The organism is Streptomyces sp. NPDC045287, assembly GCF_056432325.1.
In genome coordinates this window covers 171684-287026 of the sequence record NZ_JBWKJG010000005.1, presented here as the reverse complement: position 1 = coordinate 287026, position 115343 = coordinate 171684, and the positions used below count along the sequence as shown (strand labels likewise).

Genomic DNA, 115343 nt, shown 5'->3' with positions numbered 1-115343 from the left:
GTACGCGCGCGAAGGCCCCGGGTCCCAGGGGGACGCCGGGGCCTTCGCGGTCGGGTCGTCAGGCGGAGACCACGGAGACCTCCACTCCGTGTTCCGCCGCCAGGCGGCGGAGGTCGTCCAGCTCCGCCTGCTCGACGTCGGCCAGGAAGTCGTCTCCGGTCTCCCGCGCCCGCGTCAGGTCGGTTTCCGTTGCCCTTATGCGCTGCAGCAGTCCTGCGGTGAAAGCGTCCATGATGCGCCCCCTCGTCATGGGTCGGTTGGCACGGGGTGTGCCGAGGGTGGGTTCGGATCACGCACAGCGCCTCTGGGGGACAGAGCGGCTCGTGGCGTGCCACATACAGGGCGTGATCTCGGGTGTGCAGTCGTCCTCCCCAAGGGCGGCCCCGCGGAAACCTCGCGGACCCGGGAGTGTCGCGAACGCGTCGGGCCGTACCCGTCCCGCGGGCCCGGCCACCGGCCGACTTACAGCCGGTTTACGCGTGTAAGGGGGAGGATGGCCAGGACACCGGCGATCCCGCCGGTGTCCAAGACCTGCCCGGATCCGGGCTCGGAGGAAGGAACAGCGCCGTGCGCGTACTCGTCGTCGAGGACGAGCAACTGCTCGCCGATGCGGTGGCCACCGGACTGCGCCGGGAGGCCATGGCCGTCGACGTCGTGTACGACGGGGCCGCCGCCCTGGAGCGCGTCGGCGTCAACGACTACGACGTCGTCGTCCTCGACCGCGACCTGCCCCTCGTCCACGGGGACGACGTCTGCCGCAAGATCGTCGAGCTGGGCATGCCGACCCGCGTGCTGATGCTCACCGCGTCCGGCGACGTCAGCGACCGGGTCGAGGGCCTGGAGCTGGGAGCCGACGACTACCTGCCCAAGCCGTTCGCGTTCAGCGAGCTGATCGCCCGCGTCCGCGCGCTGGGCCGGCGCACGACCGTGCCGCTGCCGCCCGTCCTGGAGCGGGCCGGGATCAAGCTCGACCCGAACCGCCGCGAGGTGTTCCGCGACGGCCGGGAGGTCCAGCTGGCCCCGAAGGAGTTCGCCGTGCTGGAGGTGCTGATGCGCAGCGAGGGCGCCGTCGTCTCCGCCGAGCAGCTCCTGGAGAAGGCGTGGGACGAGAACACCGACCCCTTCACCAACGTCGTCCGCGTCACGGTCATGACCCTCCGCCGCAAGCTCGGCGAACCGCCGGTCATCATCACCGTGCCCGGCTCCGGCTACCGGATCTGACCCGTGACAGGCACGCCCACACCACGCGCGGCACCCCCCAAACCGACCTGGGACCCCCGGATCCCGGCCCGCCCCCTGCTGCGGCCGACGATCCGGATACGGCTCACCCTGCTCTACGGCGGCATGTTCCTGATCGCCGGGGTCCTGCTGCTGTCGATCATCTACCTGCTCACCCGGCAGGCCCTGTACATCAGCACCGACGACCTGCCCTTCAGGCTGCTGACCGGCCAGGTCGACGCGAACTTCGACTGGTGCCGGCTGCCCGCGGAAGGGGTGACGGCCGACCAGTTCAACGACGCCATGGCCGCCTGCCTCCAGCACCAGCGCGACCTGGCCCTCGACGACCTGCTGCGGCGCTCGCTGTTCGCCCTGCTGGGCCTCAGCATCATCGCGTTCGCCTTCGGGTACGCCATGGCGGGCCGGGTGCTGTCCCCGCTGGGCCGGATCACCCGCACCGCCCGCCAGGTCGCCGGCTCGGACCTGAGCCGCCGCATCAAGCTGGCCGGTCCGGACGACGAGCTGAAGGAGCTGGCGGACACCTTCGACGAGATGCTGGACCGGCTGGAGCGGGCCTTCACCGCCCAGCAGCGGTTCGTCGCCAACGCCTCCCACGAGCTGCGCACCCCGTTGGCGATCAACCGCACCCTCCTGGAGGTGCACCTGTCCGACCCTGCCGCCCCCGTGGAGATGCGGGAGCTAGGCAAGGCGCTGCTGGCCACCAACGAGCGCAGCGAGCAGCTCGTGGAGGGGCTGCTGCTGCTGGCCCGCAGCGAGAACCAGATCGTGGAGCGCAAGCCCGTCGACATCGCGGAGGTGGCGTCCCGCGCCATCGACCAGGTGCGCGGGGAGGCCGAGGCGAAGGGCGTGGAGTTCCGCGGCGAGCGCGTCCCGGCCGTCGTCCAGGGCAACGGCGTGCTCCTGGAGCGCATCGCCCTGAACCTCGTCCAGAACGCCGTCCGCTACAACGTCCCCGAGGACGGCTGGGTGGAGGTCACGACGGCCGTCGAGGGCGGCCAGGCGGTACTGGTGGTCTCGAACACGGGGCCGGTCGTCCCGGCGTACGAGATCGACAACCTCTTCGAGCCCTTCCGGCGGCTGCGGGAGGAGCGGACGGGCAGTGACCGGGGCGTCGGGCTCGGTCTGTCGATCGTCCGGTCGGTGGCGCGCGCCCACGGCGGGCGGATCACCGCGGTCCCCCGTGAGGGCGGCGGGCTCGTGATGCGCGTCACGCTGCCGCGCTGACCCACCGCTCGGTGCATCTCCGGTGTTCGCTGTACGCGGAATTTCCCGAAGGGGGCGAACACGGCGCGCTGTGTGATCGATCACAAGGGCTTACTTCCGGACCCTCACCCTGTGTGAGGAATTTTAGCCCCCTAAAACCATGAAAAGTCCGGGTTTCCAGGCGGCCGGATTACGGGAAGTACACGGGGTGGTGCCTGTGAAGCGCACGATGGCGACCGTGTACGGTCCCGTTCGCCACCCAAACCCGATCACTCAAGAGGGGTCCGGTTGGGTGTCGATTGAGTAACAGACCTTGATGTGAGGCAAAATCTCCGCCTCAGGTCGGGCACAAGTCCGGCCTCTCACGCGTTACGTGCGCTGGAGACACCGCAAACACCCAGAGGGGGAGAGTGACATGGCTACGGACTACGACACCCCACGCAAGACCGATGACGACGTCGACCAGGACAGTCTCGAAGAGCTGAAGGCCCGGCGGAACGACAAGTCGACCTCCGCGGTCGACGTCGACGAGTTCGAGGCCGCCGAGGGCCTGGAGCTCCCGGGCGCCGACCTTTCCAACGAGGAGCTGGCCGTCCGCGTCCTGCCGAAGCAGGCGGACGAGTTCACGTGCATGAGCTGCTTCCTCGTGCACCACCGCAGCCAGCTGGCTCGGGAGAAGAACGGCCAGCCGATCTGCCGAGACTGCGACTGAGGAGCGGTCGGTCGTGGCAGGCGAGACCCCGTTCAGGAAGAGGCTCGGCTTCCGCGGGAAGCCGGAGACCTCCCAGGGCGGCCCGGGGCCGGCGGACGGCGCCCACGGGGCGCCCGCCGAGCCCTCCGCCCCCCTGCCCTCCCCCGACGCGCGTGACGGCGGGCGGGGTCCCGCGGCCTCGCTCGAACCCGCCGGCGACGGCGCCCGGCCCCGCCGGTCCCTGTCCGCCACCGGCTCGCGCGGCGTGGACCTCGTCCGGCGCGGCGTGCGCAAGGGCGGCGCGGGAGCCCGGGCCGGCCTCGCGTACCTGGCCGACCGGATCATCGAGAACGCCCCGCGCGTTCCCGTACGGGACCTGGCCACCCTCCGCGGGCAGTTCCCGGGCCTCGGGCCCGAGCAGCTCGCCGACAAGCTGGTCGCGGGCGCCGCGGCGGCCTCGGCCACGGTGGGCGCCGGAGTCGGCGCGGCCGCCGCGCTGCCCGTACCCCCGGCGATGCCCGCCGAACTGGCCGCCGAGGTCACCGGCATCGCCGCCATCGAGCTGAAGCTCATCGCCGAGCTCCACGAGGTCTACGGCCAGCGGCCGCCCGGCAACCTCAAGGAGCGCTCCACGGCCTACCTGACGGCCTGGACGGAGGAGCGCGGCATCGACGTCACCAAACCCACCACCGTGAACGCGGCCCTGGGCGGCCGGATGAAGCGCGAACTGCGCCAGCAGATCATGAAGCGCACCGTGCGGAACCTGCCGAACCTGCTCCCGTTCATGATCGGCGCCACCGTCGGCGCCGTGATGAACCGCCGCGACACGAAGAAGCTCGCCGAGCGGATCCGCAACGACCTGCGCACCCGCCAGGTCCCCTGGGACGCCCTCCCCGCCCTGCCCCCGCTGGAGCAGCCGGAGAACCCCAAGGAGCTCGGCTACTAGACCCGCCGGAGCCCCGGGCCTGCCGGCCGCTAGCGGCCGACCACCGCCTCCTGCGCCTGCCGGATCGCCGCCGCCAGGCCCTCGGGATCGCGGGTCGACAGGTACACGTACGGCGTGGGGTCGGCCGGGTCGGTCACCTCGACGCGCACCGCGCCCGGGACGTAGCCGCGCAGCACCATGAACGCCCGCGGGTCCGCCTTGTACGTGCGCCAGGCCCGCGCTTCCTCGGCGTCCAGGGCCTCCGGCTCGCCCAGCGCCTCCACCGGGATCCGCGCGTCCCCCGCGACCAGGGAACCGGCCACCACGCGCACGCGCGCGGAGCCGTACGAGCTGACGCAGATCGCCGCGAGCGCCCCCGCGACGATGATCCCGCCGAGCATCGGCACCGCGCCCAGCGGCATGGCCACCAGGCCCCCGGACAACCCCAGCAGGGCGGCGATCAGCCACCACGGACCGGGGGCGGTGAGTCGTTCGTCGTACTGCGGGGCCGAAGGGCGGTCGGAAGGCTGCATACACCCAAGCTTGGCACGGGGCGACCGCCGCGCCGCCGCGCGGGTAAGGTCTGCGGCTGTGAGCACTGCACTGACGCCCCCGGACGGGGCCCGGCCGCCGGTACGGCACCCCGACGCGCCCGCCCCGGGCGAGCTCCTCGGGGCCCACTACGCGTACTGCTTCGGCTGCGGCGACGGCCAGCCCCACGGACTGCACCTGGAGGCCAGGGCCGGCGAGGGCGTGTCCGTCACCGCCGAGTTCACCGTCACCCCCGACCACCAGGGCGCCCCCGGACTCGCCCACGGCGGCGTCCTCGCGACCGCGCTCGACGAGACGCTGGGCTCCCTCAACTGGCTGCTGCGGGTGATCGCCGTGACCGGCCGGCTGGAGACCGACTTCGCCCTCCCCGTGCCCGTCGGCACCGTCCTCCACCTGGAGGCCGAGGTCACCGCGGTCCACGGCCGGAAGATCTACTCCACGGCCACCGGCCGGATCGGCGGTCCCGAAGGTCCCGTCGCCGTCCGCGCCGACGCCCTCTTCGTCGAAGTCAAGGTCGACCACTTCATCGACAACGGCCGCCCGGAGGAGATCCGGGCGGCGATGGACGACCCCGACCAGGTCCGGCGCGCCCGCGCCTTCGAGGTGAACCCCTGATGCGCAACCCTGTCGACGTGCTGATCCGCCGCCTGGACCCCGAGGTCCCCCTCCCGTCGTACGGGCACCCCGGCGACGCCGGCGCCGACCTCGTCACCACCGAGGCCGTCGACCTCGCCCCCGGTGAGCGCGCGGTCCTCCCCACCGGGGTGTCGATCGCCCTCCCGGACGGGTACGCGGCCTTCGTACACCCGCGCTCCGGGCTGGCCGCCCGGCTGGGCGTCGGGATGGTGAATGCCCCGGGGACCGTCGATGCCGGGTACCGTGGAGAGATCAAGGTGATCGTGGTCAACCTGGATCCGCGCGAGAGCGTCCGGTTCGAACGGTTCGACCGGATCGCCCAACTGGTCGTTCAGCAGGTCGAGAAGGTCCGCTTCCACGAGGTGGCGGAGCTTCCCGGCTCGGCACGGGGCGAGGGGGGCTTCGGATCCACGGGCGGGCACGCCGCCGTGGGTGGCTGGACGGGTGGGAATCCATACGCAGCGGTCGTAACCGACCGGGAAGGACAGTGACGTGTTCGGACGTCGCAAGAAGGCCAGTGCCGCCGAGAACGCGGCGAGCGAGGCCGAGCAGGTCGTCGACGCGGTCGACACCGACGAGGCGGCGGAGGAGGGCGGCCCCCGCCGGGTGAACCTTCCGCCGGCGCCCCGGCCGGACGGGCCGTGGGACGTCTCCGAGGTCTCCAAGCCCGAGGAGGGACGCGTCGACCTGGGCGGCCTCTTCGTCCCCGGCGTCGAGGGCATGGAGCTGCGCGTCGAGGTCGCGGGGGACGCGATCGTCGCGGCGACGGTCGTCCTGCGGGACAGCGCGATCCAGCTGCAGGCGTTCGCCGCGCCCAAGAACGAGGGCATCTGGGGCGAGGTCCGCGAGGAGATCGCCTCCGGCATCACCCAGCAGGGCGGCGTCATCGACGAGGTCGAGGGCCCCCTCGGCTGGGAGCTGCGCGCCCGGGTCCCGGTGCAGTTGCCGGACGGCACGGGCGGCGTCCAGTTGGTGCGGTTCGTCGGCGTCGACGGCCCCCGCTGGTTCCTGCGCGGGGTCATCTCCGGGCAGGGCGCCGTCCAGCCGGAGGCCGCCGGACTGCTGGAGCAGATCTTCCGGGACACGGTCGTCGTACGCGGTGAGGGCCCGATGGCCCCGCGCGACCCGATCGTCCTGAAGCTGCCGAGCGACGCGCAGATGGTCCCCGAGGGCGTCCAGGCCGAGGGCCAGCCCGCCGGCTCCCGCTTCTCCGGCGACATGGGACAGCTCCAGCGCGGCCCGGAGATCACCGAGATCCGCTGACCGCGTCGCGAGGGGGCGGGCCACCGGGCACAGGGCGTCAGAATCCCGGCAGGACCTCCCGGACACCGCCCCCGTCCGGTTTCGCCTCACCGCCGGCCGTAAGGTCGACGCTGCGCGGGCACGGTGCCCGGAAGAGGATGAGGCGATGGGACGCGGCAAGCTACGGATCTACCTCGGCGCGGCGCCGGGGGTCGGCAAGACGTACGCGATGCTGTCCGAGGCCCACCGCCGCGCCGGACGCGGCACCGACTGCGTCGTCGCCTTCGTCGCGCACCACTCCCGGCCCCGCACCGAGGCGCTGCTGACCGGCCTGGAGCAGGTCCCCCGCCGGACCGTCGAGCACCGGGGCGCGGTCCTCGCCGAGATGGACGTCGACGCCGTCCTGGCCCGGCGCCCCGCCGTCGCCCTCGTCGACGAGCTGGCCCACACCAACGCCCCCGGCTCCCGCAACACCAAGCGCTGGCAGGACGTCGAGGACCTGCTCGCCGCCGGGATCGACGTCGTCTCGACCGTCAACATCCAGCACCTGGAGTCCCTCGGCGACGTCGTCGAGGCCATCACCGGCGTACGGCAGCAGGAAACCGTCCCCGACGAGGTCGTCCGCCGCGCCGACCAGATCGAACTGGTCGACATGTCGCCCGAGGCGCTGCGCCGCCGCATGGCCCACGGCAACATCTACGCCCCGGACAAGGTCGACGCCGCCCTCGCCGACTACTTCCGCCCCGGCAACCTCACCGCCCTGCGCGAACTGGCCCTGCTGTGGACCGCCGACCGCGTCGACGAGTACCTCCAGCAGTACCGCAGGGACCACAGCGTCTCGACGATCTGGGGCTCCCGCGAACGCATCGTCGTCGGCCTGACCGGCGGCGGCGAGGGCCGCACCCTCATCCGCCGCGCCGCCCGGCTCGCGGAGAAGGGCGCCGGCGGCGAGGTCCTCGCCGTGTACGTGGCCCGCGGCGACGGGCTGACCTCCGCCTCCCCGAAGGAACTGGCCCTCCAGCGGACCCTCGTCGAGGACCTCGGCGGCACCTTCCACCACGTCATCGGCGACGACATACCCGCCGCGCTGCTGGAGTTCGCCCGCGCCCACAACGCCACGCAGATAGTCCTCGGCGCCAGCCGCCGCAAGAGCTGGCAGTACGTGTTCGGGCCCGGCGTCGGCGGAACCGTCGCCCGCGACTCCGGACCCGACCTCGACGTCCACATCGTCACCCACGGCGCCGCCGGCCGCGGACGCGGCCTGCCCGCCGCCCGCCGGAGCCGCCTCAGCCGAGTCCGCAGCGCCTGGGGCTGGAGCGTCGGCGTCCTCGGCCCGTGCCTCCTCACCTGGGTGCTCTCGGTCCTCGAAGCGGGCGCCGACACCGGGCCCGGCCTCGCCAACGACATGCTGCTGTTCCTGGCGCTCACCGTCGCGGCGGCCCTCCTCGGCGGCCTGCTCCCCGCCCTGGCCTCCGCCGCGGCGGGCTCCCTCCTCCTCAACTGGTACTTCACCCCGCCCACCCGCACCTGGACCGTCGACGACCCGGAGAACATGGTGGCCATCGCCGTGTTCTTCGCGGTCGCCGCGTCCGTCGCCTCCGTCGTGGACACCGCCGCCCGCCGCACCCACCAGGCGGCGCGGCTGCGCGCCGAGTCGGAGATCCTCTCCTTCCTCGCCGGGAGCGTCCTGCGCGGCGACACCACCCTCGACGGGCTCCTCCAAGGGGTCCGCGAGACCTTCGCCATGGAGTCCGTGGCGCTCCTGGAACGCCCCGACGACCGCGCCCCGTGGACCTGTGCCGCCCACGCCGGCCCCGGCCGGCCGCCGGCCCGACCCGAGGACGCCGACGTCGACATGCCCGTCGGCGACCACCTCGCGCTCGCCCTGACCGGCCGCGTCCTGCCCGCCGAGGACCGCCGCGTCCTCGGCGCCTTCGCCGCGCAGGCCGCCGTCGTCCTCGACCGGCAGCGGCTCGTCGGCCAGGCCGAGGAGGCCCGCGGGCTCGCGGAGGGCAACAAGATCCGTACGGCGCTGCTGGCCGCCGTCTCCCACGACCTGCGCACCCCGCTCGCCGCGATCAAGGCCGCCGTCTCCTCCCTCCGCTCCGACGACGTCGAGTGGTCCGACGAGGACCGCGCCGACCTCCTCGAAGGCATCGAGGACGGCGCCGACCGCCTCGACCACCTCGTCGGCAACCTCCTCGACATGTCCCGCCTCCAGACCGGCACCGTCACCCCGCTGCTGCGCGTCACCGACCTCGACGAGGTCGTCCCGATGGCGCTCGGCGGCGTCCCCGAGGGCAGCGTCGACCTCGACGTCCCCGAGTCGCTGCCCATGGTCACCGTCGACCGCGGCCTGCTCGAACGGGCCGTCGCCAACCTCGTCGAGAACGCCGTGAAGTACGCCCCCGACCACAGCCGCGTCCTCGTCTCCGCCAGCGCCCACGCCGACCGCGTCGAGCTGCGCGTCATCGACCGCGGCCCCGGCGTCCCCGACGAGGCGAAGGAACGGATCTTCGCCCCCTTCCAGCGGTACGGCGACGCCCCGCGCGGCGCCGGAGTGGGCCTCGGCCTCGCCGTCGCCCGCGGCTTCGCCGAGGCCATGCACGGCACCCTGACCGCGGAGGACACCCCCGGCGGCGGGCTCACCATGGTCCTCACCCTCCGCGCCGCGCGGGCCCGTACCGCGGACGGCCGTGCCGATCCCCGCCCCCTACAGAAAGCAGGCCCCTCATGACGCGGGTGCTCGTGGTCGACGACGAGCCGCAGATCGTACGCGCCCTCGTGATCAACCTGAAGGCACGCAGGTACGAGGTCGACTCCGCATCCGACGGGGCGACCGCCCTCACCCTCGCCGCCCACCGCCACCCCGACGTGGTCGTCCTCGACCTCGGGCTGCCCGACATGGACGGCGTCGACGTCATCAAGGGCCTGCGCGGCTGGTCCCGCGTGCCCATCCTCGTGCTCTCCGCCCGCCACACCTCCGACGAGAAGGTCGAGGCCCTCGACGCGGGCGCCGACGACTACGTCACCAAGCCGTTCGGCATGGACGAGCTGCTGGCCCGGCTGCGGGCCGCCGTGCGCCGCGCCGAGCCGGTCGGCGGCGGGGACGGGGACGTGGCCGTCGTGGAGACCGCGGGCTTCACCGTCGACCTCGCCGCGAAGAAGGTCAACCGGGGCGGCAAGGACGTCCGGCTCACCCCGACCGAGTGGCACCTGCTGGAGGTCCTGGTCCGCAACGCCGGACGGCTCGTCGGCCAGAAGCAGCTCCTCCAGGAGGTCTGGGGCCCCTCGTACGGCACCGAGACGAACTACCTGCGCGTCTACATGGCGCAGTTGCGGCGCAAGCTGGAGGCCGACCCGTCGCACCCGAGGCACTTCGTCACCGAGCCCGGCATGGGCTACCGGTTCGAACGCTGACCTGCGGCGTACCGCGCGGCGGGGCGGCGGAACCGGGTCGCCGGAACAACGCCCCGGTAGGCTTTCCGTATGAGTGCTGCACCGCGTACAGAGAGGCCCGGCGGCCGCTTCCGCCGCATGCTGGACCGCCTGTCCAGCTCGCAGGGCGAACTCGAGTCCGAGGAGCTCCAGGAGGACGCGGAGGCGACGGGCTGCACCCGCATCTCGGACTGCGGTGACCGCCAGATCGTGAAGGTGACTGGTACCTTGCGGACGGTCACCCTGCGCCCGCGGGCCGGAGTGCCGGCCCTGGAGGCGGAACTCTTCGACGGCACCGCCCCGCTGGACGTGGTGTGGCTGGGCCGGCGGTCCATCCTGGGCATCGAGCCGGGCCGCAGGCTCATAGCCTCGGGCCGGATCTCCATGAGCCAGGGGCGCAGGGTCCTCTTCAATCCGAAATACGAGCTCCGACCGCTCGGACAGGAGTAGCCGGTGACGTCACTCGACAAGCCGACCACCGACGAAGGCGGCCCCTGGGGGCCCGACGGCCACGGCACCGCCCCGGACGGCCCGGACGGCCCCCGCGCCCAGGACGCTGCCGAGGCGCGGGCCGGCCGGGACGACGCCAAGGCCGTGACCGAGGCCGCGCTGTTCGACGCGTTCGGCGGGGTCCGCGGCATGGTGGAGACCGTCGTGCCCGGCCTCCTCTTCGTCACGATCTTCACCGTCAACAAGGACCTGCACGCCTCCGCCCTCGCGGCGCTCGCGGTGTCCCTGCTGCTCGTCGTCATCCGGCTGGTCCGCCGCGACACCGTCAAGCACGCCTTCAGCGGCGTCTTCGGCGTCGCCTTCGGCGTCGTCTTCGCGATGATGACGGGCAACGCCAAGGACTTCTACCTGCCCGGCATGCTGTACACGCTGGGCCTGGGCCTCGCGTACGTCGTCACGACGCTGGCCGGTGTCCCGCTGATCGGGCTGATCCTCGGCCCGGTCTTCAAGGAGAACCTCTCCTGGCGCACCCGCAACCCCGGCCGCAAGAAGGCGTACGCCAAGGCCAGCTACGCCTGGGGCTTCATCCTGCTGGGCAAGTGCGCGATCCTCTTCCCCCTGTACTGGTGGGCCGACACGACCCAGCTCGGCTGGGTCCTCATCGCGCTGAAGATCCCGCCCTTCCTGCTCGCCGTCTACCTGACGTGGGTGTTCCTCGCGAAGGCGCCGCCGCCGATCGACGTCTTCGCGGAGATGGAGGAGGCCGAGCGCGCCGAGAAGGAGCGCGAGGCCAGGGGGGCCTGACACCGGACGCGCACGAGGAGGGCCGGGGACCGATCGCGGTCCCCGGCCCTCCTCGTACGGAGACCGGAATCCCGGCACGGGGCGCCCGCGCGCCCGTGTCGGAGCGGCCCGCGTCAGCCCGCGGCGTCCTCGCGGCGGACCGACAGCAGGTCCTCCAACTGCTCCTCGCGCGCCTGCGCGGCCACGAACAGCAGCTCGTCACCGGCCTCCAGCGTCTCCTCCGCGCCCGGCGTGAGGACCCGCGAACCACGGATGATCGTCACCAGCGACGTGTCCTGCGGCCACGCCACGTCCCCGACGCGCGTACCGGCGATCGCCGACTCCGGCGGCAGGGTCAGCTCGACCAGGTTCGCGTCGCCGTGGCTGAAGCGCAGCAGCCGGACCAGGTCGCCGACGCTCACCGCCTCCTCCACCAGCGCCGACATCAGGCGCGGCGTCGACACGGCGACGTCCACGCCCCACGCCTCGGTGAACAGCCACTCGTTCTTCGGGTTGTTGACCCGCGCGACGACCCGGGGAACCCCGTACTCGGTCTTCGCGAGCAGCGACACGACGAGGTTCACCTTGTCGTCACCCGTCGCCGCGATCACGACGTGGCACCGCTGCAGCGCCGCCTCGTCCAGGGACGTGATCTCACAGGCGTCGGCCAGCAGCCACTCCGCCTGCGGCACCCGCTCCACCGAGATGGCGGTCGGCGCCTTGTCGACGAGCAGCACCTCGTGCCCGTTCTCCAGCAGCTCGCCCGCGATGGAACGACCCACCGCGCCCGCGCCGGCGATGGCGACCCGCATCAGTGACCGCTCCCCTCGGGGCCGTGGGCGAAGGCCGCCTCGACCTGCTCGACCTCGTCCGTCCGCATCATCACGTGCACCAGATCGCCGTCCTGCAGCACCGTCTGCGACGTCGGCAGGATCGCCTCGCCCAGCCGCGTCAGGAACGCCACGCGGACCCCCGTCTCCTCCTGGATCGTGCTCACCTTGTGGCCGATCCACGCGGGGGAGATGTACACCTCCGCGAGCTGCACCCCGCCGCTCGGGTCCCGCCACAGCTCCTCGGCGCCGGACGGCAGCAGCCGCCGCAGCATCTGGTCGGCGGTCCACCGCACCGTGGCGACCGTGGGGATGCCGAGCCGCTGGTACACCTCGGCGCGCCGGGGGTCGTAGATCCGGGCGGCGACGTTCTCGACGCCGAACATCTCGCGCGCCACCCGCGCCGCGATGATGTTGGAATTGTCACCGCTGCTGACCGCGGCGAACGCCCCGGCCTCCTCGATGCCCGCCTCGCGCAGGGTGTCCTGGTCGAACCCGACGCCGGTGACACGCCGTCCACCGAAGCCGGAACCGAGGCGCCGGAAGGCCGTGGGGTCCTGGTCGACGACGGCGACCGTGTGACCCTGCCGCTCCAAGGTCTGCGCCAGTTCGGCGCCGACACGGCCGCAGCCCATGATCACAATATGCACGTTCGACTACCCCGCGCTCCTGGTCACCTTGCTGACCTGCGAAAACACCCTGCTCACTCTTCTCTCTCAGCCTGCGTGCGGTGCTGTCTCGGAATGAGCTTATGCCCCGACCAGGCGGTTGCCCTCATCCGCGTCCGGGAGCCGACGACGCGTCGAACACGCCACCCGCGGGCGAGCGGCACCCATTTCGAACGCTTACGATCCTCTGCGTGTCCAAACTGACCGACGTGCCCAAACGGATCCTGATCGGCCGGGCCCTGCGTAGCGACAGGCTGGGGGAGACGCTCCTCTCCAAGCGCATCGCGCTCCCCGTCTTCGCCTCCGACCCGCTCTCCTCGGTGGCGTACGCACCGGGCGAGGTCCTGCTGGTCCTGTCCATCGCGGGTGCCTCGGCGTACGCGTTCAGCCCGTGGATCGCGGCCGCCGTCGTGATCCTCATGTTCACGGTCGTCGCCTCGTACCGGCAGAACGTCCACGCCTACCCCAGCGGCGGCGGCGACTACGAGGTCGCCCAGACCAACCTCGGTCCGCGCGCCGGACTCGGCGTCGCCAGCGCGCTCCTCGTCGACTACGTGCTCACCGTCGCCGTGTCGATCTCCTCCGGCGTGGAGAACCTCGGCTCCGCCATCCCGTTCGTCGTCGAGCACAAGACGGCGTCCGCCGTCGCGATCATCGTGCTCCTCACCCTGATGAACCTCCGCGGCGTCAAGGAGTCCGGCCGCCTCTTCGCCATCCCCACGTACGTCTTCGTCACCGGCGTCTTCGCCCTCATCGTCTGGGGCGCCTTCCGCGGCCTGGTCCTCGGCGACACGATGGAGGCGCCCACCGCCGACCTGGAGATCCAGGCCGAACACCAGGGCCTCGCCGGGTTCGCCCTCTTCTTCCTGCTGCTGCGCGCCTTCTCGTCCGGCTGCGCCGCGCTCACCGGCGTCGAGGCGATCAGCAACGGCGTGCCCGCCTTCCGCAAGCCCAAGAGCCGCAACGCCGCCACCACCCTCGCGCTCATGGGCGGCTTCGCCGTCACCATGTTCTGCGGCATCATCGGCCTCGCCCTCGCCACCGACGTCAAGATGGCCGAGAACCCGGCCCACGACCTGCTCCGCGACGGCGCCCCGGTCGGCCCCGAGTACACCCAGGAACCGGTGATCTCCCAGGTCGCCGCCGCCGTCTTCGGTGACGGCAGCTTCCTCTTCGTCGTCCTCGCCGCCGCGACCGCGCTCGTCCTCTTCCTCGCCGCGAACACCGCGTACAACGGATTCCCGCTCCTCGGCTCGATCCTCGCCCAGGACCGCTACCTGCCGCGCCAGCTCCACACCCGCGGCGACCGGCTCGCCTTCTCCAACGGCATCGTGCTGCTCGCCGCCGCCGCCGCGGTCCTCGTCTACCTCTACGACGCCGAGGTCACCCGGCTCATCCAGCTCTACATCGTCGGCGTCTTCGTCTCCTTCACGCTCAGCCAGACCGGCATGGTCCGCCACTGGAACCGGCTCCTGAGCACCGAGGGCGACCCGGCCGCCCGGCGCCGCATGGTCCGCTCCCGCGCGATCAACACGTTCGGCGCGTTCTTCACCGGCCTCGTCCTGATCGTCGTCCTCATCACCAAGTTCACCCACGGCGCCTGGGTGGCGCTGCTCGGCATGGCGATCTTCTACGTGACGATGACCGCGATCCGCAAGCACTACGACCGTGTCGCGGAGGAGCTCGCCGCCCCCGAGGGCCCCAGCGAGGACAGCGTCCGCCCGGCCCGCGTCCACTCCATCGTCCTCGTCTCCAAGATCCACCGCCCGACGCTCCGCGCGGTCGCCTACGCCAAGCTGATGCGCTCCGACAAGCTGGAGGCGCTCAGCATCAACGTCGACCCGGCCGAGACCAAGGCCCTCACCGAGGACTGGGAGCGCCGCGGCCTCGACGTCCCGCTGAAGATCCTCGACTCCCCGTACCGGGAGATCACCCGGCCCGTCGTCGAGTACGTCAAGAGCCTGCGCCGCGAGAGCCCCCGCGACGTCATCAGCGTGATCATCCCCGAGTACGTCGTCGGCCACTGGTACGAGCAGCTCCTCCACAACCAGAGCGCCCTGCGCCTCAAGGGCCGCCTGCTGTTCACGCCCGGCGTGATGGTGACCTCCGTCCCGTACCAGCTGCGCTCCTCGGAGGCGGCGAAGCAACGGGCGAAGAAGAACCTGGAGTGGAACGCGCCCGGCTCGGTGCGCCGCGGCCTGGTCGAGACGGGCGCGAAGCGGCCCACCCCGCCGAACGGCAAGGAGTGACGGCGAAGGGACGCGGAGAAGGGACGTAGACTGGTGGGCTGGTCGTCCGACCGGCCCGGTCGTCCGACCGCCGCGAGAACCCCTTCCCTCCTTTCTCTCCTTGGAGTCACCCCGCCATGCCGAAGAACGCACCCGAGTCCTCGCTGGTCGGCGAGGAGTACGAGGTCGAGGTCGGCCCCGTCGCGCATGGCGGCCACTGCATCGCCCGCACCGGGGAGGGCCGCGTCCTGTTCGTCCGGCACGCGCTGCCGGGCGAGCGGGTCGTCGCCCGCGTGACCGAGGGCGACGAGACGTCCCGCTTCCTGCGGGCCGACGCGGTCACCGTCCTCGACGCGTCGAAGGACCGCATCGAGGCGCCCTGCCCGTACGCCGGGCCCGGCCGCTGCGGCGGCTGCGACTGGCAGCACGCCAAGCCGGGCGCCCAGCGCCGCCTCAAGGGCGAGGTCGTCGCGGAGCAACTGCGCCGCCTCGCGGGCCTCACCCCCGAGGAGGCCGGCTGGGACGGCACGGTCGTCCCCGCCGAGGGCGACAAGCTGCCGGCCGGCGAGGTCCCGCAGTGGCGCACGCGCGTCCAGTACGCCGTCGACGCGTCCGGCCGCGCGGGCCTGCGCCGCCACCGCTCCCACGAGGTCGAGCCGATCGACCACTGCATGATCGCCGCCGAGGGCGTGAGCGAGCTGGGCGTCGAGAAGCGGGAGTGGCCGGGCATGGCGTCGGTCGAGGCGATCGCCGCGACCGGCTCGCAGGACCGCCAGGTCGTCCTCACCCCGCGCCCCGGCGCCCGCCTGCCGCTCGTCGAACTCGACAAGCCGGTGTCGGTGCTGCGCGTGGAGGAGAAGGACGGCGGCGTCCACCGCGTCCACGGCCGCCCCTTCGTCCGCGAACGCGCCGACGACCGCACCTACCGCGTCGGCAACGGCGGCTTCTGGCAGGTCCACCCGAAGGCCGCCGACACCCTGGTCCGCGCCGTCATGCAGGGCCTCCTGCCCCGCAAGGGCGACACGGCCCTGGACCTGTACTGCGGCGTCGGCCTCTTCGCGGGCGCCCTCGCGGACCGCGTCGGCGACAAGGGGGCGGTCCTCGGCATCGAGTCGGGCAAGCGCGCGGTGGAGGACGCCCGCCACAACCTGCGGGACTTCGACCGGGTGCGCATCGAGCAGGGCAAGGTGGAGCAGGTCCTGCCGCGCACGGGCATCACGGAGGTCGACCTCGTCGTCCTGGACCCGCCCCGCGCGGGCGCCGGCAAGTCCGTCGTCCACCACCTCGCCGCCCTGGGCGCCCGCCGCATCGCCTACGTCGCCTGCGACCCGGCAGCCCTCGCCCGCGACCTGGCGTACTTCCGCGAGGCCGGCTACAAGCCCCGCACACTGCGGGCCTTCGACCTGTTCCCGATGACGCATCATGTGGAGTGCGTGGCGATTCTGGAACCTGCCGAGAAGGCTCGCTGACCTGCCGTTTTGCATTTCAGGTGGTCAGCTCGACCTGTTTTCGCTCGCGGAACGCGTCGACTGAGGTTCGCTTGTGCAGAACGCTCTGAGCTGCAGGTTCAAGGGCCGGCGTGGGTCTCGCGGCGACGTGGCGATGCGCAATGCAGCATTTTTGACGCTCGGATGACGCTCGAATATCGGAAGCCTCAACCTCGGACCTCTCCGGCCCTGGGCCGCAGACCAGGGCCATCGGCGCGGGGCAAGGACTCCGGTTCGGGGGCGACTGCACCTCGCCAGCGGCGGCGCGTGCTGCTACCTCGTCGCACGCATCTCGGAACCGAGACCGCGGCCCGACTGGGCCACGAAGGACGGCGTCGTGGTCCGAGGTCTTGAGTGGCTGGTACCACCTCGCCACCCAGATACCAGTCCGGTATCATTCCTGGATGGCGATGACACTCCGACTCCCCGACGACCTTGACGCGAAGCTCACCGAGCGGGCTCGTCGGGAGGGTCGCAGCAAGCAGGAACTTGCCATCGAGGCCATCCGTGACGCCCAGCACCGGGCCGAGCTGAAGGTCGATGACGTCCTGGCCGAGCTGATGGACAGCGATGCGGAGATCCTGGACTATCTGAAGTGACCCAAGTGCGCTACATCCATATCGACGAGATCCTGGCCATCGCCCGCACGGTCAACGGTACTGAGCACAGCGTGCGTGACATGGGACTTTTGGTGTCAGCGATCGAACGGCCCCGGACGAACGTGTTCGGGGCGGAGCCGTATCCCACGCTGCACGAGAAGGCGGCGGCTCTGCTGCACTCCGTCGCCCGCAACCACGCGTTGATCGACGGCAACAAGCGCACCGCCTGGCTCGCCATGCGCGTCTTCCTGCGGTTCAACGGCGTCAGCGCCAGTACCGTCCCGCCACCCGTCTCCGTTGCCGGCCCGTTCGTCGAGGAAGTCGCACAGGACAGCATCGACGTACCGGCCATCGCCAAGCGTCTCTCGTCCTGGTTCCCCGTTTCCTGACGTTCGACGTCGTGCGGCGGGGGGCGGAGAGAGGTTGAGCAGGCGGTGCTTGTTCCCGGCGGCCCGCTGGGCAGACTGATCCCGTTCTGTGGGGATTGTTCGTCCAGCGGGTTGGTTCGTATGCCTTCGCGGGACGGAGCAGCGAATCCACTCGACGCGGCAGGTGGATGCGGGGAACCCCGCCCGGGTTGCGGTTTTCAGTGGTTCGAGGTGGTGCGCGGGCTGTCGCCGCCCAGCCACGGTGCCTTCTCGATGCACGGATGACGGTCGTTCTGAACGTCCGTCAGGTGCGGGGAGGTCGTGCGCGAGCGTGGGCGGGCCCGGCCGTGCGGGGTCCGTGGACAACCGTCGATCACGCTGAGGCCGTCACCCGGGCCGCACGTCGGGGCCCGGGGAGGCGAGCGGAGCCGACTTCAGGAAGAAGGGCGACGGTCGTGCGGTGAGACCGACCCGTCCCATGCGGCCGTTCCGGCTGTGCCACCTCGGCCGGTGGGCTGAACGCCGGGCTGCCCGGCGCGGCCGTGGCAGCGGAGTGGGAGGGGGCGGGCGCGGACGCGGTGTTCCTCGGCACGGCGGTCGTGGGGAGGCGGTGACCCTCGGCATGGCGGGCGCGAGGAGGCGGTGACCCTCGGCACGGCGGTCGTGGGGAGGCGGTGACCCTCGGCGCGGCGGTCGCGGGGAGGCGGGGCGGCTGACCGTCGATCGCCTGAAGAGGAGGTCGAAATTTCTGACACTGTTCGGAAAATCGGCCTCTCGGAGATGCCGGGGACACGGTCGGCCGGATGCCGGCACTGCTCGCGAGGCAGCCCCGCTCCGGTGCCGAGTGGCAGCGTGACCAGGCAGTTTGTCGATGTCACGCGCGTCTTTCAACGCACAGACCCTACGAAATGTTTCGAGATTGATAGCGGTACATGCGAGAGGGGTTGACGCTGTTCGCCGGTTCCCTATCATTCAGGTTGCTCGACACTCCGATCGCCGTTCGGTATTCCGAACGATCCGGAGTCGCTCCATCGCACAGCAGGGCATCCCCGGGGCGCACCCCTCGAACGCCGAGCCGCAAGGAGTTCGTGCATGGATATGTCATGTTCTCATCAAGAGTTCTCCCGTCGTCGCGCGTTGGCGGCCGGTGCCGGTCTGGCCGCGGGGGCGGTCCTTCCGTTGGCGGGTGCCTCTCGTGCCGCGGGTGTTCCTGGTCGGGGGCCTGTCCCCGCGGCGGCCGGGAGCTTCACGAATCCGGTGGTCTGGCAGGACTTCGCGGACATCGACGTGATCCGTGTCGGTGACACCTATTACGCTTCGGCCTCGACGATGCACTACTCGCCGGGCGCGCCCGTCCTGCGGTCGTACGACCTGGTGAACTGGGAGATCGCCGGCCATTCGGTGCCGGTGCTCGACTTCGGTGCCAAGTACGACCTGAACGGCGCCCGCGGCTACGTCAGGGGAATCTGGGCGTCGTCCCTGGCCTACCGCCCCAGCAACAGGACCTTCTACTGGCTCGGCCAGATCGACTTCGCCCGCAGCTACCTCTACACCGCCACCGCGGTGGAGGGGCCGTGGACCCGGCTGGCGACGATCAGCACCCCCTACTACGACGCCGGGCTGCTCGTCGACAGCGACGACTCCCTGTACGTGGCGTACGGCAACACCACCATCAGCGTGGCCCAGCTCTCACCCGACGGCCGCACCCAGGTCCGTACGCAGGAGGTGTTCAGGACACCGTCCAGTGTCGGCACCCTGGAAGGCGCCCGCTTCTACAAGATCAACGGGCAGTACTACATCTTCCTCACCCGCCCCGCCAACGGCCAGTACATCCTGAAGTCCTCCAGCGGCCCCTTCGGCCCCTACACGATGCGGCAGGTCCTGCTCGACTTGCGCGGACCGATCCCCGGCGGCGGCGTCCCCCACCAAGGCGGGCTGGTGCGCACGCAGAGCGGCGCCTGGTACTACCTGGCCTTCGTCGACGCCTACCCCGGCGGCCGCGTGCCGGCCCTGGCACCGATCACCTGGACCGCGGACGGCTGGCCCGTCGTGCAACTGGTCAACGGTGCATGGGGCACCACGTACCCCACCCCGGCCGTGCCCCCTCCGCCCCGTCAGGTCACCCCGATGACCGGCGTCGACACCTTCGACGGCACGGCCCTCAAACCGCGATGGGAGTGGAACCACAACCCGGACAACACCAAGTGGTCGGTCAACAACGGCCTGACCCTACGGACCGCGACCGTCACCCACGACCTGTACTGGGCCCGCAACACCCTCACCCACCGCATCCAGGGCCCCACCTCCACCGCCACAGTCCTGCTCGACCACACCGCGATGCGCGACGGCGACCGAGCCGGACTCGCACTGCTGCGGGACTCCTCCGCCTGGATCGGCCTCAAACGCGACAACGGCACCACCCGGCTCGTCATGGTCAACGGCCTGACCATGGACACCAACTGGAACACCACCCACACCGGTACCGAAGTCGCCAGCGCACCCGCCCCGAGCGGACGCGTCTGGCTCCGCGCGAACGCCGACATCCGCCCCGGCGCTCCGCGCTCCGCGACCTTCTCCTACAGCACCGACGGCACCACCTTCACCCGCCTGGGACCCGCCTTCACCCTGGGCAACGACTGGCGCTTCTTCATGGGCTACCGCTACGCCCTCTTCAACCACGCCACACAGGCACTCGGCGGTGCCGTCCGCGTCACACGGTTCGAACTGTCCACCCCCTGAACCGAGTCCGACATCGGCCGACCGCCCACCGGACCCGGCCGTACGAGGAGTTGCATGAACCCGCTCCAACGCTTCGGACGCCGCCGGTCCCCGGTTTCGGGCCCGCCGCCCGCGACCGCCCCGGTGACGCCCGGGACGGCGACGGGCCCACCCGACGCCGTCCGAGCCCCCACCCCGGGCACCCGTGAGGTCCGAAGGCGCCGGGCGCCACCGATCTTCCAGGAGGTCGTGAAGGACCGGGAAGTCACAAGCGGTCTGTCGTGGTGCGCACGGGCCGCTGCACACCGCACTGCACCGTCAGTCCGGGCAACCTCCGACGAGGCCAACCGGAACCACCTACTCAAGGTTGGAAAACCCCCATGTACAGAGGAAGTTTCAGCCGCAGGCATCCGTCTGCGGTGTTCGCCGCCGCCATCGCGGTCCTGGCCGCGTTGGCGGCGATGCTCGTCGTCACCCCGGCGCAGGCGGCCACCAGCGGCGCCTTGCGCGGTGTTGGTTCGAACCGGTGCCTCGACGTGCCGGGCGCCAGCCAGACCGACGGCACGTACCTGCAGATCTACGACTGCTGGAGCGGGACCAACCAGCAGTGGACGTTGACGGACAGCAACCAGCTGACCGTGTACGGCAGCAAGTGCCTGGACGTTCCGGGCCACGCCACCACGGCCGGCACCCGGGTGCAGATCTGGGGCTGTTCCGGCGGTGCGAACCAGCAGTGGCGGGTGAACTCCGACGGCACGGTCGTCGGCGTGGAGTCCGGGCTGTGCCTGGAGGTCGCGGGCGCCGGTACGGCCAACGGCACGGCGGTGCAGATCGGGACGTGCAACGGCGGCAGCAACCAGAAGTGGACCGGCCTGTCCGGGACGCCGCCGACGGACGGCCCGTGTTCCCTTCCGTCGACGTACCGGTGGACGTCGACGGGTGTGCTGGCGCAGCCGGCGAACGGGTGGGCCGCGGTGAAGGACTTCACCACCGTGACGCACAACGGCAAGCACCTGGTCTACGCGTCGAACGTGTCGGGATCGTCGTACGGCTCGATGATGTTCAGCCCCTTCACGAACTGGTCGGACATGGCGTCGGCCCGCCAGACCGGGATGAACCAGTCCGCGGTGGCGCCCACGCTGTTCTACTTCGCGCCCAAGAACATCTGGGTGCTGGCGTACCAGTGGGGTGCGTGGCCCTTCATCTACCGCACGTCGAGCGACCCCACCAACCCCAACGGCTGGTCCGCTCCGCAGCCGCTGTTCACCGGGAGCATCTCCGGCTCGGACACCGGCCCGATCGACCAGACCCTGATCGCCGACGGCCAGAACATGTACCTGTTCTTCGCCGGTGACAACGGCAAGATCTACCGGGCGAGCATGCCGATCGGGAACTTCCCGGGCAACTTCGGCTCGTCGTACACGACGATCATGAGCGACACGAAGGCCAACCTCTTCGAGGGCGTACAGGTCTACAAGGTCCAGGGCCAGAACCAGTACCTCATGATCGTCGAGGCGATGGGCGCGAACGGGCGCTACTTCCGCTCCTTCACGGCCTCCAGCCTGAACGGCACGTGGACCCCGCAGGCCGCCACCGAGAGCAACCCCTTCGCGGGCAAGGCCAACAGCGGCGCCACCTGGACCAACGACATCAGCCACGGTGACCTGGTCCGCAACAACCCCGACCAGACCATGACCATCGACCCCTGCAACCTGCAGTTCCTCTACCAGGGCAAGTCCCCCACCGCGGGCGGCCCGTACGACCAACTGCCGTGGCGGCCGGGCGTCCTCACCCTGCGGCGCTGACCTCCCTGACGCGCGGTCACCGTGAGGTGGCGCGGTCCGCGGGCGTGTGAACGAGCGGTTTGCGGCGCGGGCGAGTCCACCCGCTGACCGACGCCCACCGCCTTGAGGAACCCCAGCCGTACGACGGCCGGGGTTCCTCCCGCTTTTGGTGCTGGTGCCGGTGCCGGTGCTGTTGTCGGCGCTGTTGTTGTGGCCCGGCCCGTCTTCGAAGAGCACGAGGGGAACGAGGGTGCTGATAAGGGGTGGATCGACCTGTACGTTGGTCGCTTCATCCGCGAATGCGCCGCTCTTGCGAGCCCACAACGGTAGCCTCCGACCGGACAGGCTCGTTGCATGAGAGGTGGGGGACGGCCAGTGGCCGTGCTCAGAAGCGTGCTGACCTGCGTAGTCCCACTACCGGCAGATCGCTGCAATTCGCCTCGGCGCAAGCCATGAGAGGCATGGTGTGAGCTGCGGCTTTACCCTCGGGCCGGTGATCAACCCTGGAGGGTTCGGAACCCGGAAACGTGCGCGGCGAGGCGGTGGACGGTGGCGAGTCGGTGATCAACCCTGGAGGGTTCGGAACAGGTACCAGGGGCGCAGGTCGAGCATGGTGGTGCGCGGTCGGTGATCAGACCTGGAGGGTTTGAGACGCCAAAAGCCAGTGGGCAGAGGGGGACTGGGCAGGGGGACACGGCCGTGCCGGGGCCGGTGGGCAACGGTTCGGATCGCTGTCAGTGACACGTCAGCGCGACCCGGCAGCATGACGGTGGGACGAGTGGCTGGACAGGGGGACGAACCGATGAGCAGCGCACCGCCGAAAGAGAGCGTCGTCGAGGACCTCCTGGTGGCCGCCCCGCCACCGGCCCGGACGGTCGTGGACATGATGCGCGACCGCGCCACGGGCCCGGATGCCGACCGGCCCCTGTTCACCGCCCTGGGGGCGGCGGGCGAACGGATGGCGCACCTCACGCCGGCCGAGCTCGACGCGCGTGCCCGTGCGGTCGCGGCCGCCCTGCGTCGGACCGGACGGCCCGGTGACCGGGTGATCGTCCCGCCGATGCCGGGCCTGGACTTCCACGTCGCGTTCTTCGGCTGCCTGTACGCCGGGATGGTCGCCGTGCCGGTGGCGGACGCGACCGGACCGGTTGTCGCCGCCATCGCCCGGGACTGCCGTCCCGGTGCGGTACTGGTGCCGGATGCCACAACTCCGGGACCCGTGCCGGGCGTGCCCCGGGTCGCCGTACGGGGGCAGGTGCGCGCGTCCCGCCACTGGCGCGGTGGCCCCGTGGCCCTGGCCTCCCTGGCCCCGAGCTCCGTAACTCCGGACGCCCTGGCCCCGGGCCCAGCAGCCCCGGGCCCCCTGGCCCCGAGCTCCGTAGCTCCGGACCCCTTGGCCCCGGGCCCCGCGGCCCCGGCGCTGCTCCAGTACGCCGCCCGGACCGGCCGGCGGGGGCCGGCCGGTGTCGTCGTCGGCCACGGTGCGCTGGTGGCCGGCCAGGCGGCGGTGCGCGACCGGTGCGACGTCGACCCCGGCACGACCGTCGTGAGCTGGCTGCCCCTCTGGCACGGCACGGGACTGGCCACGGCGCTCGTCCTTCCGCTCGTGTCGGGGGCGACCGCCGTGACCCTGGAGCCCGCCGCGTTCGTGCGGGACCCGCGCGTGTGGCTGCGCGCCATCGAGGCGGAGGAGGACGTCTTTGCCGCGGCGCCGGACGCCGCGTACGAGCTGTGCGTCAGGCGCGTCCCGGCGGCCGAGCGGATGCGCATCGACCTGTCGACGTGGCGGGTGGCCGCCGTCGGTGGCGGTGGCGGTGGCGGCGCCGGGGGCGGGCGGCCGGTCAGGGCCCGGACGCTGCACCGGTTCGCCGACGCGTTCCGGCCCGGTTTCTTCCGCGAGGAGGTGTTCGCCGCGGGCTACGGCACCGGCGGGGGAGCCCTCGGGGCCACGCTGGCACGGCCGCTCCACCCGACGGTGGCCGGGCACTACGACCGCGCCGCCCTCACCCGGGGGGAGGCGGTGCCGGTGTCCCGGGCCGATCGCGGCGGGGTCGAACTGGTCGGCCGGGGAACGCCGTTGCCGGGCGTCGGTGTGCGGGTCGTCGACCCGGCGTCGCGCCGGGCGGTCCCGGAGCGGGTCGTCGGCGAGATCTGGGTGGACGCGCCGGGGGGCGCCGCCGGCCGTACCGGGGACCTGGGCTTCTTCGACGGCGGCGAGCTGTTCGTGACGGGCTGACCCCGGCGTGATCGAGCGGATCCTGCCACCGTACGTCGTCGCGGTCGAGGCGTTCTCCGACCCTCCGGGCGCCCGGCTCCTCCCCGAGGAACGGGCCGTCGTGGCAGGCGCCGCGGAAGGGCGCCGGCGCGAGTTCACGACCGTACGGCACTGCGCCCGGCTCGCCCTCGCCGAACTGGGCCGGCCGCCGGTACCGCTCCTGCCCGACGCCGACGGCGCCCCCCGGTGGCCGGACGGGGTGGTCGGCAGCATGACGCACTGCCGGGGCGGCTACCGCGCCGCTGCCGTGGCCCCGCGCACCGCCGCGCGGGCCGTCGGGGTGGACGCCGAACCGCACCGGCCGCTGCGGGAGGGGGTACTGGCGAGCGTCGCCCGCCCCGGCGAACGCGCCCGGCTGGCGGGGCTCGAACGCGCCGGCGCGGCGGTGTGCTGGGACCGGCTGCTGTTCTGCGCCAAGGAAGCCGTGTACAAGGCGTGGTTCCCGCTCACCCGCGTGCGGTTGGGCTTCCACGACGTGGACGTCGTCTTCGAGCCCCGTACCGACGTGTTCCGGGCCCGGGTCGTGGGGGGCGGGGCGGCCGGGCAGGGGCCGGTGAACGAGCCCTCGTTCTCCTGCGGACGGCTGACCGGTCGGTGGGTCGTCGGCCACGGGGTGGCCGCCGCCGCGGTGGCCCTGCCGTCGTTTGACATCGGTGCAGGTCGTGGGAAAGTCTCCTCGTAAAGTTTCCCGGGATGTCAGAGGTGGGCCATGACCAGCGAGGAGCTTCTGGCTGTTCTCGCTGCCGTCGGCCACGCACAGCGCCTGCGGGTCATCGCGGAGCTCGCCGAGGGACGGATGTACGTCAGCGAGCTGGCCCGCCGCCTCGGGATGTCCCGCCCCCTGCTGTACATGCACCTGGAACGGCTGGAGAAGGCCGGTCTGGTCGTGGGCAACCTGGAGCTGTCCGACGACGGCAAGGCGCTGAAGTACTTCGAACTGGCCCCGTTCGACCTGCACGTGAATGTCGATACGATCCTCGCGGCCGTACGGGCCGACGACGCCCGGGCGGTGGACGTGGGTGCCGCCCCGGAGCGGGCGGGCGCGAAGGGCCCGGAAGACCGGAAGAACCTGAAAGACGTGAAGGGGAAACGCACATGACCGGGGCCGTCATCGCCGTCGCCGTCGTCCTGATCGTTGTCGGCGGCATCACAGCGAGCGTGGTCGCGTACTTCAGACTGCAGCGCCACCGTGCCGACGCCGTGGCCATGGCCTCGTACCGCAAGCTCGCCGAGGAAGCGGTCGCCCAGCAGGAGTCCCTGCGCAGCCAGCTCGCCGAGCTCGGTGACCGCGTCAAGGCCGTCGAAGCGCTGCTCCGCAGCGTCGACTAGCTCGTTCCTCGACCCGGGCGCGGGGGTTGCGGGTCCGTTGACCCCTCGGCGCGCTGTCGGCGGGGGCGGGGTGTTCCGGCGGGGCACGCCAGGGGTCGCCGTACGACGGCCGGATCGCGTGCCCGCCGGGCGGCGTCGTCCCCGACACCGGGCGCAGGGCGCCCCGCGGCACGGTCCACGAGCCGCGGCCCGCTGCGAGCGCGCGGATCGCCGGGCGGGGTCACCGAACGATCGACAGGGCGGAAGAGGCGCGAGGTCCCGGGCCGGGCGACCGCGCCCGCCGCCCGTACCGGAGCCCTTGCCGGTCGATCGACTCCGTCATCGGGGACGTCGCGTCGGGTGACCGCGCCCGCCGCCCGCACCCGGAGTCCTTGCCGGTGGGGTGTGCGCGGTTACGAGGCGCGTCGCTGCCCGGGGGCGGCCTCCAGGGCCGGCCGGCCCCGCCGGCGGACGACGTTCTGGGGCGGGAGCGTCCGGACGACCCGGCCGTCCAGCAGGGCCACGCCCAGCGGGGTCACCGTGTGCAGCACCGTGTTGCGGATGCGGCGCGTGGTGATCAGGCCGGTCTCGCGCAGCACTGCCGTGTGTTGGCTGGCGCCGGCCGCGGAGATGCCGAGCTGGTCGGCGAGTTGACTGGTGGTGCAGGTGGCCCGCAGCACGCGCAGCGCGGCAGCCCGGGTCTGGCCGACCAGGGCGCCGAGCGACTGCGCCCGGCCGTCGGGCTCCTCCCACAGCGCGGCGGCACGAGCGGGGTCGGGCGGCGCGGCGAACGCCAGCACCGCCTGGCCGTTCTCCGCCGTGGCCGCCATGAGCCGGCCGGGCCGGTGGTTGAGGAACACCGACGGGGTGAGGACCAGTCCCCGCCCGTCGAGGTGGACGTCCTCGTCGGGCCCGCCCGGTATCTCCAGGACGGGGGCGCGCCAGATCGTCCGGGGGTGCAGCGTGGCCAGGAGCTGCTCCACTCCCCCCGCCATGACGATCCTGCCGCGCGCCTCGCACTCGGCCTCCAGGTAGGCGCGCAGTTGGTCCCAGTACGGGGCCACCGCCGCGCGCCAGACCTCCGGCAACCCGGTGTGCCGGTCCGCCGCGCCCGGGTCGTCGCCGTACCGCTCGGCGTGCGCGACGAGCAGCTCCGGGTCGAGGGTGCCACCGCCGTGCGCGGGTGGCGACGACCACCCGGGCAGCCGTTTGGCGACCTGGCTGCGCCACCGCGCGTAGGGCGCGCCGACGCTGCGGCTGAGGAGGCCGGCCGCGAAGGCCGTCTCCACGAGCGGCCCCACGGTGGGCCGCAACCGGGTTCTGGCGAAGTCGGCGGCGCCGAAGTGGATTCTCTGCATGGTGGCCCCCGTAGTCCCCGCGGACAGGCGGGGAAGAGAAAAAGAGAAGAGAAGACGCGGAGAGACGTTCAGGCAGAGCGGCCCGTCAGGGAGACGAAGACGTCGTCGAGGGTCGGCCGCCGCAGTGCGAAATCGGCGACCTCCACCTTCTCCCGGCGCAGCGCGGCGGCCGCCGTGGCGATGCCGTCCATGCCGTCGCCGACGGCGATGGAGACGATGCCCTTGTCGCGGTCCACCACCGGCTCGGTGGCGGTCGCCCGGCGCAGCGCCGACACCGCCGCCGCCACCCGGTCCGGATGCGTGACAACGATTTCCAGGCGCTCCTCGCCGACCTTGCGCTTGAGCTCGTTGGGCGTGCCGTCGGCGATCACCCGGCCCGCGTCCACGACCACGATCCGGTCGGCGAGGTAGTCGGCCTCCTCCAGGTACTGGGTGGTCAGCAGGACGGTGACGCCGTCGGAGACGAGCTCCCGCACCGCCGACCACAGGCCCATCCGGCTCACCGGGTCCAGACCCGTGGTGGGCTCGTCGAGGAAGAGCACCGAGGGCCGCGCGACCAGGCAGGCCGCCAGGTCCAGGCGCCGCCGCATGCCGCCCGAGTAGGTACGGGCCGGGCGGTCGCCCGCGCCCGTCAGGTCGAACCGGTCGAGCAGCTCCGCCGCCCGCTCCCGCGCGGCCCGCCTGCCCAGGTGCAGGAGCGTGCCGATCAGCACCAGGTTCTCGCGCCCGGTGAGGAGTTCGTCCACGGCCGCGTACTGGCCTGCCAGGCCGATCCGTCGGCGCACCTCGCGGGGCCGGCGCACCACGTCGTACCCGGCGACCTCGGCGCGACCGCCGTCCGGGACGAGCAGGGTCGCCAGCGTGCGTACCGTGGTGGTCTTGCCGGCGCCGTTCGGCCCGAGCAGACCCAGCACCGTACCGGCCGGCACCGCGAGGTCGACCCCGCGCAGCGCCTGGGTCCGCCCGTACCCCTTGCGCAGCCCCTCCGCCTGAATCGCCATGTCCACGGTTCGGGGTCCTTCAGGACGCCTGCGGCGCACTGGACCCGCGCAGGCTCAGGGGGCGCATGTCCGTCCAGTTCTCCTCGACGTACGCGAGCGCCGCGTCGCGCGGGCCCTCGTCGAGGGCGACCGTCCAGCCGTCCGGCCGCTGGGCGAAGGCCGGCCACAAGGAGTGCTGGCCCTCGCCGTTCACGAGTACGAGAAACGTTCCGTCCTGGTCGTCAAAGGGGTTCGACACGTCGCCCACTCACTCCCGTATCCGAGTCGTATGTCGTGCGCGCCGTGTGTCCGACGCATGGCCATGCTGTCGGATTCCACTGACACGTCACTGACCGTCCTCTGATGCGCGGTGCCCCCGCTATCGGGCCGGGCGCTTCGACTGCCGCCGCGTGGCGGCGACGTCGCACTTGCCGTTGGAGTTGAAGACGATCTCCCGGACGACGTGCACCTCGTGGGGGACCAGGCCCGAGGGCAGTGCCCCGGAGAGCGCCCTGCGCAGCGTCCCGGCGAGCGCCTCGCCGTCGGTGCGCGCCGGGTCCGTGGCGCGGACGAACAGCTCCAGGCCGTCCACGGGGCCCCGCACGACGTCGAAGGCCGCGTCGGCGACGCCGGGCACGGCCAGCACGTGATGGCGCAGCTCGCCCAGCTCGACGCGGTAGCCGTTGACCTTCCACTGGTCGTCCCGGCGCCCGAGGTGGAGCAGGAGCCGCTCGGGGAGCAGCTCGGCCATGTCGCCGGTGCGGTACGCCGGGCCCGGCGCACCGCCCAGTTCCCGCTCGTCGACGAATCGGTCACCGGCGCCCGCGCCGCCCAGGTATCCGGCGGCGACGGCGCGCCCGGCGATCACCAGTTCGCCGGGCCGGCCGGGTGGCAGGGGCCGTAGCTGCTCGTCCACCACGTAGGCGCGGGTGTTCCAGGCGGGTGTGCCGATGGGCACGGTCGGCGTGCCGGGCAGGGCGGTGTTGTCGAAGCGGTGGGCGCAGCAGCCGATCGTCGTCTCGGTCGGGCCGTAGTGGTTGACGAGCCGCACGCCGTCGAGCCGGGAGCCCAGCGCGGTGATGAGCGCCGGATCGAGCGCCTCGCCCCCGAACATCAGCAGCCGGGTCGTCCGGTCGTAGCGGGGCGGCTCGGCGAGGGCCTCGAAGAACCGGGCGTGGGAGGGGGTGAGCTTGATGAAGGTGTACGGGTCCGCCCCGGCGCCGAACAGCGTGGCCTGGTCCCACAGCCCGGGCACGGTCACCACCCGCGCACCCCTGGCGAGCGGCACCCACAGGGACGTCATGGCCAGGTCGTAGCCGAGGCTGGCGAACAGCGGGCTGCCGCTCCCGCCCGCCCCGACGAGCGACCCGCACCAGGCCGCGTAGTTGGCGAGCGACGCGTGCGGGACCATGACGCCCTTGGGCATGCCGGTCGAGCCGGAGGTGAACACGACGTACGCGATGTCCTCGCCGCGCGGCAGCTCGTGTTCCGGCGGGGTGCGGACGTCCGCGAGCTCCGCCACGTCGATGACGGGTACGTCGAGGGCGGGCAGCCGGTCCGTGGCCACCGGGCCGTCGTGGACGAGGGCGGTCGGCCGGGCGCCGGCGAGCACCGTGCCGACGCGTTCGGCGGGGTGGGTCGGATCGAGGGGCACGTAGGCGGCGCGGAGGGACATGACGCCGAGCGCGGCGGCGATCACCCCGGCGGTCCGGTCGGCCCACACGGCCACCCGGTCGCCGGGGCCCACCCCGGCCTCCCGCAACACGGCGGCCACGACGAGGGCGCGGTGCCACAGCCGCCGGTACGTCCAGGACGTGTCACCGGACCGGACGGCCACGGCGTCCGGCCGCACGTGCGCGTGCGCCCGTACGAGTCGTACCATCGAGTCCGTTTCGATGTCGCGCACCTCACCGGAGAGCATGCCGGGGTGCGCCACTGACGAGGTCATCGCTGCTCCTGTTGTCGGCTGTCGGCTGTCGGGGCCGGGTGTGGGCGCCCGCGCCCGGCGGGGCGGGGCGGCGGGTCAGCTCAGTGCGGCACGGCTGACCATGTCGCCCATGGCCACGATGATCTTCCGTTCGCCCTCGAAGGGGTCCCGGCCGTGCGAGACGAGCATGTTGTCGATGACCGCCACGTCACCCCGCTCCCAGGGGAACCGCCGTGCCAGGGAGTCGTAGAGCGAACGCAGCAGGCTGATGGTGGCGCCGTCGATCGGGGAGCCGTCGCCGAAGGACGCGCTGCGGGGGTAGGCGGTCTCGTCGTCGCCGAACAGCGACCTCATGACCTCCCGGACGGACGGCTCCAGGCAGGCCGTGTGGTGCAGGAAGAGCTGGTTGAAGAAGACCTGCTCACCCGTGTCGGGGTGCTGGACGACGGCCGGCGCGTTCTGCACCGTCCGCAGGACGCCGTCGGGCAGCCACTCGCACTCCACGCCCTGGGCGCGGCAGCGCTCCTCCACCTCGCCGCGGTCGCCGGTGCCGAACATCTGCTCCCAGCCGACGTCGAGCCCGGGGATGAAGTTGCGCACATAGCGGATGCCGAGCGCCTGGAAACGGTCGCGCAACTCGTCCGGGAGCGCCTCCCACACCCTGCGCCCGTCGACGATCGGCGTCGCACCGCCCCGGTCCGACGGCTGTACGCAGCAGAAGAACTGGCGGCTGGGCCACTGCGGCATGTGGGAGCTCTCGTGGTGGAACAGGATCGACTGCTGGGCCGGGTACGGCGTCGACTTGTAGACCCGTTCGGCGTCCTTCTCGTGCGGCAGGTCCCCGTAATCGCCGTACAGGGCGTTCACCAGGGAGGAGGCCACCGCCTCGAACGCGTCGGCGTCCGCGATGCCGAAGCCGCGCAGGACGACCGCGCCGTGGGTGAGGAGCAGACCGTCGATGGCCGGGCGGTGCCGTGCCGCCCACTCCACCGCGTCGAGGCCCGGTGTCTCGCACCGGAGCAGGGGCGGATAGATCTCGTCGTTGAATGAGACGCCAGGACCGAACATTCCCGACCATCCCTTCCTCTCGTGGTCGCAGGCACCGGCCGCGCCTCGTCCGAGGCCGCTTCGGTCTGCCCGACGGAGTGACACCGCCGGAAGCGCGGCGGCACCATGGGACGTGTTCGGCTTCTGGTCGTGCGTCAACTGGCTTGGTGGCGTGCCCAATGGGAATGACACGAGTCTAGGAAGCCGGGTGTGACCCGGCGACACTCTTAAGTTCGGGGCGAAAATCGCAGGTCACCTGGGATTTCGCGCCAGGGTCCGGCGCGGCCCGCAGGCGGCCGGCGGCACGGGACGGGGCCGTGCGGGGGCGTTCCCACGGGGGTTGACGGCGAGGGGGAGGGCCCCCGGGCCCGTTCCCGAGGCGGCCGGACCCGGGTGGCCGGGCCCGGGTGGACGGGCCCGGAGGGGCCGTGCCGCGGACGAGCCGCGACACCGGCGCCCACGGCAGCCGCCCTGGCGGTCCGGCGGGTTCGGTCCGTGGCGGGAACGGGTCCGCGGATGCCCCGCACCCCCTCCCCACGACGACGTCGGCCTCCACGACCACACCGGGCCGTGGAGGCCGACGTCGTGCGAGGCCCCCCACCGGCGGCGGTGTCCGGCAGCGCACCGGGGCCTTCTCCCGCCCGGCGTCCGCTACTCGCGCACGCCCGCCATCTCGCCGGGCTTGCCGCGCAGGACCAGCCTCGCCGACAGCAGCGTGGTGGCGAGGGTCAGGCCCAGAGCGGCACCGGCCACCGCGACGAAGATCCACGGGGAGCCGTCCGGGACCGGAGAGCCCAGCACGCTGATGCTCAGCGGTACGAGCGTGAGCGCCGCGACCACCACGCCGAGGACGATGCCGGCGACGGCCACGAGGAACGCCTCGACCGCCATCATCTGCATCACCTGGCGGCGCGTGGAGCCGATCAGCCGCTGGAGCATGAACTCCCGCCGCCGCTCGGTCGTGGCGATGACCTGGGTGTTCACCAGGGCGATCGTCGCGTACCCCACGACCATGCCGAGCAGCAGGTACGACATCCACGTCTGCGTCTCGTCCGCCTCCGCCTGGACGACCGTCAACGCCGCACGGTCGGCGACCCGGAGGCCGGGGTGGTCGGCTGCCAGCGCGGACAGCGTCCCGGCGAGCTCGGCCCGGTCCGCTCCCGGCTCGGCCTTCACCATGATCTGCGGCAGAAGACCGGAGTCGGTGTGCGGCACCAGGACGGCGGCGGGCAGCAGTGCGGTCTCGTACCCGCGCCGGCCGTCGAGCGTGGCCACCAGGGTCAGTTCGGTGCGGGTGCCGTCGCCCAGCCGCATCGGCACCTCGTCGCCCAGCTCGTGCCCGGACGCCTCGGCGAACGCCGTCGGCAGGGCGACGGTGTCGCCGGTCAGCTCCGCCAGGCTGCCGCTGGAGGCACGGAACGCGGTGGTCCGGTCCAGGCCGTCCGGGGTGACGCCCAGCATCGGCACCTCGGTGGGCTCCGGCTCGTCGGGCTCGTCGTCCTCGTCCCCGCTGCCGGGCGCCGGCTTCGCGGGGGCGGGCGGGTCGATGTAGCCGATGGTGGAGACCTGGGCGGACGCGGCTTCGACGCCGGGCTGGCGGGCGACGGTCCCGACCAGGTCCAGCGGCAGGCCGCCGCTGACGGAGGTGACGACCAGGTCGGCCCGCAGGTTCTCCCGGAACGCCCGCTCCGCGCCGCTGGACTGGGTGGTCTGGAGGTAGATCAGCGCCATGGCCAGACCGCTGGCGAGCATGACGGGCATCACCGCACCGGTGAAACGGCTCGTACGGGCCTTGGCGTTGAGCGAGGCGAGCCAGCCGGCGAGGCCCGTGACGGCGCTCAGCGGCCCTCGCAGCGCCGCGGTGATCACCTTGGCGAGGCCCGGGCCGAGCAGGCCGAAACCGGCCGTCCACAGCATCGTCGCCGGGATCGCCGTGCTGCCCGCCGACGGGCCGGCGATGTTCGCGGTGACCAGGGCGAGCGCGGTGCCGCCACCGAGGAAGAGCAGCGCGAAGACCAGCCGGGACCTGCTGAACCAGCGCTGCTGGAGGGAGGCTTCGGCCAGCGCCTCGGTCGGCCGGGTGCGGGTCGCGACCCGTGCGCCGAGGAACGCCGCGCCGAGCGCCGTGAGCAGCGCGGTGGCGACGCCGACGGCCATGGGGACGAAGCCCGCGCGGAAGGCGATCGTCTCGGGGACGACTCCGCCACGGGCGAAGGCGTCCAGCAGCCACCGGCCGATCACCGGGCCGGGGAAGCACGCGAGCGCGGTGGCGAACACGGCGATGAACAGCGTCTCGCCCAGCACCATTCGCCGCAGTTGGGCGGGGGTGGCGCCGATCGCCCGCAGCAGCGCCGACTCCCGCTGCCGCTGGTTCAGCGACAGGCCGACCGTGCTGGCGACGACGAAGACGGTGACCGCGGCGGACAGGCCGCCGAACACGGAGGCCAGGGTGACGAGTTTGCCGCCCTCGGCGATGACGTCGGGGTTCTCCGCCCAGCCGCGCTCGTCCCCGGACAGCACCTGTGCCGGTCCATCCCCCACCACCTCCTCGATCGCCTGCTGGACCGGTCCGAGGGCCGTGCCCGGCGCGGTGAACACGCCGATCGCGTCCGCCCGGCCGGGCCGCCCGGTGGCCTCGGCCGCCTCGGTGTCGGTCAGGAACACCGTCGCCGGGTCGAGGGAACCGGGGCCGGAGACCAGCGCGGTGACGCGGTAGGTGCCGGGCGTGCCGCGCAGCGCCAGGCGCAGTTCCTGCCCGACGCGTACGCCGTTCTGCCGGGCGAACCGTGCGTCCAGGGCGATCTCGCCCGCCGCCGACGGCGCCTCGCCCTGCTCGACGCGGTACGGGGCCAGTGCGGCAGACGACCAGCCGTGGCCGGTCAGCGGGGCGCCGCCCTGCCGGTCGTCCAGCACGGCGGCCGGGAACGAGACGTCCGCGGCGGTGCCGGTCACGCCCGGCACCGCCTCGATCCGCTCCATCAGCGCGGTGTCGACGCGGATGCGTTCGGGGAAGACGTCGCGCCGGGTGCCGGGGTAGCGCTGGTCGCCGGTGACGACGACCTGCGCGGCGGCGAGGCGCTCGGGCGGGGCGGCCTTGTGCAGGCCCGTCTCGAAGAGGCCGCCGCATCCCACGACGATCGCGGCGCCGAAGAACAGCGCGATGAACGTCGCGATGAGGCCGCCCTTGTGGAACCGCAGGGTCTTGAGCGCGAGCCTGATCATCGGCGTGCTCCCCGGCCGTGGGGGGCGCCGTGGGCGGCGGCGTGCTCGTTGCCCCAGGCCCCGAGGTGGGTCATCCGCTCGGCGACCTGGTCGGCGGTCGCCCGGTCCAGGGAGCTGACGATCCGTCCGTCGGCCAGGAACAGGACGCGGTCCGCGTGCGCGGCGGCCACCGGGTCGTGGGTGACCATCACGATGGTCTGCCCGGCCCGCTGGACGGCCTCGCGCAACAGCGTGAGCACCTCGCGCGCGGTGTACGTGTCCAGGGCGCCGGTCGGCTCGTCGGCGAAGATGACGGCGGGCTTGGTGATCAGTGCCCGCGCGATGGCGACGCGCTGCTGCTGGCCGCCGGAGAGTTCACCGGGACGGTTGCCCCGCCGGTCCGACAGGCCGACGCGGTCGATGACCTCGTCGACCTCGGCCCGCTTGGCCCGGCGGCCGGCGAGGCGCAGCGGGAGGGTGACGTTGTCGACGACGTTCAACGCGGGGAGCAGGTTGAACGCCTGGAAGATGAAGCCGATGCGCTCCCGGCGGAGCTTGGTCAGTTCCTTCTCGCCCAGCGGGGAGAGGTCCACGCCGTCGAGCAGCACGGTCCCCGACGTCGGCCGGTCCAGCCCGGCCGCGCAGTGCAGGAAGGTGCTCTTGCCGGAACCGGACGGGCCCATGACCGCCGTGAAGCTGCCGCGCGTCAAGCCGACGGTCACGCCGTCGAGGGCGGCCACCCGGTTCTTCGCGCCGCCGTAGACCTTGCGCACGGAGTCGAGCACGACGACCTCGTGGCCGCCGTGTCCTCCGTGACCGTGCGGGCTCGGTGTCCCGTTCATGGGCGGTGTCCTTCGTGTGTGGTGGGCCCGGCGACCGGACGTGTTGGGGTGGGGCGGAGCGGGCCGGGCGCGGCGAGCACCCGCTTGGCCTCGGCGAGCGGGTCCGGCGGGGGGCGGAGCAGGGTGTGGGCGACGGTCAGGTGGAGCCGGGCGGCCGCCACCACGGCGTACGAGGCGTACGCGGCCAGGGCGAGGAAGACGGCCGAGGCGGTCAGCGCGGCCGGCCACGTGTCGATCCAGATCCCGGGGCCCGTGCCGTCCGAACGGCCGATCCGCACCCCGTCCGCGAAACTCCCGTCCGCCTGCCGGGAGTCGACGGCCCAGAACCACAGGGGCAGCGAGACCCCGGCGAGCGGGGTCAGCCAGACCGCCAGCGCGAGCGCGTCGAGGAGCAGCAGGAACGGGTGGAGGAGGATCAGGTAGCAGCAGTCGCGGTAGAAGGCGGGGTCGGTGCAGCGGGCCTTCAGGTGTCCGACGAGCCCCGGTTCCGTGACCTCCTGATAGGCGTACGGGATCGGCGCGTCGACCAGCGCGGCCCGGCCGCGCTCGACCTGGGCGCAGCACCGGACCACCCACACCGAGCCGATGGTGAGCGCCACCGTCACGGTGAGCTGGCTGAAGACGACGCCGACGAGGACGGCGGCGGTCGCCACCGCGAAGAACGCGCTGCCGGCCACGACGTACCCGGCGAGGTACGCGGTCGCCCGCCACGGGGCGGCGGACACCAACATGCGCAGCGGGTTGTCCTGCCGGGGCGTCCGGCGCGCGGGCAGCAGCGAGGCCCTGAAGGCCGCCACGGGCGGCGCGGACGCGGCCCCGCCCCGGTGCGGGCCCGGACCGCGGGCCGGGTCCGGGGCGGAACCCCCGGACGGGCCCGCGGTCGCCGGCGGGGCGGACGGCCCGCCCGGGGCGGGCCCGGGGAGCGTTCCCGGCGCGGGCCCGAACGGGTCTTTGGCGGCGGCCACCGGGGCCCCCGGCGCGGCACCCGGCGGGTGGGCGGGCGCGGCTTCGAACGGGGCTCCCGGCGCGGCGCCGGCCGGGGAGCCGTGCGGAGCCCCCGGCGCTGCTTCGTACGGAGTGCCCGACGCGGCACCGCAGGCGGTTCTCGGGGGCGTCCACGGCGCGGCCGGCCGGGCTTCCGGCGCGGTGCCGGGCAGGGGACCGGGCGGAGTGCGGGGGACGGCGCCGGGCGGCGGCGCTTCGGACGGCGTCATCCCACGCTCCGCAGCAGGGTCTCGATCGACTTGAGGCGGTCGTCGAGCGCGCCCAACTGCCGGTGGAGGGCCTCGTGCCCGGCGCTCGCGTCCTCGGCGAGCTTGCGGTAGGAGGCCATGGCGACGGCGTCGGCGCGGTGCCGCTGGAGCCGGAAGTAGGCGACCACACCGAAGGTGCTGCCACCGGCAATGATCAGGATGATGGCGATCGTGATGACGGCGCCGGTCATGTGGGGTTTCCCTTCACGTCACTGTCTGTGCCTTCCGCGTCCGCCGCCACGGCCGCGGTTATCGTCTCGGCGTTCACGCGCAGGTCGAACGGCGCCAGTTCGAAGTACTTCAGCGCCTTGCCGCTCTTCGACAACTCCAGGCTGCCGACCACCAGACCGGCCTTCTCCAGCCGTTCCAGGTGCATGTACAGCAGCGGTCGGGAAATCCCCAGGCGGCGGGCCAGCTCGCTCACGTACATCCGCCCCCCGGCGACCTCCGCGATGACCCGGAGGCGTTGTGCGTGGCCCACGGCGGCGAGCACGGTCAGCAGCTCCTCGCTCGTCACGGTCCACGCCCTCTCACTGCCGGAAGTATGTAAGTTAAGACTTACACGTGCCTTGAGGGACTGTCAAAGGTCATGCTGGACCTTCTCCTGTCCGGGCAGCGCGAAGGCCCGGCCCCCGGGAGGGGAACCGGGCCTGGTGCGCGACGGACCGTCACATGGCGGACCAGGAACGGAACTGCCGCAGCCCGTACAGGAGCGGGGGGTGGCCGTGCCGCTCGACGATGTGGCGCGCGGTGCCGAACACGGTGACGTGGCTGCCGATCTTCCGGGTCAGGACGACGTCGCAGTCCGCGACGGTGTGCGCGTCCCTGGACAGGTGGGGGCCCGCCATGTCCGGGGTCTGCTCCCAGGGGAGGAGGTCGAAGCGGTGCGGGTTGCCCGAGGCGAAGAGTTCGGCGGCCTCCCGGGCGCCCTCGTGCAGGAGGTTGACCGCGAACGTGCCGCTCTTCACGACCGCCTCCAGCGTGGGGCTGCCGTCGCGGAGGCAGACCAGCAGTGTCGGCGGATCGAGCGACACGCTGCACACCGAGGAGCACGTCATCCCGCGCGGCGCACCCTCGTGGTCGGTGGTGGTCACCACGCAGACACCGGTGGGGAATCCGCTCATCATGGCGCGGAACCCGTCGGGGGTGGCCGGAGCGGACACCGGCGGGGCAGTGGGGGTCGAGGTCCGTGTCGCGGGGTCGGTCATCACGTACCGCTTTCTCTCTCTACGGGAAGCTTGTCGCGGTCGGAGCGGTGGTGCCGGTGAGGCGCTCCGTGTGGTGCCGTACGCGGCGTTCGTCACGGCGGTCGAGCCCGGTTCGGTTCGGTGGCGGGCCGGTCATGGAGGTCGTCACCGGGGCCGACGCCACCGGCGCCGGCACCAGGGGCGCGGACGGGATGCCCGCGCCCGGTCCCGCCCGGAGCACGATGAGCCCGGTCGGGCCCCGGGCGTCCACCGGCATGCCGGTCCGGTGCCGCGGTCCCGCGCGGCAGGCCGTCGGGGCGGGCGCCGGCACAACCGTCGACCGCCCCGCCGGCGCGACCGAGCACCACGGCCACCACGATCGGCTCGGCGCGGCCGACGTCGGTCAGCGCAGCTGCGTGAAGTAGTCGTAGGCCTTGGGCAGCACCTCGGTCAGCCGCTGCGTCTTCTTCCGGATCTGCTCGAACTCCAGCTGTGCGGCGACGCCGTCGGTCAGGGCCAACGCGGGCGACGGCTTGAGGTCGATGCCGCCCATGCCGAGGAGGACGCACATGTACGAGTACGGCGGCAGTCCGTGGTAGTACGGGTAGACCGTCTCCGAGTCGGGGAGCTGCACCTTCCACTTCTCGATGCGCTCGGCCAGGGAATCGGGGATCTTCCGGGTCTTGGTGTCACGCCAGTACTGCGTGTCGTTCCGCTTGGCCGCCACGTAGTGCAGCACCAGGAATTCCCGTACGCCGTCCATGACGTGGGAGACGGCGCTGTTGTACAGATCGCGGTGCATGGAATTCCAGTCCGCGGACGGGAAGTTCTTCACCAACTGCTCGATGGCGTGGTGGATGAAGAAGATGCCGGTCGATTCCAGCGGCTCGACGAATCCGCTGGACAGGCCGATGGCCACGCAGTTCTTGACCCAGGAATTCCGGCTGCGGCCGATGCGCATACGGATGTGATTGGCCTCGACGTCGGCGGCGGACGGGCCGACGAATTCCCGCAGAGTGCGCTCGGCCTCTTCCGGGGAGAGGTAGTCCTTCGCGTACACGTACCCGGTTCCGACGCGGCCCGTCAGCGGAATCGTCCAGATCCAGCCGGCGTCCTGGGCGGTCGCCGTCGTGCACGGCAGAATGCCGCGGCGTTCCATGTCCATGGGCACCTGGAGGGCGACCGCGCTGTCATTGGGAAGGGTGTCCTGGTAGGAGACGAACGGCTCCTCCAGGGCCTGGTTCAGCAGCAGCCCGCGGAATCCGGTGCAGTCGATGAACAGGTCGCCGGTGAGGTCGCCGTGCTCGCCCGTGCGCACCCCGGTGATCCAGCCCCGGTCGTCCAGGGAGACCTCGCGGACGTCGTCCACGATGTGCTTGACGCCGCGCTCGACCGAGTACGTCGTCAGGTACTTGGCGAGCAGCGCGGCCTCGAACTGGTAGGCGTAGGGGAACTGCGTCTTGCCCTGGTGCTCGGACATCGTCAGGCCCTGCATCTCGTCCGCGCCCTCGTCGAAGGGCTGGTCGATCAGCGTGCCGTCCAGGTGGCGCGGGCTGAGACCGGCGTCGATGACGGACGCCATCACGAAGCAGTCCTTGTCGAACCGGTCCGTCGGGCCCTGCTTGAGCCACCAGTCGGTGAGCGGGAAGCCGTTGACCGACCGCATCTGCTCGAAGGGGTGGTAGAAGTAGTGCCCCTTCTCGCGCCAGTTCTCGAACCGGACGGCGAGCTTGTACGTGGCGTTGCACGCCGGCATCCAGTCCTTCTCCTTGAGTCCCAAGAACTCGAAGAAGTGGCGGATGTCGCTGAACGTGGCCTCGCCGACGCCGACGGCGCCGATGTTCCCGGATTCCACGAGCGTGATGTCCATGCGGTCGCCGAACGCGGCCTTGAGGTAGGAGGCCGTCATCCAGCCCGCCGTTCCGCCGCCCACGATGACTACGTTGTTGAGCATTGATTACTCCTGCCGGTAGCTCCACGAGTTCCGGTTCCAGAGGGCCGGACTTCCGGTCGTCGATGGCACCGGCCCGTCCGTGTATTCCCCGGGGTGGCGCCACTGATGAAGAACCCTAGGCAGGCGCGGAAGGGCGGGACAGGTCATTAAGCGTTGGATGAAAATTGCAGGCCGCCATGGTGGTTGTCGCGACGTCAGCACTGTGTCAGCGGGAAGCGGCAGCATTGCCGCGCGAATGGTGGCGGGCGTCGTCCGAGCGACGTTCCGCCCGGGGGTGGCAACGGGTCGCCCGCCTATGCAATGGAGTCGTGCATGACACAGCAAGTCCATGTCCCGCCGTTCGCCGTGATTCCCGGCGCCCAGGTGGACCGTGTGCTGTCCGGCAGCGAGAAGGGCACCGTCGACCTGGTGGAAACGGCGTACCGGGTGCACGGCGAGGGCGACACGGTCAACCCGCCCTCGTACTTCCTGCGCTTCCCCGACCGGCCCTCCGCACGCATCATCGCCCTTCCCGCGTCGATCGGCGGCAGTACGCGGGTCGAGGGGCTGAAGTGGATATCCAGCTTCCCGCAGAACGTGGGCCGGGGCGTTCCCCGGGCCTCCGCGGTGCTGGTGCTCAACGACTACGACACGGGTTATCCGTTCGCCTGCCTGGAGAGCTCCATCATCAGCGCGGCGCGCACCGCCGCCTCGGCGGCGCTGGCGGCCGACCGGCTCTCCCGCGGCCGCGCCCGGCCGGCCCGGGTGGGCTTCGTCGGGACCGGGCTCATCGCCCGCCACATCCACACGTACCTGACCCGGACCGGCTGGGAATTCGACGAGGTGGGCGTGCACGACCTGTCCGCCGAACACGCCGCCGGCTTCCGCTCGTACCTGGAGGGCAGCGGCGCCGGCGGCCGGATCACCGTGCACGAGCGCGCCGAGGACCTGGTGCGCTCCAGCGACCTGGTGGTGTTCGCGACCGTCGCCCCGGCCCCGCACGTCACCGACCCGGACTGGTTCGCGCACAACCCGCTCGTCCTCAACGTCTCGCTGCGCGACCTCGCCCCCGAGGTGCTGCTCGCCTCGGCGAACGTGGTCGACGACGTCGAGCACTGCCTGAAGGCCGACACCTCCCCGCACCTGACCGAAAGGCTCACCGGCAGCCGGGACTTCATCGACGGGACGCTGTACGACGTGCTGACCGGACGGGTCCGGATGCCCGCCGACCGGCCCGTGGTCTTCTCCCCGTTCGGGCTCGGCGTCCTCGACCTCGCGGTCGGCAAGCACGTGTACGACACGGTTCGCGCCGACGGGGACCTGCACGTCGTCGAGGGCTTCTTCCACGAGATCGACCGCTACGGGCGCGCCGGCGAGGCCGGCGGCCGTACCTGAGACGGGGGTGGTCGCAGTGACCGTGATCTCCGCGCCGGAGGACTTCCACGTGGACGATCTCTACGTGGACCTCCGGTCGACCCTCGACACGTCGGTCTACCTGAAGTGCGAGGGCTTCAACTTCGCCGGCTCCATCAAGCTCAAGGCGGCGGCGTCGATGATCGCCGACGCCGAGAGGAGGGGGGCGCTCACCGGCAACTCGGTCATCGTGGAGTCCTCGTCGGGGAACCTCGGCGTCGCGCTGAGCATGATCGCAGCCGACAAGGGCTACCGCTTCCTGTGCGTCACGGACACCCGCTGCAACCTGGTCACCCGGCGGCTGATGGAGGCGATGGGCGCCCAGGTGCACATCATCACCGAACCCCATCCGGAGACCGGGTTCCTGGGCGCCAGACTCGACTACGTACGCCAGCTCTGCGCGACCGACGACCGCCACCTGTGGTTGAACCAGCACGCCAACCCCTACAACTGGCTGGCCCACTACCGGACGACGGCCCCCTCCATCGCGGCGCACTTCCCCGACCTCGACGTGCTGTTCGTCGGCGCCGGCACGACGGGCACGCTGATGGGCTGCGCGCGCTACTTCAAGGAGTCCGGCCGCCCGGTGACGGTGGTGGCCGTCGACTCGGTCGGCTCCGTCACCTTCGGCGGGCCGGCGGGGCTGCGGATGATCCCGGGCCTCGGTGCCGGCGTGCGGCCGCAACTGCTCGACGAGTCGTTCGTGGACGACGTGGTGCACGTACCGGAAGTGGAGGCGATCCGGGTCGCCCACCGGCTGGCGACGGTCGGCTTCCTGTTCGGCGGCTCCACGGGGACGGTCGTCGCGGGGGCCTCGGGCTGGCTGGCCGAGCACCGTCCGGACGGGCGGGCCACGGCGGTGGCGATCTCGCCGGACCTGGGGGAGCGGTACCTGGACTCGGTGTACCAGACCAATTGGGTCAGTGACATCTACGGCGCCCACGCGTTGGACCGGGACGCGATCCGGTCCAGCTGACGACCGCCCTCCGCAGGTCGGCACGGCTCCCGGCACCCACCGGTGTCGGGAGCCGTGCCGTCGTGTCCGCCGGGCGACCGGAACCCGGTCGTCGGGACCGCGCCACACGGACACCGATCCGGCCACCGTCCGGACTTACGGTTGACGTACCTCACCATCACCTGTCATCTTTGACTTACACCCGTTGGGCGGTGATGACGACCCTGAAGGAGCTGGGACAGTGAAGAAGCAGCCGATCACCGTGAGGGTGGCCAGTTGGAGCGCCTTACACCCGGGGCGTGCGATCGCCGCATGGTTCGCGTTCGTGGTCCTGTGCCTCGCCGTGGGCATCGGGGTCGGCACCAACAGCGCGGTCGCCGAGGACTACCGGGTGGGCGAGTCCGGCCGGGCCGAAGCCATCGCGGCCGAGGCGGGCCTGGAGCGCAAGCCGACCGAGCAGGTCATGTTCAGCGCCGGGTCCGGCGAGCTCGACGAGGCGAAGGCCCGCGAGGCGGCCCGGGACCTCAGCAGCCGGATGAAGGGGCTGCCCGAGGTCCTCGAGGTCGAGGAACCGGTCCTCTCCGAGAACGGCCGGATGCTCATGGTCGAGGTGACCATGAAGGGCCCCAAGCGCGAGGCGATGGAGCACGTCGACCCGCTGCAGGAGCAGACGGCCGCCGTGCAGGAGGCCCACCCCGACCTGGTCGTCGAGGAAACCGGCGACGCCTCGGTCAGCAAGGGCCTCAACAAGCAGCGCAGCGACGACCTCGCCAAGACCGAGATGATCACCTTCCCGATCACCCTGGTCACCCTGCTGATCGTGTTCGGCTCGCTGGTGATGGTCGGCGTCCCGCTGCTGCTGGCGGTCTCCTCGATCGCCGCCGCGGTCGGCCTGTCCATGGTGGTCTCGCACCTGATCCCCGACGCCGGCGTCGGCATGAACGTCATCCTGCTCATCGGCATGGCGGTCGGCGTCGACTACACGCTCTTCTACCTCAAGCGGGAACGCGAGGAACGGGACAAGGCGGCCGGCGGCCTCAGCCCCGAGGCCCTGGTCGGCATCGCCGCGGCGACCGCCGGACGCGCCATCGTCGTCTCCGGCCTCGCGGTGATCGTCTCCAGCGCCACCCTGTTCCTGGCCACCGACATCATCTTCTCCTCGCTGGCCACCGCGACCATCCTCGTCGTCTTCGTCGCGATGGTGAGCTCGGTGACCGCCCTGCCCGGCCTGCTGGTCACGATCGGCCGGCGCGCCGACCGCCGCGCCTCCCGCGCCGCGGACCGCGGCAAGCGGCTGCGCCAGCGCCGCCCGGAGCGCACCGGCCGGATGTTCACCGCCCTGCTGAACCCGGCACGCAAGCGCCCGGTGGCCACCCTGGTCCTGTCCACGCTGGTCATGGTGGGGCTGGCGCTCCCCGCGCTCGGCATGGAGCTGCGCGTACTGAACAAGGACACGCACTCCCGGGCGATCCCCGCGATGCAGACCTACGACAAGCTCAACGACGCCTTCCCGGACCGTCGTTCCGAGCACTGGGTCGTCGTCCGCGCCGAAGGCGACCGGCGGGGCGAGGTCGCCACGGCCCTGGACGCGCTCGCCCAGCGGGCCAAGGGCGACCCGATGTTCTCCAAGAACCCGCCGGCCGTGCAGACGTCGACGGACGGGCGGGTCAGCGTGATGACCCTGGCCGTGCCGCACCGGCTCAGTTCCCCCGAGGCGACCGGTTCCCTGGAGCACCTGCGCCAGGACTACCTGCCGGCCACGCTCGGAAAGGTGCGGGGCGCCGAGTACGGCGTGGACGGGCCGGTCGCGGTCGACGCCGACTACCTCGCCCACCAGGACGACAAGCTGCCGGTCGTCGTCGGGTTCCTCCTGCTGCTGACCTTCCTGATGACCGTGCTGGTCTTCGGCTCGGTGGTCATCGGCCTGGTGGGCGTCCTGCTCAACCTCCTGTCCGTCGGCGCGGCCTTCGGCCTGGTGGTCGTCTTCTTCCAGTGGGGCCTGGCCTCGACCGTCTTCGGGTTCGACGAGAGCGCCACGAGCGCCATCGGCTCGCGGGTGCCCCTGTTCCTCTTCGTGATCCTCTTCGGCCTGTCGATGGACTACCAGGTCTTCGTCGTCAGCCGCATCAAGGAGGCGGCGATGAACGGGGTGCCCACCCGTCAGGCGGTCGTCGAGGGCATCGAGAGGTCGGCCAAGGTCGTGACCAGCGCGGCCATCGTCATGGTCACGGTGTTCGCCAGCTTCATGTTCCTGCACCTGGCCGAGATGAAGCAGATCGGCTTCAGCCTCGCGGTCGCCGTCGTGCTGGACGCCTTCATCATCCGGGTCATGATCCTGCCCTCGGCCCTGATCCTGCTGGGTGACGCGAGCTGGTGGCCCTCGAAGAAGATGCGGCGCGCGCGGAGCGCCGCCGCATCCGGAACCAGTGGTGGCCGGTCGGCCACCACGACCGCCCCGGCGGCTCGTCTCGGCTAGCCGCCGGCCCAGGACGGGCGCCGGACCGGATCCCCCGCCGGTTCGGCGCCCTTTCCCCTTGCCCCCATACCATTTCGGTGCGCGAACGCCACCGAGATGGTATTTCCTCCGGTCGAGTGATGGCTGACAGAATTCCCAGCAGTCGCCGACAGTTACGGGGGTTCAGGCCGTGGAGATCAACCTGCTGGGATCGCTCTATCTGAAGCAAGGGCGGGAGCAGTACACCATGGTGTCGAAGCGGGCGAGCGTCGTATTGACGCTGCTGGCGCTCTCGCCCGGGGCGCCGGTCCTCTTCGACCAGATCGCGGACGAGTTGTGGGCGGACCGGTCGATGACCAATGCGCGCAACGCCCTCCAGGCCAACGTCGGACGACTGCGCAAATTCCTGAAGATGGTGACGGGCCTGGACGGCGACTCGCTCGTCCGCACCGTGGGCAGCGGTTACGTGCTCGACGTTCCGGCCAGTGCTGTGGACACGCACAGGTTCGTCGAGTTGGCCGACACGGGCGCCGCACTCGTCCGGTACAACCCGGTCGAGGCCGTCGCGCAGCTCGAATCGGCGCTCCTGCTGTGGCGCGGGCCCGCGCTCCTCGACACGTGCGACGGCCTGCGGTGCCGTGTCCAGGCGGCATATCTGGAGGAGCGCCGGATCACCGCGTACGAGGACCTGACGGCGGCCAGGCTGCGGATCGACGCGGAGCGCGTCCCCCTGGCCGAGTTGCGGCAGTTGGCCCTTGAGCACTCCGGCCGCGAACGGCTCAGCGAACTGCTGATGCTCGCGCTCTACCGCGACGGCCGACAGGCGGAGGCCCTGGAGGTCTTCCACGGCGCGCGCCGCCGGCTGGCCGACGATCTCGGCCTCGAGCCGGGGCGCGGACTGCACCGCGCGTACCAGGCGATCCTGACCCAGGACGACGTCCTGGGGGAGCCGCGTCAGGCCCTGCTCCACGCGGGACAATAGGACGATCCCCGCCCAACGGATTTTTCCCTCCGATACGTGTTCACGCACCATTATTCGGGGCAAGATTTATAAACCATCCGTGGCGAGAATGTGGTGGACGCCACCGGGGGGCCCTGTTAACGTGTGAATCATCTTTGGGCGTTTCATGCCGGGATTTCACATGTTGGGCAGCCGGGTGCCACGGGGGCATTGTGAACATAGAGTTGCGCCATGCCAGGATAGTGACCGTCATAGACCAGGTCGGGAGCATATCCAAGGCGGCGTCGGAATTAAGTGTTCCGCAATCCAGCCTCACCGCGCAGTTGAAACGCATAGAAGATGCGGTGGGCGGCCGGCTTTTCGTCAGATCCTCCTCCGGTGTCGTTCCCACCTCGCTCGGTGAACGGCTCATCCCCATGCTCGCCGAACTCGTCCGGCGTGCCGACATGGTCGTCGTCGAGGCGGCGGCCCACGCCTCCAAGGTGTTCCGGTTCGGCAACTCGGAGTGGACGCCACCGTCCCTGCACAGCGCCCTCCAGTCCTCGCTGCCCCGCACGGAGGTGCAGACCGAGACGCTCAGCCCCACCGCCGCCGTGGACGCGGTGCGCCGCGGCTGGCTCAGCGCGGCGCTGGTGCCGTGCGCGACGCTCATCGAGCCGGGCGACAAGGCCGAACTCGCCCTCGACACCGCCGTCATCGCGCGCGAACCGGTCTGGCTCGCCGTCCCCCAGGGCCATCCGCTGTCCGACGAGCCGGCCCTGGAGAGCCGCCACCTCGCCTCCCTCAACTGGGTCCGCTACGCCCAGGACCACTGGTTCCACCCCATCGAGAAGCTGCTGTTCGCCAGGTTCCCGCACCCGGAACCCGAGGTGCTGCACTACGCGGACGGCCACCACGAGGCGATGAACTGGGTACGGGACGCCAACGCGGCCGCCCTGACCACCCCCACCGGCGCCACCCGCGACGTGTCCCTGGTGCCGATCTCCGGCACGGAGAGCACCGAGATGGTGATGATCTGGCGCAGCGGCTCCTTCGGCCGCGCCACCCTGGCCGGACTGGTGGAGACGGTCCGCTGCTACTACAGCGAGTACGCCCGGACGATCCCGCGCTACTGGGCCTGGATGAAGGAGCACCCCGCCGACTTCCCGGAGCTGCACCGCTACCTCAGGACCGCTTGAGGGCCGTCAGTCGGTCATCAGCCCGCTGTCAGGGGGGTTCGCCAGCATCGTCGGCATGACGACAGCGAACCGCGTGGACGCCGACGGCCGCGCCACGATCAAGGAAATCATCTGCGACATCCTGGAGATCGACGCAGACGAGATGACCGACACCAGTCGCTTCAAGGAGGACCACGAAGCGGACTCGATGGGCGCCATCGAGATCCTCTCCCAGCTCGAACGCGCCTTCGGGATCGACATCGACCAGGCCGAACTGGCCCGGATGGTGAACCTCGAAGGCGTCGTCACCGTCGTCGACGAAGCCGTGGTGGCCAAGGCGGCCTCCCGCTAGGCATCGACACCGGACGACGGGAGCGCAACGTGTACGACAACGACCAGCGGCCGCCGCGCCGAGTGGTGATCACCGGGCTCGGCACGATCAGCAGCATCGGACTCGGTGTCGCGGCCTTCCTGGACGGACTGCGGTCCGGACGCAGCGGGGTCAAGCCGATCACGGCCTTCGACACGACCGGTTTCGCGCACGCCAACGGGTGCGAGGTGGACGACTTCGACCCGGCCGAGTGGATCCGGCGGGTCGACCCCGACGAGCTGGGGCGGGCCACCCAGTTCTCGGTCGCCGCCGCCCACCTCGCGGTGGCGGACGCGGGCCTGTCCCTGGAGGAGCTCAGGGAGCGCCGGGCGCTGGTCTCCGTCGGTACCACCGACGCGGAGGCCCGCGACCTGGACGCCCTCGTGGACGTACAGCTCAGGGAAGGCCCCGAGCAGCTGCCGCCCGGCGTGGTGCGCCGGGCGCAGGCGGGCCGGCTGTCCACCGGCATCGTGCGGGAGCTGGGCCTCACCGACGTCGAGGCCCTCACCATCCCCACCGCCTGCGCGGCCGGCAACTACGCCATCGGCAACGGGTTCGACGCCATCCGCGGCGGCGAGGTGGAGGTCGCGCTGTGCGGCGGCGCCGACGCGGTGTGCCGCAAGACGTTCGCCGGGTTCTACCGGCTCGGCACCATCGCGCCCGAGGTGTGCCAGCCGTTCGACAAGGACCGCAAGGGCCTCCTCACCGGCGAAGGCGCCGGCATCCTGCTGATGGAGAGCCTCGAATCGGCGCGGGCGCGCGGCGCCCGGGTCTATGCCGAGGTGCTCGGGTACGGGCTCAACTGCGACGCCCACCACCCGGTCGCACCCGACCAGGGCAGCCTCGCCCGGTGCATGGAGGTCGCGCACCGCAACGCCGGGGTGAAGCCCGAGGACATCGACTTCATCTCGGCGCACGGCACCGGCACCCGGGCCAACGACGTGACGGAGGCCGGGGCCATCCGGCAGGTCTTCGCCGAGCCCCCGCCGACGGTCTCCATCAAGTCCATGATCGGTCACTCCATGGGCGCGGCCAGTGCCCTCGCCTCCGCCGCCTGCGCGCTGGCCATCACCGAGGGCTTCATCCCGCCCACCATCAACCACCGGGAGACCGACCCGGAGTGCGGCCTGGACTGCGTACCGAACGAGGCGCGGCCCGCCGAGCTGAACGTCGTCCAGAACAACGCGCTCGCGTTCGCGGGCAACAACGCCGTGCTGATCCTCGGCCGCCACCGGGAGGCGGAGTGATGTCCCCACTGGTCCTCTCCGCCTGGTCGGCGGTCTCTCCGTACGGGGTCGGCAGCGCCTCCTTCAGCGAAGGGATCACCGCCGGACGCAGCGCCGTCGGGGCGCTGGACCGCACCGCGCACCCCGGGCCCTTCGAGCGCGGCGCCCTGGTCCCGGACTTCTCCGCCGCCGAGCACGTCGGCAGGAAGGGCACCCGGACGATGGACCGGGTGACCGCCCTCGCCGTCACCGCGGTCGGCCGGCTGCTGGCGTCCTGCGACGCCGAACCGACCCGGCGGCCCGAGCAGACCGCCCTCGTCCTGGGCACCGGCTCCGGCAGCGTCCAGAGCATCATGGACTTCACCCGCGACTCCTTCGCCGGCGAGCGGCCGTACCACGTCGACCCGGCCCGCCTCCCGAACACCGTGATGAACCGGGCGGCCGGGCAGAGCGCCATCTGGCACGGCATCAAGGGGCCGAACACCACGATCGCGGGCGGCTGGCTCACCGGGTTGCTCGCCCTGAGCTACGCGGTGCGGCTGCACCGCGGCGGGCACTGCGCCAGGGTGCTGTGCGGCGCCGCCGAGGAGTACTCCACCCAGCGGGCCTGGCTCGAATGGCACGGCCGCACCGCCGAGGAGCGGTCGGCACCGCTCGGCGAGGGCAGCGCGGTGTTCCTGTTGGAGACGCCCGAGGACGCGGCGGCAGCCGGACGGTCACCGCTGGCCGGCATCCGGACGACCCGCTTCCGGGCGTTCGGGGAGCAGGGCGAGGCCCGCGCGGCCCTCGCCACCTGCGTACGCGACGCCCTGGAGACGACCGGCGTGGCCGCCGAGGCCGTCCGCCTGGTGGCCCCGCTCGGGGCCGGCGGCGAACTCGCCGCCCTGGAGGAGGCAGGCGTCACCGACGCGCTCGGCGCGACGGACCCCCGCTGGATCCGCTGCCGCCCCCTGCTCGGCGACACCTCCGCCGCCTCCACCAGCCTGCAACTCGCCGCCGTCCTCGCCACCGTCGGCGAGTCGGGCCTGGCCCCCGGCGAAGCCGCCCTGGTCACCGGCGTCGAACGCGACGGCACCGTCGGCTGCGCCCTGATCACGGGCGTGTAGGCCGCACCCCGGCACCACGCCGGCCCCGGTCACACACCGGCCCGCCGCGTCACGGGGCCCGCAGCGGGGCCGCGAGCGGGCCGGGCCGGGGCCCGGCAGCCACCGTCCCCAGCACTCCCAGCCAACGTGGAGGCATCAGCAATGTCCGCAAACGACCGTCCCGTCGCCCTGGTGACCGGAGGCTCCCGGGGGATCGGCCGTCACGTGGTGACCCGGCTCGCCCGGGACGGGTACGACGTGGCGTTCTGCTACCAGTCGAACAAGGAGGCCGCCGACGCCGTGGCCGAAGAGGCCGGCGCGGCCGGGGCACGGGTGTACACGGCGCAGGTCGACGTGGCCCGGCACGACGCCGTGCGCGGCTTCGTGCGCGACGGCGAGAAGGCGCTCGGCCCGCTGCGCACGGTCGTCTCCTGCGCCGGCATCGTCCGCGACAACCCGCTGGTGATGCTCTCCGAGGCCGACTGGGACGCGGTGCTGCGGGTCAACCTCGACGGCACGTACAACGTCTGCAAGGCGGCCGTCTTCGCCATGATGAAGCGCCGTACCGGATCGGTGGTCACCCTGTCCTCCGTCTCCGGCGTGTACGGCAACGCCGCGCAGACGAACTACTCGGCCACCAAGGCCGGGATCATCGGGTTCACCAAGGCGCTGGCCAAGGAGTCCGGCCGCTACGGCATCCGCGCCAACGCCGTCGCCCCCGGCTTCATCGAGACCGACATGCTCTCCGGCCTCGCCGACGACCACGTCGCGAAGATGACCGAACGCATCCCGCTCGGCCGGTTCGGCCGGCCCGAGGAGGTCGCCGACCTGGTCGCCTTCCTGGCCTCGGACCGCGCCTCCTACATCACCGGCCAGGTCCTCGGCGTCGACGGGGGCCTCGTCGTCTGAGTCACCACCCCACGAGGAAAGCGGAACACCGCCATGCCCAAGAAGAACAAGACGCCGCGCTTCTACTTCTCCCTGCGCAGCCCCTACTCCTGGCTCACGCACCGGGAACTGTCCCACCGCCACCCCGAGCTGGTCGACCGGCTCCGCTGGGTGCCGTGCTTCGAACCGGACGCCGAGAGCACCCGCCTCCTCGCCGAGCAGGGCGGCACCTTCCCGTACTCCGAGATGTCCCGCGAGAAGAACCGTTACGTCCTCCAGGACGTGGGCCGGCTCACCAAGGCCCGCGGCATCACCGTGACCTGGCCCGTCGACCGCAAGCCCGTGTGGGAGGTGCCCCACCTCGGCTACCTGGTCGCCGCCCGCGAGGGGCGCGGCCAGGAGTACGTCGCGGCCTGCTACCGGGCCCGCTTCGGCGAGGGCCGCGACATCTGCGACCGCGCCGTCATCGCCGCCATCGGCGCCGGGCTCGGCCTCGACGGGCGGCGGCTCGCCGACGCGAGCGACGACCCCGAGGTGCGCGCCGAGGGCGTGCGCGCCCTGCTCGACGTGTACGAGGACGGCGTCTTCGGGGTGCCGTTCTTCGTGCACGGCTACACCCGCTTCTGGGGCCTGGACCGGTTCGACGCCTTCGTCGAGCACCTCCGCACCAAGGCCCTGCCCGCCACCTCCGTACCGGAACCGGTCGTCGGCGCGGTCGGCCTCGGCCGGTCGGCCGACGACGGGCACGCGGGCGGCTGCGGCTGACCCACCGGGCCGGGGTGGGCGTCAGCTCGCAGTCAGCCCGCTGTCAGCGCGCTCGTCGACGATCGACGGGTGAACTCGATGACCTTCGCTAGGGGATTGGTATGACGACTCACGTCCACACGGCCGGCCTGCCGCTCACCGCCGGGCAGAAGGACATCTGGTTCGACGAGAAGCTGTCCGGTGGCGGTGCCACCTACAACACCGCCATCTACTGGGACATCCGCGGCCCCCTCGACCAGCGGCTCTTCCGCGCCGCGCTGGAACGGCTCGTGGAGGAGTCCGAGTGCCTGCGCGTCCGCTTCGCCGACGTGGACGGCGAGCCCCGGCAGTTCGTCGAGGAGCTCACCGAACTGCCGCTGACCGTCACCGACGTCAGCGGCGCCGACGACCCCGTGGAGGCGGCGCGGGAGGCGATCCGCGCCGACCTCCGCGTCCCGCTCGTGCCGACGGCCGACCCGTACGTGCCGCTGTTCCGGCTGAGCGCGTTCACCCTCGCCGAGGACCGCACGTTCTTCTGCCTCCTCAACCACCACCTCGTCTCCGACGGGTTCAGCTACGTCATCTACTGGCGGCGGCTGTCCGCCCTCTACGAGGCGATGCTCGCCGGCACCTCCCTCGACGAGGGCCGCTTCCCGCCGCTGAGCACCCTGATCGACGCCGAGGCCGCCTACGGCGACTCGCCGCGCGCCGAGCGCGACCGCGCCTACTGGGAGGAGCGGTTCGCCGACCGCCCCGAGCCCGTCAGCCTCGCCACCCGCGACGCCGAACCGGCCCAGGCCTTCCGGCGCGAGGAGACCGTCCTGCCGGAGCGGACCACCGACCGGCTGCGCGGCGTCGCCTGGGACGCCCGGGTCACCTGGCAGACCGTCCTGGTCGCCGCGCTCGGTGCCTACACCCGGCGGACGGTCGGCACCGGCGACGTCCTCCTCTCCCTGCCCGTGACCGCCCGGGTCGGCGGCACGATGCAGGGGATACCCGGCATGGTCGTCAACTACGTGCCGCTGCGGCTTTCCGTGACGCCCGGCATGACCCGCGGCGACCTGCTCACCGCGACGTACCGAGCCTTCTCCCAGGCGCTCAGGCACCAGCGCCACAGGGTCAGCCGCATCCGCCGCGCCATGGGCCTGTCCAGCGACGACCGGCGGCCGTTCGGCCCGTTCATCAACATGATGCCGCAGGTCGAGAAGTTGGCCATCGGCCCCTGCGACGCCACCCTGTACAACCTTTCCACCGGCCTCGTCGACGACCTGGAGTTCACCGTCGCCGACAAGGGCGCCGACGGCATCGGCATCGACCTCAGCGGCAACGAGTCCCGGTACGGACAGGCCGAAGTGCGCGCCCACCTGCGCCGCTTCACGGACTTCCTCGACCGCTTCGTCACCGTGGCCGCCGACGCGCCCCTGGACGCCCTCGACCTGCTGGCGCCCGGCGAGGCCGAACAGCTCGACGCGGCCCTGACCGGCCCGGTACGCGCCGAGCCCCACCGCGGCGTCGTCGAGCGCGTACGGGACCACGCCGCCGACCGCCCCGGCGCACCGGCCGTCACCGACGACGGCGGCACCCTGACGTACGCGCAGCTCGCCGGCGCCTCCAGCGCCCTGTCCCGCCGCCTCACCGGCGGCACCGGGCCGGTGGCCCTGCTCACCGAACCGGGACGCGACTTCGTCACCGCCGAGCTCGGCGTGCTCGGCTCCGGCCGTGCCTTCGTGCCGCTCGACCCGCGCGCCCCGCTCGCCCGCCTCACCGGCCTGCTCGCCGACAGCGGCGCCACCTGCGTGCTGGCCGACACGACGCACCACGCCCTCGCCCGGCGGGCGGCCGGCACCCTCCCCGTGCTCCTCCTCGACGGCGCCGAGGACCCCGCCGACGACCTCGCCCCCGTCGCGGGCGGGCCGCTGGACCTCGCGTACGTGATCTACACCTCCGGCTCCACGGGCCGGCCCAAGGGCGCCATGGTGCAGCGCGGCGGCATGGTCAACCACCTGCTCGCCAAGGTCGAGGAACTGGGCCTGGACCACACCGACGCGCTCGTCCACAACGCGCCCGTCACCTTCGACGTCACCGTCTGGCAGACCCTGACGGCCCTGCTCGTCGGCGGTCGCGTCCGTGCCGTCCCCCGGGACGCCGCCGCCGACCCGGACGCCCTGTTCGGCGTCATCGCGGACGAGCGCCTCACCGTCCTGGAGGTCGTGCCCTCCCTGCTGCGCGCCACCCTGGACGCCTGGGACACCACCGGGAACGCGCCCGAACTGCCCGCCCTGCGCTGGATGATCTCCAACGGCGAGGCGCTCCCCGCCGACCTGTGCACCCGCTGGTTCGCCCGCCACCCGCACATCGCGCTGGCCAACGTCTACGGCCCCACCGAGTGCTCCGACGACGTCACCCACGCCTACGCGCGCACCGCGGCCGACGTGCGGGCCGACGAGCCCTCCATGCCCATCGGCCGGCCGCTGCGCAACACCCGGCTGTACGTCCTCGGCGACGACCTGCGCCCCGTCCCGCAGGGCGTTCCCGGCGAACTGTTCGTCGCGGGCGCGGGCGTCGGCCGCGGCTACCTCGGCGACCCCGGCCGGACGGCCACCACCTTCGTGCCCGACCCGTTCGCCGCCGACGGCACCCGCATGTACCGCACCGGCGACCGGGTGGTGCTCCTCGCCGACGGGCAACTGCTGTTCACCGGGCGCCGCGACCACCAGGTCAAGATCCGGGGCCAGCGCATCGAGTTGGGCGAGGTCGAGTCCGCCCTCCGCGCGCTGCCGACGGTCTCGGACGCCGTGGCCGCCGCCGTCACCGACCCGGCCGGGCACCAAAGGCTGGTCGGCTACGTCGTGACCGACGCCGACGCGGCCGTCGTGCGCGAGCGGCTCGCCGAAGCACTGCCCGAGCACATGGTGCCGTCACTGCTGCTCCCCCTGCCCGAGCTGCCGCTGACCCCGCACGGCAAGGTCGACCGCAAGGCGCTGCCCGCCCCCGACTTCGCCACCGCCCACACCGCGGGCGCGCCCCGCTCCGACGCGGAACGCGTCCTGTGCGAGGTGCTCGCCGAGGTCCTCGGCCTGCCCCGGGTCGGCGTGGACGACAGCTTCTTCGCCCTCGGCGGGGACAGCATCAGCGCCATCCAGGTCGTCAGCCGCGCCCGGAAGGCGGGGCTGACCGTCACCTCCCGGGACGTCTTCCAGCACCGCACCCCCGCCGCCATCGCGGCCGTCGCCCACCTGTCGGGCCGGCGGGCGGAGGCGGTCGTCGAGGACGGCGTCGGCGAGATCCCGCTGACGCCCGTCATCGACCAGTTCCGCGAGGAGGTCTCCCACCTCCCCGCCGCCACCCGCCAGTACGCCCAGTACGTGACCGTCTCCGTCCCCGACGGCGCCGACCCCGCCCGCCTGGAGACCGTCATCGGCGCCCTCCTCGACCGGCACGACGCGCTGCGCATGCGGCTCACCGCGCCCGTGCCGGGCCTGTGGAACCTGGAGGCGCTCCCGCCGGGCGCCGTGGCCGCCTCCGACGTGTTCGGCACGGTCCGGGTGCCGGCCGGCGCCGACCCGGACGCGGTCCTCGCCGAGCAGGTCGAGGCCGCCCGCGCCGAGCTGAGCCCCGAGGACGCCAGGCTGGTGCGGGCCGTGCTCCTCGACGCCGGCCCCGCCGAGCCCCGCAGCCTCCTGCTCGTCATCCACCACCTGGCCGTCGACGGGGTGTCCTGGCGCATCCTGCTCGGTGACCTGGAGGCCGCCTGGCACGCCGTCACCGCGGGACGGGACATCCGCCTCGACCCGGTCCCCACCTCGTACCGGCGCTGGGCACGCATCCTCACCGACCACGCGCGCACCGCCGCGCGCGTCGCCGAACTCCCCCTGTGGAGCGCCCAGTACGACGGCGACGCCGTCGAGCTCGGCGAGCGTCCCCTCGACCCCGCCCGCGACGTCCACGGCACCGCCGGCAAGCTGCGGGTCGAACTGCCCGCCGACCGCACGGCGGCCGTCCTCGGCCGCGTACCCACCGCCTTCCACGCCGAGGTCAACGAGGTCCTGCTCACCGCCCTCGCCCTCGCCCTCACCGACCACGACCGCCGCCGCACCGGCCGGCCCGCGACCCGGGCCCTGGTCGAACTGGAGGGCCACGGCCGCGAACACCTCGGGGACGACACCGACCTGTCCCGCACGGTCGGCTGGTTCACCAGCGTCTTCCCCGTCGGCCTCGACGTCGGTGACCTCGACCGGGCGTCCGCGTGGAACGGCGGCGACGCCTGCGGCACCGCGCTCAAGCGGGTCAAGGAGGCCCTGCGCACCCTGCCCGACCACGGCTTCGGCCACGGGCTGCTGCGCCACCTCAACCCCCAGACCGCCGGTGCCCTCGCCCGCCGCGCCACCCCCCGCACCGGCTTCAACTACCTGGGCCGCTTCAGCACGGACGCGGGCGGCGACTGGTCCATGCGGGCCGGTGCGTCCGGCCTCACCGCCGCGCCCGACACCCCGCTGCGGCACGTCCTGGAAGTCGTCTCGATGACCGAGGACCGCCCCGAAGGGCCCGTGCTCGTCGCCGAATGGACCTGGGCGGGCGGCCTCCTCGCCGAGGACGACGTCCGGCGCGTCGCCGACGACTGGTTCCGCGCCCTCGACGCCCTCGCCGCGCACGCCGGCCGGCCCGGCGCGGGCGGCCGCACCCCCTCCGAGTTCCCGCTGGTCACCGTCGCCCAAGCGGAGATCGAGGCGTACGAGAACGACACCGACGGGCTCCAGGACATCCTGCCGCTCTCCCCGCTCCAGCGCGGCCTGCTCTTCCAGGCGCAGTTCGACCGGCACGGCACGGACGCCTACACGCTCCAGGTCGTCATGGACGTCGACGGTCCGCTCGACCGGTCCGCGCTGCGCGCCGCCGTCGCCGCCCTCCTCGACCGCCACCCCGGCCTGCGGGCCGCGTTCCGCGAGCGGGACGCCGGCGACCCGGTCCAGCTCGTCCCCGCCGCCGTCGAACTGCCCTGGACCGAGGTCGACCTGACCGGCGTCCCGGCGGCGGACGCCGACGCCGAGGCGAAGCGGCGCACCGACGAGGAGTGGCTGCACCGCTTCGACGTCACCCGCGCCCCGCTGACCCGCTTCACGGTCTACCGGCTCGGCGACGCGCGGCACCGCGTCGTGTGGACCACGCACCACATCCTGGTCGACGGCTGGTCGCTGTCCGCCGTCCTCGCCGAAGAGCTGGTCACCCTCTGGTCCAACGGCGCCGACCCGTCCGCGCTGCCGCCCGTCGCACCCGTACGGGACTATCTGGAATGGTCCGCCGCCCAGGACAAGGAGGCCGCGCGGGAGGCCTGGCAGAAGGAGTTGGCCGGCATCGACGAGCCGACCCGGCTCGGCCCCGCCGACCGGAGTCGCGTCTCCGTCCTGCCCGCGACCCTCTCCGTCGACCTGCCCCAGCCACTGACCGACGCCGTCACCGCCTGGGCCCACGCCAACGACCTGACAGTGAACACCGTCGCGCAGGGCTGCTGGGCCGTCGCCCTCGGGCGGCTCACCGGCCGGCAGGACGTCACGTTCGGCGCCGTGGCCTCCGGACGTCCCGAGGAACTCCCGGACGTCGAGCGGATGGTCGGCGCCTTCATGCACACCCTTCCCGTACGGGTGAAGCTGGACCCGTCGCTGACGCTCGGGGCGATGCTGGCCGACCTCCAGGAACGCCAACTCCGTCTGGAGCGGCACCAGCACCTCGGCCTCGTCGACGTCCAGCAGGGCGCCGGGATCGGCGAGCTGTTCGACACGGTCGTCAGCTTCCACAACTACCCCTCCGGGGTGCTCGACCGCATCGGCGAGCGCATCCCCGGGCTGAGCACGCGCGCCTGGGAGTCCCGGGTCATCGCCGAATACCCGTTCGCTCTGGGGGTGTTCCCCGCCACGCGGACCGGTGAGCCGATGCGCCTGGAGGCCCAGTACCGGCCCGACGTCTTCGACGCCGGCGAGGCCGACGCGGTCCTCCGGAGGTTCGTCCGCGTCCTGGAGACCCTCGCCGCCGCACCCGACACCACGCTCGGCACCCTCGACGTGCTCGGCACCGACGAGCGCCGCCTGCTGCTCGACGACTGGTCCGGCGCGGCCACCACGGCCGTGGCGGCCACCACGCGGGCCACCGACGTCTTCGAGGCGCGCGCCGCCGCCGCGCCGGACAAGGAGGCCGTCGTCCTCGGTGACGAGCGGGTCGGCTACGCGGAGCTCGACGCCCGCGCCAACCGCCTCGCGCGGCTCCTCGCGGACCGGGGCGTGGGTCCCGAGCAGGTCGTCGCCGTGATGCTGCCGCGCACCCCCGAGATGGTGGTGACCGCCCTCGCGGTCCTCAAGGCGGGCGCCGCGTACCTGCCCGTCGACCCCGCCTACCCCGTCGACCGTGTCGCCCACATGCTCGACGACGCCCACCCGGTCGCCCTGCTCACCGACACGGCGACCGCCGGACGCGCGGCCGACCTGGGGGTCGACGCCCTGGTCCTCGACGAACCCGGCACCGCCCAGCGGCTTGCCGCACTGCCCGGCACGGCCCTCACCGACGCCGACCGGGCGGGCCCGCTGCGCCCCGAGCACCCGGCGTACATCATCTACACCTCCGGCTCCACCGGCCGGCCCAAGGGCGTCGTCGTGGCGCACACCGGGCTGCTGGGCATGGTCCACAGCCTCGTCGAGCGCTTCGGACTCGACACCGACACCCGCGTGCTCCAGTTCGCGTCCTTCAGCTTCGACGCCTCCGTCTGGGAGATCATGCTGGCGCTGCTCACCGGCGGCACCCTGGTGATCGCCGACGAGGAGTGCCGCACCCCCGGCGCACCGCTGGTCGACCTGATCAACCGGGCCCGCGTCAACCTCGCCGGCCTGCCGCCCGTCGTCGTCGGCGGACTGCCCGAGGGCAGCACCCTCCCCGCCGACCTGCGGCTGGCCGTGGCGGGCGAGGCCGTCCCCGCCGAGATCGTCGAGCGCTGGTCGGCCCACGTCCGGCTCTACAACGGCTACGGCCCCACCGAAGCCGTCGTCAGCTCCACCGTCAGCGGCCCGCTCACGGGCACCGGACGCCCGCCCATCGGCCGGCCCACCACCGCCCACCGCGCCTACGTCCTGGACCGGCACCTGAGGCCCGCGCCCATCGGGGTCGTCGGGGAGCTCTACGTCGGCGGCGGCCTCGCCCGCGGCTACCTGGCCCGCCCCGGGCTCACCGCCCAGCGGTTCGTGGCCGACCCGTTCGGCCCCGCCGGGGAGCGCATGTACCGCACCGGCGACCTGGTGCGCTGGCTGCCGGACGGCGAACTGGACTACGTCGGCCGCGCCGACGACCAGATCCAGCTCCGCGGCTTCCGCATCGAGCTCGGCGAGATCACCTCGGCGCTGCTGGCGCAGGACGGCATCGAACAGGCCACCGCGATCGTCCGCGAGGACGAGGCGGGCGACCGCCGCCTGGTGGCCTACGTCGTGGCCGCCGACCCGGCCGCGCTGTCCGACTCCTCGCTCAGCGGCACCCTGCGCGAACGGCTCGCCCGGTTCCTGCCCGACTACATGGTGCCCTCGGCGGTCATCGCCCTGGAGGCCCTGCCGCTCACCCCGCAGGGCAAGCTCGACCGCAAGGCGCTGCCCGCGCCCGACCTCGCCGGAGCGGCGCGCGGCCGGAGCCCGCGCACCCCCGTCGAGGAGATCCTCTGCGGCCTGTTCGCCGACATCCTGTCCGTACCGCACGTCTCCGTCGACGACGACTTCTTCGAGATCGGCGGACACTCGCTGCTGGCGACCCGGCTGATCAGCCGCGCCCGCACCGCCCTCGGAGTGGAGCTGCCGATCCGCGCCCTGTTCGAGGCGCGGACCGCCAGCGCCCTCGCGGCCGTCGTCGAGGCCGCCGCCCACGCCCGGCCGCCCCTGCGGCCCGCGCCGAAGGACACCGAACGCCCCCTGTCCTTCACCCAGCGGCGGCAGTGGTTCCTCAACCGCCGCCAGGAGCGCGCCGACGGCGCGTACAACACGCCGATGGCCTTCCGCCTGACGGGCCGGCTGGACACCGCCGCCCTCCAGGCCGCCCTGACCGACGTGGCCGAGCGGCACGAGGTCCTGCGGACCGTCATCCCCGACACCGACGGCGTGCCGTCGCTGCGGGTGCTCGACGCGCGCACCGGCGGGCCCGCGCTCAAGGCCCGCACCGTCACCGAGGAGGGGCTGGCCGACGCGCTGGCCGCCGAGGTCGACCGGGGCTTCGACCTCACCGTCGAACCGCCGCTGCGGGTACGGCTGCTGTCCACCGGACCGGACGAGTGCGTGCTGCTGCTGGTCTTCCACCACATCGTGTTCGACGGCTGGTCGATCGTGCCGCTGCTCACCGACGTGTCCACCGCCTACCGGGCCCGGTGCGCCGGGCGCGCCCCGCAGTGGGCGCCGCTGCCGGTGCAGTACGGGGACTACGCGGTCTGGCAGCGGGAGCTGCTCGGCTCCGAGGACGACCCGGACAGCGTCGTGTCGGGGCAGTTGGCCTTCTGGCGGGACGCGCTCGCGGGCCTGCCGGAGGAGCTGGCCCTGCCCAGGGACTTCCCGCGCCCCGAGGTGGCCGGGTCCGCCGGGGACGTGGTGATGTTCGACCTGGAGCCCGAACTGCACGGCGCGCTGGTCGAGATCGCCCGGCAGACCGGGACGACCGAGTTCATCGTCTTCCAGGCCGCCCTGTCGGCGCTGCTGACCCGGCTGGGCGCCGGCACCGACATCCCGCTGGGCGTCTCGGTCGCCGGACGCACCGACGAAGCGCTCAACGACCTCGTCGGCATGTTCATCAACTCCCTGGTCCTGCGCGGCGACACCAGCGGCGACCCCACCTTCCGCGAGCTGCTCGACCGGCTCCGGGAGACCGACCTCGCCGCCTACTCCCACCAGGACGTGCCGTTCGACCAGGTCGTCGACGCGCTCAAGCCGGCCCGTTCGCTGTCCAGGCACCCGCTGTTCCAGGTCGTGCTGAGCGTGCAGAGCCACGGCGACCAGCCGCTGGCGCTGCCCGGCCTCACCGTGAAGCCCGAGTACGTCGGCTCCGACCGGGCCAAGCTCGACCTGGTCATGGAGCTGCTGCCGTGGCCCGGCGAGGACGGCATGCGCGGCCTGTTCAACTACAGCACCGACCTGTTCACCCGGGCCACCGCCGAGCGCATGGTCGCGCAGTTCCAGCAGGTGCTGCGCACGGTGGCGGCCGACCCCGACGTCCGGCTCAGCGGCCTGGAGCTGCTGACCGGCGAGGAGCGGGAGCGGGTGCTGCACACGTGGAACGACGACACCGCCCACGAGGTGCGGCCGATGACGGTGCCCGACCTGTTCGCCGACCGGGTCGGCCGCACCCCGGACGCGCCCGCCGTCGGGACGGGCGCCCACGCCCTGACCTACGCCGACCTCGACGCCCGCTCCCACCGGCTGGCCCGCCACCTGATCGCGTCGGGTGTCGGCCCCGAGCAGGTCGTCGCCGTCGCGGCGCCCCGGCCCGCCGACCGGGCCGTGGCCGTGCTGGCGGTGCTCAAGGCGGGCGCGGCCCACGTACCGCTGGCGGCGGACGAGCCGGCCGGCCGGATCAAGGCGCTGTTCGCCGACGTCCGCCCGGTGTGCGTCCTGACCACGGCGGGCCTCGCGGGCCGGCTCCGCAGCACCGGCGTGACCACCGTGGTCCTCGACGGGCCGGAGGTGCGCGCCGGCTCGGCCGCGCCGGTGACCGACGCCGACCGCACGAGCCCGCTGCGGCCCGAGCACGCCGCCTACCTCATCCGGACCGAGGACGCGGCGGGCCGCCCGCGCGGCACCGTGGTGGAGCACCGGGCGGCCGCCGGCCACCTGGCCTGGGCGTTGGAGACCGGACGGGCCGCGTCGGCGCCCGACCTGCTCGCCCCGCTGCTCGCCGGTACCGGCGCACCGGCCGCGGAGCCGCTGCCGCTGGACTGGGCGACGCCGCCGACGTTCACCCCCGGCCGGGGAGCCCGGAACGCCCGGGCGTACGTCCTGGACGAGTGGCTCGCCCCCGTGCCGCCCGGCGTGACCGGCGAGCTGTACGTCGGTGGCCCCCACCTCGCCCGCGGCTACGCGAACCGTCCGGGCGCCACCGCGGAGCGGTTCGTGGCCGACCCGTTCGGCCCGGCGGGCTCGCGGCTCCACCGGACCGGCGTGCGCGTGAAGTGGGACACGGAGGGGAACCTGCTGGCGCCCGACGCGCCCACCGCCCCGCCGTCCCGTGCGGACAGGTCCGCCGGGACGGCCGAACAGCGACTCAGCCCGGCGGAAGAGGTGCTGTGCGGAATCGTGGCGGACGTGCTGGACGTGGAGTCGTTCGGTGCCGAGGAGAACTTCTTCGAGGCGCGGGGGGCGAGCATGGACAGCATGAAGTCGCTGCGGCTGGTGAGCCTGGCGCGCAAGGCGGGGCTGGAGGTCAGCATCGCGGACGTCTTCGTCCACCAGACGGTCCGCGCCCTGGCGGCCACCCTGACGGCGAAGCCGCCGACGGCCCCGGCGCCCGCGCCGGAACCGGCCCCGGCGCCCGCCCCCCGCCACAGCACCCGCGTCATGGCGGACGCCATCGACGAGACCGACCGCCTCGGCCACGCCGACCCGTTCGCCCCGGTGCTGTGCATCAAGCCGACCGGCAGTCGCCCGCCCGTCTTCTGCCTGCACAGCGGCGTCGGGTTCGCCCTGTCGTACCTGCCGCTCGCCCGCCACCTCGGCGAGGAGTACCCGCTGTACGGCATCCAGGCGCCCTGCGTCGTCGCCGGCGCGCCGCTGCCCGGCAGCATCGAGGAGATCGCGACCGACTACATCCGGATGATCAAGGAGGTGCGGCCCGAAGGCCCCTACCACCTGCTCGGCTGGTCCTTCGGCGGACTGCTCGCCTACGAGATCGCCGTCCAGCTCCGGCTGGCCGGGGACGAGGTCGGCCTGGTCGCCAACCTGGACGCCTACCCGCGCACCGGCGTCAGCGACGAGCGGGACGAACAGAGCCTGCTCGCCTGGCTCCTGGAGGGCGTCGGGCACCACCGGTCCGAGTTCGGCGACCGCGACCTCGTCGTCGGGGACGTCCTCGACGCGTTGCGGCGCGACGACAGCCCGATGGCCCGCATGGGGGAGCAGCGCATGACCCGCATGGTGGACCTGATGATCCGCCACCAGTCGCTCAACACCCGCTACCGGCCCCGCGACTTCGACGGCACGATGCAGCTCTTCCTCGCCGAGCGGTCGGCGTGGGGCGAGGCCGGCGTCGGCCAGGTGGAGAAGGGCCCCGACAAGGACCGGCTCTGGAAGCCGTACTTCAGCGGCGACCTGCGCGTCCACCGGCTCGCCTGCACCCACGACGACATCCTCGACCCCGGCCCGCTCGCCGAGCTCGGCCCGGTCGTCGCCGCCGAACTGGACCGGCTCCACCAGCAGCGGGAAGGACGTGACGGGGCATGACGACCGCGACGTACACCGAGACCGGCCGCCCCGGCGCTCCGGTCGCCCTGCTCACCGAGGTCCTCGCCGTCACCGGCCGCCGGCTGCGCCACCTGGGCCGGGCGCCGGGACGCGTCATCGGCGTGGCGCTCAGCCCGCTCGTGTCGATGGTGATGCTCGGCTACCTCTTCCGGGACGCCATCAGGCTCCCGACGGGCGGCGAGTACGGCGAGTACGTCTTCGCCGGCGGCGCCGTCCAGGTCGCCCTCGCCTGTGTCGGGCCCACCGCGATCTCGGTCGCCATGGACTTCAAGGGGGGACTGGTCGACCGGTTCCGGTCCCTGCCCATCAGCCGGTCCGCGGTGCTCTTCGGGCACACCCTCGCGGACCTGCTGGTGGGGCTCCTCGGGCTGGCCGTGGTCACCGGCGCCGGGCTGCTGCTCGGCTGGCGGACCCGCACCGGGGTCCTGCCGACGCTCGCCGCGTTCGGGCTCATCGTGCTCTTCGTGTACGCGATGCTGTGGCTCGGCGTCCTGCTGGCGACGACGCTGCGCAACGTGGAGACCATCAGCGTCGTCACCCCGTTCATCGTCGTGGTCCTGCCGTTCCTGTCCAACGCCTTCCTCGCCCCGCAGTCCATGCCCGCGCCGATCCGCCCCCTCGCGGAGTGGAACCCGCTCAGCGCCGTCATCGCGGCCTGCCGCGACCTGTGGGGCAACCCGGTGGCGCCGGGGGGCGGCTTCCCCGCCGAGCACCCGGTGGCCGTGGCCGTCGTGACGCTGGGCGCGCTGTTCGCCGTCTGCTCCGCCGTGAGCCTTCGCCGCTACCGCACCGCGGGCTCCTGACCCCGCCGCCTGGAGGAAACCAGCCATGACCACGCACCAGCCCGCGCCCGCGGGCGCGACCGGCACCCCACCGCCACCCCCGCTCGGCGCGTACGACCTCACCGACCCGCAGACGTTCCTCGACACCGATCCGCACGTCCTGTGGCGCCGGTTCCGTGCCGAGAGCCCCGTCCACTGGCACGCGACCGACACCCCGGTCCCCGGCTTCTGGGCCGTTTCCAGGTACGCCGACGTCGTCACCCTCTACCGGGACAACCAGCAGTTCACCTCCGAGCAGGGCAACGTGCTGGCCACCCTGCTCCAGGGCGGGGACTCCGCCTCCCGCAAGATGCTCGCCGTCACCGACGGGCCGCGCCACGCCGAGATCCGCAACGTGATGCTCAAGTCGTTCTCGCCGCGCGTCCTGGAACCCGTCGTCGCCGGCGTCCACCGCCGCACCCGGGAACTCGTCGCCCAGGCCCTGGAACGCGGCGAGATGGACTTCGTCACCGACGTCGCCGACCACATCCCGATCAACACGATCGGCGACCTCATGGACGTCCCCGCCGCCGACCGCGAACAGCTCGTCGAGTGGAACACCCGGACCCTGTCCCGGCACAGCTCCGAGGACAGCACGCTGGACGAGGTGGTGGCCCGGAACGAAATCCTGCTCTACTTCTCCGAACTGGCCGCCGAACGTCGCCGCAACCCCGGCGACGACGTCATCAGCGCCCTCGCCACCGCCACCGTCGACGGCGAGCCGCTGTCGGAGGAGGAGGTCGTCTTCAACTGCTACAGCCTCATCCTCGGCGGTGACGAATCGAGCCGCATGTCCTCCATCGGTGGCCTCATCGCGTTCTCCGAGCACCCCGGGGAATGGCGCAGGCTCAAGGACGGCGAGGTCTCCGTCGACAGCGCCACCGAGGAGGTGCTGCGCTGGACCACCCCCGCCATGCACTTCGGACGCCGCGCCCTCGTCGACGTACCCCTCCGCGACCAGGTGATCCGAGCCGGGGACGTCGTCACCCTGTGGAACAGCTCGGCCAACTTCGACGAGGACGTCTTCGACGACCCGTACCGCTTCGACATCGGCCGCACCCCCAACAAGCACGTGGCGTTCGGACACGGGCCGCACTTCTGCCTCGGGGCCTTCCTCGGCCGGGTCCACGTGAACGCCATGGTCGACGCGCTGCGCACCATGGTCTCGGGCATCCGGCTCCAGGGCCCGCCGCAGCGCCTCTACTCCAACTTCGTGCACGGGTACAGCGGACTGCCCGTCGCCCTCACCGCCGAACCGGCGACGCCGGCCGCGGCGGGGAAGGTGACGGGGTGACATGGGGGTGGCCGGCATGCGGGAGGAGAGGCGGACGAAGGGCGGCACCACCCTCGCCGTCCTGCACATCGAGGGGCGCGTCGAGTCGTGGGACGCCGGCACGCTGGGCGAGGTCCGCCACCGGGTGGAGGAGCTGCTGGCCGCGTGCGGCGCGGTGATGCTGCGCGGGCCCGGTGTGGCGGACGCCGACGAGTTCCACCGGGCCGTCACCGTCTTCGGCGACCCGCTGATCGGCAGCTACCGGGGCGGGAACACCCCGCGCGTGACGGTCTCCGACGGCGTGTTCACGTCGACCGAGTACCCGGCGCGCTTCGACATCTCGCTGCACAACGAGCTGTCCTACGCCCACCGCTGGCCCAGCCGGCTGTTCTTCTGCTGCCTGGTGGCGCCGGAGACCGGCGGGGCCACCCCGGTCTGCGACGGCCACGCCCTGCTGGAGGACCTCGACCCGAAGGTCAGGGAGCGCTTCGAGTCGGGGGTCGTCTACCGGCAGCACCTGCACGGCGGGTTGGGGCTCGGCAAGTCGTGGCAGGACACCTTCGAAACCGGCGACCGCGGTGTGGTCGAGGAGTTCCTGGAGGCGTCGGAGGCGGAGTACCGGTGGACCGCCGAGGGCGGCCTGCGCGTCAGCCAGCACCGCCCGGGCATCCGCACGAACCCGCTCAGCGGCCGGGGCGTCTGGTTCAACCAGGCCGACCAGTGGCACCCGTCGAACCTGCCCGGCGACGAGGGCGAGACGCTGCTGTCGCTGATCGACGACGTCGACGACCTGCCGCACTGGGTGACCTACGGCGACGGCACGCCCATCCCGGAGGAGGACCTCGCCGAGGTGCGCGCGGCCGCGCGGCGCAACAGGCTCGTCGAACCGTGGCGGCGCGGCGACATCATGATCGTCGCCAACATGTCGGTGCTGCACGGGCGGGAGGCGTACACGGGACCCCGCAAGGTCGTCGTCTCGATGACGTGACACGCGCCGGTGTCGCGTACGGCGGGCCAGGTCACCGCGACCGGGCCCGCCGTACGGCGTCGTCAGGGGCGGCGGGAGGCGAAGACCGCGTAGCGGCCCGACTCCACCAGGCCGTCGTCCCCGAGCGGGGCGACCGTGAACCCCCGGTCGCGCAGTTCGCCGCACAGTACGTCCAGCCGGCCCTCCGTGGCGGTGCCCGGCTCGTCGTGCACCTCCAGCGCGATCCGCCGGATCAGCGGCCAGTGCGCCTCGTCCACCCCGCGCAGCACCTCGACCTCGGCCCGCTGGACGTCCACCTTCAGCATGTCGACGCGGTCCACGCCCTCCTCCGCGATCACGTCCGACAGCCGCCGGATCGGGCACACGTACGGCACCTCCCGGAACTGGAACGCCAGCATCTCGTCCAGCAGGTCCACGTCCTCGCCCAGTTCCGCGGCGGCCGGCTCGTCCAGCACCTGGCGCTTGACGAACTCCCGGTCCGCCGCGGTCTCGGCGTGCGAGGAGCGCGCCGACATCGTCGTGTAGCCGGGGTAGAAGGTGAAGTCCGCCTCGCCGTCGGCGTCGGACAGCGCGCACCGGTGGAGCTTCGCCGGCACGCCGTACGCGGCCATGTTCCGCTCCAGCTTCTCGAAGACCGGCGGCAGCGGCTCGAAGGCGTGGATCGTGGCGTCCGGGCACACCGTGCGCACGAACAGCGAGTAGAGCCCGATGTTCGCCCCCACGTCGAAGACCACGGCGTCCGGCGGGAGGGTCATCCCGTCGGGGAGGTAGGCCCGGCGGACGAAGATCTCCTCGTAGAGGAACGCGGTCTCGTGTGCGTTGACGCCGGCGATCCGGCTCGGGTCGATCCCCATGGCGCTCTCCTGACTGGTCGCGGACGTACGGCACGTGCCAGCGTGCCGAAGCGCGCTGACGGCGGGCTGATGCCGGTCACGCCCCGATCACCGCCGCCACCAGGGTTTTTCGCCGGGCCCTTAAGGAGGTGGTCGAGCCCTGGCCGCCTCCCTAGGGTCGGTCCTCAACCAACCGGTCGGGGGAGACACGATGAGCGTTCTCGACGAGATCGTCGAAGGAGTGCGTGCCGATCTGGCGGTACGCCGGAAGAAGGTGCCGGAGGCGGCACTGCGCGAACGGGCGGTCGCTGCCGGCCCCCCGGTGGACTGCGCCGCCCTGCTGCGCGCGGGGGAGGGACCCGCGGTCATCGCCGAGGTGAAGCGGGCCAGCCCCTCCAGGGGCGCGCTCGCCGAGATCGCCGACCCGGCGGCCCTCGCGGCCGAGTACGCGGCCGGTGGCGCCGCCGCGATCAGCGTCCTGACGGAACGGCGCCGCTTCGGCGGTTCGCTGGACGACCTGGACGCGGTCCGGGCGCGGGTCTCCGTCCCCGTGCTGCGCAAGGACTTCATCGTCGGTGCCTACCAGCTCTGGGAGGCCCGGGCGCACGGTGCCGACCTGGCGCTGCTGATCGTCGCCGCGCTGGACCAGCCCCGGTTGGCCGACCTCGTGGCGCTGGCCGTGGAGATCGGCCTGACGCCGCTCGTGGAGGTGCACGACGAGGCGGAGGCGGAGCGGGCCGCCGCCGCCGGGGCCCGGGTGGTCGGCGTCAACGCGCGCGACCTGCGGACCCTGGACGTGGACCGGGGGACGTTCGCGCGGGTGGCGCCGTACCTCCCGGGCGGCGTCGTCAAGGTCGCCGAGTCGGGGGTGCGCGGCCCGGTCGATGTCGCCGGGTACGCGATGGCCGGTGCCGACGCGGTCCTGGTCGGCGAAGCCCTCGTCACGGGCCCCGATCCCCGTGCCACGCTCGCCGCCCTCCTCACCGCCACCCGCCCGGTCCTCGGCGTGCGCTGACGCCGGGGCGGGCGGCCCGGCGCCGGAACCCCCGCCGGCGGGGGCCCGCGCACCGGGGCGGCCCGCCGCCCGGGGCCCCGCGCGCCGGGGCGGCCCCGTGCGGGTCCCGCCCCCGGGCGGCCCGCCCCGCCCGCCCACCACCGTCCCCGTACGCGCCCGCCTGCCCGGTCGGACCGCCGTTCCGGGGCCGAGCCCGGCCGGCGGGGGGCCCACCGGCACCCGCACCCGTCCTTCAGCCCGCCACCCCGACCGCCTCCGACCGCTTCGTCGTGAGGGCGGCCCACCGTTCCAGGACCGCGGCCGCCGCACCCGAGTCGATGGATTCGGCGGCCCGTTCGACACCGGCCGCCAGCCGCTCGGTGACCGGGCCGGCGCCCCGCCCGTCCGGCGGGGCGAGCGCCGCGAGGCCCGCCGCGGCGGACAGGAGGACCGCGTCCCTGACCGGGCCGCGTGCGCCGGCGAGGACCTCGCGGGCCACGCGGGCGTTGTGGACCCGGTCGCCGCCCCGCAGGGCGTCCGGGCGCGCGAGCGCCATGCCGAGGTCCCGCGGGTCGAACACCTCCGTGCGCACCGCCGAACCGCTCACCGACCAGACCGTGGAGGTCGTGGTGACCGTCAGCTCGTCCATGCCGTCGTCGCCCCGGAACACCAACGCCGAAACTCCTCGCCGCGCCAGCACGCCCGCCAGCAGGGGCGCCAGCCGCGCGTCCGCCACGCCCAGCGCGAGGGCCGCCGGGGAAGCCGGGTTGACCAGCGGCCCCAGCGCGTTGAAGACCGTGCGCACGCCGAGCTCCCGGCGCGGCCCGGCCGCGTGCCGCATCGCCGGGTGGAACTCCGGCGCGAAGCAGAACGTGATGCCGGCCTCCTCCGCCACCTCCGCGACGTCGGCCGGGGGGAGGCTCAGCGCCACGCCCAACTCCTCCAGCACGTCCGCCGATCCGCACGCCGACGACGCGGACCGGTTGCCGTGCTTCACCACCCGCGCCCCGGCCCCGGCCGCCACGACGGCCGACATCGTGGAGATGTTGACGCTGTGGGAACCGTCCCCGCCGGTCCCCACGATGTCCACCGCCGGCCCGGGCACGACGAGCGGTACGGCGTGCCGCCCCATGGCCCGTACCAGGCCCTCGATCTCCTCGACGGTCTCGCCCTTGGCGCGCAGCGCCACCAGCAGCCCGGCCAGCCGCACCGGCCCGGCGGCGCCAGACATCACTTCGTCCATCGCCCAGTCGGTGTCGTCGGCGGACAGATTCCTGCGCTCCAGCAGCGCGTTCAGCAATTCCGGCCAGCTCGGGGAAACCTGCGGTTCGGCGGTCACGCGAATTCTCCTTGGACGGCACCTGAGGGAATTTCTCCGTCCAGTCTCCGCATGACGACGAGCACCCACCAGACCACTGTCCGTCGAGAATTACGGTCCAATTCGAAGGGGGAAGGGCCCATGGCCCTGCACATGGCCGTCGAGGTCGTCAGAGATTCCGGGAAATCCCTGACCGCCCAGATCCAGAGCTTCATCAAGAGGCAGATCTCCGAGGGAATCCTCCATCCCGGCACCCGCCTGCCGTCCAGCCGCAGGCTCGCCCGCGACCTGGACGTCTCGCGCAGCGTCGTCGTGGAGGCGTACGGCCAACTCGTCGCCGAGGGCTACCTGGAGGCCACCCAGGGCGCCGGCACCCGGGTCGTCGCCCACATCGACGCCGCGCCGTCCGTCGTACCGACGCTGCTGGACGAGGGCCATGTGCCCGCCGTCCGCTGGGACCTGCGCACCGGCGGCCGCAACCTGCCCGCCTTCCCGCGCCGCGAATGGCTCGGCTGCTACCAGCGCGCCCTCCAGTCCGCGGCCCCCGCCGACCACGGCTACCCCCCGCTCGCCGGCGAACCGGGCCTGCGCGTCGAACTCGCCCACTACCTCGGCCGGGCGCGCGGCGTGTGCGCGACCGCCGACCAGGTCATGGTCGTCGCCGGGTTCTCGCAGGCGCTGGGACTGCTGTGCACCGTGCTGCGCCAGGACGGCGTCGACGCCATCGGCATCGAGGACCCGGGCCACCCCGGCCAGCGGCAGTTCGTCCGGGAGACCGGGCTGCGCCCCGTGCCCGTCCCGGTCGACGAGGAGGGCATCGACGTCGAGGCGCTCGCCGCGACCGGGGTGCGCGCGGTCCTGGTCACCCCCGCGCACCAGTTCCCCACCGGCGCCGCCCTCTCCGCGCACCGCCGCGAGGCGCTCGTCCGCTGGGCGCGCGACACCGGCGGCCTGGTCGTCGAGGACGACTACGACGGCGGCCTGTGGTACGAGCGCGGCCCGCGCCCCCTCGCCCTCCAGCGCCTCGCCCCCGACCACGTCGTGTACGCGGGCACGGCCAGCAAGTCGCTCGCCCCCGGGCTGCGCCTGGGCTGGCTGGCAGCGCCCCCGGACCTGCTCGCACGGCTGCTGCGCGCCCGCGCCCGCCACGACCTCGGCACCGAGAGCCTCACCCAGTCGGCCTTCGCCGAACTGCTGCGCAGCGGACTGTTCGACCGCCACCTGCGCCGCCTCAACGCCCGCTGCCGTGACCGCCGCGACACCCTGGAGGAAGCGGTGCGCCGGTTCCTGCCGGGCGCCTCGGTCATCGGCCGGGCGGCGGGCCTGCACGCCTACGTCACGTTGCCCCGCCACACCGACGAGGCGGCGCTCGTGGCCGCGGCGCCGCGCCGCTCGGTCGTGGTGCGCGGCGCCGCCGCCTTCCACGTCCGCCCCCGGTGGGACGCGCCCGCCCTGGTGGTGGGCCACGCGCACCTGCCGCGCTCCGGGGTGACGGAGGCCGTTCGGGCCCTCAGCGAGGCGTGCCGCCTCCGCTGAGGGCCGCCGTCGCGCCCCTGCCGCGGGCCGTCGCCAGGAAGTTCTCCATCATGGTCAGCCCGCCGGTCGTCATGATGCTCTCCGGGTGGAACTGCACGCCCTCGATGGGCAGCGTGCGGTGCCGCAGGCCCATCACATAGCCGTGGTCAACGGCGACGGCCGTGGTCACCAGGGAGTCCGGCAGCGGCTCGGCGACCACCAGCGAGTGGTACCGGGTGGCCTCCAGCGTGTGGCCCAGCCCCGTGAACAGCCCTGCCCCGTCGTGCCGCACCGTACTGGTCCGCCCGTGCATCACCTGGTCGGCCACCTCGATCCGCCCGCCGTGGGCCAGGGCGATCGCCTGGTGGCCCAGGCACACCCCGAGCAGCGGCACCCGCCCGGCGAACCGGTGCACCAGCTCGACGTGGCCGGACTCGGCGGGATGCCCGGGCCCGGGCCCGAGGACCACCGCGTCGGGCCGGGAGGCGGCCAACGCCTCCGGGGAGCGGGTCAGGGACCGCACCACCTCGGTCCGGGCGCCCAGGGTGCGCAGGTACTGGTCGATGATGTGGACGAAGCTGTCGTACGCGTCGATCAGCAGGATCCTCGGCTCGCTCACGGCAGCAGCTCCTCACCGGTCAGCGCCCAGTGGGCGGCCCCCATCTTCGCCAGCGTCTCGCGCCACTCCGCCTCCGGCTCCGACTGGGCCACCATGCCCGCCGAGCTCTGCGTCGAGTACGTCGTCCCGTCGTACTCGACCGTGCGGATGCACAACGCGAACTCGCTCCACCCGCGCACGTCGGCCAGCCCGACCGCCCCCGCGTAGCTCCCGCGCCGCTCCCGCTCCAAGCCGTCGATGATCTCCATGGCCCGCACCTTCGGCGCGCCCGTCATCGTCCCCGCCGGGAACGTCGCGCGTACCGCCCGCCAGGTGTCGACGCCCTCCTCCAGCCGGCCGGACACCGTCGAGACCAAGTGGAAGACGTGGGAGTAGCTCTCCACCGCCATCAGCCGGTCCACCGGCTGGGTGCTGGGCCGGCTCACCCGGCCGATGTCGTTGCGGCACAGATCGACGAGCATGACGTGCTCGGCCTGCTCCTTGACGCTCTCGCGCATCTCCTTCACGCGCCGCTGGTTCTCCTCCTCGTCCGCGCCGCGCCGTGCGGTCCCCGCGATCGGGCGCATCAGGATCTCGTCGCCCTCGATCCGGAAGAACAGCTCCGGGCTGGCGCCGATCAGCGTGTTGCCCGCCCGGGGCATCAGGTACATGTACGGGGAGGGGTTGCGGGCGCGCAGCCGCCGGTACACGTCGACGGGCGTCAGCGTCGTCGTCACGTCGATGCGGTGGCCGATCTGGATCTGGTAGATGTCACCGACCCTGATGTGCTCCAGACAGGTGTCGGCCCACTCCAAGAACGTCTCGCGGCTGACGCTGTCGCTCACCGACAGCGGGGCGGACGCCTCGGGAACGGCCGCCCGGCGCCCGTCGGCCCGCTCCCGGGCCGCTTCGCGGGCCATCGCCACGACCGCGCCCACGGCGCCGTCGGCCCGCCGCGGGAACGCGGCGCTCTCGGCGCGCAACAGCCGGACCTCACCCGTCGTCAGGTCGTACCAGACGGTGTCCCGGAACAGCGTGAGCGTGATGTCGGGTCCGTTCGGGGCCTTGGTCCGGGCGGGCAGCGCCTCCATGTGCCAGACCGACTCGTACGCGAACGAGGTCAGGAACCCGAAGGCGTACGACGTGGCGGGGACGTCCGTGTCGACGTCGAACAACCCCTGTGCCCGCGCCAGCAGCTCCCACACCCGGCCGCCGTCACCGGGCAGGCCGAGCCGGTGCCCCGACCCGCCCGGCGCCGCCCCTTCGGGCCGCAGGCCCGCCTCCTCGGCGGCCGGCACCAGGGCTCCCACCACGCCGGGGGCGCCGTCGATCTCGACGTGACCGTCGAACACCCGGATCTCCGCCAGGCGCCCGAACCCGACCACGGCCCACCGGCGGTCGGGTTCGGCGCCGTCCACGCTCTCGAAGAGGAAGACGTCCTCCTCCCCGCGAGCGGCGCGCAGCCGCTCGTACACGTCAAGGGAATCGTGGTGGGGCAATCGGGTCGCGGTGACCCGCACCGCGATGTGTTCCGCTCTTCGCATGGTGAACTCCCCTCGAAAACAGTGCGATCAGCAAAACAGCGGGTGTGGCGGCCGTGCCAGACCAATCAATCGCCTTTCGTGCGGACCACTTGGCCGAGCCCTTGACCCCGTGCGCCGGTTGCACTGAGCTGATCCGTGTTTCCACTCGGCGATCAGAAACAGTGAAGGGAACCGGGAACGATGAATTCACCCACCGAATCCTGGCGGGATTTCCCCGCGGCCCAGCAGCCGCGGTGGCCGAACCGGGCGGAACTGCGCGCCGTGACCGGGTGGCTGTCCGCCGCGCCCCCGCTGGTCCTCGCCGCCGAGTGCGACCTGTTGCGCCGCCGCATGGCGGCGGTCGCCCGGGGGGAGGCGGTCCTCCTCCAGGGCGGTGACTGCGCCGAGACCTTCGAGCGGGTCACCGCCGACGCGATGCGCGGCAAGCTCCGGACCCTGCTCCAGATGGCCGTCGTCCTCACGCACGCCACCGCCCTGCCCGTCGTCAAGATCGGTCGGATGGCGGGCCAGTACGCCAAGCCCCGTTCGTCGCCGGTCGAGAGGCGCGACGGCACGGAACTGCCCTCCTACCGGGGCGACGCCGTCAACGGTCCGGAGTTCACGGCCGAGGCACGGCGCCCCGACCCGTGGCGCATGCGGCGGATGTACGAGAGCTCCACCATGACCCTCAACCTGGTACGGGCCCTCACCACCGGCGGTTTCGCCGACCTGCGGCAGGTGCACGCCTGGAACCGGGGCTTCGTCGCGGACTCGCGGGCCGGCGAGCGCTACGAGGAGCTCACGGACGAGATCGGCCGCAGCCTCGCCTTCATGCGGGCGTGCGGCGTGGACACCGGCGAGCTGGGGACGGCCGAGTTCTTCGTCGGCCACGAGGGGCTGCTGCTGGACTACGAATCGGCCCTGACCCGCGCCGAGCCGGACACCGGCCGCGCCTACGCCACCAGCGGCCACCTGTTGTGGATCGGCGAGCGGACCCGCGACCTCGACGGCGCCCACGTCGAGTATTTCTCCCGCGTGCACAACCCCGTCGCCGTCAAGCTCGGCCCGACCACCACCCCCGACACCGTGCTCGGCCTCGTCGACCGGCTCGATCCGCGGCGCGAACCCGGCCGGCTGACCTTCGTGGTCCGCGCCGGCGCCGACCGCGTCCGTGACGTGCTGCCCGACCTGATCGAGAAGGTCACCGCCGAGGGCGCCCTGGTCTGCTGGGTCAGCGACCCGATGCACGGCAACACCGTCACGGCGCCCAGCGGCCACAAGACCCGCGGCTTCGACACGATCCTCGACGAGGTGCGCGGCTTCGTGGAGGTCCACCGGGAACTGGGCACCCATCCGGGCGGCGTGCACGTCGAACTCACCGGCGACGACGTCACCGAATGCGTCGGGGGCGGCAACCCGGTGCTGCCCGAGAACCTGCACCACCGCTACGAGACGGCCTGCGACCCGCGCCTGAACCACACCCAGTCGCTGGACCTGGCGTTCCTCCTCGCCGAGATGTACCGGGACCGGGCCGGTGCGCTCAGCTCCCGGCCGGCGCCCCGTCGATGACCGCGTAGGGCGGCTCCGCGGCCAGGTAGAAGTGGTCGCCCGGGAGCGTCCGGTACCGGAACGGCCCCCGCGTCCGGTCCCGCCACGCGGCGACGTCCTCGACCCCGACCCGGGGGTCGCGGTCCCCGACCAGCGCGGTGACGGGGCACCGCAGCGGTGTGCTCCTGTTCGACCGGTACGAGGCCAGCATGCGGAAGTCGGCGCCGATGTAGGGCATGACCAGCTTCACGAAGCCCGGGTTGTGCAGCAGTTCGGCGTCCGTGCCGCCCAGTTCCACGAGCGTCTTCACGATCGACTCGTCGTCCCAGGCGGTGGCCGCGTCGGGAGCCGGCCGCAACAGGTGCGGCGCCCGGGCGCCCGAGGCGACGAAGTGCGCCACCCGGACGCCCTCGTCCTCCAGCGCCCCCACCACCTCGTACGCGACGATCGCCCCCATGCTGTGACCGAAGAACACGGTGGGCCGGCCGCCCATCCACGGGCGCAGCGACGCGGCGATGTCACCCGCCATCGCGGCGAGCTCCGTGGCGGGCGGCTCCGCGATGCGTTCGGCACGGCCCGGATAGCACACCGCGTGGACCTCGAACCCCGTGAGCGCCTTGCCCCAGGCCCGGAAGAAGTAGGGCGAGCCGCCGGCATGGGGAAAACAGATCAGCCGCCGGTCTGCGAACGGCCGCGGCTCGACGCACTGTGTCCACATCTTCCTGCCCCCAAGGCCCCGCGTCCTGTGTGTCGCCTCCACGATCCTGAGCGGGACTGACACGCCGCTGACGCGGCCACCCCGCCCCGGCCCGCCGCGTCAGGGGCGTCGACCCCCGCCCTGAGCCCTGAGCACCGGGGCCCGAGCCCCGAGTCCTGAGCGCCGGGGCCCGTGGGACCGGGCGCGGTGTTCCCCCGGACCCCGTACCCGGGCCCCCGCCCGGTGGCCGCGGCCTTCCGCCCCGGTCGGGCGCGGGTGAGCGGTCCGCGGGCGCGGTCGGCCCCCGCTGCCGTGACCCGTGCAGCGGGACGACCTCGGGCGTCCCGCGGACCGGGGCGGTCCGACGCCCCCCGTCCTGCCGTCCGGTGCTCCGTCCCCACGTGCTCGCGGCCTGGTTCCGGCACCGGGACGGGAGTGCCCCCGGCTCGGCGCGGCCGGCATCGACATTCGGACGACCCCTGGTGGGAGCGCTCCCAAGGCGGTCGGTCTTCCGCACGGTGTGCGGACGGCCTCCACGGCCCGGTCGGACCGGGCATGCGAACCCTCTGAACAGCAAAAACGCTCCGGAGGCGGAGCCGGCGCCCAGCCCCTGCGGCCCCGGCGCCCGACCCCGTGATCGAGCCGAACGCCCGGTCTTTTTCGGACACTTCGACGGCGTTCCGCTGTGGGCGCGGCGTGTTCGGCTGTTTGGGGCGCCCGGCCCGACCCTACGATTGAACAGACCATTGATGGGTAGGCGCAGTCCTTTTGTGCCTGCGTTCGGCAGGCCGCGCCACGACGCGGGCACGCCGATATGGGGGGTAATCCGAGTGCGTAGTTCATCGCGGACCATGGAGGTCGGCGGAGCCGACCCGGAGCGCCGGATACCGGTCGTCGTCCACACCGCGGATCCCATCTCCCGGGCCGGCGCGGTCAGTCAGCTCCGCCAGCACCCGATGGTCGAGCTCCGTGAGGGAACGGAGGTCAGGCCCGGGACCGTGGTGGTCCTGATCGGTGAGACGCCGGACGAGCCCATGCTCACCCAGTTGCGCAGGCTGGTCCGCAGCGAGGGCGCCCGCGCCGTCCTGGTCGTGAGCGCGGTCCGCGAGGCCGAACTCCTCGACGTCATCGAGTGCGGGGTCGGCGCCGTCGTCTGGCGCCACGAAGCGACCGCGCACCGGCTGCTGCAGGCCGTGCTCGCCGCCTCCCGCGGTGACGGCGACCTCCCGGCCGACCTCCTCGGCCGTCTCATGAGCCAGGTGGGGATGCTCCAGCGCTGCGCGGCGGGCCACCCCGGCACCCCCACCTCGGGCCTCGTGGCACGCGAGGTCGACGTCCTGCGGCTGGTCGCGGAGGGCCTGGACACCGGCGAGATCGCGGGCAAGCTCTCCTACTCCGAGCGCACCGTCAAGAACGTCATGCACGGGCTGACCACCCGCCTGCACCTCCGCAACCGCGCCCACGCCGTGGCCTACGCCCTGCGGGAGGGCTACATCTGACCGCGCGGGCAGCCCCCGGGGGCAGGCGCGGAGGTCCGCGCGGCCCCACGGGTCCGCCCCTTCGCCTTCCCCGGAGCGCCTGCGGCAGAGGGCGCGGAGCGGTGAAGAATCGTCAGCACGGGGGACGGCACGTACACGGCGAGGCGGGAGCGCGTTCTGTGATCCATGAGGTGGACGACGTCCTCAAGGGGATGCTCGGTGGCGGCGCACTCGCCGGATCCGGCATCGACGTCTCCCTGGAGGCCCCGACCCGCGACTGGGCCGCCCGGCGCAACGCCCCCGCCATCAACGCCTACTTGTACGACATCCGCGAAGACGTCACCCGCCGCCAGCGCGGCACGATGCCGGTCAGGGACGAACGCGGCGCGGTCCTCAAGCGGCGCCAGCCGCCCCGCTGGTTCCGGTTGTCGTACCTCGTCACCGCCTGGACGAAGCAGCCCCAGGACGAACACCGCCTGCTGTCGGCGGTGCTGGCGACCCTGCTGCCCCGCGAGGTCCTGCCCCCCGAGGAACTGCCCGGCTCGCTGGGCGCGCTGGGGCTGTCCGTCCCCCTCACCGTCGCCGGGATCCAGAGCGAGTCCCGGTCGCTGGCCGAGATCTGGTCCGCGCTCGGCGGCGAACTCAAACCGTCCCTGGACGTGGTGGTGACCGCACCCTTCCCGGCGTTCCCCGAGTACGACGCCGGGCCGCCGGTCACCGAGGGCGCGGCGGTGCGGGTACGCGGAATCGACGGCACCCTGGAAGGCTCGCCGGAGCGGCGGCACCGGCCACCGGCGTCCGGCACCCCCGGCGCCGACGCCGGTCTCCCGGGCACCGGTCTCCCGGACGCCGGGCGCACGAGCGGGAAGTCGCGGTGATGACGACGTACGCCTCCACCCACCCCGCCGGGTCCGCGCCGGACCGCCCCGCCCTCCACCCGGAGCCGGACCCGGCCGCCGCGCTCCTGACCCGCCTGGCCCGGCTGCGCGAGCGGGTCGCCCGGCTGGTCGAGTTCCGCGGCGCCGGCGATCCCACGGCCACGGACCCCCTGCGCGGCCTGTACCTGTCCGAGGAGGCCGTACGCCACGTACTGGGCTCCGACGTGCGACGACACGGCCCGGAGCGGGACGCCCACGGCGCCTCCCCGGGCTCCCTCGACGCCTCCGCCTCCGCCCCGGACCGGCCGGCACGGCTCGCCGCGCGGCTCGGGCTCGGGGAGCTGGAGACGGAACTGCTGCTCATCGCCCTCGCGCCCGATCTCGACCGGGACTTCGAGCCGCTGTACGCCTACCTCAACGACGACGTCAGCAGGCGCCGGGCCACCATCGGGCTCGCCCTCGACCTCTGCGGCCTCCCCGCGCACCGGCCCCGGGCGCGGGGCCTCTTCCACCCGGCGGCGCCGCTGTCCGCCCTCGGGCTGGTCGAGGTCGAGGAGCCCGAACGACCTTTCCTGAGCCGCTCCCTGCGCGTCCCCGACCGGCTCGTCGCCCACCTCCTCGGTGACGACACCCCGGACGCCGCGCTCGCCGGCCGCGTACGCCCGCTCGCGGCTCCCCCCGGCCCGTACGACGAGGAGTTCACCCGCAGGCTCGCCGACCGGCTGGCAGCCGGCCCGCTCACCGTCCACCTGCGTGAACACCGGGAGGGCGACGGGCCCGTCTGGGCCGCGGCGGCGCTGGCGGCGGCCGGTCTCGACGCCCTGCACTACACGCCCGCCCTCACCGCCCCCGGCCCCGACACCGGCGCGGAGCCCTTCGCCGCGCTGCTGCGCGAGGCCCGGCTGCAGGGCCGGGCGCTCGTCGTGTCACCGCTCCCGGCCGAGGCCGGTCCGCTGTTCGGGGCGCTGGCCGCGGACGACGTGCCGGTGCTGTTCACCGGCACCGGACCGTACGACCCCCAGTGGTGTGACCGCGACCCGCTGGTCCTCGACGCACCGAGGCTGCCCGCGGGCGCCGCCGAGGTCTGGGCGGCGGCGCTCGGCGACGCGGCGGGGGACGCCGGATTCGACCTGGCGGCCACGGTCGCCCCGTACCGCCTCGGCGCGGACCGCGTCCCCCGGGCCGCGCGCGCCGCCCTGGACCTCGCCGCGTTCGACGGCACACCGCTGACCGCCGCCCACGTCCGGCTGGCCGCCCGCCGACAGTCCGCGTCCGGGCTGGAGCGGCACGCCCGCCGGATCCGCCCGGACGTCGGCTGGGAGGACCTCGTCCTGCCCGAGCGGCCCCGCGCCCAACTGCGGGAGCTCGCCCTGCGCGCCCGCCACCGCGACCGGGTCCTCGGGGACTGGCGGCTCAGCGCCGGGGGCGGCCGGGGGCGCGGCGTGCTGGGGCTCTTCGCCGGCGAGTCCGGCACCGGCAAGACGCTCTCCGCGGAGGTCGTCGCCGCCGAACTCGGGCTCGACCTCTACGTGGTCCAACTGTCGTCCGTCGTCGACAAGTACGTGGGCGAGACCGAGAAGAACCTGGAGCGGATCTTCACGGAGGCCGACCGGACCGACGCCGTCCTCCTCTTCGACGAGGCCGACTCCGTCTTCGGCAAGCGTTCCGAGGTCAAGGACGCGCACGACCGCTACGCCAACATGGAGAGCGCCTACCTCCTCCAGCGGCTGGAGTCCTTCGACGGCATCGCCGTGCTCACCACCAACCTGCGGGCCAACATCGACGAGGCGTTCACCCGGCGCCTGGACCTCGTGATCGACTTCCCGTTCCCCGACGCGGAGCAGCGGCTGGCCCTGTGGCGGCACGCCCTCGCACGCGTGCCCTGCGCGGACGGCACCGACGCCGGGGCGTGCGCGCGCGACTTCGAGCTGGCCGGGGGATCGATCCGCAGCGCCGTCGTCACGGCGGCGTACGCCGCCGCGGGCCGCGGCGGGCCGGTCACCACGGCCGACCTGCTGGAGGGCGCCCGCCGCGAGTACCGCAAGGCGGGACGCCTGGTGCCGGGCGAGGGCGGCTGGTAGCCGTCCCCCGCCCCGCCCCGACGGGCGCGTGTCCCGGCCTACTCCACGCGCCACTTCTGGTTCGGCAGCCCGGTGCACGTCCACAGCAGGAGCCGCGTCCCGTTGTCCGTGCCGTGGGCGTCGGCGTCCACGCACTTGTCCGCCTGCGGGTTCACGAGGTCGCCGGCGCCGCTCAGCACGAACTGCTGGGCCGGGTTGCCGCTGCACCGGGCCAGCTGGATGGGCGCCCCGTCGTCACGGGAACCGTTGGCGACGTCCATGCACAGGCCGAGCGCCCGGACCGTGCCGTCGCCCTGGAACTCCCACTTCTGGTTGGCGCTGCCCAAGCAGTCCCAGAGGTGGAGCTTGGTGCCGTCGCGGCCGATGCCGTCCTGCGCGTCCGGCACGTCGATGCAGCGGTTCGAGCCCTGACCGATGATCAGGGAACCGACCACGTCGGGCTCCGGCGGCTGGGGCGCGCCGCCCGAACCGCCCTCGTCCCCTCCGCCCGATGCCGAGCCCGACGTGTCCGGTTCCTCGCCCGCGTCCTGGCTCGGCTGCGGCGGGGGTTCCTCCTCGGGGAGCTCCGACGGGGTGGGGGCCCCCGCCACCGGAGGGCTCGCGGCCGGGGCCGACGGGGTGGGGTTCGGCAGTACGGAGGCACCGGCCTCCACCGGCTTCTCCAGGGCGGCGCTGCGCACTTGGGGCTTGTAGGCGATCCAGAGCATGACGAAGGTGATGAGGAGTGCCAGGAGGAGGCCGAGGAAGGTGGCGAGCCAGCCGGGGAGGAACCCGCGTTGGACGTAGGTCCCTTCGACGTCCAGCGGTGTCACCCCGGACCGCTGCACGGCCAGCGTGTACGGCCGCTGCTGCTTCGAGCCGAACCAGATGATCTCGCGGGGCTTGAGCGTCGCGTTCACGAACGCGGCGCGGCCGGGCTCGATCTGCACGTTGGAGGGGTGGATGTCGTACGAGAGGTCGTCGCCGTTGTCGCTGCCGCTGACCGACGCCGTCAGCTTCGTGTTGCCGAGGTTGTCGATGGCCAGCTTCGGCCGCCCCCGCAGCCGCCCCTTCACGGTCGGCGGCACCAGCTCCGCGCGTACCTCCGTGAACGGCGTGACCGTCAGGTTGCCCTCGGGGACGGTCGTGGCCTCCGGGTGCTCGGTCGGCGTGATGCGCACGGCGTACGGATGCGGTCCGGCCGCCGCGTCGGGCGTCCGCGGCGGTGAGAACGTCAACTCCACCGTGCCCGTGGTGCCGGGGTAGAGGCGCAGGGTCTGCGGCTCCACCGTCGTCCAGGGGGCGACGTCGCCGACGGGCTCGAAGCGGTACTCGTCGACGATGTCCCCGGTGTTGCGCAACCGTACGCGTACGGTCGTCGTGCCACCGGGGTCCACCGTGGCCGACGCGGGTTCCAGAGAAGTCCAAAGGCTCACGTCCGGACGCTAGCCGCGGGGCCGACGCCGGGGCAGGAGCCGCAGGGGTACGGTCGCTGCCCGCAGGGGCAGCGCGCCCTGCCCCGCCTTCGCGCGGACGCCCACAACTCGTCAGCACGGCGATGGGGGAGTGGCTGCACAGGAGATGGTCCGGATGCGGTCTTCCTCGACGTACTGCGCGGCCGGCGGGGTGCGGAAGCGAGCGGGGTCGAGGACGGGGGCGGCCGGCCACTTCCAGTGGTCGCGGTACCCGGGAGCTCGGCGGAGGCGACGCCGGCGGCCTTCAGCAACAGGACGCCGTGGGCACGATGCCGGGAGACGGCGCGGAGGGAAGCGGCCCGCTTGTGCCGAGCCCGGCGTCACCGGCGTCGGCACCCGCGAGCCGGAGACGTCTCGCGCACCTGAGCGGCCTTATCGTCCATCGTCCCCACGCCCGGTGGCCGGCGCCGGGCCGCGCCGTGCCGCCGTCTCGACGCCCCGCAGTCCCTCCGCCGCCCGATACACCGGTGCTGCTGGCGTTCGCCTGCCTCGTCGGGGCGGTCGGCTCGGGTGTCTGCCCGGGGTCGGTGCGCGGTGGATCTGACGGGCGAGCAGGAGACCGAGCAGGGTGGAGGCGAGGGTCCATCCGACGAGGACCGTGAGCAGCGTTAACCAAAGGGGCATGACCAGGGTGTCCATTTCACTGATGGGTGTTCAGCCCACTCGTGTGCCCGGGATGGTGCCGCGTATTTCTGTGACGTGGTTCATGATGGAGTCTTCTTTAGTAATTTCTTGGCCCCACCTTTGGCTTTTTTGCAAAATTTATTGATCACTGACGATTGGATCTTAGGTGCTTCGGTGATGCCTGTGTAAATCCGCAACTTCACTCTCCGTGTCTTCGGTTTCTCTGTGTTATGTTGCTGCGGAACTTCCCCTCCGTGCCCACGGCGTGCAAATGATGTATCCGCCCGCTAGTGGGGCAGGCTTCTTCTGTATGTGGGGGTTCGATGTCTGTCTTACGGGTCGGGCGACGCTGGTCGCATGTGGCGGTCGCGGCGGGGTGGCCGCGACGGACATGGCGTGGGGGGATCACGCCCGCCGCGGCCGCGGCGCCGGGTGAGCTGTCGCAGCTGGTGGCGTTGACGGAGTCGGTCGCGTGGTTTTCGCGAAAACCAGCAAGGGAACGGGCGCGTACACGTACGCAGGCACCACCGCAAACGAGTTGGTCCACCAGACCACGGACGAAGGCGAAAGCGTCGACTACGTCCACGGCCGCACCGACCAGTACGGCATGCCCGTCGTCGAACAGGTCAAGCTCACCGCCGGCACCGCATACATCGAGCACGACCCCACCACCGGCCAGCCCCTCGCCCTGCGCACGACCAACGGCTACGAGGCCTACTACATCGTCGACGGCCTCGGAAATCCGGTCCAGTTCATCAACCAGTCCACCGTCCAATCCACGGTGTACGAATACGACCCCTACGGCGCCGTCCGCACCACGAAGGAAACCGGCACCGCAGGAGCCCAAAACCCCTACCGTTTCGTCGGCGGTATCTACGACCGCACCACCGGATACATCAAATACGGCCAGCGCTGGTACGACCCCACCATCGGCCGCTTCACCACCCAAGACCCCCCTCACCTTCCTTGCCGACCCAGCACAAGGAAACCGCTACGCCTACGCTGGCGGCGACCCCATCAACAACATCGATCCCACTGGCCGGTGGGTTGGTTCTATCAGCGGAGAAGGGTGCTTTGGAGTCTGTGTCGGGGGAGGGTGGCAGAAGGACACCGAGGGCAACAGCAGCTGGTTCATCAACATCGGGGTCGGCACGCCCGGGTTTTCTGGAGGCATAGAGGGAGGCACGGGCGACGCCTCCACCGGTCCGTCAGCATATGGGAAGTGCTCAGCCGGAATGGCGAGTGCAGGCATGCATATGCAACAAGGCGGAAACGTCACGGGGAGCGCCGGATTAGGGAGCGTAGCTTCGACCGGCACCTGTTCAGGCGGGCTGCAGGTCGCATTCTAGCGAGAATCTGAAGACGGGAGTAGTCATGACGGCGAAGGAAATCTTTGTAGGCTCTTTTGGTCTCATCGTGGGGTTGGCCCTTATCGCGGCGCGCACCCTCTTCTCCCGTCGAGTCATGGAACAGGGTGGAATGCTCGGGCGAGCCAATTCTCGGCATCCGCGGATCACCACTGCCGCGCCGGTAGTGGTTGGCAGCTTCTTCATCGTCCTCGGGGTACTCACATTCGCTGGGATCCTTTCAGCTGAATAGGCGCAAACCGGTATCGCCCGGGAAGCTGAGGGGGAAGGGGAGCTACTATTCTCCCTCAGCCGTAATCAGCTTCGAGAAGTGAGGAAGTAACGTGCGGCCGGGGCGGTGAGCCGAAACCGGATTCCATCTCGGTCATATCGATAGACTGTAACCGGGACCGCAGGGAGGGGTCGTGGACGAAAAATTAAAGGTACGTATCTTTATACTCATCGTCGCGGTGGTCACCATCGCAGCATTCGTGCAGGGCGCCGTCGTCGAAGGGTCAGGGAAGGTACTGCTGTTCATCATTGGGGCTCTCGGCGCAGCATCGCTTGTGATGGGGTCCTATGCTTTTTACAGTTCCAAAAGGAAGCGGGGACGTTGACTCTGTCGGCAGTGCCTTTCCTGTCGTCTGCGACTACGACTCATGAATCAACTTAGGGTTACCAAAGCCATCATCATCAGGTTCGGTATCGGGATCATCGGGATGGCCCTGACTCTGATCGACTGCTTCACTCATTGACCTCATGGCTGGAGCTGTGTCCGATTACCGAATCGGGCACAGCTCGTCCTGTCCTATCGGCTCACCCTGACGGCCGTCACGGCCCGCCTCGGCTCTACCGCCCGATCGACCGGGCCGCCCATCGGCTGGAGTCGCCGCGCAGGCTCAAGCGCTGGTTGGGCTCCAGGATCGCCCGCCCCCGGAGGCGTCCCGGTCCGGATGAGGCCGCGGCCCCGGTCGGCCCCCCCTCGCCGGGGCGCCGACCGGGGCCGGGTCGCGAACGGCCGCGTCGTGGACCGCTTCGGGCGGGCGCGCGTCAGGCCGTTTCGGAGGGGCGGGCGTCGAGCCGGTTCCAGAGGCCGGCCAGATGGGTGTGCAGGAGCTCCTCGGCCTCGTCAGGGGCGAGGTGGCCGATCAGCACGTGGCTGGTGAGGCCGTCCACCAGGGCGAGCAGGGTGCGGGCCTCGCGGCGCGCGTCGAGCGGTGCGCCTCCTTCTCCCGTCTGCCGCGCGGCCTCCGCGACCAGGCGGGTGAACAGCGCCTGGAGGTCCGCGTAACCCACCCGTAGTGCCTCGGCGAGCCGCTCGCTGACGGCGGCCTGGGCGACGAAGGCGAGCCAGACGCGGGCCTCGGCGTGGTGCTCCTCGCGCAGCAGCGCGACCTCGGCCGCCGAGTGGCCCAGAGCGGTGGCGGCCGACTGGGCGGGGCTGCCGACCAGGCGCGCCCGTGCGCGTTCGGTGACGCGCCGGCCGACGTGGTCGACGGCGAACAGGAGCATCTCCTCCTTGCTGCGGAAGCAGCGCTGGACGGCGCCCAGGGAGACCTGGGCGCGGGCGGCGACGTCGCGCAGGGTCACGCCCTCCAGCCCGCCTTCGTCCGCGAGGCGGCAGACGGCCTCGGCGATCCGCCGGCGTCGCCCTTCGTGGTCCACCTGTCTGGGCACGACTCGTCGCCTCCTTTCCGATGCGCTCGTATCGGATCCAGGATACTGTTGCGATACAAGCGCATCGGAACGTGTTCGGGGAGGAAGGGCAGTGAAGGACGCCCTGTGGAAGATGTCGGCTTCGGAACAGGCCGGGGCGGTCCGCGACGGCACGGTGTCGGCGGTCGAGTTGGTCGACGCCCACCTGGAGCGCGTCGCCGAAGTCAACCCGCAGGTCAACGCGGTCACACAGCTGCTGGCCGAACGTGCCCGCGAGGCAGCGGCGAGGATCGACCGCCGTAGGGCCGCGGGGCAGGACCCGGGTCCCCTGGCGGGCGTGCCCTTCACCGTGAAGGAGTCCACGCCGGTCGAAGGGGTGCCGACCACGTTCGGGGTCGAGCGGTTCCGCGACCTGGTGGCACCCGCCGACGCGCCCCCGGTGGCACGGTTGCGCGCGGCCGGGGCGATACCGATCGGCCACAGCAACATGCCCACCCTGATCCTGTCCGGGATGCACACGCGCAGCGAGCTGTTCGGCGACACCGTCAACCCGTGGGACCCGGATCGGACTCCGGGCGGAACGAGCGGCGGCGACGGGGTGGCCGTCGCCACCGGCATGGCCGCGCTCGGACTGGGCAACGACTCCGGCGGCTCGGTGCGGATCCCGGCCTCCTTCTGCGGCGTGGCCGGGCTGAAGCCGACCACCGGCAGGTTCCCCGCCGACCACCGCGTCCTCGGCCCGGACGACCCCGGAGCGGCCTCCCAGATGCTGGTGACCGACGGCCCGCTCGCCCGCACCGTCACCGACCTGCGTCTGGCGTACGAGGCTCTGGTCGGCACCGACCCCCGGGACCCGCGGGCCGTTCCCGTACCCGCCTACGGAGAGCCGCTGCCCGGACCGGTGCGGGTCGCGGTCGTGGCAGACCCCGGCGGCCACGGCGTCCACCCCGCGGTCCGCGAGGCCGTCGCGCTCGCCGCCGACGCCCTGCGGGACGCGGGGCACGACGTGCGGGAGGTGGCGGACGTGCCCAGGCTGGACGAGGCGATCGAGGCGTACGGCCGGATCACCATGACCGAGTTCGCCCCCACCTGGCCGGCGGTGCGCGGACTGCTCGGCGAGGGAGGGGACCGTTACATCGAGATGGCCATGGCGAGGACGCGCCCGGCGACCGCCGCCGAACTCGTGCGGCTGATGGGCACGTGGCTGGGCATCCGCCGCTCCTGGGCCGAGTTCCTCGACCGCTACCCGCTGCTGCTCGGCCCGGTCTTCACCGAGCCTCCCGTCGAACCGGGACTGGAGTCGCGCGACCGGGCGGGGCACGAGCGGGTCGCGACGGCCATGCGCCTGTGCACGGTGACCAGCTTCGTCGGCGTGCCGGCGGTGGCCGTTCCCACCGGGCTGGCCGACGGCCTCCCCATGGGCGTGCAGGTCGTCGGGCGGGCCTTCCGGGAGGACCTGTGCCTGGCCGCCGCCCGCAGGATCGAGGAGCGAACGGGGGGAGCCCTCACCCCGGTCGACCCGCACCGGCGGATCGCGGCAGCCGCCCGCTAGATGGTTGAGTCCGATGTCGTTGCTGGTCGTGACCGTGGCGACCACCAACGGTCCCGGTCAGACGCTCCCTGACCGCCTACGGCCACCGAGAACACCGAAATCACTCGTCCGGGCGGTGCCGGTGGGCTGCTAGGCGAACAGCTTGTTGAAGTACATCCTGCCGATCCGCGCCTTGATCTTCTCGCGCACCGGCGCCTTCGCCATCCCCCTGCCCTCGATCGCGTCGTACTTCTCGTCCTTGAGCTCCTCGACGATCGCGTCCAGCAGCCGCTTCTGCGAGCCCTCGGGGTCGACACCGGGTTGGGCGAGGTAGTCGATGAGCGCCTTCCAGGGATCGCGCAGGTTGATCCCCTGTGCCACGGCCTTCTCCCTGACCGACTGGGGCGTGGTGTTGTCGTCGGTGGTGTAGAAGCTGCGCATCTCGCCCGTGAGGCGGTTCTCGTTCACCAGCACGTTGTGGTACTCGACCAGGGCCCGCCTGCCGCCGGACATGTCGACGTCGAACCCGGCCTCGTGCTGCTGGAGGTGGCCCAGCTCGTGTTGGATGGTCTGCGCGACGGTGAAGCCGGGGGACGGATTGCTGTTCGCGACGATGATGCCGTACTGGGGGAAGTACCCGCCGCCGCCGGCGGTCCTGACCGCCTCGGCGGCGGACTGCGCCGGATCGCCGCCGTTCAGCGCGTAGATGCTCAACTGACCGTCCTGGTCGGTCAGGCCGACGCAGTGCCCCGCCGGGTAGGCGGCGAACGGGGTGTCCGCCCGGACGTCCTCCGGCACCTCCACGATCTTCACGGTCCCGGTGATGCCGAGCGCCTCCCGGGCGCTGTCGATCATTTCCGTGTCCAGGGCGCGCTGCACGGGAGCGTGCCCGTCCGCTTCCGCCGCCCTGCCGCCGCCGCCCCGGTCCTCGGTGGTGGCGCGGGCGCGCTGGACCGGCGGCGCCCCGCTCATCACCCGCCGGGCGGTCTCCTCCGCCTGCCGCTCCGCCCAGTCGGACGGGTCGGAGACCTTCAGGCCCGAGCCGTTGTCGGTGCCGGGGACGGAGCCCTGGCTCTGCTGGCGGTAGTGGTCCAGCTCGTGGGCGAGGGTGTGCTTGTCCTGGCCGTCCCAGACCACGTGCGAGCCCGAGGTGTACGCCTTGGCGCCGATCTCCGTCGCGGACCGCTGGGCGACCGCGTCGGTGTGGACCCGTACGCCGCTGAAGTCGTCGCCGCCGAACCGCGCCTCCATCTCGCTCCTGAGCGGCCCGTCCAGCGGCCGGCCCGGGGAGCGGAGCACCTCGTGCACGGCGGAGCGCTGGACCGCGGGGTCCCGCGCCGCGGACCCGTGCCCGCAGTGCGCGTCGTGTTCGTGGCGCTCCTCGGCGACGGCCCGTGCCACGGCCGCGTTGCCCGCCGCGCGCTGGAGCGCCAGGAGTTGGAGCGCGGGTGTGGTCAACGGCGCCTTCGGGCGGTTCCTGACCCGGTCACCGGCCTGGTCGGCCCGCTGTTCGTGTGCGCGCACGGTGCTCTCCTCGCTGGTTGGCATCCCAGCGTTACCCGTTCGTGGCGGTCCGCGGGAGAGCCCTGAGGGCAGTCCCGGGGGCAGGCCCGAGGGTGGTGCGGCCCGTGCGGGGGTGCCGGGGGCGCGGCGAACTGCCCCTGCGGGCAACGGCGGTGCCCCCGAGCAGGTACCGCAGGACGTTCCGGGTGACGCGCCGCGCGCGGGAGGGTGGAATCCGTCCTGTCGCGTACCCGAGGAGATGCAGAGCATGCCGTCCTACCTGTCGCCCGGCGTGTACGTCGAGGAGGTGGCCAGTGGCTCGCGTCCCATCGAAGGGGTGGGGACCTCGGTAGCGGCCTTCGTGGGGCTCGCGCCCACCGGCCCGTTGAACGCACCGACCCTGGTGACCAACTGGACCCAGTACGTCGCGGCCTTCGGGGACTTCACCGACGGGTACTACCTCGCGCACAGCGTCTACGGCTTCTTCAACAACGGCGGCACGGCCGCCTACGTCGTACGCGTCGGTGGCACGGCCGGGGGAGCGTCCGACGGCGGCCCGGCCCCCGCGGACGGCGACCGGACGACCGGCTCCGCGGCCCCGGCCGCACTGCCGCCGGGGGAGCCCCGGCAGCTCGGCACCTTCACCGTCAGCGCCGTCGCCCCCGGCTCGCTGAGCGTCGAGGTCGCCGACCCGGAGGGCGACGGCCCGGCCGAACGGTTCAAGCTGATCGTGAAGGACGGGGACACGGTCGCCGAGACCTTCGACGTGACGGCGAAGAAGGGCGGGCGCAACTACGTTGTCACGCAGGTCAAGGAGCGCTCCCGGCTCATCGCCGTCCAGGAGGCGGTGGCCGCCGCGCAGCTCGCCCGGCCCGACAACCAGACCGTGGCGCTGCCGGCCCCGGCCCCCGCCCCGGCAGCCCCTGCCGTCCCCTCCGGCACGCCCGCCGCGCACCCGGGCCCCGCCGAGTACCTCGGCGACTCGGCCGACCGCACCGGCTTCGGCGGCCTGGAGGCGGTCGACGAGGTGTCGATGGTCGCCGTGCCCGACCTGATGGCCGCCTACCAGCGCGGTGCGATCGACCTGGAGGCCGTGAAGGCCGTCCAGCTCGGGCTGATCGCACACTGCGAACTGATGGGCGACCGGGTCGCCATCATCGACCCGCCGCCCGGCCTGAACGCCCGCCAGGTCATGGTGTGGCGCCAGGAGACCGCCGGCTACGACTCCAAGTACGCCGCCCTCTACTACCCCTGGATCAAGGCGTTCGACCCGGCCACCGGCCAGACCCGGACGATCCCGCCGAGCGGCCACGTCGCCGGCGTCTGGGCCCGCAACGACTTCGAGCGGGGCGTGCACAAGGCCCCCGCGAACGAGGTTGTCCGCGGCGCGGTGGACCTGGAGATCCAGATCACCCGCGGCGAACAGGACCTGCTCAACCCCATCGGGGTCAACTGCATCCGGGCCTTCCCGGGCCGCGGCATCCGCGTCTGGGGCGCGCGCACCCTCTCCTCCGACCCGGCCTGGCGCTACCTGAACGTGCGGCGGTACTTCAACTACCTGGAGGAGTCGATCCTGATCGGCACCCAGTGGGTGGTGTTCGAGCCGAACGACCACGCGCTGTGGGCCCGGATCCGCCGCAACGTCTCGGCCTTCCTGGTCAACGAGTGGCGCAACGGCGCCCTCTTCGGGGCCCGGCCGGAAGAGGCGTACTACGTCAAGTGCGACGAGGAGTCCAACCCGCAGGAGTCGGTCGACCTCGGGCGGGTCATCTGCGAGATCGGCATCGCGCCGGTCAAGCCCGCCGAGTTCGTGATCTTCCGACTGGCCCAGTTCTCCAGCGGCAGCAGCGAGCTGGAGGAGTAGCCCTCCCGCCCCCGCCCGCCGTAGGAGTCAAGCCCCCAGCTCGGCCGGCCCCGGATCGGCCGTGAGCCCTTGAGAAGGACAGAGAACAGATGAGTCTCCAGCCGGGTGACGCCCTCACCTCACACAACTTCGGCCTCCAGATCGACGGCGTGATGGTCGAGTACCTCGCCGAGGTCAGCGGCCTCAGCCTCGAACAGGACGTCATCGAGTACCAGCAGGTCTCCGCGCAGGGCAAGCCCGTCACGAAGAAGCTGCCCGGTGTGAAGAAGGCCGGCACGTGCACCGTCGTGCGCGGCATGACGCAGTCGGCGGCCTTCAACCAGTGGATCAACGAGTCGGTGAACGGCGCGATGGCCACGGCGCGGAAGAACGCCACCATCATGGTGATGGACTACCAGAACAACCCGGTCAAGCGGTACAACATGCGCAACGCGTGGTGCAGCAAGATTGACACCAGCACCGTGAAGGCCGGTGAGGCGTCCGCGCTCACCGAGACCGTGACCATCACGTTCGAAGAACTGGTCATCGAGTAATGCGGCGCACTGCTCCCAGGGCGGGCGCGGGTCCGGGTCCGGCCGCGGCGCTCGCGGACGGCCCGCCCGGGACCGGGACGGAGGCGGAGCGGCAGGCCGCCGCCCCGGCTCCCGCCCCGGCGGCCGAGCGGCTGCTGACGGAGTTCGCCTTCGAGCTGCCGCGCGGCTACGTCGACGAGTCCGGCACCGTGCACCGCCACGGGGTCATGCGCCTCGCCACCGCCCGGGACGAGCTGGTGCCGCTGCGCGACATGCGCGTGCAGGAGAACCCGGCCTACCTGTCGGTGGTCCTGCTCGGCCGGGTGATCACCCGGCTCGGCACGCTGCCGCTGGTGCACGACGGGGTGGTGGAGAACATGTTCGCCTCCGACCTGGCGTTCCTGCAGGACTTCTACCGCCAGATCAACGCCGAGGGCCACACCAGGGCGGGTGTCACCTGCCCTCACTGCGAGCAGCCGTTCGAGGTCGAACTCGGCGGGAGCCGCCTGGGGGAATCGTGACGTACGCGACCGACCGTCTCCACGAGGAGATCGCGTACATCGCCTACCATTTCCACTGGAGCCAGGAGGAGATCCTGAACCTCGAACACCGCGACCGCCGCCGGTACGCCGAACAGATCGCGGGACTCGTCGCGCGCGCCTCGGCGAAGGGGTAGGGCGTGGGACTCCTCAGCAGGTTCAGGGACGGCGGCCGGCGGCGACGCGCGGTGGCGGCGGAGGAAGCGGACGCCCCGCCGCAGTCCGGTACGGGCACGGATGCCGGTACGGGTACGGGTACGAACGTCCGTGCCGGTGCCGGATCGGGTGCGGTCCGGCCCGCCGGCTGGTCCGCGCTTCCGCCGATCCAGCGTGTGACCGCGGCGTCGGCGGGACCCGTCGCCGACACCGGGTTCGGCGCCCGGCTCACGACCTGGCAGAGCCCGGCCTTCGCCGGGCCGCTGTCGCACGTCGTGCTCGACGGGGCGCCGGGCGGGCTCGTCCACGGCGTACTCACCGCGGCGGCGCGGCCCGCCTCCGGACTCGAACTGCCCTCGCTCTCCCTGCCCGTGGCAGCGCCGCAGGACGCGGACGACACGCCACCCGTGCGGCCCTGGTCCCCGCCGGGCGTCACGGTCACCCCGCTCGCCCCCGCGGCCACGCGCCCGACCGCCCCCGCCGTACAGCGCCGCACGCTGCCGGCCGCGGGCGGGGCCCGGGTACGGCGGTACGGCTCCGGCGCGGGGCCGGGTGCTCCGGCACGGGACGGGGCGAACCCCGTGCCGGCGGCGATGTCGGAGTCGGAGCCCGGAGCGGTGACGGGCCCCGGTGCCCCGGCGCCTGAGGCGGGTCCGGGTGCCCCGGTGCCCGAGGGGGCGGCGGCAGCACCGGCGTCCCTGGCTCCTCGCCCGCAACGGGGCCCCAATGCCGGACCGGCGACGGGAGCGACACGTCGACGGCCCCTGCCCGGCGCGTCCTCGCCCGGCACGTCCTCGTCCGGCGCGCCGGCGGACGCGACGCCGCCCGCGGCCGGCCCCCCGGCGGCGCCGCAGGCCCCGACCGAACCGGTGCCGGCCGTCCAGCGCGCCTCCGCGGCCCCGGGCTCCGGGCCCTCCCGGACGCGGCCGGTTCCTCCACCGGTACGCGCCCTCGCCCCGGCCCGGGCGCTCACTTCCGCGTTGCCGCCCACGCCCCGGCCCTCCGCGCGGCCCCGGCAGTCGACCCCGGCGGCCGTACCGCTGCGTCGAGTACCCCCGGCACAGGCCCGGCCCACGACGCCCACCGCGGCCTCCCCTGCCGCCGGGTCCCCCCGTCCGCCGCAGGGCCCGGGGGCGGTGGTGGGTTCGGTGCCGGAGCTGCCTCGGCCGGGTGCGGCCGTACCGTCCGTGCCAGGGGCGGCGGTGGGTTCGGTGCCGGAGTCGCTCCGGCCGGGTGCGGTCGTACCGTCCGTGGGACGTCGGCCGGTCACATCGGGGTCGCCGGTGGATTCGGGGCCGTCTCGGCCGGGCGCGGCCGTGCCGTCCGTGCAGCGCCGGCCCGCCGGGCCGGCCGTGGCGCCGGGTGGGGTGGCCGCGTCGCCCCCGCCGGGTGCGGTCGTACCGTCCGCTGGACGCCGACCGGTCACATCGGGGTCGCCGGCGGCTTCGGGGCCGTCTCGGCCGGGGACGGCCGTGTCCTCTGTACAGGGTGGATCGGCCGGGGCGGGCGTGGTGCCGGGCGGTAGGGTCGCGTCGCCTCCGCCGGGGGTGGCCGGGCCGTCCGTGCAGCGCCGGCCCGCCGGGTCGGGCGCGGCAGTGGGATCCCCGTCCGTGCCGCCCCGCCCGGGGCGGCACGCGCCCTCCGCGCAGAGCCTCCCCGCTGTGGCGTCCACCGCCCCTGCGGCAGGGCGCGGCACCGGCACGAACACGCCCGGGGCGCCCGGCCCGCAGTCGTCTGCCCTCTCGCGACCCGGGGCCACCTCTCCCGCCCCGCGGCCCGACGCCGTGCCTACCGTGCCTGCCGTCCCCGCCGTGTCGCCCACGGGGCCCGGGTCACCGGTCGCGGGAGGCGGCGGTCCCTCCGGCCCCGCTGCCGAGGCCGTACAGCGGCTTTCCGCCGAACCTCCCCGGCCGCGGCCCGGTCTCGGCGCCCCCGTGGCGCGCCGGCTCGCCGGTGACGAACCGGCGCCGACTGCCCGGGACGCCGGGAACGCCCCCGCACCTCGTCGTAGGGCGACCGGTGACGCCTCCCCGGTCGTGCCCGTGCACTCCCCGGCCTCCGGCCGCGACGGAGGCACCGGCCCGGCCGCCCCCGGGCGTCAGGCGCCGAACGTGCAGCGCGTCTCCCCCGCGGTGGCGCAGGAGACCGACCCCCCGTCACCGGTCCCGCCCGGCCGCCCGGCCGCGTCCGGCCACGGCGACGGGCCCGCACCGGTGGTGCGGCGCGCCGTGGCCGAGCGCCACGCGGCGCCGGGCGGGCCGCTCACCGCTGCCGGTGACGATCCGGTCCCGCCCGCCACGGCACCGGGGCGATCCGCTGCCGGGGACCCGGCTTCGGGGTCCGGCCCCGTACCGGTGGTGCAGCGTGCCGCGACGGCGGCGCCCGCTCCCGCCGCCCCGGAGGGGGCCCCGATCCCGCCCGTCCACGCGCCGGTCACCGCTCCAGCGCCGGTGGCACGGCGTGCTGCGGCTGCCGCGCCCGCCCGGGCGACCACCGCCGCCACGCCCCCGCCGAGGCCGGGGCTCGCACCCCCGCTGCCGTCCGGCCACCCGGCGCCGGGTGTGCCCCTGCCCGTACCGGCTCCGGGGCGCGGGCCTGGACCGGAGGCCCGGGCGGCGGTGCGCCCGGCGCCCCCGCCCGCGTCCGGCCGTCCGGCACCGCCCGCCCCGGCGGCCGGGGGCGGGAGCGTCGCGGAGGCGGTTTCGGTGCAGCGTGCTGTGGCCGTGCCCGGTCAGGCGCGTGCGAGCGCCGCCCACCCGTCTCCGTCGACGGCGGGGCTCGCGCCCGCTCCCGTACGAGCTTCGGGGTCCGCGCCCGGACCGGCGGTGCGCCTGACGCCCCCGCCGCCCACCCCCGCACCCGTATCGACACCCGTAGCGGCTCCCGTACCGGCTCCCCCCGTCGCGCCTGCGTCCGCGCCTGCGTCCGCGTCTGGGTCCGCGCCTGCGCCCGCGCCTGCGTCCGGGTCCGTGCCTGCGGTCCAGCGTGCCGCGGAAGCCGGGCCCGTGCGCGTGCACGCTCCCGGCCGCCCGGTGCCGCACTCCCCTCAGCCACGACTCCCGTTCCCCGCACCCCCGCCCTTCGCGTCGACCACCACCGCGCCTCCCACCGTCCAGCGCACCCGGAGCCCGGAGCCCCCGCCTCCGTACTCCCCTCCCTCGCCGACCGCTCCCACCCCCGACGAGCCCCCGCCCGCCTACACCCCCGTCGACTTCGACGCCCGCGCCCTCACCGGCGCCCAGGTCGACGAGCTGACCCATCGGCTCATCGGGCCGCTGACCCGGCTGCTGCGGACCGAGCTCCGGCTCGACCGGGAGCGGGTCGGCAGGCTCCGCGACCCCCGCAACTGAAGCCCCCGACCCGGCCCCGGCCCCCACCCCCACCCGCCGTCCCCTGAAAGGCGCACCCGATGCCCAGCGATCTCGACCCGGGATCCACCGTCTTCTTCACCCTCACCATCGACGGCGAGAGCCTCGGGTTCTTCAACGGGTGCGAGGGGCTCGCCTCCTCCGTGGAGATCGAGCAGCACCAGGAGGGCGGCAACAACGGGTTCGTCTGGCAGCTTCCGTCCCGGGTGACCTTCTCCACCATCCGGCTGACCCGGCCCCTCACCCCGGACACCGCCAAGGTCGCGGCCTGGATCTCCTCCGTCACCACCGGGGTCACCCGGCCGACCGCCCAGATCGCCGCCCTGCGCGCGGACGGGTCCGAGGTGGCCCGCTGGGGACTCATCGACGTGCTGCCCGTCAACTGGCGGGGGCCGTCCCTGGACCCGGCCAACCCCGGTGTCGCCACCGAGGTCCTGGAGATCACGCACCACGGGTTCACGGACTGAGGGGTCGCGGCACATGGCAGGCAAGGGCGCCAGGGGTGGCGCGGGCAAGAGTCTCGTACGGGCCACCCTGGCCATTCACGAGCCGCCGATCGGGCACAGCACGACACCCGGCGGGCTCATCAAGAACTTCAGTTTCGACTTCAACCCCTCCCAGCTCGCGCTGAGCCGCCGCGCACGCTGGAAGACGACCCCCACCGCCGCCGTGCGCGACGGCGCCCTGCCCGAGTTCATGGGGCCGGAGCCCCGGGAGATGACGGTGGAGATCTTCCTCGACTCCTCGGACGACCCGAGCGGGAACGCGGTCCTGAAGAAGGTCGAGGCCCTCTTCTCCTGCTGCGAGGTGACCTCGAAGAGCATCGCCGCCAAGCAGCCGTCCACGCCCTGGGTGGTCTTCCAGTGGGGAGCGTTCTCCACCGCGCGCTTCACCGCGTACGTCTCCTCCGTGGACGCCACCTACTCCCTCTTCGGGACGACCGGCGTGCCGATCCGGGCCACCTGCCGGGTGAACCTGCACGAGATCCCCAGCAACACCAAGGGACAGAACCCGACGTCGGGCGCGCTCACCGCCCAGCGCGTGCACCGCGTCGTGGCGGGCGACTCGCTGGAGTCGCTGGCCTGGCGGGAGTACGGCGACGCGACCGCCTGGCGGGCGATCGCCGAGGCCAACGGCATCGACGACCCGTCGCGGCTGCGGACCGGTACGGAACTGGTGCTCCCCGCGGCCGAAGAGGTCGGTGGTCCCTGATGGTGCAGGCTTCCTTCTCCAACGTCATCCACCTCACCCTGGACGGCGCCAGGCTCCCCGACGAGTTCGCCAACGACCTCGTCGGCGCCTGGGTCGACCTCGGGGCCGGGGTGCCCGGTGCCTTCCGGCTCACCTTCCGGGACCCGCACGGGCTGCTCCTGGGCAAACTCAACGTCCAGTTCGGCTCCACCGTGGTCCTGGCCCCCGTCTCCGCCGGGCAGGGCGCCGCCTCCCCCCTGCTCACCGGCGAGGTCACCGGCATGGAGACCGACTACGACGGCACCGGCACCTTCACCGTCGTCCGCGGCTACGACCCCGGGCACCGGCTGATGCGGCAGCGCCGGGTCGCCGCGTACCGCAACCAGACCGCCTCCGACATCGCCCGCAAACTGGCCGGCACGAGCGGCATCCCGGTCGGCGAGGTGCAGGCCACGAAGACGGTCTACGAGTTCCTCAGCCAGGCCAACGTGACGGACTGGGACTTCCTGGCCCGGCTCGCCGACGAGAACGAGATGGTGATGTCGCTCGACGGCAAGGGCAGGTTCCAGTTCGTCCGGCCCGACCCGGCGTCCGGCGCGCCACCGACGAGCACCGACGGCGACAAGAGCCCGTTCGTGCTGCACGCGGGACAGGACGTGCTGCGCTGCCGGGCCGCGGTCACCGCCGCCGACCAGGTCGGCAAGGTCGAATCCCGCGGCTGGGACGTCACGACGAAACGGAAGCTCACGGCCCTCGCGCCCGCCACGACCAACGCGGCCGTCGCCATCGGCACCACCCCCGGGAAGGCGGGGGCCCGCTTCAAGGCGGCCAAACTGGTCGAGACCGACACCCCCTACGACCGCCAGTCCGAAGTCGGCTTCGCCGCCCGGGCGCTCGCCGACGACATCACCTCCTCCTTCGCGGAACTGGAGGTCACGGTGCGCGGCAACCCCAGGCTGCGCCCCGGTGTGCCGGTCACGCTCAGGGACGTGGGCGCCCCGTTCGAGGGCAAGTACACCGTCACCTCGGCGCGGCACGTCTTCGGTGACGACGGCGAGTACGTGACGTGGGTGACCGTCAGCGGCCGGCAGTGGCGCTCCCTCTTCGGCCTCGCCTCCGGCGGCGCGGCGGCCACCGCTCCCCGACTGCCGAGCGTGGCGAACGCCCTGGTCACCGACGTGCAGGACCCGCTCAAGCAGGGCCGGGTGAAGCTCCAGTTCCCGTGGCTGGACGACACGTACGTCAGCGACTGGACGCGCACCGTCCAACTGGGCGGCAAGGGCGGCGGCGGGCTCTTCCCCCTGGACGTCGGCGACGAGGTGCTCGTCGCCTTCGACCGTGGCGCCCTGGACCATCCGTTCGTCATCGGCGGCCTCTACAACGGCCGCGACCAGCCGACCGTCGTCAAGGACGTGCCGCTGCACGACGGGCTGAAGAAGCGGGCGATCCGGCACACCCTGTCCGACCGGCAGGGCAACCGCGTCGACCTGCTGAGCCAGCAGACGGGGTCCCGCAAGCAAGGCGTACGGATCGCGACCGGCAACGACCGGCTGACCATCCACCTCGACCGCACCAAGACCGAGATCACCGTGGACAGCAAGGGGTCCGTCAGCATCACCGGCTCCCGCTCGGTGTCGATCGAGGCCGGCACCGACCTCACCCTGAGCGCCCGCCGGGCCCTGTCCATCAAGAGCGGCGGGCCCCTCACCATCGAGGGCCACGGCCTGGTCAACCTCAAGTCGCTCGGCGGCGCGGTCAACGTGGACGCGGTGGGTGCGCTCAGCCTCAAGGCGCTCGGCGCCGCGACGGTCAGTGCGGGCGGAACCGTCCAGGTCAACTCCGTCGCCAACGTGGGCATCCGGGCCGCGACCCTCCTGTTGCAGGGCGTGGTGCTGGTCAACAACAAGCCGTATCCGCTGCCGTGACGGCCGGAAAGCCACCCGGAAGGAGAGTGGACCGCTGATGGCCGAGCAGTTCGTCGGATCGGGCTGGGCGTTCCCGCTGCGGATCGGTCCCACCGGAGCCATCGCCCTGGTCAGCGGGGAACGGGAGATCGAGGAGGCGATCCGGCTCGTGCTGGCCACCGCACCGGGCGAGCGGCCCATGCGCCCCGAGTTCGGCTGCGCCATCCACGACCTGGTCTTCGCCCCGGTCAACGAAGCCACCGCGGGCCGCATCCAGCACGAGGTGTACGCGAGCCTCGACCGCTGGGAACCCCGGATCGAGGTGAACGACGTCGAGGTGACGGCCGGTGCCGAGCAGGGCGTCCTCTACATCGACGTGCGCTACTCGATCCGCGGCACCAACAACCCGCGCAGCCTCGTCTTCCCCTTCTACGTCATCCCCTCCCACGGCGAGCCCGGCCCGGGCGACCCGGGCACCCTTCCGGAAAGCGACCACTGATGGCCCTGCCCTCCCCGAACCTCGACGACCGCCGGTTCCAGCAGTTCGTCGACGACGCCAAGCGCTACATCCAGCAGCGCGCCCCCGAGTGGACCGACCACAACGTGTCCGACCCCGGCGTCACCCTCGTGGAAACCGTCGCCCACATGGCCGACCAGATCGTCTACCGGCTCAACCGCGTCCCCGAGAAGAACCACCTGGCGTTCCTGGACCTCGTCGGCATCACCCTCTTCCCGCCCTCGGCCGCCCGCACCGACGTCACGTTCTGGCTCTCCGCCCCCCAGGAGGAGGTGGTGGTCCTGCCGGCCGGCACCGAGGTCGCCACGCTGCGCACCGAAAGCGAGGAGGCCGTCGTCTTCGCCACCGAACGGCAACTCGACATCACGTCGTGCGAGTTGACGCACGTCGTGGTGCAGAGGAGCGGGGACGCCGTCGAGGACCGGACGGCGGACCTGGCCGAGGGCAAGGACGTCCGGTGCTTCGCCGAGGCCCCGCAGGCCGGTGACTGCCTGCTGTTCGGGCTCAGCGCCGCGGTGCCGCACTGCGCGGTGGCGCTGGAACTCGACAGCCGGGTCGACGGCGTCGGCGTCGACCCGCGGCAGCCGCCGCTCGTGTGGGAGGCGTGGACCGAGGACGGCTGGGCGGAGTGCGAGGTCGACCGGGACGGCACCGGCGGCCTCAACCGGCCGGGCGAGGTCGTGCTCCACGTCCCGGGCGGCCACGCGGTCTCCCGCACCGGCGGCCGCCGGGCCGGCTGGCTGCGCTGCCGGGTCACCGAACCGCTGGCCGGCCAGCCCTTCTACACCACGTCACCGACCGTACGGTCCGCCGATGCCTTCACCATCGGCGGCACCACCCGCGCCGTGCACGCCGAGACGGTCCACGACGAGGCCCTCGGCGAGTCCACCGGCCTGCCGGGCCAGCGGCTGCGGCTGGCCCACGCGCCCGTCATCGGCGACGACCCGCCGCTGCACCTGCAGACCGCCGAGCACGACGGGTGGGCCGACTGGACGGTCGTGCCGCACTTCGCCGCCTCCGGACCGCACGACCGCCACATCACCCTGGACGCCGCCACCGGCGAGATCGCCTTCGGCCCCGCCGTACGGGAACCCGACGGCACCCTGCGGCAGTACGGGGCGGCACCCCCCAAGGGCGCCGTCGTCCGGGCGCGCCGCTACCGCACCGGCGGGGGGCGGGCCGGGAACGTCGCCCGCGGCGCCGTACAGGTGCTGCGCAGCTCCGTCCCGTACGTGGCCGAGGTCGTCAACCGGGAGGCGGCGCGCGGCGGGGTCGACGGCGAGACGGTCGAGGAGGCCAAGGTCCGCGCCCCCATCACCCTGCGGGCGCAGGAACGGGCCGTGACGCTGCGCGACTACGAGGAGTTGGCCCGCCGGGCCGCTCCGGAGACGGCCCGCATCACCTGCCTGGAGGGCGACGAGGGCGAGCACGGCGCCTATGCCGTACGGGTCCTGGTGGTCCCGCAGGCGGTGCCGGACCCGGGCGGACGGCTGCGCTTCGAACAGCTCGTCCCCGGCAAGGACCTGTTGAACCGGATCACCCGGCACCTCGACGAACGGCGGCTCATCGGAACCCGGCTGGCAGTCGGCCCGCCCTTCTACCAGGGCGTCACGGTCGTCGCCACCGTGCACGCCTTCCGCGGGGTCGACACGGACCGCGTACGCCGCCGGGCCCACGACGCGCTCTACCGCCACCTCGACCCGCTCACCGGCGGCACCGACGGCACGGGGTGGCCCTTCGGCCGCCCGGTCCAGTCCGGCGAGGTCTTCGCCGTGCTCCAGCGGGTCCCCGGAGTCGAACTCGTCGACGAGGTCCGCCTCCACCCCGCCGACCCGTTGACCGGGAAGCGCGGCGAGGCGACGGACCGCATCGACCTCCGAGCGCCGTCGCTGGTCTTCTCCTTCGACCACCGGGTCCGCGTGATCGGGGACGGCGCGTGAGGGGCTCGATCGACGGAATGGGGTCCTCCGCGCCGATCGGCGCGATGCTGCCGGCCGTCTTCGCCGACGACGACCTGGCGCAGCGCTTCGTCGCCGGGCTCGACGAGGTCATCGCGCCGATCCTCGGCGTCCTCGACTGCCTGGACGCCTACTTCACCCCGGCCCTGGCCCCGGCCGACTTCACCCGGTGGCTGGGCGGCTGGGTCGGCGCCGAGACCGACGGGACGGAGCCGGAGGCGCGGCTGCGCGCGGCCGTCGCCGCCGCCGCGTACCTGCACCGCGTACGGGGCACCCGCCGCGGCCTGTCCGAGGCGGTCCGGCTGGCCTTCGGGGTGGAACCGGAGATCAGCGAGAGCGGGGCCGCCGACTGGCACGCCCGCCCCCTCGGCCCCGTCCCCGGCGAGCGCCGCCCCCGGCTCCACGTCACCCTGCGGCTGCCCGACCCGACCCCGGCGGACGAGCACCGGCTCGACCGCCTCGTGGCGGCCGCCCGCCCCGCCCACATGCCCTACACGGTCCAGGTGACCGTCTCCGAAAGGAACCCCGAGAGATGACCAGGCGAACCCCCGGGGCCGCGAACTGCGCCGAGTGCGGGACCCGGGCGGAACCCGGCCAGTCCTTCTGCGACTCCTGCGGCGCGGTGCTGGGCTGGACGTCCGAAGCGCCGGAACGGCCCGCCCCGGCGGCCGGGTCCGGGCGTGCCACGACCCCGGACCCGGCCGCCGGTGGGACGCGGCCCGGAGGGGACGTCGCCGCACCGCCGAGCACGGCCACCGGCACCGGTACCACCCCCGCCCCGGCCCCCGCCGGCCAGGACCCGGAACGGACGGAAGCGCCGCGGGCCTCCACCGTCCCCCGGCCCGCGGAGCCCTCGCCCGACGAGCGGACCGCCCCCGTACCGGCACAGGCGGACGACACCGCCCCCACCCGGCCGCTTCCCGAGGCCGCCCCCGACGACACGGCCAGGTCCCTGCTCGTACCGGTCACCGAGCCGGACCCCCGGCCCGCCGCGGGGCCGTCCGTGGAGCCCGTCCTGCCGGGCCGCCCGGTCGCGAACCGCCCCCGGGTACGGGCCCCGGGCCAGGAGACGGGCACCGAAGGCGGCGTGCCCTGCCCCTGGTGCGCCACGCCCAACCGGCCCGACCGGCACTTCTGCGGGCGCTGCGCCATGCCGATGTCCCGTTCGGCGGAGGCGCCGGGCCGGCCCCACCGGCCCTGGTGGCGGCGGCTGTTCGGGCCCGGCGCGGGAGAGGCGCCCTGGGCCGGCGACCGGCCGCGGCTGCGGCGCGGCTTCGGGCGCGTGTCGAACGTGGTGGTGGGCGTGCTGGTGCTGGCGCTGCTGGTCACCGCCGGACTGAACACGGAACGGGCCGTGAACGCGGTCCGCGACCACTTCGCCAAGCGCGCCCCGGTCGGACCGGACGGTTTCAGGGCCTCGCGGTCCTTCCCCGGCCACGCGCCGCAGCTCGCCTTCGACAAGCTGAACAACACCTGGTGGGGGCCGGGAGTGACCCAGTCCGGAGACGGCGAGTGGCTCGAAGCCCGCTTCGACCGCCCCACGCGCCTCCTGGACCTCGTGATCACCCCGGGTGTCTCCACCCGTCCCGACCAGCTCTCGCGCTCGGCCCTGCCGCACCGCGTCGACGCCGTGGTCACCACCGCCGACGGCAAGACCGTCACCCGGGTCCTCACCCTCGACCAGGGCGCCGGGGGCCAGCACCGCGCGTTCCGGGTGGGCGAGGTCACCGCCGTGCGGTTCGTCCTGCGTTCGGCCTACGGAGCCTCCCCCGACAAGCAGGTCGCCATCGCCGAGGTCGAGTTCTTCGGCCCGTCGAACAACCGGTCGTAGGCGCGGGCCCCCACCGTTCCCGCCGCCCCGCCCGCCACCGCGTGACGTGCCGTCGAGGCCCTTGCGGGCGTGGAGGACGCCCCGGTCGGGCGGGGAACCGCGCGGACCCCGACCGCGCGGTGCCGGGGACGCGACCTCCCGCAGCCGCACCCCGACGCGGTGACGCCCCTGCGCGTCGCGGTCCACCGCCCCCGAGCCGGCAGTCCGCCCGGCACCCGGTGGGCGGTGCGCGCCGGACCCGGCAGCAACCCGAGCAGACCGGCCCGAGCGGCCGGAGGGTACGGGACGGGGGGCTGCCCCGTGCCCGTGGCGGGCCGGGAGCAGGCTCGCCACGGCCGGGGCCGTGCGTGGCGCCCCGGCTCAGCGGGCGGCGGCGCCCGTGCGGAGGGGGGCTTCGGTGCGGGTCTTCACGTCCTCCACGGTGACCCCGGGGGCGGTCTCGACGAGGACGAGGCCGTCGCCGGTGACGTCGAGGACGCAGAGGTCGGTGATGATCCGGTGGACGCAGCGTTCGCCGGTGAGGGGGAGCGTGCACTCCTCGACGACCTTCGGACTGCCGTCCTTGGCGGTGTGCTCCATGAGCACGATGACCCGGCGGGCCCCGTGGACGAGGTCCATGGCCCCGCCCATGCCCTTGACCATCTTCCCGGGGATCATCCAGTTGGCGAGGTCGCCGCGGGCGGAGACCTGCATGGCGCCGAGGACGGCGGTGTCGATGTGGCCGCCGCGGATCATGCCGAAGGAGAGCGCCGAGTCGAAGAAGGAGGCACCGGGCAGGACGGTGACGGTCTCCTTGCCGGCGTTGATCAGGTCCGGGTCGACCTCGTCCTCGGTGGGGTAGGGGCCGGTTCCGAGGATGCCGTTCTCGGAGTGCAGGACGACGTGGACCCCGGGCGGGAGGTGGCCGGGGACGAGGGTGGGCAGGCCGATGCCGAGGTTGACGTAGGAGCCGTCGGTGAGTTCGGCGGCGGCGCGGGCGGCCATCTGGTCGCGGGTCCAGCTCATGGGTGGGCGATCCCTCGTGTCGGAGACGCGGACGTCAAGAGGCGTTCGATCTGCTTGTCCGCGGCCTCGTCGGCGGTGAGCGCCACGATCCGCCGGACGTAGATGCCGGGCAGGTGCACCTCGTCGGGGCGCAGCTCGCCCGGCTCGACGAGCTCCTCGACCTCGGCGACGGTGACGCGGCCGGCCATGGCGGCGAGCGGGTTGAAGTTGGCGGCGGCCCTGCGGAAGACGAGGTTGCCGTGGCGGTCGCCGCGCCAGGCCCGGACGAGGGCGTAGTCGGTGGTGATGCCGTGCTCCAGGACGTGCGGGCGGCCCCCGAAGTCGCGTACCTCCTTGGCCGGGGAGGCGACGGCGACCGTGCCTTCCCCGGCCTCCCCGGCCTCGGCCCGGGAGGTGCCGCCGGGCGCGTACCGCCAGGGCAGGCCACCGGTGGCGACCTGGGTGCCGACGCCGGCCGGGGTGTAGAAGGCGGGGATGCCCGCGCCGCCCGCCCGCAGGCGTTCCGCGAGGGTGCCCTGCGGGGTCAGCTCCACCTCCAGTTCACCGCTGAGGTACTGGCGGGCGAACTCCTTGTTCTCACCGACGTAGGAGCCGGTGACGCGGGCGATCCGGCCGGCGGCGAGCAGGATGCCGAGGCCGCGGCCGTCGACGCCGCAGTTGTTGGAGACCACCCTCAGACCGCTCGCGCCCTGCTCGTGCAGGGCACGGATCAGTATCTCGGGCACGCCGCTGAGGCCGAACCCGCCCACGGCGAGCGAGGCGCCGTCGGGGATGTCGGCGACCGCCTCGGCGGCGCTGTCGCGGACCTTGTCCATGTGCGGGTTTCCTTTCAGCCGGGGGAGCCGGGGGAGCCGGGCGGGACGGCGGACCGACCGCCGTCGACGACGAGGCCGGCGCCGCCGAACGCGTCCGCGGCCTCCGCGCGCAGCGCGTCGGAGACGGACTTCACGCCGCCGTGCGCGGTGAGCCCGCCGTCGACGGGGATCTCGGCGCCGGTGATGAACGACGACTCGTCCGACAGCAGGAACACGACCAGCGGAGCCACGTCGTCCACGGTTCCGGTGCGGCCCAGCGGCGTCTCGCGGACGTTGGCCTCGCGGAAGGCGGGGGCGGCGAGGGCGGTCATGTCGGTCTCGACGTAGCCGGGGTGGATCGTGTTGACGCGGATGCCGCGCGGCCCGAGTTCCAGGGCCGCGGTCTTCGACAGGCCGCGCAGCGCCCACTTGCTGGCCGTGTAGGCGACCGGGTAGTGGGCGGTGAGGGCCGCCGAGGAGCCGACGTTCACGATGGCGGAGCCGGGCGGCATGAGCGGGGCGAGGTGCTGGATGCCGAGCAGAGGGCCGGTGACGTTGACGGCGTGGACGCGGGCCATGTCCTCGGGGCGCACGTCGCCGAGACGGGCGCGCCAGGTGATGCCCGCGTTGTTGACCAGCCCGTGCACCTGTCCGTACGACGCGCGGAGGTCGTCGGCCAGGTCGGCCCAGTCCTGCTCGCGGGTGACGTCGAGCCGTCGGCGGCCGGGCGCGTCGGTGACGTCGGTGGCGATGACGTAGGCGCCCTCCCGCGCGAGGGCCTCGGCCTCGGTGGCGCCCTGGCCGCGGGCCGCGCCGGTGACGACGACGACCTTGCCGGCCAGCCTGCCGGGGTGCGGGGCGTTCACGGCCGCTCCCGGGTGCGGCGCCGGCCGGACGGCAGGGGAACCGGCTCGGTGCCGGGCACGACCGTGTTGGTGAGCGTGCCGATGCCCTCGACCGTGAGGCTGACGGTGTCGCCGGGCTCCAGCGGCGGCGGGGTCCGCTCGCCGCGCCGGCCCCACAGTTCGGCGAGGCAGCCGCCGTTGCCGCAGGTGCCGGAGCCGAGCACGTCACCGGGCACGACGCGGGTGCCGCGGGAGGCGTAGGCGGTCATCTCCTCGAAGGTCCAGCTCATGTTGGACAGCAGGTCCTCGCCGACGGTCTCGCCGTTGACCTCGGCGGTCAGCGCCAGGCGCAGGAAGCCGTCGGCGTCCCGGTGCGGCTCCAGTTCGTCGGCGGTGACGAGGTACGGGCCGAGGGTGGTGGCGGTGTCCTTGCCCTTGCAGGGGCCGAGGCCGACCCTCATCTCGGCGGACTGGAGGTCGCGGGCGGACCAGTCGTTGAAGACGGTGTAGCCGACGATGTGGTCGCGGGCCTGCTCGGGCGTGAGGTCGCGGCCCTCGCGGCCGATGACGGCGGCCACCTCCAGCTCGAAGTCGAGCACGGCCGAGCCGGGCGGCACCGGGATCCCGTCGTGGGGGCCGTGGATCGCGTGCGGGTTGGTGAAGTAGAAGGTCGGCGCCGCGTACCACTGCTCGGGCACGCCGCCCGTGCCCTCCACCGACCTGCGGACGCCTTCGACGTGCTCCTCGAACGTCACGAAGTCCCGCACCGAGGCGGGTTGGAGCGGGGGCAGGAGCCGGACCTGGGAGACGTGCGGGCCGGGGGGCACGTCGAGGGCCGCAGCGCCGGCGGCGAGCAGGCCGGGCAGCCCGTCGCCCTCCTGGAGCAGCGCGGTGAGCGAGGTGACGCCGGGCAGGGGGAAGAGGGTGCCGTCCTCCTCCACGAGGGCGACGCGGCGGCGGTTCTGGTGCTCGTAGGAGGCGAAGCGCATGGGGCGGCTCCTGACGGGAGTGGTCGGTCGAGGGGGCGCGGCTCCCCCGGGCGCCATCGGCGCGGGAGCCGGGGGAGGCGGGGGAGGCGCGGCGGGAACGCGCCGGTGCCCGGGGGCGCGGCAGGGTGAGTCAGGGCGGTGACAGGGCTGCCGCGCCCCCGGAGTCGGGGGATCAGACCGGCGGGGCGATGAAGACGCCGCGGTCGGGGTCGTTGAACGACTCCTTGGCGACCAGTTCGTTCATGGGGTTGGCGGTGCCCCACTGGTCGGTGACCTCGGGCTGGGAGAAGTCGTAGACGTGCGGGTGCCAGGTGTCCTCGTCGAGCTCCTCCAGCTCGGTGGTGTACTCGACGGTGTTGCCGTGCGGGTCGAGGAAGTACGTGAAGGTGTTGTCGCCCGCCATGTGCCGCCCCGGGCCCCAGATCTTCCGGAAGCCCGCCCGCATCACGCGGCCGGAGCCGCGCATGTACTCGTCGATGCCGCGCATCTCGAAGGAGATGTGGTGCAGGGAGGTGTGCGGGCCCTTCGCGAGGGCCATGGAGTGGTGCTGGGTGCTGATCCGCATGAAGTGCATGACCTCGCCCATGTGCGGGGAGCTGAGCGTGTCGGAGAGGCGGAAGCCGAGGTGGCGCTCGTACCACGCGCGGGTGCGGTCGAGGTCGGGGGAGTTGAGGACGACGTGGGAGAGCTTGACCGGGATGGACTCCTTCTCCTCGATCTTGCGGTGCCGCCGCACCTCCACGTCGGCGGAGACCTCGATGGTGCGTCCGTCGACGTCGAAGAAGCGGAAGCCGTAGCCGCCGCCGGGGGTGTCGACCGCACCCGGCCGGGAGATCAGCCGCACGCCGCCCGCGAGGAGTTCCTCCGCGAGGGCGTCGACGTCCTCGCGGGAGGCGGCCCCGTAGGAGACGAGGTCGAGCCGCTTCTCGTCGGCCTTGCGCAGCCGGACGACGTACTGCTCCGGGGAGCCCTCGGCGGCCAGGAAGGAGATGCCGGAGTCCTCGGCGACCTTGGTCAGGCCCCAGACGCCCGCGTAGAAGTCGAGCTGCTTGTCGTAGTCGGGCACGGCCAGGTCGACGTGCCGCAGGTGGGTGAGCAGGCGCATGTGTCAGTCCTTCCGGAGGAGGGCGGCGGCGTTGCCGCCCCGTACGGCGTGGAAGTCGGCTTCGGACAGCCGCGCGGCGCGCAGCGCGCCGACCGGGTCCTCGGTGCCCATGTCGAAGGGGAAGTCGGAGCCGAGCAGCACCCGGTCGGCCCCGGCGACCCGGACCAGCTCGCGCAGGACGTGCGGGTCGTGGACGAGGGAGTCGAAGTACAGCCGCTTCAGGTAGCTGCTGGGCGGGTGCGCGCAGCCCGCCCCCGCGTCGGGGCGGGTGGACCAGGCGTGGTCGGAGCGGCCGATGTGGGTGGGCAGGTAGCCGCCGCCGTGTGCCGCGATCAGCTTCAGGCCGGGGTGCCGGTCCAGGACCCCGGAGAAGATCAGGTGGGAGAGGGCGACGGCGTTCTCGGTGGGCTGGCCGACGGTGTTGGACAGGTACCACCGGTCCAGGCGCTCGTCGAGCGTGCACCCGAAGGGGTGCAGGAAGAGGACCGCGCCCGTCTCCTCGGCGCGGGTCCAGAACGGCTCGTAGGCCGGGTCGGACAGTTCCCGTCCGGGGGCGTGGCTGGAGATCTCCACGCCGGACAGGCCCCGTGCCAGGGCGTGGTCGAGTGCGGGCACCATCAGGTCCGGGTGTTGCAGGGGCACGAGGCCGAGGCCGCGCAGCCGGTCGGGGTCGGCCGCGCAGTGCGCGGCCGTCGCCTCGCCCGCGAGCCGGTACAGCTTCTCCGCGGTCTCCTCGTCGGCCCAGTAGTGGTAGTGAGAGGGGGAGGGGCTGACCAGTTGGACGTCCACGCCCTGGGCGTCCATCGCGGCCAGGCGCACGGCGGCGTCGGTCAGCCGGGGGAGGCGCCCGCGGACCATGGGGCCGTTCACGGCGAGCGCGGCGGGGCCGTTGCGGCGGGCGTCCAGCGCCCTCGCCCCGGCGAGCCCCGGCCGGCCCTCCACCAGCGCCTCGACCTCGGGCAGCAGGACGTGGGCGTGCACGTCCACGGTGGGGGAGGGGTGCGCGCCGGTGCTCGACGAGGGGTGGTGGCCGGGCGACGGGTGGGCGGTCACGGCAGCTCCCGGAGCATCGTCATGGTGCGGGCCATCAGGCCGGGCACGTCGGCGTCGCGCACGCCGTCGAGCTGCCACCGCCCGATCTGCACGGACGCCTCGACGACCGGGCGGACGCGGGCGATCCGCCGCTCGTAGTACGCCCGGAGGAGCGCGTCGTCCCAGTGGTCGGCGCCGGTCAGGAGCTGGGCGAGCACCCACGCGTCCTCCAGGGACAGGGCGGCGCCCTGCGCGAGGGTGGGCGGGCAGCAGTGCGCGGCGTCACCGATCAGCACGACCCGGCCGCGGTGCCAGGAGCCCTCCACCAACAGCCGGTCGAACCAGGTGTAGTTGACCTGCGCCGGGTCGGTGATGTGGCCGGTGATCTCCGGCCAGTGGCCGCCGTACGCGCGGGCCAGGCGGCGCATCTCGTCCGCGTACGACTCGGGCGGGATGGAGGCCCGGTCGCGGTTGGCCTCGACGACGTACGCGTAGAGGGTCGTGTCGCTGGTGGGGCAGTAGCCGGCGATGTAGGCCGGGCCGCCGTAGGCGAGGTCGGTGCGGATCACGCCCGCCGGGCGCGGGGCGGCGATGCGCCAGATGGCCATGCCGGTGGGCTCCGGCCTGTCGGGGATGCCGATCGCGGTGCGGGTGGTGGAGCCGAGGCCGTCGGCGGCGATCACCAGGTCGTAGCGGCCCCCGGTGCCGTCGGTGAAGCGGACGGAGACGCCGCCCGCGTCCTGCTCGAAGGTCTCGGCCCGGGTGCCCAGGCGGATCCGGGCCCCGCTCGCGCGGACGGCGTCGATCAGGATCCGCTGGAGCCGGGGACGCTGCATGCCGACGCTGGCGGGGAGGTCGTCGCCGCCGGTGCGCAGGTCGTCCTGGACGTGCAGGACGGTGCCGTCGGGGGCGGTGATGCCGACGGAGCCGAAGCCGTAGCCGGACTCCTCCACCCGCTCCCACACGCCGAGCTCCCGCAGGACGCGCAGGGCGTTGCCCTGGAGGGTGATGCCGGACCCGGCGGTGGCGTTCCAGTCGTCCTTGGCCTCGATCAGGTCCACCGCGAGGCCGGCGCGGCGCAGCAGGATCGTCACGGCGCTGCCGGCCGCGCCGCCGCCGACCACGAGGACCGTACGGGGTGTGCTCATGGGGAACTCCTTCGTTCCGCGCTTCCTGGGGGCTTACTTGACGGCGATCGGGTTGACGGGGGAGCCGACCGCTCCGGTGATGGGCAGGGGAGCGGCGGTGAGCCAGAACGCGTACGCGCCGTCCGCCGCGCAGTCCTCGGCCAGCTCCTCCAGGTCCCACATCTCGCCTATGAGCAGGCCCATGTTGGGGATGACGACCTGGTGCAGGGGCTGGAAGGCGTTCTCGAACTCGTTCGGGCGGACCTCGAAGCCCCAGGTGTCGGTGGCGAGCGCGGCGATCTCGCTGCCGTGCAGCCAGCCCGCGGTGGTGAAGGACAACCCGGGTGCCGGGCCGCCCGCGTAGTCGCCCCAGCCTCCCCCGCCGCCTTCGGCACGGGGGGAACCCGACCGGCGGACGCGGGCGAGTTGCCCGGTGCGGACGAGGACGATGTCGCCCCGTCCCACGCGCACCCCGTGCGCCTCGGCCGTCGCCGTCAGGTGCTCGGAGGTGATCGCGAAGCCGTCGGGGAGCTCCCCCTCCTCGCCGATCACCCGGCCCACGTCCAGCAGGACACCACGGCCGGCGACGTGCGGGGCCATGTGCTCGATGCCGGTCACCCGGTCGCCGTCGGAGGTGACGACCTGCTCGGCCGGGCGTCCGTTCCACGCCTTGCCGTGGTCGAAGATGTGCCCGAGCCCGTCCCACTGGGTGGAGCACTGCAACGGCATCGTGATCACGTCGTCGGCGCCGCCGATGCCGTGCGGGAGGCCCTGGTTGCCGAGGGCGGCGTCGGTGCCGGTGTCCAGCATCGTGTGCACCGGGTTGGTGCGCCGCCGCCAGCCCTTCTGCGGGCCGTTGATGTCGAAGCGCTGGGAGAGGGAGAAGCTGACGCCCCGGCGGATCAGCGCGGCGCCCTCGCGGCGCTTGGCCTCGTCGAGGAAGTTGAGCGTGCCGAGCACGTCGTCCTCGCCCCAGCGGCCCCAGTTCGAGTACGCCTCGGCGGCCCGGGCGATCGCGCCCTCCGGGTCGGTGCGGTCCGGGGTCACCGGGCCGCCTCCGCCACGCATCGGGTGCGCTGCGCGCCGAGCCCGGTGATCGAGGCGTCCATGACGTCGCCGTCGCGCAGCAGGCGCCCCCAGTGCATGCCGTTGCCGGCGGGGGAGCCGGTGAGCACCAGGTCGCCGGGGAGGAGGCGGGCGGTCTGCGAGGCGTAGGAGACCATCCGCGCCACGTTGAAGATCATGTCCTTGGTGGACTCGTCCTGCATGGTCCCGCCGTTCAGCTTCAGCGTGAGGCGCAGGTCACCGGGGTGTGCGATCGATCCGGCGGGCACGATCCAGGGGCCGAGCGGGGTGAAGCCGGGCGCGTTCTTGCTGCGCAGCCAGTCCGTGCCGATCTGCGGCATGTCCCGGCGGAAGACGGTGGCCCGGTCGGTCAGGTCGTTGGCGATCGTGTAACCGGCGACGTGCTCCAGCGCCTCCTCCACGGACACCCGGTACGCGGCCCGGCCGATCACGGCCGCCAGCTCCAGCTCCCAGTCGGGCTGCTCGGCCCAGGCCGGGAGCACGACGTCGTCGTACGGACCGGTGATCGCGCTCGGCAGGCCGATGAACACGTACGGGAGGTCCTCCGCCGCCCGCCGGTCCATGATCTCCGCCGCCTCGGCGCGCCGCTCCTCCTCCGGGCGGTCGTCGCCCGGCGCCCGGTGCGCGACGTGCAGGTCGATCACGTGCTGCCGGTAGTTCGCGCCCGACTGGAACACCTGGCGCGGTTCGACCGGCGCGTGCACCCGGAACTCCGTCAGCGGCCTCTTCCCCGGGCCGCCGTCACCGGCGAGCGCGGCGAGCCGCGCGGCGGCCGTGTCCCACGCCTCCAGCAGACCGCGGACGGTCAACTCCCGGTCGTCGAAGGCGACTCGGAGGTCGAGGGCCCGGCCGTCGGGGGTGACCAGGGCGGGGAAGGCCGGCCCGTCCGGGAGCGAGAGGGTGGCGAGGGCGAAGGGTCCGGCGAAGAGTGCGGACGCGGCTTCAGGTTTCACGGACATGTCCTCCTGATTGCGGTGGGACCAATCTGGACCCGCCGCCCGCGATCGGGGAAATCGATTCTGTGGATGACTGGCATCCACGGTGTAGATTCTCCCTGGTCGGTGCCGTACACCTGGGGAAAGCCCGTGAATCTGAGCCGCCTGGACCTCAACCTCGTCGTCGCCCTGCGCGCCCTGCTGGAGGAGCGCAACGTCACCCGCGCCGGGCAGCGCGTCGGGCTCAGCCAGCCCGCCATGAGCGCCGCCCTGTCCAGGCTCCGCCGCCACTTCGACGACGACCTGCTCGCCCGCGTCGGCGGCCACTACGAGCTGACCGCCCTCGGGCAGGTCCTCCTCGACCGGGCTTCCACCGCCTACGACGTGCTGGAGCGCCTCTTCGCCAGCCAGGCCGACTTCGACCCGGCCAGGGAGAGCCGCGAGTTCAAGCTGATCGCCTCCGACTACGCCATCGCCGTCTTCGGCGCCGAACTCGCCCGCGTCGTGCACGAGGAGGCCCCCGGCATCCGCCTGCGGTTCGCGCAGACCCCGACCACGGTGGTGGACGACACGGCGACCCTGCTGAGCGCCACGGACGGCCTGCTCATGCCGCACGGCGTCATCAGCGACTTCCCCGCCACCGACCTCTACGACGACCGCTGGGTCTTCCTCGTCGCCGACGACCACCCGAGCGTCGACGACCGGCTCACCCGCCAGGACCTGGCCCGGCTGCCCTGGGTCACCTACCAGCGGACCTACGACGCCCCCGCCGTGCGGCAGCTCGGCATGCTCGGCATCGAACCCCGGGTCGAGGTGTCCGTGGACAGCTTCCAGATCATGCCGCTGCTGGTGGCCGGCACCCGGCGCATCGCCCTGGTCCAGGCCCGCCTCGCCCGGGTCCTCGCACCCCTCACCGCCGTACGCGTGATGGAGCCGCCGTACGAGGCGGTCCCGCTGCGGGAGGCCCTGTGGTGGCACCCCGTGCACACCCACGACGCGGCCCACATCTGGCTGCGGGAGACGGCCGCCCGCGTCGGCAGGCGGATGGCCGACGCGCCCGGGCAGTGAACCGGCCCGGGGCGGGCGCGCCCCGCCACGGGCCATCCACCGGATGGATCGAAGCCATCCAGAACGCGGATCGTGCCGGGGGTGGGCAGAGCGGTCGGCGGAGCGCATGATCGTGGTGCGTCGGGTGCCCCCGCGTCCGCGTCCGTCCGCGTCGGTACCTGCCTCGCCGTGTACGACGCCGGCTGGGGCAAGCTGAACCAGGAGCGGCCGGTCGCCGTCGACTGCGGCGCCGACTTCGCCTTCTCCAAGGTGACCATGGTGACGACGTACGCCGCGCACTGCCCCACGGGGGCGGGGCGATGGGGATGGGGCCACACCAACGGCGACGGGTCGCCCATCGCCCTGTGCCTGGACCGCGTCTTCGCCGCGGGGCAGTGCTTCCCCGCGACACTGAACAGACAGTCCGACGGGACCCTCCGCGGTACGGCGCAGATGTTCAGCGTCTGGGGCTGCGACCGGACGCAGGTGCCGAGCGGCAAGAACGCGGTCATGGTGATCACGGCGGTGCTGAAGGGCGGCGGCTGCCCGCAGCGCACCGACCGGCAGACGCTCTCGTGGCAGGTCTTCAGCGGCGCGGCCACCGTCTGTGCCGTACAGGCGAACTGACCCGCCATCCGCCCGCCCCGCGTCCGGCGGCCCGTACGGGCCCCGGGCCGCGCCCGCCCCGCGGCGGGTGCGCCGGAGAGGACCGTGGAGGGCCCGGCCCGGTGCCCCGAGGGCGTGCCGAGAGGTCCGCGGGCGCTCGGGCCCGGTGCCCCGGCGGACGAGACGTCCGCGCGGGGCCGCCCTCGTCTCCGGCCTCTTGGGCACACCGCGGTCCAAGGGGGCGCGGTCGTCGGTGACGTTGCGGGATCCCGGACTCGAACGGCAGGGCGCGGCGGTCGGCGGCCCCGAGGACGTCCGGGCCTCGAACGGCGGGCCGTGGCGCCGGGGAACAGCACCTCGGACGACGAACACGACCGCCCCCCGCGCCCCGCCGCGCCGACGTGTCCGCCGAGGGCTACGCGGCCTGGGCCCCGGGGCGCTTGAAGACCTGCTGGCCGTGCCAGAGGACGAACCGCGGGTCGACGGTGGGGCGTCCGGGGCGGGGCGCCGCGACGGGACGGCCGTGGAGCTCGTCGACGGCGCGGCCGGCCGCGCCACGGGCGACGTACAGCTCGGAGACCTGAATGCGGAGGTCGGGCAGGAGCCCGAGGGCGCCGAGGTCGAAGAGGGCGTGGTGCAGGGAGCACAGGGCCAGGCCGTTGTTCACCTCGTCCGGGCCGTCCTGGCTGTGCCAGCGCACGTGCGCCGCCTCCAGGCCGACGGGGTTGCGGCCGAGGGCGCCGTCGAACCCGCAGAAGGCGCAGGCGTACGCGTAGGCGTGCAGTACCTCCTCGGCGAAACCGGCCCGGCGCCGGCGTCGCTTCCGTCCGGCGGGGGCGTACGCGGCGTCGCCGAGGCCGACGGCGAGGTCGAGCCCGACGGCGTCGCAGACGGGCGCCTCCAGCGCGGGGGTGAAGTGCTGCTCCAGCAGGAGGCGTACGGCCGCGGTCAGCGTGCCCGGGTCGGCCAACAGCGCCTCGACGTCGGGGCGGAGGCGGCCGTGCGCCCCCCGGGCCCGCAGCGCACCGCCCCGCTCCGGCGCGTCCGGGCCGATCGCGTTGCCGTCCCGGTCCCGCAGCTCCCACAGCTCCCGCTCCAGGTGTACGAACGGCATCGCCGCCCGCTCCCGCGCCCGCGCGGGGCTGGTCACGGCGGGCCCGAAGTCGTTGATCAGCCGGCTGACCGGCTCCTCCGCCTCGTCGTACGCGACGGCAGTGCTGCCGGACGCGGCGAACCTCCCCAGCAGCCACAGCACGAGCAGGGGCTTGTGCGGCGCCCGCCGGCCGCCTATCTGGGCCCGCCGAAGCGCCGACAGCGCGCTCAGCAACTCGTCTCGCGTCACGGAAATCCCCCCATGCTCCGAGCCCCACCCGGTGGTGCGCCCCGATTGTCGCAGGCACCGGGAGCGCTGATCATCCGCAGGGGACGGGGCGGGGCGCTCCGGATGCCGGGAGGGATGCGTTCCGCCTGGTGGGCACCGCCGGTGCGGTGGCCGGACCGCCGGGGCGGTCTCGTGGCCGGCGGGACCGTGGTGGCCGGGGCCGCCGGGCGTGTGTGCCGGGACACGGTTCTGGTGCACCTGTGCCCCCGGTCGGAGGAACCGACCGGGGGCACAGGACCTGCGCTGTCGTCGTGAGACGGCTGGCGGACTCAGCGGCGGCCGGACACGTGGAGGCCGACCGGGGCACAGGACCTGCGCCGTCGCCGCCCGGCCGGCTCGGCGGCCCCCGCCGGGCGGGTGCTACGGGAGCGCCCGCCGCGGCGGTGGCCGGCGCCCGGTGCCGGCGGCGCGGGCACGGGGGCCGGCCGGTCGTCACCGCACGACGCGCCACCGGTTGTCGGCCGTGCCGTTGTCCGAGTCCTGGACCGCGAAGGCGCCCATCGCGGTGGAGCCGTTCTCGATGGCGAGCAGCTTCCCGCTGTGCACGTTGCGGATCTTGTAGGTGCCGTCGCCCTGGTCGAGGAGGGTCCAGCGGTGGTCGGCGGTGCCGTTGTCCGACCACTGCAGGACGGCGGCGCCGTCGGCCGTGGACATGTTCAGCACGCCGAGCACCTTGCGGCTGTGGACGTTGCGGAAGCGGAAGGCGCCGCCGTCGGGGATCATCTCCCAGTCGTGGTCGGCGGTGCCGGAGTCGCTCCACTGCAGGGCCCGGCCGCCGTCGGCGGTGGACATGTCCTGGATGCCCAGCACCAGGCCGCTGGCGGCGTTGGCGAGGCGGACGGAGGCGAGGCCGCCGGTGTTCCAGTAGACGGTGTAGTTGTGGCCGTGCGCGTCGTGGAAGGGGCCGAGGGGGACGGTGGCGCCGTTCGCGGTGGCGGTGAAGGCGAGCGCGGTGGAGCTGGTCCGCCTGATCGAGGACGTGTCCAGGGAGGGCAGGGAGGAGAGTGCGGTGTTGCCGTAGTTGCCGGACAGGACGACCGGGCCGTAGGTGATCGCGGCGACGCCGGGATCGTCGTTGGCCGCCCGCATGACGACGCGCATGGGCAGGCGGACGGTGACGGTGTCGCCGGACGTCCAGGCGCGGGTCAGGGTGGCGTAGCTGCCCGGGGTGGTGGTGATGTTCTGCGCGACGCCGTTGACGCTGATGGCGGCCCCGGTGGTCCAGCTCGGGATGCGGATGCGCATCGCCCAGGTGCCGGTGGGGTTGCCGGTGACGCGCAGGGTCGTGGTGTCGCTCGCCGGGTACGACGTGGTCTGGGTGACGGTGATCCCGCGCTGGGTCCAGGTGAGGACCGAGGGGACGAAGAGGTTCACGGTCAGCGTGGTGCCGGAGTGGAAGTAGACGGAGTCCATCAGCCGGGTGTGCATCTCCAGGCCGGTGCCCTGGCAGCACCAGAAGGTCGTGTAGTCGGTGCTCCAGGTGCCCCCGCCCCAGGCGGGGCCCACGCCGCGCCGGCCTCCGGGGTTCAGCGGGGTGAAGTAGGTGACGTGGCCGTGGGGGTCGGCCGGGTTCTGCTGGCCGATCATGTGGTTGAGCCACGCCTGCTCGTAGTAGTCGAACAGCGCGGCCCGGTTCGGGTCGAGGGCGAACAACTCGCGCGTCAACGTCAGCATGTTGACGGTGTTGCAGCTCTCGCACGTGTCGTTTCGGAGGTGGGCGGCGATGGCGTTCGGGGCGCGGAAGTGCTCGGCCTGGCTGTTGCCGCCGATGGCGTACGTGTGCGTGCCGACGCAGATGTTCCACGCGTTGGTGGCGATGTCGCGGTAGCGGGTGGTGCCGGTGGCCTTGTACGCGCGGGCGGCGCCGATCCACTTCGGCACCTGGGTGTTGGCGTGCAGACCGGCCAGCCTGTCCTGGTTCGCCGCCAGCGGGTCGAACACCGCGGCGTGGTCGAACCGCTGGGCGACGGCGAGCCACCGCGTGTCGCCGGTCTGCTGGCAGAGGTCGGTCAGGACGGCGTTCATGCCGCCGAACTCGGTGCCCAGCACGGCCTGCATCTGCGCCGCACTGAGACGGCCGGTGCGCCGGTCGACCCAACCCGCCAGGGCCAGCAGGACGTCACGGGCCTGGGTGCTGCCGATGTGCCGCCACACGTCCAGCAGACCGGCCAGGGTCTTGTGGATCGTGTAGTACGGCACGTTGCCGTTGGTCAGGGTGCGTGCCTCCAGGGCGGTGAAGTCGGACTCGGGGTAGCCGGAGAGGTATCCGGCGCCGAAGCCCGCGGCGCTGTTGTTGGCCTGGCACTTGGCCAGCTCGGCGACCATGTACAGGGCCTTGTCCCGGCAGACGGTGTCCCCGGTCACGGCGTACGCCTGCGCCCAGGCGGTGAGGAAGTGGCCCTGGACGTGGCTGCGGAAGGGGAAGTCGGGAGCCTCCCAGCCGCCGGTGGGGGACGCGCCGTTGGTGGGCAGGCGGTGGTTGGCGCGGAAGTTGTACAACAGCCGGTCGACGTCGACGAACCGCAGGTAGCTCTGGGTGCGGTTCTGGTTGTCCAGCCACCGGCTCGCGGTCAGCCGGACCTGGCCGAGGTCGAAGGGGAAGGCCAGGGCGCCGATGTCGGCCCGGACCGGGGGGATGGCCGCTCGGGCGGGGGAGTGGCCGGCGAGGGGGCCCGCGGCGGTCGCCGCGGCGGTGACCCCGGCGAGTTGGAGGAGGCGTCGTCTGCTGACGGAGGAGGACATGGATGCACCTTTTCGACGAGGGCGCGCAAGGGTCCGGGTGTGCTCGCACGCCCGGCGTACGGCTCGGGCGAGGAGGAAGGTCCGGTCGGGGCGTGCGGTTCGCCGGCCCGGGGGGCGGGCCGGATCTGGTGGTTCCGGTGGCGCGGGTGGCGGCCCGGGTGTCCGCAGGACTGCGGGGCCACCGCTTCCCGGGCGGCCACCCCGCGGCCGAGGACGAGCAACGCGGTGGGCAGGGCTCTCACCCGTCGGGCGCGAACGGTCGGGAGGACCGGCGGGGGGAGG

The 115343-nt window shown here is 73.1% G+C and carries 94 protein-coding genes; 59 read left to right on the top strand and 35 right to left on the bottom strand.

The window, feature by feature from the left end:
- Window positions 1-58: 58 nt before the first annotated feature.
- Window positions 59-232, bottom strand: coding sequence for a hypothetical protein (locus AC07D6_RS11580; protein WP_315878826.1), 174 nt, complete (start codon window positions 230-232; stop codon window positions 59-61).
- Between the two features lie 335 nt (window positions 233-567).
- Here AC07D6_RS11580 and AC07D6_RS11575 point away from each other — a divergent pair, with 335 nt between their 5' ends.
- The 4 genes from AC07D6_RS11575 to AC07D6_RS11560 all read left to right on the top strand — a co-directional run bounded on the left by AC07D6_RS11575 (window position 568) and on the right by AC07D6_RS11560 (window position 4079).
- Window positions 568-1221, top strand: coding sequence for a response regulator transcription factor (locus AC07D6_RS11575; protein WP_315878825.1), 654 nt, complete (start codon window positions 568-570; stop codon window positions 1219-1221).
- A 3-nt stretch (window positions 1222-1224) separates the two neighbouring features.
- Window positions 1225-2463 carry a sensor histidine kinase gene (locus AC07D6_RS11570; RefSeq protein ID WP_315878824.1) on the top strand — a complete coding sequence of 413 codons (1239 nt, stop codon included), beginning with the start codon at window positions 1225-1227 and terminating at the stop codon, window positions 2461-2463.
- 394 nt (window positions 2464-2857) lie between these two features.
- Complete coding sequence (locus AC07D6_RS11565; RefSeq protein WP_010471668.1) at window positions 2858-3154, top strand: DUF4193 domain-containing protein; 297 nt, start codon at window positions 2858-2860, stop codon at window positions 3152-3154.
- A 13-nt stretch (window positions 3155-3167) separates the two neighbouring features.
- Entirely contained in the window at window positions 3168-4079 is a 912-nt protein-coding gene (locus AC07D6_RS11560) for a hypothetical protein (protein ID WP_479043491.1), read from the top strand.
- A 29-nt stretch (window positions 4080-4108) separates the two neighbouring features.
- On the opposite strand, the gene AC07D6_RS11555 is transcribed toward AC07D6_RS11560, so the two are convergent.
- Window positions 4109-4591, bottom strand: a complete 483-nt coding sequence (locus AC07D6_RS11555) for a DUF3093 domain-containing protein (protein ID WP_479043489.1) — start codon at window positions 4589-4591, stop codon at window positions 4109-4111.
- Window positions 4592-4649: 58 nt separating this feature from the next.
- Here AC07D6_RS11555 and AC07D6_RS11550 point away from each other — a divergent pair, with 58 nt between their 5' ends.
- The 7 genes from AC07D6_RS11550 to AC07D6_RS11520 all read left to right on the top strand — a co-directional run bounded on the left by AC07D6_RS11550 (window position 4650) and on the right by AC07D6_RS11520 (window position 11180).
- A complete protein-coding gene (locus AC07D6_RS11550; RefSeq protein WP_315878821.1) occupies window positions 4650-5225 on the top strand; it encodes a PaaI family thioesterase in 576 nt (191 codons plus the stop codon).
- Complete coding sequence (dut, locus tag AC07D6_RS11545) at window positions 5225-5737, top strand: dUTP diphosphatase (protein ID WP_315878820.1); 513 nt, start codon at window positions 5225-5227, stop codon at window positions 5735-5737. The genes AC07D6_RS11550 and dut overlap by 1 nt, the downstream gene beginning before the upstream one ends.
- A 1-nt stretch (window position 5738) precedes the next feature.
- Window positions 5739-6509, top strand: a complete 771-nt coding sequence (locus tag AC07D6_RS11540) for a DUF3710 domain-containing protein (RefSeq protein WP_479043488.1) — start codon at window positions 5739-5741, stop codon at window positions 6507-6509.
- Between the two features lie 145 nt (window positions 6510-6654).
- On the top strand, window positions 6655-9225 hold the full coding sequence (locus AC07D6_RS11535) for an ATP-binding protein (RefSeq protein WP_479043486.1): 2571 nt from the start codon (window positions 6655-6657) through the stop codon (window positions 9223-9225).
- Window positions 9222-9908 carry a response regulator gene (locus AC07D6_RS11530; RefSeq protein ID WP_315878817.1) on the top strand — a complete coding sequence of 229 codons (687 nt, stop codon included), beginning with the start codon at window positions 9222-9224 and terminating at the stop codon, window positions 9906-9908. Before AC07D6_RS11535 ends, AC07D6_RS11530 begins: the two co-directional genes overlap by 4 nt.
- Before the next feature lie 69 nt (window positions 9909-9977).
- Window positions 9978-10376: an OB-fold nucleic acid binding domain-containing protein gene (locus AC07D6_RS11525; protein WP_315878816.1), complete on the top strand. Its 399-nt coding sequence runs from the start codon at window positions 9978-9980 to the stop codon at window positions 10374-10376.
- A 3-nt stretch (window positions 10377-10379) separates the two neighbouring features.
- The gene (locus AC07D6_RS11520; protein ID WP_479043485.1) at window positions 10380-11180 is read left to right on the top strand and encodes a DUF3159 domain-containing protein; all 801 of its coding nucleotides are present in this window, start codon (window positions 10380-10382) and stop codon (window positions 11178-11180) included.
- Window positions 11181-11293: 113 nt separating this feature from the next.
- On the opposite strand, the gene AC07D6_RS11515 is transcribed toward AC07D6_RS11520, so the two are convergent.
- Window positions 11294-11971: a potassium channel family protein gene (locus AC07D6_RS11515; protein ID WP_315878814.1), complete on the bottom strand. Its 678-nt coding sequence runs from the start codon at window positions 11969-11971 to the stop codon at window positions 11294-11296.
- On the bottom strand, window positions 11971-12639 hold the full coding sequence (locus AC07D6_RS11510; RefSeq protein WP_315878813.1) for a potassium channel family protein: 669 nt from the start codon (window positions 12637-12639) through the stop codon (window positions 11971-11973). The genes AC07D6_RS11515 and AC07D6_RS11510 overlap by 1 nt, the downstream gene beginning before the upstream one ends.
- 209 nt (window positions 12640-12848) lie before the next feature.
- Here AC07D6_RS11510 and AC07D6_RS11505 point away from each other — a divergent pair, with 209 nt between their 5' ends.
- The 10 genes from AC07D6_RS11505 (at window position 12849) to AC07D6_RS11460 (ending at window position 25445) form a co-directional block, all read left to right on the top strand.
- On the top strand, window positions 12849-14906 hold the full coding sequence (locus AC07D6_RS11505) for an APC family permease (RefSeq protein ID WP_479043484.1): 2058 nt from the start codon (window positions 12849-12851) through the stop codon (window positions 14904-14906).
- 116 nt (window positions 14907-15022) lie between these two features.
- Window positions 15023-16354, top strand: coding sequence for a class I SAM-dependent RNA methyltransferase (locus tag AC07D6_RS11500; protein ID WP_479043482.1), 1332 nt, complete (start codon window positions 15023-15025; stop codon window positions 16352-16354).
- Window positions 16355-16776: 422 nt separating this feature from the next.
- Window positions 16777-16971, top strand: coding sequence for a ribbon-helix-helix protein, CopG family (locus tag AC07D6_RS11495; protein ID WP_216719094.1), 195 nt, complete (start codon window positions 16777-16779; stop codon window positions 16969-16971).
- Entirely contained in the window at window positions 16968-17360 is a 393-nt protein-coding gene (locus AC07D6_RS11490; RefSeq protein ID WP_479043480.1) for a type II toxin-antitoxin system death-on-curing family toxin, read from the top strand. Before AC07D6_RS11495 ends, AC07D6_RS11490 begins: the two co-directional genes overlap by 4 nt.
- A gap of 1077 nt (window positions 17361-18437) precedes the next feature.
- Window positions 18438-20078, top strand: a complete 1641-nt coding sequence (locus AC07D6_RS11485) for a glycoside hydrolase family 43 protein (RefSeq protein ID WP_479043479.1) — start codon at window positions 18438-18440, stop codon at window positions 20076-20078.
- A 359-nt stretch (window positions 20079-20437) separates the two neighbouring features.
- Window positions 20438-21862 carry a non-reducing end alpha-L-arabinofuranosidase family hydrolase gene (locus AC07D6_RS11480; RefSeq protein WP_479043478.1) on the top strand — a complete coding sequence of 475 codons (1425 nt, stop codon included), beginning with the start codon at window positions 20438-20440 and terminating at the stop codon, window positions 21860-21862.
- Between the two features lie 781 nt (window positions 21863-22643).
- Window positions 22644-24077, top strand: coding sequence for an AMP-binding protein (locus AC07D6_RS11475; RefSeq protein ID WP_479043477.1), 1434 nt, complete (start codon window positions 22644-22646; stop codon window positions 24075-24077).
- Window positions 24078-24084: 7 nt separating this feature from the next.
- Window positions 24085-24798, top strand: a complete 714-nt coding sequence (locus tag AC07D6_RS11470) for a 4'-phosphopantetheinyl transferase family protein (protein WP_479043475.1) — start codon at window positions 24085-24087, stop codon at window positions 24796-24798.
- Between the two features lie 27 nt (window positions 24799-24825).
- Entirely contained in the window at window positions 24826-25215 is a 390-nt protein-coding gene (locus AC07D6_RS11465; protein WP_479043474.1) for an ArsR/SmtB family transcription factor, read from the top strand.
- Window positions 25212-25445, top strand: a complete 234-nt coding sequence (locus AC07D6_RS11460; RefSeq protein WP_315880007.1) for a hypothetical protein — start codon at window positions 25212-25214, stop codon at window positions 25443-25445. The genes AC07D6_RS11465 and AC07D6_RS11460 overlap by 4 nt, the downstream gene beginning before the upstream one ends.
- 392 nt (window positions 25446-25837) lie before the next feature.
- Here the strand turns inward: AC07D6_RS11460 and AC07D6_RS11455 are convergent, their stop codons facing one another.
- From AC07D6_RS11455 to AC07D6_RS11400, 12 genes are all read right to left on the bottom strand, one after another.
- Window positions 25838-26782 carry an ArsR/SmtB family transcription factor gene (locus tag AC07D6_RS11455; protein WP_479043473.1) on the bottom strand — a complete coding sequence of 315 codons (945 nt, stop codon included), beginning with the start codon at window positions 26780-26782 and terminating at the stop codon, window positions 25838-25840.
- Window positions 26783-26850: 68 nt separating this feature from the next.
- Window positions 26851-27789 carry an ATP-binding cassette domain-containing protein gene (locus AC07D6_RS11450; protein ID WP_479043472.1) on the bottom strand — a complete coding sequence of 313 codons (939 nt, stop codon included), beginning with the start codon at window positions 27787-27789 and terminating at the stop codon, window positions 26851-26853.
- Between the two features lie 13 nt (window positions 27790-27802).
- A complete protein-coding gene (locus AC07D6_RS11445; RefSeq protein ID WP_479043471.1) occupies window positions 27803-28021 on the bottom strand; it encodes an MbtH family protein in 219 nt (72 codons plus the stop codon).
- 120 nt (window positions 28022-28141) lie between these two features.
- Window positions 28142-29710: an amino acid adenylation domain-containing protein gene (locus tag AC07D6_RS11440; protein WP_479043470.1), complete on the bottom strand. Its 1569-nt coding sequence runs from the start codon at window positions 29708-29710 to the stop codon at window positions 28142-28144.
- A gap of 75 nt (window positions 29711-29785) precedes the next feature.
- Entirely contained in the window at window positions 29786-30757 is a 972-nt protein-coding gene (locus tag AC07D6_RS11435) for a TauD/TfdA family dioxygenase (RefSeq protein WP_479043469.1), read from the bottom strand.
- 630 nt (window positions 30758-31387) lie between these two features.
- The gene (locus AC07D6_RS11430) at window positions 31388-33958 is read right to left on the bottom strand and encodes an ABC transporter permease (protein WP_479043468.1); all 2571 of its coding nucleotides are present in this window, start codon (window positions 33956-33958) and stop codon (window positions 31388-31390) included.
- Window positions 33955-34779, bottom strand: a complete 825-nt coding sequence (locus AC07D6_RS11425; RefSeq protein ID WP_479043467.1) for an ABC transporter ATP-binding protein — start codon at window positions 34777-34779, stop codon at window positions 33955-33957. Before AC07D6_RS11425 ends, AC07D6_RS11430 begins: the two co-directional genes overlap by 4 nt.
- Entirely contained in the window at window positions 34776-35576 is an 801-nt protein-coding gene (locus AC07D6_RS11420) for a sensor domain-containing protein (RefSeq protein WP_479043465.1), read from the bottom strand. Before AC07D6_RS11420 ends, AC07D6_RS11425 begins: the two co-directional genes overlap by 4 nt.
- A gap of 413 nt (window positions 35577-35989) precedes the next feature.
- On the bottom strand, window positions 35990-36223 hold the full coding sequence (locus AC07D6_RS11415) for a hypothetical protein (RefSeq protein ID WP_315880016.1): 234 nt from the start codon (window positions 36221-36223) through the stop codon (window positions 35990-35992).
- Entirely contained in the window at window positions 36220-36549 is a 330-nt protein-coding gene (locus tag AC07D6_RS11410; RefSeq protein WP_479043463.1) for an ArsR/SmtB family transcription factor, read from the bottom strand. The genes AC07D6_RS11415 and AC07D6_RS11410 overlap by 4 nt, the downstream gene beginning before the upstream one ends.
- Before the next feature lie 151 nt (window positions 36550-36700).
- Complete coding sequence (locus AC07D6_RS11405) at window positions 36701-37240, bottom strand: flavin reductase family protein (RefSeq protein ID WP_479043462.1); 540 nt, start codon at window positions 37238-37240, stop codon at window positions 36701-36703.
- A gap of 382 nt (window positions 37241-37622) precedes the next feature.
- A complete protein-coding gene (locus AC07D6_RS11400; protein WP_479043461.1) occupies window positions 37623-39173 on the bottom strand; it encodes a tryptophan halogenase family protein in 1551 nt (516 codons plus the stop codon).
- A gap of 312 nt (window positions 39174-39485) precedes the next feature.
- On the opposite strand from AC07D6_RS11400, the gene sbnB reads away from it, so the two are divergent.
- The 14 genes from sbnB to AC07D6_RS11330 all read left to right on the top strand — a co-directional run bounded on the left by sbnB (window position 39486) and on the right by AC07D6_RS11330 (window position 64950).
- On the top strand, window positions 39486-40547 hold the full coding sequence (gene sbnB / locus AC07D6_RS11395; protein ID WP_315880020.1) for a 2,3-diaminopropionate biosynthesis protein SbnB: 1062 nt from the start codon (window positions 39486-39488) through the stop codon (window positions 40545-40547).
- 16 nt (window positions 40548-40563) lie between these two features.
- Window positions 40564-41541 carry a 2,3-diaminopropionate biosynthesis protein SbnA gene (gene sbnA / locus AC07D6_RS11390; RefSeq protein WP_315880021.1) on the top strand — a complete coding sequence of 326 codons (978 nt, stop codon included), beginning with the start codon at window positions 40564-40566 and terminating at the stop codon, window positions 41539-41541.
- A gap of 220 nt (window positions 41542-41761) precedes the next feature.
- Window positions 41762-43996 carry an MMPL family transporter gene (locus AC07D6_RS11385; protein WP_479043460.1) on the top strand — a complete coding sequence of 745 codons (2235 nt, stop codon included), beginning with the start codon at window positions 41762-41764 and terminating at the stop codon, window positions 43994-43996.
- Between the two features lie 169 nt (window positions 43997-44165).
- A complete protein-coding gene (locus AC07D6_RS11380; RefSeq protein ID WP_315880023.1) occupies window positions 44166-44957 on the top strand; it encodes an AfsR/SARP family transcriptional regulator in 792 nt (263 codons plus the stop codon).
- 191 nt (window positions 44958-45148) lie between these two features.
- Complete coding sequence (locus AC07D6_RS11375) at window positions 45149-46114, top strand: LysR family transcriptional regulator (protein ID WP_479043459.1); 966 nt, start codon at window positions 45149-45151, stop codon at window positions 46112-46114.
- Window positions 46115-46169: 55 nt separating this feature from the next.
- Window positions 46170-46445 (top strand): acyl carrier protein, encoded by a 276-nt coding sequence (locus AC07D6_RS11370; protein ID WP_315880025.1) that lies wholly within the window; start codon window positions 46170-46172, stop codon window positions 46443-46445.
- 29 nt (window positions 46446-46474) lie between these two features.
- Window positions 46475-47710: a beta-ketoacyl-[acyl-carrier-protein] synthase family protein gene (locus AC07D6_RS11365; RefSeq protein WP_479043458.1), complete on the top strand. Its 1236-nt coding sequence runs from the start codon at window positions 46475-46477 to the stop codon at window positions 47708-47710.
- On the top strand, window positions 47710-48795 hold the full coding sequence (locus tag AC07D6_RS11360) for a beta-ketoacyl synthase N-terminal-like domain-containing protein (RefSeq protein WP_315880027.1): 1086 nt from the start codon (window positions 47710-47712) through the stop codon (window positions 48793-48795). The genes AC07D6_RS11365 and AC07D6_RS11360 overlap by 1 nt, the downstream gene beginning before the upstream one ends.
- A gap of 141 nt (window positions 48796-48936) precedes the next feature.
- Entirely contained in the window at window positions 48937-49683 is a 747-nt protein-coding gene (gene fabG, locus AC07D6_RS11355; RefSeq protein ID WP_315880028.1) for a 3-oxoacyl-[acyl-carrier-protein] reductase, read from the top strand.
- A gap of 33 nt (window positions 49684-49716) precedes the next feature.
- Window positions 49717-50427: a DsbA family protein gene (locus AC07D6_RS11350; RefSeq protein WP_479043457.1), complete on the top strand. Its 711-nt coding sequence runs from the start codon at window positions 49717-49719 to the stop codon at window positions 50425-50427.
- A 101-nt stretch (window positions 50428-50528) separates the two neighbouring features.
- Window positions 50529-61847 carry an amino acid adenylation domain-containing protein gene (locus tag AC07D6_RS11345; protein WP_479043456.1) on the top strand — a complete coding sequence of 3773 codons (11319 nt, stop codon included), beginning with the start codon at window positions 50529-50531 and terminating at the stop codon, window positions 61845-61847.
- Entirely contained in the window at window positions 61844-62671 is an 828-nt protein-coding gene (locus tag AC07D6_RS11340; RefSeq protein ID WP_479043455.1) for an ABC transporter permease, read from the top strand. Before AC07D6_RS11345 ends, AC07D6_RS11340 begins: the two co-directional genes overlap by 4 nt.
- A gap of 25 nt (window positions 62672-62696) precedes the next feature.
- Window positions 62697-63983, top strand: coding sequence for a cytochrome P450 (locus tag AC07D6_RS11335; protein ID WP_479043454.1), 1287 nt, complete (start codon window positions 62697-62699; stop codon window positions 63981-63983).
- Between the two features lies 1 nt (window position 63984).
- Window positions 63985-64950: a TauD/TfdA family dioxygenase gene (locus AC07D6_RS11330; RefSeq protein ID WP_479043453.1), complete on the top strand. Its 966-nt coding sequence runs from the start codon at window positions 63985-63987 to the stop codon at window positions 64948-64950.
- Window positions 64951-65012: 62 nt separating this feature from the next.
- On the opposite strand, the gene AC07D6_RS11325 is transcribed toward AC07D6_RS11330, so the two are convergent.
- A complete protein-coding gene (locus tag AC07D6_RS11325; protein WP_479043452.1) occupies window positions 65013-65804 on the bottom strand; it encodes an FkbM family methyltransferase in 792 nt (263 codons plus the stop codon).
- Window positions 65805-65994: 190 nt separating this feature from the next.
- Between AC07D6_RS11325 and trpC the strand changes: the two genes are divergently transcribed.
- The gene (trpC, locus tag AC07D6_RS11320; RefSeq protein ID WP_479043451.1) at window positions 65995-66798 is read left to right on the top strand and encodes an indole-3-glycerol phosphate synthase TrpC; all 804 of its coding nucleotides are present in this window, start codon (window positions 65995-65997) and stop codon (window positions 66796-66798) included.
- Window positions 66799-67030: 232 nt separating this feature from the next.
- Here the strand turns inward: trpC and trpD are convergent, their stop codons facing one another.
- Window positions 67031-68116, bottom strand: a complete 1086-nt coding sequence (gene trpD / locus AC07D6_RS11315) for an anthranilate phosphoribosyltransferase (RefSeq protein ID WP_479043450.1) — start codon at window positions 68114-68116, stop codon at window positions 67031-67033.
- A gap of 120 nt (window positions 68117-68236) precedes the next feature.
- Here trpD and pdxR point away from each other — a divergent pair, with 120 nt between their 5' ends.
- Window positions 68237-69631: a MocR-like pyridoxine biosynthesis transcription factor PdxR gene (pdxR, locus tag AC07D6_RS11310; protein WP_479043449.1), complete on the top strand. Its 1395-nt coding sequence runs from the start codon at window positions 68237-68239 to the stop codon at window positions 69629-69631.
- Here the strand turns inward: pdxR and AC07D6_RS11305 are convergent.
- Both AC07D6_RS11305 and AC07D6_RS11300 read right to left on the bottom strand, forming a co-directional pair.
- Window positions 69606-70229 (bottom strand): anthranilate synthase component II, encoded by a 624-nt coding sequence (locus AC07D6_RS11305; RefSeq protein WP_315880037.1) that lies wholly within the window; start codon window positions 70227-70229, stop codon window positions 69606-69608. The two genes, pdxR and AC07D6_RS11305, sit on opposite strands and share 26 nt — an antisense overlap.
- Window positions 70226-71752 (bottom strand): anthranilate synthase component I family protein, encoded by a 1527-nt coding sequence (locus tag AC07D6_RS11300; protein ID WP_479043448.1) that lies wholly within the window; start codon window positions 71750-71752, stop codon window positions 70226-70228. The genes AC07D6_RS11305 and AC07D6_RS11300 overlap by 4 nt, the downstream gene beginning before the upstream one ends.
- A gap of 180 nt (window positions 71753-71932) precedes the next feature.
- Here AC07D6_RS11300 and AC07D6_RS11295 point away from each other — a divergent pair, with 180 nt between their 5' ends.
- Window positions 71933-73300: a class II 3-deoxy-7-phosphoheptulonate synthase gene (locus tag AC07D6_RS11295; RefSeq protein WP_479043447.1), complete on the top strand. Its 1368-nt coding sequence runs from the start codon at window positions 71933-71935 to the stop codon at window positions 73298-73300.
- Here AC07D6_RS11295 and AC07D6_RS11290 read toward each other — a convergent pair.
- Window positions 73272-73997: a thioesterase II family protein gene (locus AC07D6_RS11290; RefSeq protein ID WP_479043446.1), complete on the bottom strand. Its 726-nt coding sequence runs from the start codon at window positions 73995-73997 to the stop codon at window positions 73272-73274. The genes AC07D6_RS11295 and AC07D6_RS11290 overlap by 29 nt on opposite strands.
- Before the next feature lie 830 nt (window positions 73998-74827).
- On the opposite strand from AC07D6_RS11290, the gene AC07D6_RS11285 reads away from it, so the two are divergent.
- The 3 genes from AC07D6_RS11285 to AC07D6_RS11275 all read left to right on the top strand — a co-directional run bounded on the left by AC07D6_RS11285 (window position 74828) and on the right by AC07D6_RS11275 (window position 78413).
- Window positions 74828-75475, top strand: coding sequence for a helix-turn-helix transcriptional regulator (locus AC07D6_RS11285; protein ID WP_315880052.1), 648 nt, complete (start codon window positions 74828-74830; stop codon window positions 75473-75475).
- A gap of 158 nt (window positions 75476-75633) precedes the next feature.
- A complete protein-coding gene (locus AC07D6_RS11280) occupies window positions 75634-76332 on the top strand; it encodes a Pvc16 family protein (protein ID WP_479043445.1) in 699 nt (232 codons plus the stop codon).
- Window positions 76332-78413 carry an AAA family ATPase gene (locus tag AC07D6_RS11275; protein ID WP_479043443.1) on the top strand — a complete coding sequence of 694 codons (2082 nt, stop codon included), beginning with the start codon at window positions 76332-76334 and terminating at the stop codon, window positions 78411-78413. Before AC07D6_RS11280 ends, AC07D6_RS11275 begins: the two co-directional genes overlap by 1 nt.
- Before the next feature lie 38 nt (window positions 78414-78451).
- Here the strand turns inward: AC07D6_RS11275 and AC07D6_RS11270 are convergent, their stop codons facing one another.
- Window positions 78452-79828, bottom strand: coding sequence for a ricin-type beta-trefoil lectin domain protein (locus AC07D6_RS11270; protein ID WP_315880043.1), 1377 nt, complete (start codon window positions 79826-79828; stop codon window positions 78452-78454).
- 1135 nt (window positions 79829-80963) lie between these two features.
- Between AC07D6_RS11270 and AC07D6_RS11265 the strand changes: the two genes are divergently transcribed.
- From AC07D6_RS11265 to AC07D6_RS11255, 3 genes are all read left to right on the top strand, one after another.
- On the top strand, window positions 80964-81851 hold the full coding sequence (locus AC07D6_RS11265; RefSeq protein ID WP_479043442.1) for an RHS repeat-associated core domain-containing protein: 888 nt from the start codon (window positions 80964-80966) through the stop codon (window positions 81849-81851).
- A 14-nt stretch (window positions 81852-81865) separates the two neighbouring features.
- Window positions 81866-82090: a hypothetical protein gene (locus tag AC07D6_RS11260; RefSeq protein WP_479043441.1), complete on the top strand. Its 225-nt coding sequence runs from the start codon at window positions 81866-81868 to the stop codon at window positions 82088-82090.
- Between the two features lie 172 nt (window positions 82091-82262).
- Complete coding sequence (locus tag AC07D6_RS11255; RefSeq protein WP_479043440.1) at window positions 82263-82454, top strand: hypothetical protein; 192 nt, start codon at window positions 82263-82265, stop codon at window positions 82452-82454.
- Window positions 82455-82887: 433 nt separating this feature from the next.
- Here AC07D6_RS11255 and AC07D6_RS11250 read toward each other — a convergent pair whose 3' ends face one another.
- On the bottom strand, window positions 82888-83514 hold the full coding sequence (locus AC07D6_RS11250) for a TetR/AcrR family transcriptional regulator (protein ID WP_479043439.1): 627 nt from the start codon (window positions 83512-83514) through the stop codon (window positions 82888-82890).
- A gap of 91 nt (window positions 83515-83605) precedes the next feature.
- Between AC07D6_RS11250 and AC07D6_RS11245 the strand changes: the two genes are divergently transcribed.
- A complete protein-coding gene (locus AC07D6_RS11245) occupies window positions 83606-85045 on the top strand; it encodes an amidase (RefSeq protein WP_479043438.1) in 1440 nt (479 codons plus the stop codon).
- 129 nt (window positions 85046-85174) lie between these two features.
- Here the strand turns inward: AC07D6_RS11245 and AC07D6_RS11240 are convergent, their stop codons facing one another.
- Window positions 85175-86548, bottom strand: a complete 1374-nt coding sequence (locus AC07D6_RS11240) for an eCIS core domain-containing protein (RefSeq protein WP_479043437.1) — start codon at window positions 86546-86548, stop codon at window positions 85175-85177.
- 247 nt (window positions 86549-86795) lie between these two features.
- Here AC07D6_RS11240 and AC07D6_RS11235 point away from each other — a divergent pair, with 247 nt between their 5' ends.
- The 12 genes from AC07D6_RS11235 to AC07D6_RS11180 all read left to right on the top strand — a co-directional run bounded on the left by AC07D6_RS11235 (window position 86796) and on the right by AC07D6_RS11180 (window position 100367).
- A complete protein-coding gene (locus AC07D6_RS11235; RefSeq protein ID WP_479043435.1) occupies window positions 86796-88391 on the top strand; it encodes a phage tail sheath subtilisin-like domain-containing protein in 1596 nt (531 codons plus the stop codon).
- Between the two features lie 89 nt (window positions 88392-88480).
- Window positions 88481-88924, top strand: a complete 444-nt coding sequence (locus AC07D6_RS11230; protein ID WP_315880047.1) for a phage tail protein — start codon at window positions 88481-88483, stop codon at window positions 88922-88924.
- Window positions 88924-89424, top strand: a complete 501-nt coding sequence (locus AC07D6_RS11225) for a hypothetical protein (protein ID WP_479043434.1) — start codon at window positions 88924-88926, stop codon at window positions 89422-89424. The genes AC07D6_RS11230 and AC07D6_RS11225 overlap by 1 nt, the downstream gene beginning before the upstream one ends.
- The gene (locus tag AC07D6_RS11220) at window positions 89421-89579 is read left to right on the top strand and encodes a DUF6760 family protein (RefSeq protein WP_315880049.1); all 159 of its coding nucleotides are present in this window, start codon (window positions 89421-89423) and stop codon (window positions 89577-89579) included. Before AC07D6_RS11225 ends, AC07D6_RS11220 begins: the two co-directional genes overlap by 4 nt.
- A 3024-nt stretch (window positions 89580-92603) precedes the next feature.
- Complete coding sequence (locus AC07D6_RS11215) at window positions 92604-92948, top strand: hypothetical protein (protein ID WP_479043433.1); 345 nt, start codon at window positions 92604-92606, stop codon at window positions 92946-92948.
- A gap of 59 nt (window positions 92949-93007) precedes the next feature.
- Complete coding sequence (locus AC07D6_RS11210) at window positions 93008-93433, top strand: phage tail protein (protein WP_315879317.1); 426 nt, start codon at window positions 93008-93010, stop codon at window positions 93431-93433.
- Window positions 93434-93446: 13 nt separating this feature from the next.
- The gene (locus tag AC07D6_RS11205; protein ID WP_479043432.1) at window positions 93447-94178 is read left to right on the top strand and encodes a CIS tube protein; all 732 of its coding nucleotides are present in this window, start codon (window positions 93447-93449) and stop codon (window positions 94176-94178) included.
- Complete coding sequence (locus tag AC07D6_RS11200; protein ID WP_479043431.1) at window positions 94178-96082, top strand: VgrG-related protein; 1905 nt, start codon at window positions 94178-94180, stop codon at window positions 96080-96082. The genes AC07D6_RS11205 and AC07D6_RS11200 overlap by 1 nt, the downstream gene beginning before the upstream one ends.
- 37 nt (window positions 96083-96119) lie before the next feature.
- Window positions 96120-96560: a GPW/gp25 family protein gene (locus AC07D6_RS11195; protein ID WP_315879314.1), complete on the top strand. Its 441-nt coding sequence runs from the start codon at window positions 96120-96122 to the stop codon at window positions 96558-96560.
- Window positions 96560-98518 (top strand): putative baseplate assembly protein, encoded by a 1959-nt coding sequence (locus tag AC07D6_RS11190; RefSeq protein WP_479043430.1) that lies wholly within the window; start codon window positions 96560-96562, stop codon window positions 98516-98518. The genes AC07D6_RS11195 and AC07D6_RS11190 overlap by 1 nt, the downstream gene beginning before the upstream one ends.
- Window positions 98515-99072: a phage tail protein gene (locus AC07D6_RS11185; RefSeq protein ID WP_479043429.1), complete on the top strand. Its 558-nt coding sequence runs from the start codon at window positions 98515-98517 to the stop codon at window positions 99070-99072. Before AC07D6_RS11190 ends, AC07D6_RS11185 begins: the two co-directional genes overlap by 4 nt.
- Window positions 99069-100367 carry an NADase-type glycan-binding domain-containing protein gene (locus AC07D6_RS11180; RefSeq protein ID WP_479043427.1) on the top strand — a complete coding sequence of 433 codons (1299 nt, stop codon included), beginning with the start codon at window positions 99069-99071 and terminating at the stop codon, window positions 100365-100367. The genes AC07D6_RS11185 and AC07D6_RS11180 overlap by 4 nt, the downstream gene beginning before the upstream one ends.
- A 360-nt stretch (window positions 100368-100727) precedes the next feature.
- Here AC07D6_RS11180 and AC07D6_RS11175 read toward each other — a convergent pair whose 3' ends face one another.
- From AC07D6_RS11175 to AC07D6_RS11135, 9 genes are all read right to left on the bottom strand, one after another.
- Window positions 100728-101372, bottom strand: coding sequence for a CoA transferase subunit B (locus AC07D6_RS11175; RefSeq protein ID WP_479043426.1), 645 nt, complete (start codon window positions 101370-101372; stop codon window positions 100728-100730).
- Window positions 101369-102187 carry a CoA transferase subunit A gene (locus AC07D6_RS11170; protein ID WP_479043425.1) on the bottom strand — a complete coding sequence of 273 codons (819 nt, stop codon included), beginning with the start codon at window positions 102185-102187 and terminating at the stop codon, window positions 101369-101371. The genes AC07D6_RS11175 and AC07D6_RS11170 overlap by 4 nt, the downstream gene beginning before the upstream one ends.
- 14 nt (window positions 102188-102201) lie before the next feature.
- A complete protein-coding gene (locus AC07D6_RS11165) occupies window positions 102202-103032 on the bottom strand; it encodes an SDR family NAD(P)-dependent oxidoreductase (protein ID WP_479043423.1) in 831 nt (276 codons plus the stop codon).
- Window positions 103029-104000 carry a fumarylacetoacetate hydrolase family protein gene (locus AC07D6_RS11160; RefSeq protein ID WP_479043422.1) on the bottom strand — a complete coding sequence of 324 codons (972 nt, stop codon included), beginning with the start codon at window positions 103998-104000 and terminating at the stop codon, window positions 103029-103031. The genes AC07D6_RS11165 and AC07D6_RS11160 overlap by 4 nt, the downstream gene beginning before the upstream one ends.
- Before the next feature lie 172 nt (window positions 104001-104172).
- On the bottom strand, window positions 104173-105105 hold the full coding sequence (locus tag AC07D6_RS11155) for a VOC family protein (RefSeq protein ID WP_315879307.1): 933 nt from the start codon (window positions 105103-105105) through the stop codon (window positions 104173-104175).
- Between the two features lie 3 nt (window positions 105106-105108).
- Window positions 105109-106158, bottom strand: coding sequence for an amidohydrolase family protein (locus AC07D6_RS11150; RefSeq protein WP_479043421.1), 1050 nt, complete (start codon window positions 106156-106158; stop codon window positions 105109-105111).
- Complete coding sequence (locus tag AC07D6_RS11145) at window positions 106155-107285, bottom strand: FAD-dependent oxidoreductase (protein WP_479043420.1); 1131 nt, start codon at window positions 107283-107285, stop codon at window positions 106155-106157. Before AC07D6_RS11145 ends, AC07D6_RS11150 begins: the two co-directional genes overlap by 4 nt.
- A 33-nt stretch (window positions 107286-107318) precedes the next feature.
- Complete coding sequence (locus tag AC07D6_RS11140) at window positions 107319-108311, bottom strand: cyclase family protein (protein WP_315879304.1); 993 nt, start codon at window positions 108309-108311, stop codon at window positions 107319-107321.
- A complete protein-coding gene (locus AC07D6_RS11135) occupies window positions 108308-109309 on the bottom strand; it encodes a fumarylacetoacetate hydrolase family protein (RefSeq protein WP_479043419.1) in 1002 nt (333 codons plus the stop codon). The genes AC07D6_RS11140 and AC07D6_RS11135 overlap by 4 nt, the downstream gene beginning before the upstream one ends.
- A gap of 126 nt (window positions 109310-109435) precedes the next feature.
- Here AC07D6_RS11135 and AC07D6_RS11130 point away from each other — a divergent pair, with 126 nt between their 5' ends.
- Window positions 109436-110353 carry a LysR family transcriptional regulator gene (locus tag AC07D6_RS11130; RefSeq protein ID WP_479043418.1) on the top strand — a complete coding sequence of 306 codons (918 nt, stop codon included), beginning with the start codon at window positions 109436-109438 and terminating at the stop codon, window positions 110351-110353.
- 168 nt (window positions 110354-110521) lie between these two features.
- Window positions 110522-110959, top strand: a complete 438-nt coding sequence (locus tag AC07D6_RS11125; RefSeq protein WP_479043417.1) for a hypothetical protein — start codon at window positions 110522-110524, stop codon at window positions 110957-110959.
- A gap of 394 nt (window positions 110960-111353) precedes the next feature.
- Here AC07D6_RS11125 and AC07D6_RS11120 read toward each other — a convergent pair whose 3' ends face one another.
- Window positions 111354-112280 carry a phosphorothioated DNA-binding restriction endonuclease gene (locus AC07D6_RS11120; RefSeq protein ID WP_479043416.1) on the bottom strand — a complete coding sequence of 309 codons (927 nt, stop codon included), beginning with the start codon at window positions 112278-112280 and terminating at the stop codon, window positions 111354-111356.
- 471 nt (window positions 112281-112751) lie between these two features.
- A complete protein-coding gene (locus AC07D6_RS11115; RefSeq protein ID WP_479043415.1) occupies window positions 112752-115061 on the bottom strand; it encodes a beta-L-arabinofuranosidase domain-containing protein in 2310 nt (769 codons plus the stop codon).
- Window positions 115062-115343: the final 282 nt, after the last annotated feature.

Bases quoted from the DNA above. Each gene is read 5' to 3' on its own strand.
- AC07D6_RS11195 (WP_315879314.1), top strand. From the start codon at position 96,120: ATGGCCGAGCAGTTCGTCGGATCGGGCTGGGCGTTCCCGCTGCGGATC.
- AC07D6_RS11180 (WP_479043427.1), top strand. From the start codon at position 99,069: ATGACCAGGCGAACCCCCGGGGCCGCGAACTGCGCCGAGTGCGGGACC.
- AC07D6_RS11525 (WP_315878816.1), top strand. From the start codon at position 9,978: ATGAGTGCTGCACCGCGTACAGAGAGGCCCGGCGGCCGCTTCCGCCGC.
- AC07D6_RS11430 (WP_479043468.1), bottom strand. From the start codon at position 33,958: ATGATCAGGCTCGCGCTCAAGACCCTGCGGTTCCACAAGGGCGGCCTC.
- AC07D6_RS11345 (WP_479043456.1), top strand. From the start codon at position 50,529: ATGACGACTCACGTCCACACGGCCGGCCTGCCGCTCACCGCCGGGCAG.
- AC07D6_RS11435 (WP_479043469.1), bottom strand. From the start codon at position 30,757: ATGTTCGGTCCTGGCGTCTCATTCAACGACGAGATCTATCCGCCCCTG.
- AC07D6_RS11160 (WP_479043422.1), bottom strand. From the start codon at position 104,000: ATGCGCTTCGCCTCCTACGAGCACCAGAACCGCCGCCGCGTCGCCCTC.
- AC07D6_RS11175 (WP_479043426.1), bottom strand. From the start codon at position 101,372: ATGAGCTGGACCCGCGACCAGATGGCCGCCCGCGCCGCCGCCGAACTC.
- AC07D6_RS11335 (WP_479043454.1), top strand. From the start codon at position 62,697: ATGACCACGCACCAGCCCGCGCCCGCGGGCGCGACCGGCACCCCACCG.
- AC07D6_RS11260 (WP_479043441.1), top strand. From the start codon at position 81,866: ATGACGGCGAAGGAAATCTTTGTAGGCTCTTTTGGTCTCATCGTGGGG.
- AC07D6_RS11535 (WP_479043486.1), top strand. From the start codon at position 6,655: ATGGGACGCGGCAAGCTACGGATCTACCTCGGCGCGGCGCCGGGGGTC.
- AC07D6_RS11155 (WP_315879307.1), bottom strand. From the start codon at position 105,105: ATGCGCCTGCTCACCCACCTGCGGCACGTCGACCTGGCCGTGCCCGAC.
- AC07D6_RS11135 (WP_479043419.1), bottom strand. From the start codon at position 109,309: ATGTCCGTGAAACCTGAAGCCGCGTCCGCACTCTTCGCCGGACCCTTC.
- AC07D6_RS11170 (WP_479043425.1), bottom strand. From the start codon at position 102,187: ATGGACAAGGTCCGCGACAGCGCCGCCGAGGCGGTCGCCGACATCCCC.
- AC07D6_RS11210 (WP_315879317.1), top strand. From the start codon at position 93,008: ATGCCCAGCGATCTCGACCCGGGATCCACCGTCTTCTTCACCCTCACC.
- AC07D6_RS11530 (WP_315878817.1), top strand. From the start codon at position 9,222: ATGACGCGGGTGCTCGTGGTCGACGACGAGCCGCAGATCGTACGCGCC.
- AC07D6_RS11415 (WP_315880016.1), bottom strand. From the start codon at position 36,223: ATGACCGGCGCCGTCATCACGATCGCCATCATCCTGATCATTGCCGGT.
- AC07D6_RS11330 (WP_479043453.1), top strand. From the start codon at position 63,985: ATGGGGGTGGCCGGCATGCGGGAGGAGAGGCGGACGAAGGGCGGCACC.
- AC07D6_RS11475 (WP_479043477.1), top strand. From the start codon at position 22,644: ATGAGCAGCGCACCGCCGAAAGAGAGCGTCGTCGAGGACCTCCTGGTG.
- AC07D6_RS11555 (WP_479043489.1), bottom strand. From the start codon at position 4,591: ATGCAGCCTTCCGACCGCCCTTCGGCCCCGCAGTACGACGAACGACTC.
- AC07D6_RS11205 (WP_479043432.1), top strand. From the start codon at position 93,447: ATGGCAGGCAAGGGCGCCAGGGGTGGCGCGGGCAAGAGTCTCGTACGG.
- AC07D6_RS11350 (WP_479043457.1), top strand. From the start codon at position 49,717: ATGCCCAAGAAGAACAAGACGCCGCGCTTCTACTTCTCCCTGCGCAGC.
- AC07D6_RS11515 (WP_315878814.1), bottom strand. From the start codon at position 11,971: ATGCGGGTCGCCATCGCCGGCGCGGGCGCGGTGGGTCGTTCCATCGCG.
- AC07D6_RS11115 (WP_479043415.1), bottom strand. From the start codon at position 115,061: ATGTCCTCCTCCGTCAGCAGACGACGCCTCCTCCAACTCGCCGGGGTC.
- AC07D6_RS11295 (WP_479043447.1), top strand. From the start codon at position 71,933: ATGAATTCACCCACCGAATCCTGGCGGGATTTCCCCGCGGCCCAGCAG.
- AC07D6_RS11460 (WP_315880007.1), top strand. From the start codon at position 25,212: ATGACCGGGGCCGTCATCGCCGTCGCCGTCGTCCTGATCGTTGTCGGC.
- AC07D6_RS11285 (WP_315880052.1), top strand. From the start codon at position 74,828: ATGGAGGTCGGCGGAGCCGACCCGGAGCGCCGGATACCGGTCGTCGTC.
- AC07D6_RS11225 (WP_479043434.1), top strand. From the start codon at position 88,924: ATGCGGCGCACTGCTCCCAGGGCGGGCGCGGGTCCGGGTCCGGCCGCG.
- AC07D6_RS11290 (WP_479043446.1), bottom strand. From the start codon at position 73,997: ATGTGGACACAGTGCGTCGAGCCGCGGCCGTTCGCAGACCGGCGGCTG.
- AC07D6_RS11425 (WP_479043467.1), bottom strand. From the start codon at position 34,779: ATGAACGGGACACCGAGCCCGCACGGTCACGGAGGACACGGCGGCCAC.
- fabG (WP_315880028.1), top strand. From the start codon at position 48,937: ATGTCCGCAAACGACCGTCCCGTCGCCCTGGTGACCGGAGGCTCCCGG.
- dut (WP_315878820.1), top strand. From the start codon at position 5,225: ATGCGCAACCCTGTCGACGTGCTGATCCGCCGCCTGGACCCCGAGGTC.
- AC07D6_RS11370 (WP_315880025.1), top strand. From the start codon at position 46,170: ATGACGACAGCGAACCGCGTGGACGCCGACGGCCGCGCCACGATCAAG.
- AC07D6_RS11465 (WP_479043474.1), top strand. From the start codon at position 24,826: ATGACCAGCGAGGAGCTTCTGGCTGTTCTCGCTGCCGTCGGCCACGCA.
- AC07D6_RS11190 (WP_479043430.1), top strand. From the start codon at position 96,560: ATGGCCCTGCCCTCCCCGAACCTCGACGACCGCCGGTTCCAGCAGTTC.
- AC07D6_RS11480 (WP_479043478.1), top strand. From the start codon at position 20,438: ATGTACAGAGGAAGTTTCAGCCGCAGGCATCCGTCTGCGGTGTTCGCC.
- AC07D6_RS11495 (WP_216719094.1), top strand. From the start codon at position 16,777: ATGGCGATGACACTCCGACTCCCCGACGACCTTGACGCGAAGCTCACC.
- AC07D6_RS11580 (WP_315878826.1), bottom strand. From the start codon at position 232: ATGGACGCTTTCACCGCAGGACTGCTGCAGCGCATAAGGGCAACGGAA.
- AC07D6_RS11300 (WP_479043448.1), bottom strand. From the start codon at position 71,752: ATGCGAAGAGCGGAACACATCGCGGTGCGGGTCACCGCGACCCGATTG.
- AC07D6_RS11275 (WP_479043443.1), top strand. From the start codon at position 76,332: ATGACGACGTACGCCTCCACCCACCCCGCCGGGTCCGCGCCGGACCGC.
- pdxR (WP_479043449.1), top strand. From the start codon at position 68,237: ATGGCCCTGCACATGGCCGTCGAGGTCGTCAGAGATTCCGGGAAATCC.
- AC07D6_RS11145 (WP_479043420.1), bottom strand. From the start codon at position 107,285: ATGAGCACACCCCGTACGGTCCTCGTGGTCGGCGGCGGCGCGGCCGGC.
- AC07D6_RS11440 (WP_479043470.1), bottom strand. From the start codon at position 29,710: ATGACCTCGTCAGTGGCGCACCCCGGCATGCTCTCCGGTGAGGTGCGC.
- AC07D6_RS11200 (WP_479043431.1), top strand. From the start codon at position 94,178: ATGGTGCAGGCTTCCTTCTCCAACGTCATCCACCTCACCCTGGACGGC.
- AC07D6_RS11235 (WP_479043435.1), top strand. From the start codon at position 86,796: ATGCCGTCCTACCTGTCGCCCGGCGTGTACGTCGAGGAGGTGGCCAGT.
- AC07D6_RS11405 (WP_479043462.1), bottom strand. From the start codon at position 37,240: ATGACCGACCCCGCGACACGGACCTCGACCCCCACTGCCCCGCCGGTG.
- AC07D6_RS11230 (WP_315880047.1), top strand. From the start codon at position 88,481: ATGAGTCTCCAGCCGGGTGACGCCCTCACCTCACACAACTTCGGCCTC.
- AC07D6_RS11485 (WP_479043479.1), top strand. From the start codon at position 18,438: ATGTCATGTTCTCATCAAGAGTTCTCCCGTCGTCGCGCGTTGGCGGCC.
- sbnB (WP_315880020.1), top strand. From the start codon at position 39,486: ATGACACAGCAAGTCCATGTCCCGCCGTTCGCCGTGATTCCCGGCGCC.
- AC07D6_RS11400 (WP_479043461.1), bottom strand. From the start codon at position 39,173: ATGCTCAACAACGTAGTCATCGTGGGCGGCGGAACGGCGGGCTGGATG.
- AC07D6_RS11325 (WP_479043452.1), bottom strand. From the start codon at position 65,804: ATGGGGATCGACCCGAGCCGGATCGCCGGCGTCAACGCACACGAGACC.
- AC07D6_RS11340 (WP_479043455.1), top strand. From the start codon at position 61,844: ATGACGACCGCGACGTACACCGAGACCGGCCGCCCCGGCGCTCCGGTC.
- AC07D6_RS11500 (WP_479043482.1), top strand. From the start codon at position 15,023: ATGCCGAAGAACGCACCCGAGTCCTCGCTGGTCGGCGAGGAGTACGAG.
- AC07D6_RS11455 (WP_479043473.1), bottom strand. From the start codon at position 26,782: ATGCAGAGAATCCACTTCGGCGCCGCCGACTTCGCCAGAACCCGGTTG.
- AC07D6_RS11565 (WP_010471668.1), top strand. From the start codon at position 2,858: ATGGCTACGGACTACGACACCCCACGCAAGACCGATGACGACGTCGAC.
- trpC (WP_479043451.1), top strand. From the start codon at position 65,995: ATGAGCGTTCTCGACGAGATCGTCGAAGGAGTGCGTGCCGATCTGGCG.
- AC07D6_RS11360 (WP_315880027.1), top strand. From the start codon at position 47,710: ATGTCCCCACTGGTCCTCTCCGCCTGGTCGGCGGTCTCTCCGTACGGG.